Annotated in this window: 97 protein-coding genes and 1 tRNA gene (2 of these 98 cut by a window edge); 35 read left to right on the top strand and 63 right to left on the bottom strand. The window is 70.5% G+C overall.

Annotated elements, in window-relative coordinates; genetic code table 11:
- Nucleotides 1-739, bottom strand: the start of a protein-coding gene (locus tag AC5RV6_RS07995) for a cytochrome ubiquinol oxidase subunit I (protein WP_494006783.1). The gene continues 881 nt to the left of window position 1, outside the view; the window shows 739 of its 1620 coding nt (coding positions 1-739); its start codon is at nucleotides 737-739; its stop codon lies beyond the left edge, outside the window.
- 235 nt (nucleotides 740-974) lie between these two features.
- Here AC5RV6_RS07995 and AC5RV6_RS07990 point away from each other — a divergent pair, with 235 nt between their 5' ends.
- Nucleotides 975-1343: a BlaI/MecI/CopY family transcriptional regulator gene (locus AC5RV6_RS07990; protein ID WP_494006782.1), complete on the top strand. Its 369-nt coding sequence runs from the start codon at nucleotides 975-977 to the stop codon at nucleotides 1341-1343.
- Nucleotides 1344-1355: 12 nt separating this feature from the next.
- Nucleotides 1356-2324, top strand: a complete 969-nt coding sequence (locus AC5RV6_RS07985) for a M56 family metallopeptidase (protein WP_494006781.1) — start codon at nucleotides 1356-1358, stop codon at nucleotides 2322-2324.
- A gap of 25 nt (nucleotides 2325-2349) precedes the next feature.
- Here the strand turns inward: AC5RV6_RS07985 and AC5RV6_RS07980 are convergent, their stop codons facing one another.
- Nucleotides 2350-4455 (bottom strand): DNA gyrase/topoisomerase IV subunit B, encoded by a 2106-nt coding sequence (locus tag AC5RV6_RS07980; protein ID WP_494006780.1) that lies wholly within the window; start codon nucleotides 4453-4455, stop codon nucleotides 2350-2352.
- A gap of 252 nt (nucleotides 4456-4707) precedes the next feature.
- Between AC5RV6_RS07980 and AC5RV6_RS07975 the strand changes: the two genes are divergently transcribed.
- Nucleotides 4708-4920: a DUF7455 domain-containing protein gene (locus AC5RV6_RS07975; protein ID WP_494006779.1), complete on the top strand. Its 213-nt coding sequence runs from the start codon at nucleotides 4708-4710 to the stop codon at nucleotides 4918-4920.
- A 224-nt stretch (nucleotides 4921-5144) separates the two neighbouring features.
- On the opposite strand, the gene AC5RV6_RS07970 is transcribed toward AC5RV6_RS07975, so the two are convergent.
- The 4 genes from AC5RV6_RS07970 to AC5RV6_RS07955 form a co-directional block, all read right to left on the bottom strand.
- A complete protein-coding gene (locus AC5RV6_RS07970) occupies nucleotides 5145-6497 on the bottom strand; it encodes an RNA polymerase sigma factor (protein WP_494006778.1) in 1353 nt (450 codons plus the stop codon).
- Nucleotides 6498-6743: 246 nt separating this feature from the next.
- Nucleotides 6744-8171, bottom strand: a complete 1428-nt coding sequence (locus AC5RV6_RS07965) for a DUF4192 family protein (protein WP_494006777.1) — start codon at nucleotides 8169-8171, stop codon at nucleotides 6744-6746.
- Nucleotides 8172-8309: 138 nt separating this feature from the next.
- Nucleotides 8310-9644, bottom strand: coding sequence for an MFS transporter (locus AC5RV6_RS07960; RefSeq protein WP_494006776.1), 1335 nt, complete (start codon nucleotides 9642-9644; stop codon nucleotides 8310-8312).
- Nucleotides 9645-9671: 27 nt separating this feature from the next.
- The gene (locus AC5RV6_RS07955; protein WP_494006775.1) at nucleotides 9672-10700 is read right to left on the bottom strand and encodes a proteasome assembly chaperone family protein; all 1029 of its coding nucleotides are present in this window, start codon (nucleotides 10698-10700) and stop codon (nucleotides 9672-9674) included.
- 276 nt (nucleotides 10701-10976) lie between these two features.
- Between AC5RV6_RS07955 and AC5RV6_RS07950 the strand changes: the two genes are divergently transcribed.
- The 5 genes from AC5RV6_RS07950 to AC5RV6_RS07930 all read left to right on the top strand — a co-directional run bounded on the left by AC5RV6_RS07950 (nucleotide 10977) and on the right by AC5RV6_RS07930 (nucleotide 17128).
- Nucleotides 10977-12500, top strand: a complete 1524-nt coding sequence (locus AC5RV6_RS07950; protein ID WP_494006774.1) for a leucyl aminopeptidase — start codon at nucleotides 10977-10979, stop codon at nucleotides 12498-12500.
- Between the two features lie 202 nt (nucleotides 12501-12702).
- Nucleotides 12703-14085 carry a dihydrolipoyl dehydrogenase gene (lpdA, locus tag AC5RV6_RS07945; protein ID WP_494006773.1) on the top strand — a complete coding sequence of 461 codons (1383 nt, stop codon included), beginning with the start codon at nucleotides 12703-12705 and terminating at the stop codon, nucleotides 14083-14085.
- Nucleotides 14086-14193: 108 nt separating this feature from the next.
- Nucleotides 14194-15951 (top strand): 2-oxoglutarate dehydrogenase, E2 component, dihydrolipoamide succinyltransferase, encoded by a 1758-nt coding sequence (sucB, locus tag AC5RV6_RS07940; protein ID WP_494006772.1) that lies wholly within the window; start codon nucleotides 14194-14196, stop codon nucleotides 15949-15951.
- Between the two features lie 158 nt (nucleotides 15952-16109).
- Nucleotides 16110-16460 carry a hypothetical protein gene (locus AC5RV6_RS07935; RefSeq protein ID WP_494006771.1) on the top strand — a complete coding sequence of 117 codons (351 nt, stop codon included), beginning with the start codon at nucleotides 16110-16112 and terminating at the stop codon, nucleotides 16458-16460.
- A gap of 239 nt (nucleotides 16461-16699) precedes the next feature.
- On the top strand, nucleotides 16700-17128 hold the full coding sequence (locus tag AC5RV6_RS07930) for an OsmC family protein (RefSeq protein WP_494006770.1): 429 nt from the start codon (nucleotides 16700-16702) through the stop codon (nucleotides 17126-17128).
- Here AC5RV6_RS07930 and AC5RV6_RS07925 read toward each other — a convergent pair.
- Together AC5RV6_RS07925 and AC5RV6_RS07920 are read right to left on the bottom strand one after the other, a co-directional pair.
- Complete coding sequence (locus AC5RV6_RS07925) at nucleotides 17125-20637, bottom strand: S41 family peptidase (protein WP_494006769.1); 3513 nt, start codon at nucleotides 20635-20637, stop codon at nucleotides 17125-17127. The genes AC5RV6_RS07930 and AC5RV6_RS07925 overlap by 4 nt on opposite strands.
- Before the next feature lie 37 nt (nucleotides 20638-20674).
- Complete coding sequence (locus AC5RV6_RS07920; RefSeq protein WP_494006768.1) at nucleotides 20675-22447, bottom strand: serine/threonine-protein kinase; 1773 nt, start codon at nucleotides 22445-22447, stop codon at nucleotides 20675-20677.
- A 108-nt stretch (nucleotides 22448-22555) separates the two neighbouring features.
- Here AC5RV6_RS07920 and lipB point away from each other — a divergent pair, with 108 nt between their 5' ends.
- The 3 genes from lipB to AC5RV6_RS07905 all read left to right on the top strand — a co-directional run bounded on the left by lipB (nucleotide 22556) and on the right by AC5RV6_RS07905 (nucleotide 25131).
- The gene (lipB, locus tag AC5RV6_RS07915) at nucleotides 22556-23239 is read left to right on the top strand and encodes a lipoyl(octanoyl) transferase LipB (protein WP_494006767.1); all 684 of its coding nucleotides are present in this window, start codon (nucleotides 22556-22558) and stop codon (nucleotides 23237-23239) included.
- On the top strand, nucleotides 23236-24240 hold the full coding sequence (lipA, locus tag AC5RV6_RS07910) for a lipoyl synthase (protein ID WP_494006766.1): 1005 nt from the start codon (nucleotides 23236-23238) through the stop codon (nucleotides 24238-24240). Before lipB ends, lipA begins: the two co-directional genes overlap by 4 nt.
- A 141-nt stretch (nucleotides 24241-24381) precedes the next feature.
- Nucleotides 24382-25131 carry a DUF4191 domain-containing protein gene (locus AC5RV6_RS07905; RefSeq protein WP_494006765.1) on the top strand — a complete coding sequence of 250 codons (750 nt, stop codon included), beginning with the start codon at nucleotides 24382-24384 and terminating at the stop codon, nucleotides 25129-25131.
- 134 nt (nucleotides 25132-25265) lie between these two features.
- Here the strand turns inward: AC5RV6_RS07905 and AC5RV6_RS07900 are convergent, their stop codons facing one another.
- Nucleotides 25266-25724 (bottom strand): RDD family protein, encoded by a 459-nt coding sequence (locus AC5RV6_RS07900; RefSeq protein WP_494006764.1) that lies wholly within the window; start codon nucleotides 25722-25724, stop codon nucleotides 25266-25268.
- A 260-nt stretch (nucleotides 25725-25984) separates the two neighbouring features.
- On the opposite strand from AC5RV6_RS07900, the gene glnA (AC5RV6_RS07895) reads away from it, so the two are divergent.
- Nucleotides 25985-27409: a type I glutamate--ammonia ligase gene (glnA, locus tag AC5RV6_RS07895; RefSeq protein WP_494006763.1), complete on the top strand. Its 1425-nt coding sequence runs from the start codon at nucleotides 25985-25987 to the stop codon at nucleotides 27407-27409.
- 89 nt (nucleotides 27410-27498) lie between these two features.
- On the opposite strand, the gene AC5RV6_RS07890 is transcribed toward glnA (AC5RV6_RS07895), so the two are convergent.
- Entirely contained in the window at nucleotides 27499-28092 is a 594-nt protein-coding gene (locus AC5RV6_RS07890; protein WP_494006762.1) for a TetR/AcrR family transcriptional regulator, read from the bottom strand.
- A 61-nt stretch (nucleotides 28093-28153) separates the two neighbouring features.
- Here AC5RV6_RS07890 and AC5RV6_RS07885 point away from each other — a divergent pair, with 61 nt between their 5' ends.
- A complete protein-coding gene (locus tag AC5RV6_RS07885) occupies nucleotides 28154-29065 on the top strand; it encodes an oxidoreductase (RefSeq protein ID WP_494006761.1) in 912 nt (303 codons plus the stop codon).
- A 50-nt stretch (nucleotides 29066-29115) separates the two neighbouring features.
- On the opposite strand, the gene AC5RV6_RS07880 is transcribed toward AC5RV6_RS07885, so the two are convergent.
- From AC5RV6_RS07880 to glnA (AC5RV6_RS07860), 5 genes are all read right to left on the bottom strand, one after another.
- Nucleotides 29116-29188: transfer RNA gene (locus tag AC5RV6_RS07880), tRNA-Lys, on the bottom strand.
- 152 nt (nucleotides 29189-29340) lie between these two features.
- On the bottom strand, nucleotides 29341-30069 hold the full coding sequence (locus AC5RV6_RS07875) for an amino acid ABC transporter ATP-binding protein (RefSeq protein WP_494006760.1): 729 nt from the start codon (nucleotides 30067-30069) through the stop codon (nucleotides 29341-29343).
- Nucleotides 30066-31526, bottom strand: coding sequence for an amino acid ABC transporter substrate-binding protein/permease (locus tag AC5RV6_RS07870; RefSeq protein WP_494006759.1), 1461 nt, complete (start codon nucleotides 31524-31526; stop codon nucleotides 30066-30068). Before AC5RV6_RS07870 ends, AC5RV6_RS07875 begins: the two co-directional genes overlap by 4 nt.
- Before the next feature lie 119 nt (nucleotides 31527-31645).
- Nucleotides 31646-34651, bottom strand: coding sequence for a bifunctional [glutamine synthetase] adenylyltransferase/[glutamine synthetase]-adenylyl-L-tyrosine phosphorylase (locus tag AC5RV6_RS07865; RefSeq protein WP_494006758.1), 3006 nt, complete (start codon nucleotides 34649-34651; stop codon nucleotides 31646-31648).
- A gap of 11 nt (nucleotides 34652-34662) precedes the next feature.
- Nucleotides 34663-36003 carry a type I glutamate--ammonia ligase gene (gene glnA, locus AC5RV6_RS07860; RefSeq protein ID WP_494006757.1) on the bottom strand — a complete coding sequence of 447 codons (1341 nt, stop codon included), beginning with the start codon at nucleotides 36001-36003 and terminating at the stop codon, nucleotides 34663-34665.
- Nucleotides 36004-36178: 175 nt separating this feature from the next.
- On the opposite strand from glnA (AC5RV6_RS07860), the gene panB reads away from it, so the two are divergent.
- On the top strand, nucleotides 36179-37042 hold the full coding sequence (panB, locus tag AC5RV6_RS07855) for a 3-methyl-2-oxobutanoate hydroxymethyltransferase (RefSeq protein ID WP_494006756.1): 864 nt from the start codon (nucleotides 36179-36181) through the stop codon (nucleotides 37040-37042).
- A gap of 62 nt (nucleotides 37043-37104) precedes the next feature.
- Here panB and AC5RV6_RS07850 read toward each other — a convergent pair whose 3' ends face one another.
- Nucleotides 37105-37281, bottom strand: a complete 177-nt coding sequence (locus AC5RV6_RS07850) for an SPOR domain-containing protein (RefSeq protein ID WP_494006755.1) — start codon at nucleotides 37279-37281, stop codon at nucleotides 37105-37107.
- 88 nt (nucleotides 37282-37369) lie between these two features.
- Here AC5RV6_RS07850 and map point away from each other — a divergent pair, with 88 nt between their 5' ends.
- Nucleotides 37370-38248, top strand: coding sequence for a type I methionyl aminopeptidase (gene map, locus AC5RV6_RS07845; protein ID WP_494006754.1), 879 nt, complete (start codon nucleotides 37370-37372; stop codon nucleotides 38246-38248).
- 42 nt (nucleotides 38249-38290) lie between these two features.
- The gene (gene ppgK, locus AC5RV6_RS07840) at nucleotides 38291-39091 is read left to right on the top strand and encodes a polyphosphate--glucose phosphotransferase (RefSeq protein ID WP_494006753.1); all 801 of its coding nucleotides are present in this window, start codon (nucleotides 38291-38293) and stop codon (nucleotides 39089-39091) included.
- Between the two features lie 96 nt (nucleotides 39092-39187).
- Here ppgK and nrdR read toward each other — a convergent pair whose 3' ends face one another.
- From nrdR to AC5RV6_RS07715, 25 genes are all read right to left on the bottom strand, one after another.
- Nucleotides 39188-39685, bottom strand: a complete 498-nt coding sequence (nrdR, locus tag AC5RV6_RS07835; RefSeq protein ID WP_494006752.1) for a transcriptional regulator NrdR — start codon at nucleotides 39683-39685, stop codon at nucleotides 39188-39190.
- Nucleotides 39686-39880: 195 nt separating this feature from the next.
- Entirely contained in the window at nucleotides 39881-41227 is a 1347-nt protein-coding gene (gene hisD, locus AC5RV6_RS07830; protein WP_494006751.1) for a histidinol dehydrogenase, read from the bottom strand.
- 54 nt (nucleotides 41228-41281) lie between these two features.
- Nucleotides 41282-44770 (bottom strand): DNA polymerase III subunit alpha, encoded by a 3489-nt coding sequence (gene dnaE, locus AC5RV6_RS07825; RefSeq protein ID WP_494007377.1) that lies wholly within the window; start codon nucleotides 44768-44770, stop codon nucleotides 41282-41284.
- A 164-nt stretch (nucleotides 44771-44934) separates the two neighbouring features.
- Nucleotides 44935-45870: an RluA family pseudouridine synthase gene (locus tag AC5RV6_RS07820; RefSeq protein WP_494006750.1), complete on the bottom strand. Its 936-nt coding sequence runs from the start codon at nucleotides 45868-45870 to the stop codon at nucleotides 44935-44937.
- Nucleotides 45870-46535: a signal peptidase II gene (gene lspA, locus AC5RV6_RS07815; RefSeq protein ID WP_494006749.1), complete on the bottom strand. Its 666-nt coding sequence runs from the start codon at nucleotides 46533-46535 to the stop codon at nucleotides 45870-45872. Before lspA ends, AC5RV6_RS07820 begins: the two co-directional genes overlap by 1 nt.
- A gap of 149 nt (nucleotides 46536-46684) precedes the next feature.
- On the bottom strand, nucleotides 46685-47332 hold the full coding sequence (locus AC5RV6_RS07810; RefSeq protein WP_494006748.1) for a DivIVA domain-containing protein: 648 nt from the start codon (nucleotides 47330-47332) through the stop codon (nucleotides 46685-46687).
- A 158-nt stretch (nucleotides 47333-47490) separates the two neighbouring features.
- Nucleotides 47491-47787 (bottom strand): YggT family protein, encoded by a 297-nt coding sequence (locus tag AC5RV6_RS07805; protein WP_494006747.1) that lies wholly within the window; start codon nucleotides 47785-47787, stop codon nucleotides 47491-47493.
- A gap of 45 nt (nucleotides 47788-47832) precedes the next feature.
- On the bottom strand, nucleotides 47833-48393 hold the full coding sequence (locus AC5RV6_RS07800; protein WP_494006746.1) for a cell division protein SepF: 561 nt from the start codon (nucleotides 48391-48393) through the stop codon (nucleotides 47833-47835).
- 89 nt (nucleotides 48394-48482) lie between these two features.
- Entirely contained in the window at nucleotides 48483-49250 is a 768-nt protein-coding gene (locus AC5RV6_RS07795; protein ID WP_494006745.1) for a YggS family pyridoxal phosphate-dependent enzyme, read from the bottom strand.
- A 28-nt stretch (nucleotides 49251-49278) separates the two neighbouring features.
- Nucleotides 49279-50004, bottom strand: a complete 726-nt coding sequence (locus tag AC5RV6_RS07790) for a purine nucleoside phosphorylase YfiH/LACC1 family protein (protein ID WP_494006744.1) — start codon at nucleotides 50002-50004, stop codon at nucleotides 49279-49281.
- A gap of 8 nt (nucleotides 50005-50012) precedes the next feature.
- Entirely contained in the window at nucleotides 50013-51212 is a 1200-nt protein-coding gene (gene ftsZ / locus AC5RV6_RS07785; RefSeq protein WP_494006743.1) for a cell division protein FtsZ, read from the bottom strand.
- 235 nt (nucleotides 51213-51447) lie between these two features.
- Nucleotides 51448-52956, bottom strand: coding sequence for a cell division protein FtsQ/DivIB (locus AC5RV6_RS07780; protein ID WP_494006742.1), 1509 nt, complete (start codon nucleotides 52954-52956; stop codon nucleotides 51448-51450).
- Complete coding sequence (gene murC / locus AC5RV6_RS07775; protein WP_494007376.1) at nucleotides 52946-54412, bottom strand: UDP-N-acetylmuramate--L-alanine ligase; 1467 nt, start codon at nucleotides 54410-54412, stop codon at nucleotides 52946-52948. The genes AC5RV6_RS07780 and murC overlap by 11 nt, the downstream gene beginning before the upstream one ends.
- A gap of 35 nt (nucleotides 54413-54447) precedes the next feature.
- Complete coding sequence (gene murG, locus AC5RV6_RS07770) at nucleotides 54448-55548, bottom strand: undecaprenyldiphospho-muramoylpentapeptide beta-N-acetylglucosaminyltransferase (protein ID WP_494006741.1); 1101 nt, start codon at nucleotides 55546-55548, stop codon at nucleotides 54448-54450.
- Nucleotides 55545-56825 carry a putative lipid II flippase FtsW gene (gene ftsW / locus AC5RV6_RS07765; protein ID WP_494006740.1) on the bottom strand — a complete coding sequence of 427 codons (1281 nt, stop codon included), beginning with the start codon at nucleotides 56823-56825 and terminating at the stop codon, nucleotides 55545-55547. The genes murG and ftsW overlap by 4 nt, the downstream gene beginning before the upstream one ends.
- Complete coding sequence (gene murD / locus AC5RV6_RS07760) at nucleotides 56826-58394, bottom strand: UDP-N-acetylmuramoyl-L-alanine--D-glutamate ligase (protein WP_494006739.1); 1569 nt, start codon at nucleotides 58392-58394, stop codon at nucleotides 56826-56828.
- Complete coding sequence (gene mraY, locus AC5RV6_RS07755) at nucleotides 58376-59479, bottom strand: phospho-N-acetylmuramoyl-pentapeptide-transferase (RefSeq protein WP_494006738.1); 1104 nt, start codon at nucleotides 59477-59479, stop codon at nucleotides 58376-58378. The genes murD and mraY overlap by 19 nt, the downstream gene beginning before the upstream one ends.
- On the bottom strand, nucleotides 59476-60975 hold the full coding sequence (locus AC5RV6_RS07750; RefSeq protein ID WP_494006737.1) for a UDP-N-acetylmuramoyl-tripeptide--D-alanyl-D-alanine ligase: 1500 nt from the start codon (nucleotides 60973-60975) through the stop codon (nucleotides 59476-59478). Before AC5RV6_RS07750 ends, mraY begins: the two co-directional genes overlap by 4 nt.
- 6 nt (nucleotides 60976-60981) lie before the next feature.
- A complete protein-coding gene (locus AC5RV6_RS07745) occupies nucleotides 60982-62607 on the bottom strand; it encodes a UDP-N-acetylmuramoyl-L-alanyl-D-glutamate--2,6-diaminopimelate ligase (RefSeq protein ID WP_494007375.1) in 1626 nt (541 codons plus the stop codon).
- A gap of 50 nt (nucleotides 62608-62657) precedes the next feature.
- Complete coding sequence (locus tag AC5RV6_RS07740; protein WP_494006736.1) at nucleotides 62658-64370, bottom strand: peptidoglycan D,D-transpeptidase FtsI family protein; 1713 nt, start codon at nucleotides 64368-64370, stop codon at nucleotides 62658-62660.
- A gap of 99 nt (nucleotides 64371-64469) precedes the next feature.
- Nucleotides 64470-65168, bottom strand: a complete 699-nt coding sequence (gene ftsL / locus AC5RV6_RS07735) for a cell division protein FtsL (RefSeq protein ID WP_494006735.1) — start codon at nucleotides 65166-65168, stop codon at nucleotides 64470-64472.
- Entirely contained in the window at nucleotides 65165-66163 is a 999-nt protein-coding gene (gene rsmH, locus AC5RV6_RS07730; RefSeq protein ID WP_494006734.1) for a 16S rRNA (cytosine(1402)-N(4))-methyltransferase RsmH, read from the bottom strand. The genes ftsL and rsmH overlap by 4 nt, the downstream gene beginning before the upstream one ends.
- A 262-nt stretch (nucleotides 66164-66425) precedes the next feature.
- Entirely contained in the window at nucleotides 66426-66857 is a 432-nt protein-coding gene (mraZ, locus tag AC5RV6_RS07725; protein WP_494006733.1) for a division/cell wall cluster transcriptional repressor MraZ, read from the bottom strand.
- 515 nt (nucleotides 66858-67372) lie between these two features.
- On the bottom strand, nucleotides 67373-67756 hold the full coding sequence (locus tag AC5RV6_RS07720) for an SCO2097 family morphological protein (protein ID WP_494006732.1): 384 nt from the start codon (nucleotides 67754-67756) through the stop codon (nucleotides 67373-67375).
- Nucleotides 67757-67921: 165 nt separating this feature from the next.
- Nucleotides 67922-69148 carry a DNA polymerase IV gene (locus AC5RV6_RS07715; RefSeq protein ID WP_494007374.1) on the bottom strand — a complete coding sequence of 409 codons (1227 nt, stop codon included), beginning with the start codon at nucleotides 69146-69148 and terminating at the stop codon, nucleotides 67922-67924.
- Nucleotides 69149-69225: 77 nt separating this feature from the next.
- On the opposite strand from AC5RV6_RS07715, the gene AC5RV6_RS07710 reads away from it, so the two are divergent.
- Both AC5RV6_RS07710 and AC5RV6_RS07705 read left to right on the top strand, forming a co-directional pair.
- Nucleotides 69226-69753: a hypothetical protein gene (locus tag AC5RV6_RS07710; RefSeq protein WP_494006731.1), complete on the top strand. Its 528-nt coding sequence runs from the start codon at nucleotides 69226-69228 to the stop codon at nucleotides 69751-69753.
- Nucleotides 69750-70889, top strand: a complete 1140-nt coding sequence (locus AC5RV6_RS07705; RefSeq protein WP_494006730.1) for a polyprenyl synthetase family protein — start codon at nucleotides 69750-69752, stop codon at nucleotides 70887-70889. The genes AC5RV6_RS07710 and AC5RV6_RS07705 overlap by 4 nt, the downstream gene beginning before the upstream one ends.
- A gap of 121 nt (nucleotides 70890-71010) precedes the next feature.
- Here AC5RV6_RS07705 and AC5RV6_RS07700 read toward each other — a convergent pair whose 3' ends face one another.
- The gene (locus AC5RV6_RS07700) at nucleotides 71011-71364 is read right to left on the bottom strand and encodes an Rv2175c family DNA-binding protein (RefSeq protein ID WP_494006729.1); all 354 of its coding nucleotides are present in this window, start codon (nucleotides 71362-71364) and stop codon (nucleotides 71011-71013) included.
- Between the two features lie 363 nt (nucleotides 71365-71727).
- Here AC5RV6_RS07700 and AC5RV6_RS07695 point away from each other — a divergent pair, with 363 nt between their 5' ends.
- Both AC5RV6_RS07695 and AC5RV6_RS07690 read left to right on the top strand, forming a co-directional pair.
- Nucleotides 71728-72894, top strand: a complete 1167-nt coding sequence (locus AC5RV6_RS07695) for a lytic transglycosylase (RefSeq protein ID WP_494006728.1) — start codon at nucleotides 71728-71730, stop codon at nucleotides 72892-72894.
- Nucleotides 72895-72987: 93 nt separating this feature from the next.
- Complete coding sequence (locus tag AC5RV6_RS07690) at nucleotides 72988-75135, top strand: Stk1 family PASTA domain-containing Ser/Thr kinase (protein ID WP_494006727.1); 2148 nt, start codon at nucleotides 72988-72990, stop codon at nucleotides 75133-75135.
- 128 nt (nucleotides 75136-75263) lie between these two features.
- On the opposite strand, the gene AC5RV6_RS07685 is transcribed toward AC5RV6_RS07690, so the two are convergent.
- A complete protein-coding gene (locus AC5RV6_RS07685; protein ID WP_494006726.1) occupies nucleotides 75264-76652 on the bottom strand; it encodes a class II 3-deoxy-7-phosphoheptulonate synthase in 1389 nt (462 codons plus the stop codon).
- 184 nt (nucleotides 76653-76836) lie between these two features.
- On the opposite strand from AC5RV6_RS07685, the gene AC5RV6_RS07680 reads away from it, so the two are divergent.
- Complete coding sequence (locus AC5RV6_RS07680; protein WP_494006725.1) at nucleotides 76837-78309, top strand: FAD-dependent oxidoreductase; 1473 nt, start codon at nucleotides 76837-76839, stop codon at nucleotides 78307-78309.
- A 55-nt stretch (nucleotides 78310-78364) separates the two neighbouring features.
- Here AC5RV6_RS07680 and AC5RV6_RS07675 read toward each other — a convergent pair whose 3' ends face one another.
- The gene (locus AC5RV6_RS07675; RefSeq protein WP_494006724.1) at nucleotides 78365-79225 is read right to left on the bottom strand and encodes a lysophospholipid acyltransferase family protein; all 861 of its coding nucleotides are present in this window, start codon (nucleotides 79223-79225) and stop codon (nucleotides 78365-78367) included.
- Nucleotides 79226-79411: 186 nt separating this feature from the next.
- Between AC5RV6_RS07675 and AC5RV6_RS07670 the strand changes: the two genes are divergently transcribed.
- On the top strand, nucleotides 79412-80176 hold the full coding sequence (locus AC5RV6_RS07670; protein ID WP_494006723.1) for an alpha/beta hydrolase: 765 nt from the start codon (nucleotides 79412-79414) through the stop codon (nucleotides 80174-80176).
- Nucleotides 80173-80778 (top strand): hypothetical protein, encoded by a 606-nt coding sequence (locus tag AC5RV6_RS07665; RefSeq protein WP_494006722.1) that lies wholly within the window; start codon nucleotides 80173-80175, stop codon nucleotides 80776-80778. Before AC5RV6_RS07670 ends, AC5RV6_RS07665 begins: the two co-directional genes overlap by 4 nt.
- A gap of 16 nt (nucleotides 80779-80794) precedes the next feature.
- On the opposite strand, the gene AC5RV6_RS07660 is transcribed toward AC5RV6_RS07665, so the two are convergent.
- Nucleotides 80795-81775 (bottom strand): ROK family protein, encoded by a 981-nt coding sequence (locus AC5RV6_RS07660; protein WP_494007373.1) that lies wholly within the window; start codon nucleotides 81773-81775, stop codon nucleotides 80795-80797.
- A 223-nt stretch (nucleotides 81776-81998) separates the two neighbouring features.
- Here AC5RV6_RS07660 and AC5RV6_RS07655 point away from each other — a divergent pair, with 223 nt between their 5' ends.
- Nucleotides 81999-83804: an AMP-dependent synthetase/ligase gene (locus AC5RV6_RS07655; protein WP_494006721.1), complete on the top strand. Its 1806-nt coding sequence runs from the start codon at nucleotides 81999-82001 to the stop codon at nucleotides 83802-83804.
- Between the two features lie 127 nt (nucleotides 83805-83931).
- Here the strand turns inward: AC5RV6_RS07655 and AC5RV6_RS07650 are convergent, their stop codons facing one another.
- Nucleotides 83932-85140, bottom strand: coding sequence for an acyl-CoA dehydrogenase family protein (locus AC5RV6_RS07650; RefSeq protein ID WP_494006720.1), 1209 nt, complete (start codon nucleotides 85138-85140; stop codon nucleotides 83932-83934).
- A 175-nt stretch (nucleotides 85141-85315) separates the two neighbouring features.
- Between AC5RV6_RS07650 and AC5RV6_RS07645 the strand changes: the two genes are divergently transcribed.
- The 4 genes from AC5RV6_RS07645 to AC5RV6_RS07630 all read left to right on the top strand — a co-directional run bounded on the left by AC5RV6_RS07645 (nucleotide 85316) and on the right by AC5RV6_RS07630 (nucleotide 90045).
- Nucleotides 85316-87052 (top strand): AMP-binding protein, encoded by a 1737-nt coding sequence (locus AC5RV6_RS07645; protein ID WP_494006719.1) that lies wholly within the window; start codon nucleotides 85316-85318, stop codon nucleotides 87050-87052.
- Between the two features lie 97 nt (nucleotides 87053-87149).
- Nucleotides 87150-87662 carry a MarR family winged helix-turn-helix transcriptional regulator gene (locus AC5RV6_RS07640; protein WP_494006718.1) on the top strand — a complete coding sequence of 171 codons (513 nt, stop codon included), beginning with the start codon at nucleotides 87150-87152 and terminating at the stop codon, nucleotides 87660-87662.
- Nucleotides 87663-87675: 13 nt separating this feature from the next.
- Nucleotides 87676-88290, top strand: coding sequence for a maleylpyruvate isomerase family mycothiol-dependent enzyme (locus AC5RV6_RS07635; RefSeq protein WP_494006717.1), 615 nt, complete (start codon nucleotides 87676-87678; stop codon nucleotides 88288-88290).
- A 111-nt stretch (nucleotides 88291-88401) separates the two neighbouring features.
- A complete protein-coding gene (locus tag AC5RV6_RS07630) occupies nucleotides 88402-90045 on the top strand; it encodes a fatty acyl-CoA synthetase (RefSeq protein ID WP_494006716.1) in 1644 nt (547 codons plus the stop codon).
- Between the two features lie 70 nt (nucleotides 90046-90115).
- Here the strand turns inward: AC5RV6_RS07630 and mmsB are convergent, their stop codons facing one another.
- The 5 genes from mmsB to AC5RV6_RS07605 form a co-directional block, all read right to left on the bottom strand.
- Nucleotides 90116-91000: a 3-hydroxyisobutyrate dehydrogenase gene (gene mmsB, locus AC5RV6_RS07625; protein ID WP_494006715.1), complete on the bottom strand. Its 885-nt coding sequence runs from the start codon at nucleotides 90998-91000 to the stop codon at nucleotides 90116-90118.
- Entirely contained in the window at nucleotides 90997-92127 is a 1131-nt protein-coding gene (locus tag AC5RV6_RS07620) for an enoyl-CoA hydratase/isomerase family protein (RefSeq protein WP_494006714.1), read from the bottom strand. The genes mmsB and AC5RV6_RS07620 overlap by 4 nt, the downstream gene beginning before the upstream one ends.
- Nucleotides 92124-93683 (bottom strand): CoA-acylating methylmalonate-semialdehyde dehydrogenase, encoded by a 1560-nt coding sequence (locus AC5RV6_RS07615; RefSeq protein ID WP_494006713.1) that lies wholly within the window; start codon nucleotides 93681-93683, stop codon nucleotides 92124-92126. Before AC5RV6_RS07615 ends, AC5RV6_RS07620 begins: the two co-directional genes overlap by 4 nt.
- Nucleotides 93684-93780: 97 nt before the next feature.
- Nucleotides 93781-95187: a mycothione reductase gene (locus AC5RV6_RS07610; RefSeq protein WP_494006712.1), complete on the bottom strand. Its 1407-nt coding sequence runs from the start codon at nucleotides 95185-95187 to the stop codon at nucleotides 93781-93783.
- Nucleotides 95188-95274: 87 nt separating this feature from the next.
- Entirely contained in the window at nucleotides 95275-98679 is a 3405-nt protein-coding gene (locus tag AC5RV6_RS07605; protein WP_494006711.1) for a pyruvate carboxylase, read from the bottom strand.
- Between the two features lie 295 nt (nucleotides 98680-98974).
- On the opposite strand from AC5RV6_RS07605, the gene AC5RV6_RS07600 reads away from it, so the two are divergent.
- The gene (locus tag AC5RV6_RS07600) at nucleotides 98975-99817 is read left to right on the top strand and encodes a ParA family protein (RefSeq protein WP_494006710.1); all 843 of its coding nucleotides are present in this window, start codon (nucleotides 98975-98977) and stop codon (nucleotides 99815-99817) included.
- A 116-nt stretch (nucleotides 99818-99933) separates the two neighbouring features.
- Here the strand turns inward: AC5RV6_RS07600 and AC5RV6_RS07595 are convergent, their stop codons facing one another.
- From AC5RV6_RS07595 to AC5RV6_RS07560, 8 genes are all read right to left on the bottom strand, one after another.
- Entirely contained in the window at nucleotides 99934-100530 is a 597-nt protein-coding gene (locus tag AC5RV6_RS07595) for a MerR family transcriptional regulator (protein WP_494006709.1), read from the bottom strand.
- Between the two features lie 206 nt (nucleotides 100531-100736).
- Nucleotides 100737-101237 carry a bifunctional nuclease family protein gene (locus AC5RV6_RS07590; protein WP_494006708.1) on the bottom strand — a complete coding sequence of 167 codons (501 nt, stop codon included), beginning with the start codon at nucleotides 101235-101237 and terminating at the stop codon, nucleotides 100737-100739.
- A gap of 2 nt (nucleotides 101238-101239) precedes the next feature.
- Nucleotides 101240-101989, bottom strand: a complete 750-nt coding sequence (ftsR, locus tag AC5RV6_RS07585; protein ID WP_494006707.1) for a transcriptional regulator FtsR — start codon at nucleotides 101987-101989, stop codon at nucleotides 101240-101242.
- 12 nt (nucleotides 101990-102001) lie between these two features.
- Nucleotides 102002-102472, bottom strand: coding sequence for an FHA domain-containing protein (locus tag AC5RV6_RS07580; protein WP_494006706.1), 471 nt, complete (start codon nucleotides 102470-102472; stop codon nucleotides 102002-102004).
- Between the two features lie 114 nt (nucleotides 102473-102586).
- Entirely contained in the window at nucleotides 102587-103405 is an 819-nt protein-coding gene (locus AC5RV6_RS07575) for an ABC transporter ATP-binding protein (protein ID WP_494006705.1), read from the bottom strand.
- On the bottom strand, nucleotides 103402-104418 hold the full coding sequence (locus AC5RV6_RS07570; protein ID WP_494006704.1) for an ABC transporter substrate-binding protein: 1017 nt from the start codon (nucleotides 104416-104418) through the stop codon (nucleotides 103402-103404). Before AC5RV6_RS07570 ends, AC5RV6_RS07575 begins: the two co-directional genes overlap by 4 nt.
- Before the next feature lie 28 nt (nucleotides 104419-104446).
- Nucleotides 104447-105538 (bottom strand): FecCD family ABC transporter permease, encoded by a 1092-nt coding sequence (locus AC5RV6_RS07565; RefSeq protein ID WP_494006703.1) that lies wholly within the window; start codon nucleotides 105536-105538, stop codon nucleotides 104447-104449.
- Nucleotides 105539-105720: 182 nt separating this feature from the next.
- Nucleotides 105721-106101: a hypothetical protein gene (locus AC5RV6_RS07560; RefSeq protein ID WP_494006702.1), complete on the bottom strand. Its 381-nt coding sequence runs from the start codon at nucleotides 106099-106101 to the stop codon at nucleotides 105721-105723.
- A gap of 192 nt (nucleotides 106102-106293) precedes the next feature.
- On the opposite strand from AC5RV6_RS07560, the gene AC5RV6_RS07555 reads away from it, so the two are divergent.
- Genes AC5RV6_RS07555 through AC5RV6_RS07545 form a run of 3 tightly spaced genes read left to right on the top strand, consistent with a single transcriptional unit; the run spans nucleotide 106294 to nucleotide 108596 of the window.
- Nucleotides 106294-106620, top strand: a complete 327-nt coding sequence (locus tag AC5RV6_RS07555; RefSeq protein WP_494006701.1) for a TfoX/Sxy family protein — start codon at nucleotides 106294-106296, stop codon at nucleotides 106618-106620.
- Between the two features lie 29 nt (nucleotides 106621-106649).
- On the top strand, nucleotides 106650-107657 hold the full coding sequence (locus tag AC5RV6_RS07550) for an arsenic resistance protein (RefSeq protein WP_494006700.1): 1008 nt from the start codon (nucleotides 106650-106652) through the stop codon (nucleotides 107655-107657).
- Between the two features lie 60 nt (nucleotides 107658-107717).
- Nucleotides 107718-108596, top strand: coding sequence for an Fpg/Nei family DNA glycosylase (locus AC5RV6_RS07545; protein WP_494006699.1), 879 nt, complete (start codon nucleotides 107718-107720; stop codon nucleotides 108594-108596).
- 27 nt (nucleotides 108597-108623) lie between these two features.
- Here the strand turns inward: AC5RV6_RS07545 and AC5RV6_RS07540 are convergent, their stop codons facing one another.
- Nucleotides 108624-109787, bottom strand: a complete 1164-nt coding sequence (locus AC5RV6_RS07540) for a PQQ-dependent sugar dehydrogenase (protein WP_494006698.1) — start codon at nucleotides 109785-109787, stop codon at nucleotides 108624-108626.
- A 137-nt stretch (nucleotides 109788-109924) separates the two neighbouring features.
- On the opposite strand from AC5RV6_RS07540, the gene AC5RV6_RS07535 reads away from it, so the two are divergent.
- A complete protein-coding gene (locus AC5RV6_RS07535) occupies nucleotides 109925-110635 on the top strand; it encodes an NADPH-dependent F420 reductase (protein ID WP_494006697.1) in 711 nt (236 codons plus the stop codon).
- Between the two features lie 16 nt (nucleotides 110636-110651).
- Here the strand turns inward: AC5RV6_RS07535 and AC5RV6_RS07530 are convergent, their stop codons facing one another.
- Nucleotides 110652-110903 carry a hypothetical protein gene (locus tag AC5RV6_RS07530; RefSeq protein WP_494006696.1) on the bottom strand — a complete coding sequence of 84 codons (252 nt, stop codon included), beginning with the start codon at nucleotides 110901-110903 and terminating at the stop codon, nucleotides 110652-110654.
- A gap of 216 nt (nucleotides 110904-111119) precedes the next feature.
- Here AC5RV6_RS07530 and AC5RV6_RS07525 point away from each other — a divergent pair, with 216 nt between their 5' ends.
- Both AC5RV6_RS07525 and AC5RV6_RS07520 read left to right on the top strand, forming a co-directional pair.
- Nucleotides 111120-112085 (top strand): MsnO8 family LLM class oxidoreductase, encoded by a 966-nt coding sequence (locus AC5RV6_RS07525; protein WP_494006695.1) that lies wholly within the window; start codon nucleotides 111120-111122, stop codon nucleotides 112083-112085.
- Between the two features lie 71 nt (nucleotides 112086-112156).
- Nucleotides 112157-112906, top strand: coding sequence for a DUF1648 domain-containing protein (locus AC5RV6_RS07520; protein WP_494006694.1), 750 nt, complete (start codon nucleotides 112157-112159; stop codon nucleotides 112904-112906).
- Between the two features lie 27 nt (nucleotides 112907-112933).
- Here AC5RV6_RS07520 and AC5RV6_RS07515 read toward each other — a convergent pair whose 3' ends face one another.
- Together AC5RV6_RS07515 and AC5RV6_RS07510 are read right to left on the bottom strand one after the other, a co-directional pair.
- Nucleotides 112934-113863 (bottom strand): ketopantoate reductase family protein, encoded by a 930-nt coding sequence (locus AC5RV6_RS07515; RefSeq protein ID WP_494006693.1) that lies wholly within the window; start codon nucleotides 113861-113863, stop codon nucleotides 112934-112936.
- Between the two features lie 70 nt (nucleotides 113864-113933).
- Nucleotides 113934-114227: the 3' end of a class I SAM-dependent methyltransferase gene (locus AC5RV6_RS07510; RefSeq protein WP_494006692.1), read on the bottom strand. Its footprint extends 408 nt past the window's final position; 294 of the gene's 702 nt are visible here — the last part of the coding sequence; its start codon lies off the right edge, out of view; its stop codon occupies nucleotides 113934-113936.

The following is a 114227-nucleotide window of genomic DNA, read 5'->3' as shown; positions in this document are numbered from 1 at the left end:
CGCCGATGCGCAGCGAACGGAACCAGACCTTATGGTCGGCCTTGTCCCGGCCGGTGCCGGGAACCTCGCCGACAACCACGCGGCCCGAGTCGTCCACGGTGTCGATGCCGTCCTTCCGGCGCTTCCACAGGTGATACCAGGCGATGCCGAGCAGGAAGCCGCCGGCAACGGCGAGGGCGCCGGTAATGGTGTGCGGGAAGGCGACCAGGAGGGTGTTGTTGGTGAGGACCGCCCAGATGTCCGTCAGCCGGGCGCGGCCGTCCACGATCTCCGTGCCGACCGGGTGCTGCATCCACGAGTTCGCGGCCAGGATGAAGTAGGCGGAGACGACCGAGGCCAGCACCGCGGCCCAGATGGTGGCCAGGTGGATCTTCTGCGGCAACCGCTTCCAGCCGAAGATCCACAGGCCCAGGAACACGGACTCCGTGAAGAAGGCGAGCAGCGATTCCAGGGCCAGCGGGGCGCCGAACACGTCGCCGACGAAGCGGCTGTACTCGCTCCAGGCCAGCCCGAACTGGAACTCCTGGACCAGGCCGGTGGCGATGCCGAGGATGAAGTTGATGAGGAAGAGCTTGCCCCAGAACTTGGTCATCCTCAGGTATTCGTCCTTGCCCGTGCGGACCCAGACGGTCTGCAGCGTTGCCACCACCAGCCCGAGGCCGATGGTGAGGGGAACCATGAGGAAGTGGTAAACGGTGGTGATGCCGAACTGCCACCGTGCGATGTCTAGAGCGTCCAACGCGGGATCCTTCGAACCAAAGAAACAGAACTTCTACCTTGTGTAGAAATATCTTCTTCTACAGATCGTAGAACACCGCCGTAAAAATTTCTACGGTTCGTAGAAACATGGCGGAAAACACGGTACATTTGGTGGTACAGTTTCGTGCCTCGGCGGCCCGGCCTCCGCGCCGCACACCCTGGAGGACACGGACGCAGCATGACGCAGCACGACCGGATAGACGTAAGGACGGAAGATGGCAACCCTCGGCGAGCTTGAGCGGGCGATGATGGACCTGCTGTGGGATTCGGCCGAAGCGGCCACCGCCAATGAACTGCGTGAACAGCTCGCGGCCCGGGGCGGTGAGGGCAAGGACCTTGCCGTGACCACGGTCCTCACCGTGCTTTCACGTCTGGAGAAGAAGTCCCTGGTCGAGCGTGAGCGGGACACCCGCCCGCACCGCTACCGGGCCGTCACCACCCGGGCCGAGCACACCGCCGAACTCATGCATGAGGCCCTCGGCTCCGCCAGTGACCGCGAGGCCGTGCTGGCCCGGTTCATCGGCTCGGTTTCCGAGAGCGAGGCGCAGACGCTGCGCCGCCTGCTCGGCGCCGTCACGCCGTAGGGCTCCGCCCAGGTGTTCCTGGCCTCCTACCTGCTGGCCGGGCTGGCCATCATCCTGGCCTGGCCCGTGCCGATCCTGCTGTCCAGGGCCGCATGGACCGCACGGTCCCCGTTTGCCGCCCTGGTGCTCTGGCAGGCGATCGCGCTGGCCGGCGGCCTGTCCATGATCGGTGCCATGCTCACGTGGGGCCTGGAGCCGCTCGGTGACAACCTGCCGGCCGCGTTCCGCGGGCTGTGGGGCATCCTGATCCACGGCGAGCCGGCCACCACGCTGGGCCTGGTGCACGTCTTCGCCCTCAGCGCGGCCCTGCTGCTGGGCGCGCATCTGGTGTTCACGCTGCTGCTCACCTACTACCGCATCACCAGGGACCGCCGGCGCCACCGTTCCATGCTGCAGCTGCTCAGCTCCCCCTCCCCGGATTACGGCGCGACGGTGGTGGTGCCCTACGCTGCGCCCGTGGCCTACTGCCTGCCCGGCGGCGGCCGGGCCGTCACCGTCCTGTCCGACGGGCTGCTGGAGATGCTGACCCCGGGCGAGCTGCAGGCGGTCCTCACGCACGAACGTGCCCACCTGCTGCAGCGCCATCATCTGCTGCTCTGGGCGTTCGCCGCCTGGCGTGCCGCGCTGCCCTGGCTGCCGACGTCGCAGCTGGCCCAGCAGGCCGTGCACGAACTGATCGAAATGCTCGCCGACGACGAGGCGCTGCGTGAGGTGGACCGTCCCACCATGGTGCGGGCGCTGGCCCTCGTCGCGAACGGCTCGGCGCCGCTGCCGCCCGATACCGCTCCTGACGGCCCGCCCGCGCTCGGCGGGGCACAGTCCTCGGAACCGGTGGACGCCGCGCGTCGGCTGGGCCGGCTGCTGACTCCCCGCCCGCCGCTGGCAGCCTGGCAGCGGGCGCTGGTGCTGCTGGCGGCCCTGGCGCTGGTGGCCGTGCCGACCGTCCTGCTGCTTGCGCCCCAGCTGGTGCCCTGGCGCTGAACCGCCGACGGGCCTGCCGGCCGTCTCAGGCGTCGATGCGGTCCCGGTCCAGCATGGACGCTCCGGCCACGATGAAGTCCTTGCGCGGAGCGACATTGGAGCCCATCAGCAGCTCAAAAACCTGCTCGGCGGCCGCAGCCTCACCGATCCGCACCCGGCGCAGCATCCGGTGCCGTGGGTCCATGGTGGTCTCCGCCAGCTGATCGGCGTCCATCTCGCCCAGGCCCTTGTAGCGCTGGATCGGCTCCTTGTACCGCCGCCCCTCCTGTTCCAGCTTGGAGAGCAGCTGGTGCAGCTCCTTGTCGCTGTACGTGTACACGGTCTCGTTGGCCTTGGATCCCGGGTTGATGATCTCCACGCGGTGCAGCGGCGGCACGGCGGCGAAGACGCGTCCGGCCTCCACCAGCGGGCGCATGTAACGGTAGAACAGGGTCAGCAGCAGGGTCCGGATGTGGGCGCCGTCGACGTCGGCGTCGGTCATGAAGATCACCTTGCCGTAGCGGGCGGCGTCCAGCTGGAAGCTGCGCCCGGACCCGGCGCCGACCACCTGGATCAGCGCCGCGCACTCGGCGTTGGACAGCATGTCGGAGATCGAGGCCTTCTGCACGTTCAGGATCTTGCCCCGGATGGGCAGCAGCGCCTGGTAGTCGGAGGACCGCGCCATCTTGGCGGTGCCGAGCGCGCTGTCGCCCTCCACGATGAACAGCTCGGAGCGCTCCGGATCATCCAGCCGGCAGTCCGCCAGCTTGGCGGGCATGGACGAGGTCTCCAGGGCGTTCTTGCGCCGCTGGGTCTCCTTGTGCACGCGGGCCGAGATGCGGGACTTCATTTCCGCGACGACCTTGTCCAGCAGCTGCGAGGCCTGGTGTTTGTCCGCCTTGGAGGTGGCGTTCAGGCGCGCGGTCAGCTCCTTTTCGACCACCTTGGCCACGATGGACTTCACGGCGGAGGTCCCGAGGACCTCCTTGGTCTGGCCTTCGAACTGCGGTTCCGCCAGCCGGACGGTCAGCACTGCGGTGAGCCCGGCGAGGACGTCGTCCTTTTCGAGCTTGTCGTTGCCCGCCTTGAGCTTGCGGGCGTTGGCCTCCACGGTCTTCCGGAAGGTCTTGAGCAGCGCCTGCTCGAAGCCGGCCAGGTGGGTGCCGCCCTTCGGGGTGGCGATGATGTTCACGAACGAACGGATGGTGGTGTCGTAGCCGATGCCCCAGCGCAGGGCGATGTCCACCTCGCATTCACGCTCGACGTCGGCGATCCGGCTGTGGCCGGATTCATCGAGCACCGGGACGGACTCGGTGAAGCGGCCGGATCCCTGGAAGCGCCAGGTGTCGGTGACCGGGGCGTCGGCCGCGAGGAACTCGGCGAATTCGGAGAGGCCGCCGTCGTAATGGAACACCTCCTCGACCGGGCCCTCTTCGCCCGCCGTGCCGGGCAGCCGGCGTTCGTCCCGCAGCGTGATGCGCAGCCCGGGAACCAGGAAGGCGGTCTGCCGGGCCCGCGCCTGGAGCTCCGTGTAGGAGAATTTCGCGTCGGGGGTGAAGATCTGCCGGTCCGCCCAGTAGCGGATCCGGGTTCCGGTGACGCCGCGCTTGGCCTTTCCCACCACTTCGAGGCGGGAGCTTTCCAGGAAGGGCGAGAACGCCGCATCGGGAGCCGGGCGGGCGCCGTCGTCGAAGGTGCCGGGCTCGCCGCGGCGGAAGGACATCTGGTACGTCTTGCCGGCGCGGTCGACCTGGACGTCCAGCCGCGCGGAGAGCGCGTTGACCACGGAGGCGCCGACGCCGTGCAGGCCGCCGGAGGCGGCGTACGAGCCGCCGCCGAACTTGCCGCCGGCGTGCAGCTTGGTGAAGACCACCTCGACGCCGCTGAGGCCGGTCCGCGGTTCGACGTCGACCGGGATGCCTCGCCCGTCGTCATGGACCTCGACGGAGCCGTCGGCGTGCAGGATGACCTTGATGCTCTGGCCGAAGCCGGCCAGGGCCTCATCCACCGAGTTGTCGATGATCTCCCAGAGACAGTGCATCAGGCCCCGGGAGTCGGTGGACCCGATGTACATGCCGGGACGCTTCCGTACCGCTTCAAGCCCTTCCAGGACGGACAGGTGCCGGGCGGTGTACTCAGAACTGGGCGCCACGTGTGTTGGAACTCCTCCGGCCGCAGGGCCGATCGGCGGCCGGAACGCTGCCGGCCGGTGTGCTGACGGTCCGCGGGAGGGGACCTTTTCCTCAAGGTTAGTGCCCGCCACCCCCGGAACGGGCCAGCGACGTGGAGGACGTGTCCGGCCCCACACGCGCCGTACGCGCTGAGCGAAAGCGGGGCGCGTCCGGAAAGACCCTGACGGCAAAGGTGGTTGAATGAAGTATCAACACCCTTGAGGAGGCATCCAATGACAGCTGCAGTAGCTAATCGTACGTTGACTGCGCTGGACCGCTGCGACCGCTGCGGAGCCCAGGCGTATGTTCGGGCCGTGCTTGAGTCCTCCGGCGGGGAACTGCTTTTCTGCGGGCACCACGCCCGCGCAGTGGAGGCGAACCTGCGCCCGCTGACCTCGGAATGGCAGGACGAGACCTCCCGTCTGCACGAGAAGGCAGAGGCCTGATCGGCGGGAACATCCCGGCGGGGCTGATGCCCTGAACGAGCTTGGAAAGGCCCCTTCCGCATCTGCGGAAGGGGCCTTTTCCTTCGTCCCGTGAGGACCCGGTCCTGACGGGCCGGGCCGGAGGACGATCTGCCGGAGCATGACCGGAGCATGAAAAAGGCACCCCGGAGCGGGGTGCCTTTTTCATGCTCCGACGGGCGGTTCCGCACTGCGGCGGACCGGAGTCAGTCGAGGTAGTCGCGCAGCACCTGGGACCGCGAGGGGTGGCGCAGCTTGGACATGGTCTTCGACTCGATCTGGCGGATACGCTCACGGGTCACCCCGTAGACCTTGCCGATCTCGTCGAGGGTCTTCGGCTGGCCGTCGGTCAGCCCGAAGCGCATGGCCACGACGCCGGCCTCCCGCTCGGACAGGGTGTCGAGCACGGAGTGCAGCTGTTCCTGCAGCAGCGTGAAGCTCACGGCGTCCGCGGGGACCACTGCTTCCGAGTCCTCGATCAGGTCGCCGAACTCGGAGTCTCCGTCTTCGCCCAGCGGGGTGTGCAGCGAGATCGGCTCGCGGCCGTACTTCTGCACCTCGATGACCTTCTCGGGGGTCATGTCCAGCTCAAGGGCCAGCTCCTCCGGAGCCGGCTCCCGGCCCAGGTCCTGCAGCATCTGACGCTGGACACGGGCGAGCTTGTTGATGACCTCAACCATGTGCACCGGGATGCGGATGGTGCGGGCCTGGTCGGCCATGGCCCGGGTGATGGCCTGTCGGATCCACCAGGTCGCATAGGTCGAGAACTTGAAGCCCTTGGTGTAGTCGAACTTCTCGACGGCACGGATCAGGCCCAGGTTGCCTTCCTGGATGAGGTCCAGGAACAGCATGCCGCGGCCGGTGTAGCGTTTGGCCAGCGAGACGACCAGGCGGAGGTTGGCCTCGAGCAGGTGGTTCTTGGCACGCTTGCCGTCGTGCACCACCCACTGCAGTTCGCGCTTGAGCTTGGCATCCATGTCCGGGTCCTCGGCGAGCTTCTGCTCGGCGTAGAGGCCGGCCTCGATGCGCAGCGCGAGGTCCACTTCCTGCTCGGCGTTCAGCAGGGCGACCTTGCCGATCTGCTTCAGGTAGTCCTTGACCGGATCGGCCGTGGCGCCTGCGGACACGACCTGCTGGGCGGGGGCGTCGTCGTCATCGGCGTCGGAGTAGACGAACCCGGTGCCGGTGGGAGTCCCGGCCTTCGCGGTGTCGGTATCCTCCGCGTCGGCGGAAACAATGGCGTCGGCGTCGGGCTCGGCTTCGAGATCGTCGTCGCCGTCCAGGACCTCGTCCTCTTCGGGCTTCGGCTCTTCCTTGGCCGCGGCCTTCTTGCGTCCACCGGTCTTGGCCCCGGCCTTGGCCGTGGTCTTCCGTCCGGCTGCCGGCTTGCGGGGGGCCTTGGCAGCGGTCTTGGTGCCGGCAGCAGCCTCAGCGGAGCCGGCCTCAACGGTCCCGGCTGCAGCGGTGAGCGTACTTGCAGTGTCAGTCTCTTCGACTGCAGTTGTCTTTCTCGGCGACACAGAAAACCTTTCACATACGGCGGGTTGTGGCGTCACCATCGGTCGCAACACCACTATGACCCTGTCAAGTCCGTGTTTTGCAACCAAGTGGCCGGCAGCACTGCTGCCGAAGCTGCAACAACTGCCGTGCACGTATTGTTCCCTGCGCCTGCGGCGCCGGAGCAAACGTGACACTTGATACACGAACCCGACCGGGTCTCGGTTCCCATTGTCGCACGGATTCCGGGCGGCGGACAGCACGCCGCCCCTGCGGCGGGCGCGCGCTGCGTGCAGTGCCCGGGAAACTCAGGGTCGACCGGGGCTCCAGGCGGTGGCCGGCCGCCTGGTCCAGCGGGGCACCGTACCCCCGGCGAACAGTTCGGACATCAGCACGGCGAGGCGGTAGCCGGGATGGTCCGCAAGCGTCTGCTCCAGCAGCAGCCTGGCGCGCGAGCCGCGGCCGCGCGCCCATTCGATCCATGCGAGCAGGGTCGGAACCGCCGGCTCCGCGGTGGACATCACGAGGCCTGCGCCTGCCGGAGGACGGGCAGGCGCGGCGTCCGGCGCGTCCGCGACGGATTCGCCTGCCGCGGCCGGCTCCGTGGGCAGGCAGGCGAACCACGCCAGCAGGCGGAAGGCACTGTCCAGCCGGCCCCAGTCCGGCGCGCCGTCCCATTGCCCGGTGAGGACCTCCCCCAGCCCGGGCTGGGGGCCAGGCGCCGGCGGGCCCTGCCTTTCCGCAGTCCCCCCGGCGGCGGCGTCCGGGCCGATTCCGGATTCGAGGCGCAGCGCCGCGCGCACGTCCGGCGGGAGGGCGGGGAGGTTCATGAGCACCGCGGCAGGCACCGGTCCGTCGATCATCAGCCCGGCGCCCGCGGCTCCCCGGAGGGCCGGCACCAGGCCGACGGCCGCCTGCACAGGCAGCAGGTCCCGTACCGTCCGGCTGGCGAGGCTCGCCGCCAGCAGGGCTGCCTCGGCGGGGGCCGGCGCCGCCCCCTCGGCGGCGCCGGCCAGGGCGGCTTCCCATGCCCCGAGGACGTGGCGCAGCACGGTGGCATGCTGCCACCAGCCGCGGAACACGCCGGGGCGGTCCTCGGTACGTTGCAGCCGCCGTGCGGCGTCGCCGCGGGCCATCGCTGATGGACCCGGCGTCGCGTGTTCCGCTGCGGGATCCGCTCCGGAGCTCCGGAGCCGGGCTGCCGCTTCCCTCAGCTCGCGGCCGATGGCCTCCTCCACGGTCTCGGCCGCCACGCTGCCGCGGAACACCAGTTCGGTGCCGAGCGGAGCCGAGGCCAGGTCCGCGGTCGGGCGCCCGGGCAGCGGGCAGCAGCCTGGATCGGTGCAGAAGCTGCTCCGCCAGTAGCCGGCACCGACCGTCCAGCCGTCCTGGACGGGCAGTCCCGCCCGGACCGCCTCGTCCGCCAGCCGCTCCGGCAGTTCTTCCAGGGACCCGCCGGGCGAGGTCAGGGCCTCGGGCGCATAGAGAACCATGAGCATGCCGTCGGCCTGCCGGTCGCTGCGCAGCAGCCGCACCGCCTCGCGGAGGAACCGGCCGTGCAGCGCCTGCCGGGGCAGGTCGATCCGGACGGCTGCGCCGAGGTGCTGTCCGCGCAGGGCCAGGAGCACCAGCGAGCGGTCCGGGGTGAACCCGAGGAGGTGGGGCACAAGGGCGAGCACGTCCTCGGCGGCGCGGATGCGCAGGCCGGAGGCTTCGCCGTGGGAGATCTGACTCATGCGCAGCAGTCTTAGGCCCATCCGGTCCGCCGGCGGGCGCGGAGCCCGGATTGTGCGTCCGGCCCGTATCAGGGAGCCGGAACTTCGTGCTGTGGAGGACAGGGGCCCGGTGCCGGAAACGGGCGGGCCGGCGCGTCCTCAGTCGGCGGCGTCGAGCCTGGCCTGGCGCCGTCGGGCCCGCTCACGGGCCAGCGCTTCGCGCAGCGGGGGCAGCCGCAGCCCGTCGGCGGCCATCGCCCGGCGCACCTTGCCCCGGGTGGTCAACACGCCCACGGCTCCCCCGAGGACAACCGCCAGCTGCACGGCCATCGCGATCCGGAAGGAGGTCAGTTCATAGAGGTTGCCCCCGGAGAAGCCCGATGCGAGCAGCAGATCGAGGATCAGTCCGATCAGGTACATCGAGACCAGGGACGCAAAGAACCCGCCCACGTTGACGATCCCGGTGGCGGTGCCGAGCCGGCTGGCCGGGTTGTAGGTGCGGGCGAAGTCGAAGCCGATCATCGAGCCGGGTCCGCCGACCGCGAGCATCGCCACCAGCACCGTCAGCAGCCACAGCGGCGCCGGCCCGGGCTGAAGCAGCACGGCAATCCAGGCGGCCGACATGGCGCCCGCGATCAGCAGCACCATCGTGGAGCGGCGCAGCGGATGCCGCGCCACCCACGATCCCAGCCAGGGGCCGCACAGGATGCTGACGATGACAAAGACGGTCATCAGCGCCGACGCGGTCGACGGCGCGACGCCCTCGGCGCTGACCAGGTAGGGGTAGCCCCACATCATGACGAACACGGTTCCCGGGAACTGGATCGTGAAGTGGGTCCACAACCCCAGCCGGGTGCCGGGATGGCGCCAGGCGGCCAGCAGCGAAGAGCCGGTCTGGCGCAGCGGCATCGGCACGGGAGCCTCGGCGGCCGGGGGGCGGTTCCGCACCAGCGCGGCCACCAGCACCAGGGCCAGCAGCGACAGCGCCGAGGCGCTGATGAAGGCGGTGCTCCAGCCGGAGAGCTGCAGCAGCATTGCAAAGGGGACGGCGCTGAGCACCTGGCCCAGCTGGCCGATGATGCCGGTCCACTGCGTGAGCATCGGCACGCGCGGGCCGGAGAACCAGGCGGGCACCAGGCGCAGGACGGAGATGAAGGTCAGCGCGTCGCCGGCTCCGACGAGCAGCCGCCCGGTAATTCCGCCGGCGATCGAATCGGCGGCGGCAAGCTGGAACTGCCCGGCAAACATGAGCGCCGCACCGGCCGCAATGAGCAGCCGGGGGCCGTAGCGGTCGACCATGACGCCGACCGGCACCTGCAGCAGGGCGTACACGAGCAGCTGGACGACCGTGAAGACGGACAGGACGGAGGCGGAGGCGTCGAAGCGGTCGGTTGCCGCCAGCCCCGCCACGCCGAAACTGGTGCGCTGCGTGACGGCGGCCATGTAGGCCAGGACGCCGATCCCCCAGACCAGCCAGGCGCGCCGCGTGTTCACCTTCCGCCTCCGGCGGGCCGGCGGATCTCAGCGCCCCGTTTCGTCGCCGCGTGGTCCGTGGTGTGCCCTGTCCGCCTGTCCACTGCTGTCCGTTTCCTCCGTTGCCCCGGCACCGCCGGCCTCGCCGCTCTCCGCCGCCTCCGCGGCGCCTGCCGCGCTGGCCAGGAAGGCCTCGGCCGCGGCGCCGAGCTCCTCGGCGTCGGCAATCTCGTCATTGTCCTTCACCAGCAGGCTGCGGCGCACGGTGCTCTCCGTGTATTCGTCGTAGCGCCGCTCAAGGGTGGTGACCACGCCCTTGACCTCCGCCGAGGCCTCCACCTGCTCTGCGATCTGCCGTTCGATCTCCCGGCCCGCCTCGCGCAGCCGGTCGGTCGGCAGGACGACGGACGCGGTCGCGCCGAGGTATTCCAGGCCCGCCACAGCGGCGGGCGGAAACTCCGCATCGGCGAGGTAGTGGGGCACGTGCACCACATGCCCGACGACGTCGATCCCGGCCGCGGCCAGCCGCAGCTCCAGCAGGTGTCCAATGGACGCCGGGATCTGCGCGGTCGGACGCCAGGAGCTGATGCCCTCGATGAGGTCGGGCCGGTTGCCGTGCACGGTCACCCCGATCGGACGGGTGTGCGGCACCGGCATGGGCACCGAGTGGATCCAGGCGACGAGTCCGACGTCGAGGGTGCGGACCAGCTCGAGGACGGCGGCCGTGAAGCGTTCCCACTGCAGGTCCGGCTCGAACCCGGTCAGGAACAGGAACGGCTCGCCGAGCCCGTCCGACATGCGGTGCAGTTCGATGCGCGGCGCCTCGTACTCCTCGAGGTGGTCCTCGAGGAACGTGATGGTCGGGCGGCGGGAACGGTAATCAATGAGCTGATCGGCGTCGAACGTTGCCACAAGCTCGTGCTCGAGGTTTTCGAACAACTCCTCGCGGATCTGTGACACCACGTGGCCGGCGTCGGCGAATCCGGTGAAGCCGGCCAGCAGCGGTGCTCCGCGCAGGTCGCCGTCGGCACCGGCCGCTGCCGGATCAATGTTGAACAGGGTCTGCGGATCAAGCATTCCTACCCCTTTCCGGCCTTCGTGCCTGTACGTGGTCCATGCGGGCGGCGCAGCCGCTCCCGAAATCCGCGCCCGGGAACCGTCCCGGGCCTGCTGATCGCTCCATTACAGACTAAACGCCGCCGGTGCCGTCTTTCATTCCATCCCGCCGCCGGCCGGCCGGCGGCGGGGGTGCCCGGGCTGAAGGAGGGGCAGGCTGCCGGGGCGCCCGGGGCGAGGGACTACGATCGGGAAGGGAAGGCAACCAGACACCGAACGAAGTGAGGAAGTAGTTTCGTGAGCAAAGCCAACGAGCCGGTTCTGTCCGTCACCGCGAAAGACGTCCGCCGGGTCCCGGCGCAGGCGCTGGTGGTCGGAGTCGGCAAGGCCGCAGGCGGGCCGGCGCTGATTGACAGCCCGCTGCCCCCGAAGGCCTCGGCCGCCCTCTCCGGTTCCCTCGCCCTGCTGGGCGTTACCGGTGCCGTTGACCAGGTGCACCGCCTCCCCGGGCTGCCTGAGGTCGACGCCGAAATGCTCGTCCTGGTCGGCGTGGGGGACGTCAGCAACGGCGTGCAGCTGAGCCCCGAGGCGCTGCGCCGTGCCGCCGGCTCCGCCGTCCGGCAGCTGGCCGGCACCGGGTCCGTCGCCCTGGCCCTGCCCGCCGGCACCGTCGCCGACGCGGCCGCGATCGCCGAGGGCGCCCTGTTCGGCGCCTACAGCTACACCGAGCACCGCAGCACCTCCGCCGCCTCCGCCGCCCCGGTCCGGGACATCACCGTCATCACCCCGGCCGCGGACGAGCGCGGCCTGCCCGAAGCGCTGGAGCGTGCACGGATCCTGGCCCGGGCCGTGAACTCCACCCGCACGCTGGTCAACCAGCCCCCCAGCCACCTCTACCCGGAGACGTTCGCGGCGGCGGCCCGTGAGGCCGCCCGCGGCCTGCCGGTCAAGGTCACCGTCTGGGACGAGAAGAAGCTCGAACGCGAGGGCTTCGGCGGCATCCTCGGAGTCGGCAAGGGGTCCTCACGCCCGCCGCGCCTGGTCAAGGTCGAATACGCCCCGGCCAGGGCCAAGGCCAAGCTGGCCCTCGTCGGCAAGGGCATCACCTTCGACTCCGGCGGACTCTCGCTGAAGCCGGCGGCCGGGATGCAGACCATGAAGTGCGATATGGCCGGCGCCGCCGTCGTCCTCAACGCCGTGCTCGCCGTCGCCGCGCTCGGGCTGCCCGTCAAGGTGACCTCGTGGCTCTGCCTTGCCGAGAACATGCCGTCCGGCACCGCCCAGCGGCCCTCCGATGTGCTCACCATGTACGGCGGCAAGACCGTTGAGGTGCTGAACACCGACGCCGAGGGCCGGCTGGTCATGGCCGACGGCCTGGTGGCCGCCAGCCAGGAGGAGCCCGACGCCCTGATCGACGTCGCGACCCTGACCGGCGCCCAGATGATCGCCCTCGGCAACCGGGTCAGCGCGGTCATGGGCGATGAAGGGGTGCGCGACGCCGTCAAGGCAGCTGCGGACCGCGCGGGTGAGCTGTTCTGGACCATGCCGATCCCGGAGGAGCTGCGGGCCAGCCTGGATTCGCAGGTCGCAGACATCTCCAACCACGGCGAACGCTTCGGCGGCATGATGACCGCGGCCAGCTTCCTGCGCGAATTCGTCGGCGAGGCCGGCGGCAGCCCCATCCCCTGGGCGCACCTGGACATTGCCGGACCGGCCTTCAACGAAGGTGCCCCCTACGGCTACACGCCCAAGGAGGGAACCGGCGTCGCGGTGCGCACCCTGGTCGCCTACGCGGAGGACGTCGTCGCCCGTTCGGAGTAGCACCCGTTACGCCAACTGCAGGCCCTCCTGCAACCTGTGCGCCTCATGTGGCGCGTGTTTCTCATTACAATCGCCGCGGCCCGGCCTGCAGCAAGTGGAGCAGGCCCGGCCGTGGCGATAGGGTGAGACGAGATCATCACCACCCACCAATCACCAGGCGCGCCCCTCGGCGCGTCGTTCGATTACGCGAGGGAGCGTTTCCGTGGCCGATAAGGCAGCAGAGCAGGAATTCGATATTTTGGTCCTCGGGGGAGGCAGCGGCGGTTACGCGGCCGCGCTGCGCGCCGCCGGCCTCGGCATGTCCGTGGGCCTCGTGGAAAAAGCCAAGCTGGGCGGCACCTGCCTGCACAACGGCTGCATCCCCACCAAGGCGCTCCTGCACTCGGCGGAGATCGCCGAGAACGCCAAGTCCGCTGAGAAGTACGGCATCAAGGCCAACTTCCTCGACGTCGACATGGCTGCAGTGAACGCGTACAAGGACGGCATCATCGCCGGCAAGTTCCGCGGCCTGCAGGGCCTGGTGAAGTCCAAGGGCATCACGGTCATCGAGGGTGAAGGGCGCCTGACCGGCAAGGACACCATCGAGGTCGCCGGCACCGCCTACCGCGGCAGGAACATCATCCTGGCCACGGGCTCCTACTCCCGCACCCTGCCGGGCCTCGAGATCGGCGGCCGGGTCATCACCTCCGACCAGGCGCTGACCCTGGACTACGTGCCCAAGAGCGCGGTCATCCTCGGCGGCGGCGTCATCGGCGTCGAGTTCGCCTCGGTGTGGAACTCCTTCGGCGTCGACGTGACCATCGTCGAGGGCCTGCCCTCCCTGGTTCCCAACGAAGACCCGGCGATCATCAAGAACCTGGAGCGCGCCTACAAGAAGCGCGGCATCAAGTTCAGCACCGGCATTTTCTTCGAGAAGGTCGAGCAGAACGAGAACGGCGTCGTCGTCACCCTGGCCGACGGCAAGACCTTCGAGGCGGACCTGCTGCTGGTCGCCGTCGGCCGCGGCCCGGTCACGGCCAACCTCGGCTTCGAGGAAGCCGGGATCACCATCGACCGCGGATTCGTTATTACCAATGAGCGTCTGCACACCGGCGTAGGCAACATCTACGCCGTCGGCGACATCGTTCCGGGCCTGCAGCTGGCGCACCGCGGCTTCCAGCAGGGCATCTTCGTGGCCGAGGAGATCGCCGGCCTGAACCCGGTGATCGTCGAGGACGTCAACATTCCGAAGGTGACCTACTGCGAGCCCGAGATCGCCTCGGTCGGCCTGACCGAGCCCAAGGCCAAGGAGAAGTACGGCGACGGCAACGTCGAGGTCCAGGAATACAACCTGGCCGGCAACGGCAAGACCTCGATCCTCGGCTCCTCCGGCCTGGTCAAGCTGGTCCGCGAAAAGGACGGCCCCATCGTGGGTGTCCACATGATCGGCGGCCGAATGGGCGAGCAGGTGGGCGAGGCCCAGCTGATCGTGAACTGGGAAGCGTACCCTGAGGACATCGCCGGGCTGATCCACGGCCACCCGACCCAGAATGAGGCTCTCGGCGAGGCCGCCATGGCCCTCGCCGGCAAGCCGCTCCACGGCTGACACAGACGTTTGCCGGCCGGATCAGCCTGATCCGGCCGGCTGCAGGACCACCGCCACCAGCGCCACGGCTGGTGACAGAAGATCTACACAAGGAGAGACGGGGACGAAATGTCTGAAACCGTGAACTTGCCCGCCCTTGGTGAAAGCGTCACCGAGGGTACCGTCACCCGCTGGCTGAAGCAGGTCGGCGACCGCGTCGAGGTCGACGAAGCGCTGCTGGAGGTGTCCACCGACAAGGTCGACACCGAGATTCCGTCCCCCGTGGCCGGCGTCATCGAGGAAATCCTGGTGGCCGAGGACGAGACCGCCGAAGTCGGTGCCCCGCTGGTGCGCATCGGCGACGGCTCCGGCTCCGAGGCCAAGGACGACGGCGGCAGCGCCGCCAACCAGGAGGCCCCGGCCCAGGAGGCTCCCGCCGAGGAGACGCCCGAGCCCGCAGCGGAGGAGGCTCCCGCCCAGGAAGCATCCGCATCCGGCTCCGCCGACGGCACCGACGTCACCCTCCCCGCACTGGGCGAGTCGGTGACCGAGGGCACTGTCACCCGCTGGCTGAAGCAGGTCGGCGACGACGTCGCCGTCGACGAGCCGCTGCTGGAGGTCTCCACCGACAAGGTCGACACCGAGATCCCCTCCCCCGTGGCCGGCAAGCTGCTGGAGATCAAGGTTGCCGAAGACGAGACGGCCGAGGTCGGTTCCGTCCTCGCGGTGATCGGCTCCGGCGCGGGCGCCCCCGCCAAGGCCGAGCCGAAGGAAGCCGAGCCGGTGGCCGCGGCGTCCAAGGACGAGCGCGAGGCTCCCGCCGCTGAGCCCGAGCCCAAGCAGGAGGCCCCGAAGCAGGAGGCTCCCAAGCAGGAGGCTCCGAAGCAGGAGGCTCCCAAGCAGGAAGCGCCCAAGCAGGAGGCCCCGAAGCAGGATTCGGGCGACCGGTCGGAGGGCACCTACGTGACTCCGCTGGTGCGCAAGCTCGCCAACGAGCACGGCGTGGACCTGTCCACCGTCAAGGGCTCCGGCGTGGCCGGCCGCATCCGCAAGCAGGACGTGCTGGACGCCGCCGAAGCCGCGAAGGCCAAGCAGGCCGAACCGGCTGCCGCTGCGCAGTCCAAGGCACCCGCTGCAGCCGCTCCGAGCGCCGAGGCCTCGAAGCTGCGCGGCACCACGGTCAAGGCTCCGCGTATTCGGCAGACCATCGCCCGCCGCATGATGGAGTCCCTCGAGGAGTCCGCTCAGCTGACCCAGGTGCACGAGGTCGACATGACCCGCATCGCCAAGCTGCGCGACGCCGCCAAGGCGAACTTCCAGGCGCAGAACGGGGCGAAGCTGACCTTCCTTCCGTTCATCGCCAAGGCTGTGGTCGAGGCGCTGAAGCAGCACCCGAAGCTCAACGCGTCCTACGACGCCGAGAGCCAGGAGATCACCTACCACGACGCCGAGCACCTGGCGATCGCGGTGGACACCGAGAAGGGCCTGCTGGTTCCGGTGATCAACGACGCCGGCGACCTGAACATCACCGGCCTGGCCAAGAAGATCGCCGACGTCGGGGCACGCACCCGCAGCAACAAGATCGGCCCGGACGAGCTCTCCGGCGGCACCTTCACGATCACCAACATCGGAAGCGTCGGCGCCCTGTTCGACACCCCGATCATCAACCAGCCGCAGGTGGGCATCCTGGGCACCGGTGCGATCGTCAAGCGCCCGATGGTCATCCAGGATGCGGACGGCAATGACACCATCGCCATCCGGTCGATGATGTACCTTTCGCTGACGTACGACCACCGCCTGGTGGACGGGGCGGATGCGGGCCGGTTCCTGCAGACGCTGAAGGCACGCCTTGAGGAGGGCAACTTCTCCGCGGACCTCGGTCTGTAGCTTTTAGGGCAGCTGCAAAGCTGAAGGGCCGGTCAGGCACTCCCCAGTGGAGTGTCCGGCCGGCCCTTTTCCGTATCTTCCCCAGATACTTCTACGTGTTGTAGAACTGTTATCCGACGGATTCGGAAATGCCAACACCGCGTCGGTAAGCTGGAGGCATGGACTTCCTTCACAGCTTCCTTGTCTTCCTGCACATCCTCGGTGCCGGCCTCATTGTCGGCCTCTGGATCGCCCGCATCAAGAACCCCACCGTGGTCCCCGGCCAGTTCCACGCCGCGCTGCTGCAGCTGGTGACCGGCATTCTGCTCGTGGGCCTGAACGAGATGGGCGACGGCGCGGTCAACCACATGAAGGTAGGCGTCAAGCTCCTGATCGCCCTGGTCATCGCCGTCATGGCCTTCATCGGCCAGCGGCGCTACAAGAAGGACCAGCCCGTCGGCAAGGGCATGGCCAACGGCGTCGGCATCCTCACCGTGGTCAACGTCGCCCTCGCCACCATGTGGAACTAGTCCATCAACGGTCTGCTCCAGGGCCCCTGCCGCGCCGCGGCAGGGGCCCTGCCCGTTTAACGGGCCTGCCCCTTGAGCAGGCACGGAATCGCCTCCCTGCCGATGGCCCGGGCAGCACCGCTCCGCGGAGGGCCGCCGCTTCCGGGCCGGCGGTCTGGATGCTCCGCGGGCGCCGCCCCTAGGATGAAATGTGACGCCGGTCCCGGTGCCGGCACCACGTCCCCCGACTAAGGAGCATCATGGCTACAGTCCGATCGGCCCACACCGTCTGGAACGGCGACCTGTTCAAGGGCAAGGGCGACGTCACCCTGGACAGCTCGGGGCTGGGCACCTACGACGTCACATGGAAGGCACGCGCCGAGGAATCCGGCGGGAAGACCAGCCCCGAGGAGCTGATCGCCGCCGCCCACTCCGCCTGCTTCTCCATGGCCTTCAGCAACGCGCTGGCCGAAGCCGGCAGGACCGCCGAGCGGATCACCACCGACGCGAAGGTCAGCTTCGTACCCGGCACCGGCATCACCGGCAGCCACCTGACGGTCTCGGCGGTCGTGCCGGGCATCAGCGCCGAGCAGTTCCTCGACCTGGCCGAGAACGCCAAGGCCGGCTGCCCCGTCTCCCAGGCCCTGGCCGGCGTCGAGATCACCCTCGACGCCAGCCTCGAGTCCTAGGCCCTGCCGTCCTGCGGCCGCGGCCCAAGCGCCGGCGGCCGCAGCGACGGATAGCCTGAACGTGCCGGCGGGCGGTCCGTCGGCAGTTCCGAGAGCATTTCCTTGAGGATGGCCACGCCCTGCTCCAGCTGCGGGTCCTCCCCCGCCGCCCACGCGTGCGGCGGGAACGCCACCTCGATGTCCGGCTCCACGCCACGGTTCTCCACGCCGAAGCCGGCTCCGCCGCTGAACCAGTAGGCGTAGCGGGGCTGGTTCACCACCGTGCCGTCCGCCAGCGCGAAACGGTTGTCGATGCCGACGACGCCGCCCCAGGTCCGGGTGCCGATGACCGGGCCGATCCCGCGCAGCTTCACGATCTGGGTGATGATGTCGCCGTCGGATCCGGCGAACTCGTCGACCAGGACCACCACGGGCCCGCGCGGGGCGTGGGAGGGGTAGGAGGTCGGTTCCTGTCCGCGCGGGAAGGTCCACGCGTTGACCTTGCGGCCGATCAGCTCCGCCACCAGCTGGGAGGTGTGTCCGCCGCGGTTGCGGCGCACGTCGATGACCAGGGCGTCCTTGGCCGTCTCCGCGTCAAGGTCGCGGTGCAGCTGCGCCCACCCGTTGGCCGTCATGTCGGGGACGTGCAGGTAGCCGAAGCTGCCGTCGGAGGCCTCCCGGACCACGCGCCGGTTGCCGTGGACCCAGTTCTGGTAGCGCAGCCGCTCCTCGCTGCCGACCGGCACCACCGCGATCCGGCGTACCGTGCCGTCGCCGGGCCGTCGGACCGTCAGCTCCACGGTGCGCCCGGCGGCGTTGACGAGCAGGGCCGCCGGCCCCTGGGCAGCCGGCACGGCCACGCCGTCCACAGCCTCGATGACGTCGCCCGGATGGACGTCGGCCCCGGGGGCGCTCAGCGGCGACACCGCCTGGGGATCCGAGCCCTCGGAGGCCAGCACCCGCTGCACTTCCCACCCGCGCCCGGTGCGGTGCAGGTCGGCCCCGAGGAAGCCCTGGCCGGTGTATCCCCGCTCCCCGGCGGGCCGGGGAGTCACGTACGCGTGCGAGGTGCCAAGTTCTCCGTGCATCTCCCAGAGCACGTCGACGAGGTCGTCGTGCGAGCCGATCTGCTCAAGCAGCGGGCGGTAGCGGTCCCGGACCGCGTCCCAGTCGATGCCGGCCATGTCCTCGGCCCAGAAGAAGTCACGCTGCAGGCGCCAGGCCTCGTCGAACTCCTGCCCCCAGACGGCGGCGGGATCCAGCAGGACCCGGATGCGGCCCAGGTCGACATCCACGTTCTCCGGCGAATCCGCGTCAACCGGTGCGGCGGCCGGCACCGCGCGCACCCGACGCTCGTGCACCAGCACAACGGTCTTTCCGTCCGCGCTGACTTCATAGGAGTCTGCAGCCGGCACCAGGACGGTGGTTTCGCGGCGGGCCAGGTCGAACCGTTCCAGCCGGGCCGCGGGGTCCCGGTCCTGCGGGCGTGCACGGCCCTCGCCGGTGGTTCCGCTGCTCTCGCGCGCGAGCCACAGCAGCCCGCCGTCGACCGCGGTGAGGCTGTTGTAGCGCCCCTGGGCCACGGGCACGGGGATGATGCGGTCGGCGATGTTGGCGGGATCCACCCGGACCGGTTCCGGCTTCCCGTCTCCGGCGGCGGGGTCGTCGGAGGCGGCACCCGGTTCCTGCACCGCCGGCGGAGCCGGGTGGACGGAGGGACCGAACGGCGACGGCGTGTCCGCGGCCAGGGCCGCCAGGTAGGGCTTGGTGGACGACGGGAAGCTCAGGTCGAACCGGTGCGTGTCGTACACCGGATCGAAGCTGCGCTCGGAGAGGAAGGCAAGGAACTTCCCGTCGCGGGTGAACGACGGCGAATGGTCCGCGAACCGGCCGTCCGTGACGTCAACGGCGTCGCCGGAGCCGTCCACCGGCTGCAGCCGGATGCGGGTGCGCTCGGTGCCCGCCACCGGCTCGGCCCACGTCAGCCATCGGGCGTCCGGCGAGAATGCCAGATCGGTGACCGCTCCCCCGGCGGTTGCGGCCAGTTCGGTGAAGGAGCCGTCGGCGACGTCGAGCAGCAGCACCTGGCCCTGCTCGGTTCCGGCGGCCACCCGGGAAGCGTCCGGAGCAACCGCCAGCGCGGCGATCCGGGTGGGTGCCGGCAGCGGGAACCTGCGCGGGCCCTGCTGCTGCGCCTCAGGGGCGGCAGCCGCCCCGATGGCTTCCGTCGCCTGCTGCCCGGATGCCTCATCGGAGCGGTCCCCGTCAGCTGCCGCTGCGCCGGACCCGGCGGCGGCTTCAGCGGCGGGCAGGGTGCGCGGCAGTCCGGAGGAAGCGGCAACCGGCTTGGGCAGGGGCAGTTCCTCCTCCCCGGTTTCCGCCGCCGGTGCGGGCGGCGCCTGGACGGCGTCGTCGGCCGCCGTCGCGGGCCGGGCCGGCGCGGCGTCGAACAGCGGGGCTATGCACAGGGTTTCCACGCCGTCGTGGTCGGAGACGAACACGGTCCGGTCTCCGCCCAGGGGCCGGCCCAGCCGTGCCCGCACGCCCGGGGTCGCCTCGATGGTGCGCGACGGTCCGTCGCGGTGGGTCAGCCAGTGAAGCGTGCCGTGGCTTTCCACGACGCTGGCCGTTCCGTCCGCGGCCGGAACCACGCCGGCGAGGTGCGCGGCGACGTCCAGCGGGCGGGGCCGGCGTCCGGTGGCCGCGGAGCCCAGGCGGATGTCCAGCACCCGGGCTTCGGCGTCGAGCGAGTCAAGCAGCCAGATCCGGCCCGCGGACTCGAATACGATGCGGCGGCCGTCGGTCGCGGCGTGCCGCGCGTAGAAGCCGTCGAAGTCGGTATGCCGCCGCAGGTCCCCGCCCTGCGGAGTCACGGAATAGAGGTTGCCGTAGCCCTCATGGTCGGACAGGAAGGCGATCCTGTCGCCGATCCACATCGGATCGGAGAGGTTGCCGTCGAGCTCCGGCACCAGCCGGACGAATTCACCGCTGCCGTCGCGGTCGATCCAGAGCCGCCCGGCGGTTCCGCCGCGGTAGCGCTTCCACCAGGCCTGCTCCCGGGTGATGACGGTGCCGACGAGGACGGGACGCTCATCGCCCACCGCGGGACCGTGCACCACGGTGTCCGCCGGCCCGAAGGGCAGCAGGCGCGGCGCGGAGCCGTCCAGCGGAACCTCGTAGGCACGGGGCAGCCGGCGGTCCTCGTGGCCTGCCGGGCTGGTGGCCAGGACGTGGCCGGCCGGGGTGAAGCCCCTGACCCGGGTGTTCGGGGTGCCCCAGAACGTGAGCTGGCGGAACTGCCCTCCTTCAACGTCTGCCGAGACCACCTCGGGGGCGCTGCCCTGGATGACCGTCCACGCGATCGTGCTGCCGTCCGGCGAGAAGCGCGGATTTGCGGCCGGAAGCTGCAGGGCCGAGAGGCGCCAGGCACGTCCGCCGCCCACCGGGGCGAGCCAGACGTCGTTCTCGGCCACGAAGGTCACCAGGCCGTCGTGCAGGTGCGGGTATCGCAGATAGGGAAGTGGGCTCATGAAACCGATCCTATCGGCCGGTGCACCCGCGGCCCGGTCAGGGCGCGTCCGGGAACACGTCGCGGATCAGCCACCCCCCCTCTCCCTGCACCAGCTGCAGGACAATCCGCTGGGTGACCGGCCCCGCCGGGGTCCGTACCGCTGCTCCGGCCAGGTCCCGCTCCTCCCATCCCGGGACCGACAGTTCCAGCCGGACCAGCGCTGCACCGGCGTCGCGCTGCAGCACCTCCACGGCCAGGACCTCCGGTTCCCCGGCGGGAACGAGGCGGCGGCCAGCGGCCTGCAGCCGCTCCACCTGGGCGGCGTCGGCCTTCATCGCCGGCGAGTCCGGCTCGTTGACCCGCCCGAGCGCCGAGGCGTCCGCCGAGGCAAGGGCCTGCATCCGGAGCCGCGCCAGCTCGGCCACCGCGCTGGCGGGATCCGCCGGCCCCCCGGCGGACGCGGCCGGCGCCGGGCCGCCGCCCGCCGGGGACGGGTCCTCCGGGGGGCTGCCTGCCGAGGCGCCGACTTCCGGCATGCCGGCGTCAGGACCGGCGGTCGCGGGGTCCCGGGGATCCGGGCCGCCGGCCCGCGGCCGGGTCTCCGTCGCTTCGCCGGCCTGCGGCGGCGCGTCCGGTCCCGGTGCGGCGGTTCCCCGCACCGCCGCCGGACGCGGCTGTACGGCATCCCGCGACATGGAATCTCCGGGACCGCCCAGCAGCCCGGGGGCCGTCACCGCGACGACGGCCAGCAACACCACGACGGCAGCGGCGCCCGTTGCCGCGACCAGAAGCGCCCTGCTGCCTACACGGGGCCCGGATGACGTCCGCCACCATCGCCGTCCCCTCCGCCAGGGATGCGGGGCGCCGCCGTACCCGGCCAGCCGCTCCCGCAGCCGGCGCAGGCCCCGCCGGCGCGGTTCCGCCGAGGGACGCCGGTGCCGGGTGCGCAGGATCGGCAGTTCGCTCACATGGGCTCCCGGAACCAGATCCAGCGGCGCGGGAGGTGCCGCGGCGTAGACCAGGCGGGCCAGTTCATCGGCTCCGGGACGCTGCCGCGGGTCTTCGGCCAGGCCCGACTCCAAGGCCGCAGCCAGCTGGACCGGCACGTCGGGCCGCAGCACGGGCAGCGGAGCCCTGCGTTTCCCGGGCGGCGGGGGCGCCCCCGTGAGCAGGTACCAGCCCACCGCGCAGAGGGCGAAGACGTCGGAGGCAAGGTTCAGCAGGGGTCCGTCCTGGGCCGCCGGATCCTCGAACCCCGGGGTGCCGGCCGGGGCCTGGCCGGCTCCGAGCAGGCGGACGGCCCCCAGGTCCGCCAGCAGCGGACGGCCCTCGGCATCAAAAAGCACGTTCGACGGCGAGACGTCACCGTGCGCCGCACCCTGCCCGTGGAGGCAGGCGAGGGCCTGGGCGATGCCCACCAGCACCGTCACGGCCTCGCCCACCGGCAGGGACCCGCGCGCGGACACCATGGCGGCCGCACTGCCGCCGGCAGCATATTCAAGCAGCAGGGCCGGGCCCTGGTCGGTATCGAGGATGCCCTCGATGCGCAGCAGGTTTTCGTGCCGGTACCGGGACAGGACGTTGGCCTCACGGCGGATCTCGAACGTCGCGGCATCCCCCGCCGTCCGGAGCCCCACTTTGAGGGCGGCAGGTCCGCCGGGGCCCTCCACAAGCCAGACCCGGCCCGCCGATCCGGCGCCCAGATATCGGCGGACCCGCAGTCCGGGGCCGGGATCCGGAGGCACCGGGGCCTCAACGGCGGAGACCGCCGACGACGGCCTGTCGGCCCCGGCCGAAGCGGCATGGGAACGGTGTCCGGGAGAGTCCATGCGCCATGTTTAGCGCATCGGAATCCGCGCTGCCGGGCCTGTCCACAAGTAGGCCGGGCGCGGCTCAGCGTAAGAAGGGTGATCCATGCCGCAAAGGGGTCTAGGCTGTTGCGCATGGCATTGGAGTTCTCGCGCATCGGGCTGGATCCGAACTTCGTGGATTACCTGGAGGGCTGGGAACACCAGCGGCGGCTGCACGCCGCCGTGCTGGCGGACGATGCCCCCGACACCGTGCTGCTTTTGGAGCACGCCGCCGTCTATACGGCGGGCAGGCGGACGGAGCCGCATGAGCGCCCCTTTGACGGCACTCCGGTGGTCAACGTCGACCGCGGCGGCAAGCTCACCTGGCACGGTCCGGGCCAGCTCGTCGGCTACCCGATCGTGCGGCTGGCGGACCCGGCGAGGGTGGCCGACTACGTCGACACGCTGGAAGACGCCCTCATTGCGGTCCTGGCCGGCTACGGTCTGTCCGGGGAACGCATAGCCGGGCGCTCCGGCGTGTGGATCCGCGGCGTCGACGGCGCCGCGGACCGGAAGATCGCCGCCATCGGCATCCGGATCGACCACGGCGTGACCATGCACGGGTTCTCCCTGAACTGCAGCAACGACCTGGCACCGTACGCCCAGATCATCGCCTGCGGCATCACCGATGCCGGCACCACCTCCCTGTCGGCCGAGCTCGGCCGCACCGTCACCCCGGCGGACGTCCTCCCCCGGGTCGAACACGAACTGAGCCTGCGCAGCGCGCGGCTCACCGGCGCCGGCGCGCCGCTGGAAGGAGCCACGCCATGACCATCGCCCCCGAGGGCCGCCGCATGCTGCGGATTGAACAGCGCAACTCAGCCGTGCCGGTGGAGCGCAAGCCGGAATGGATCAAGGCCAAGGTGCACCTGGGCCCGGAGTACGTCGAACTCAAGCAGCAGGTGAAGCAGGAGGGCCTGCACACCGTCTGCGAGGAAGCAGGCTGCCCCAACATCTTCGAATGCTGGGAGGACCGTGAGGCCACGTTCCTCATCGGCGGCTCCGAATGCACCCGGCGCTGCGACTTCTGCCAGATCGACACCGGCAAGCCCTCCCCCGTCGACCTGCTGGAGCCGCTGAAGGTGGCCCGCTCCGTGCAGTCCATGAACCTGCGCTACGCGACGGTCACCGGCGTCGCCCGTGACGACCTGGCCGACGAAGGGGTCTGGCTCTACGCCGAGACCATCCGCAGGATCCACGAACTGAACCCCGGCACCGGCGTCGAGATCCTGATCCCGGACTTCTCCGGCCGTCCCGAGCACATCCAGGCCATCTGTGACGCCGCCCCGGAGGTCTTCGCCCACAACGTCGAGACGGTGCCGCGGCTGTTCAAGCGCATCCGGCCCGCGTTCCGCTATGAACGGTCCCTGGACGTCATCACGCAGGGACAGAAGCTCGGCATGGTCACCAAGTCCAACCTGATCCTCGGCATGGGCGAGACCCGCGAAGAGCTCTCCGAAGCGATGCGCGACCTGCAGGCGGCCGGCTGCGACCTGCTCACCATCACCCAGTACCTGCGGCCCAGCGAACGGCACTTGCCGGTGGACCGCTGGGTGAAGCCCGAGGAGTTCGTCGAGCTTCGTGACGAAGCGCTGGAGATGGGATTCCTCGGCGTCATGAGCGGACCCCTGGTGCGCTCGTCCTACCGTGCCGGCCGTCTCTGGGCCACCGCCATGCGCCGCAAGGGCCTGGAGCTGCCCGCGCATCTGGCGCACATCGAAGACGCCGGCACCACCCTGCAGGAGGCCTCCTCGGTCCTGGCCCGGCGCTGAGTCCGCCCGGCTCCGCGCCGGGGCTGCCCGCCGTCGTCCGCCCGTCCCCTCCTGACCGTTCCGCCCGCCCCCGCCGTCGGGCCCGGCGCAAGCTTGATGCTGCCGTCGGGCCCCGGCACCATCACGTAGAATTGACGCATTATGGCCAACAGCACTGACCCCGACGCATCCAAGACTCCCCGCCGCGGCGTCTTCTCCCGCAAGCCCAAGGAGAAGAAGAACAAGGAACCGGGCCGGTTCAAGCAGATGGGCGACATCTTCCGGATGACGCGCCGGAACGACCCGAACCTGGTCTGGATCATGGTGGGCGTGTTCCTAGGCGTCGTCGCCGTGGGCCTGCTGATTGGCCTGCTGATCAACAACTGGATCACGATGCTCATCATCGCGATCCCGCTGGGCCTGCTCGGAGCCATGCTGGTGCTCTCCCGCCGCGCCGAGCGCGCCGCCTTCGGCCAGCTTGAAGGCCGTCCCGGCGCCGCCGGCGCATCGCTGAGCGTGCTGCGCCGCGGCTGGATCGTGGAGGAGCAGCCCGTGGCGGTCAACCCCCGCAGCCAGGACGCGGTCTTCCGTGCCATCGGCCGGCCGGGCATCGTCCTGGTGACCGAGGGGCCCGCAACCCGTGTGCGGACCCTGGTCGACGGCGAACGGCGGCGCATGTCCCGCATCGTGCCGAACGTTCCGGTCCACGTCATCCAGACCGGCCGCGGCGAGAACCAGGTGCCGCTGCAGCAGGTCGCCAAGAAGATGAAGAAGATGGACAAGGCCCTGACCAAGCAGGAGGTCCAGGCCGTCAACAAGCGCCTGGCGGCCCTGGGCAGCAAGCTTCCGATCCCCAAGGGCATCGACCCGTACAAGGCCCGCCCCGACCGCCGGGCCATGCGCGGACGCTGATCGCCCGCCGTCGTCAAACGCGGAAGGCCCCCCGGATTTCTCCGGGGGGCCTTCCGCGTTATGTGCAGGATTCGAAGGTGGGATGTGCGACGGCGGACGCCGGCGCGCGGCCGGAACGGTACCGGCCGCGCGGATCAGGAGCCGGAGCGGCGGCGGAAGTCGACCTTGACGAGCACGGTGCCCATCGCCCGGTCGTGCAGGCCGCGCTGGTCGGCGTCGAAGATCAGCGCCGGCACCACGAGGCAGAGCAGCAGCGTCCGGACCACGCCGGCCAGGGGGCCGGCCGGGCCGCCGCTGAGTTTCTGCACCTGCATGCCGAAGATGCGGTGGCCGACGCTGAAGCCCAGCAGGCCGACCAGCAGGATCTGCTCCACCGCGAACACCACGAGGATGGAGATCTCGGTTCCGCCAAAGAAGGCATAGGCGATCAGGGAGGCCAGCGCCCAGTCCACGGCCAGCGCTCCCACCCGGGGCCCGACCCGGGCGATTGATCCCGGACCGGTGGGCGGCAGGCCGAGCCTGCGGCCGGGCCATTGCGATTCATCTGTCGGCGGGCCCTGCAGCCAGGAGCCGATGTCTCTTCTGTCAACCACCGTTTAAGCCTACCCGCGATGGCCGTGCCGGGGCTGCCCGGGCCGGGCCGGCGACCTTTTATCAGGTTGCTGGGCGTTCCGCGATAGGGTGGAAAAAGAACCCGGTTCACCGTAACGTCCCGGAAACACATGCGTCATGGACGGGAAATCGGCGGCCCATAGAGTGCTGTTCAAGCGCAGGGCGGCCGTCCCGTCCGGCCGCCGGAGGCCCCGCCACAGGGCGCACCTCCACCCATACAGGTAAAAGGAGCACAGAAACGATGTTCAAGAACGCGGACGAGGTCCTCCAGTTCATCGCCGAAGAAGATGTGAAGTTTGTCGACATCCGGTTCACCGACCTGCCGGGCGTGCAGCAGCACTTCAACGTCCCCGCCAAGACCGTCGACGCGGACTTCTTCGTGAACGGCCAGCTCTTCGACGGGTCCTCCATCCGCGGCTTCCAGGGCATCGCCGAGTCGGACATGCAGCTGATTCCCGATGTGACCACCGCCTTCATCGACCCCTTCCGCGTCGAGAAGACCCTGGCCCTGAACTTCTCCATCGTGAACCCGCGCACCGGTGAGCCCTACCACCGTGATCCGCGCGGCGTCGCCGAGCGTGCCGAGGCCTACCTGGCGTCGACCGGCATCGCCGATACCGCTTTCTTCGCCCCCGAGGCCGAGTTCTTCATCTTCGACAACGTCCAGTACGAGTCCAAGCCGGAGGGCAGCTTCTACAAGGTCGATTCCATCGAGGCTCCGTGGAACACCGGCCGCGAGGAGGCCGGCGGAAACCTGGGCAACAAGACTCCCTTCAAGGGCGGCTACTTCCCCGTCTCCCCCGTCGACAAGCAGGCCGACCTGCGCGACGCGATCTGCGTGGAGCTGGACAAGGCCGGCCTCGAGGTCGAGCGCTCCCACCACGAGGTCGGCGGCGCCGGCCAGGCGGAGATCAACTACAAGTTCACCACCCTGACGCACGCCGCTGATGCGCTGCTGAAGTTCAAGTACATCGTCAAGAACGTCTCCAACGCCTGGGGCAAGTCGGCGACCTTCATGCCGAAGCCGATCTTCGGTGACAACGGCTCCGGCATGCACTGCCACCAGTCGCTGTGGAACGGCGGCGAGCCGCTGTTCTACGACGAGAAGGGCTACGCCGGTCTCTCCGACATCGCCCGCTGGTACATCGGCGGCCTGCTGGCCCACTCCTCCGCGGTCCTGGCCTTCACCAACCCGACGGTCAACTCCTACCGCCGCCTGGTCAAGGGCTTCGAGGCTCCGGTGAACATGGTCTACTCGCAGGGCAACCGCTCCGCCGGCATCCGCATTCCGATCACCGGCTCGAACCCGAAGGCCAAGCGCATCGAGTTCCGCGCTCCGGACCCCTCCTCCAACCCGTACCTGGCCTTCGCTGCGCAGCTGATGGCCGGCCTGGACGGCATCCGCAACCGCATCGAGCCGGAGGCCCCGATCGACAAGGACCTCTACGAGCTGCCCGCTGAAGAGGCCAAGAACATCAAGAAGGCCCCGGGCTCGCTGGAGGAGGCGCTGGACGCCCTCGAGGCCGACAACGAGTTCCTGCAGGCCGGCGGGGTATTCACCCAGGACCTGATCGACACCTGGATCGAGTACAAGCGCGAGAACGAGATCAAGCCGCTGCTGCTGCGCCCGAACCCCTACGAGTTCGAGCTCTACTACGGCTGCTGATCCCGTTCCGGCCCCGGGCCGGCACTGATCGCCGAAAGTCCCCGTCTCCCGCCCTTCGGCAGGAGGCGGGGACTTTCCGCTTCCCTGCCCTAGGTCCCCTTGCCTGTACCAGGTGGCGGGGCGAAACGGCCCACCGCCTCAAGGACCAGCGCGTCGTGCTCGTCAGGGCCGACGACGCCGCAGCTCATGAGCGCCGCGAGGCCCTGGATAGTTGCGAGGAAGGTCAGGGCCGCCGGCCGGGCATCCTGCTCGTCAGCGGCCCCTGACGCCTGCGCAAACACCGCCTGGATGGGGGCGAAGGCCTCGGCCGCCTTACGGGCGATGGCGTCGCCGCCCGGCCCGCGTTCGTGGGCGAACATCAGTTCGACGAGGTTCGGTTCGGCAGCCGCGAAGCCGAGATAGGCGTGCGCAAGCGCGCGGATCCGGTCCTCGTGGCCGCCCGCTCCTGCTGCTGCCTCGCCCATCCGGGCACCGAGCCGGGCAAAGCCCTCAACGGCAAGGGCGTCGAGCAACGCCTGGCGATCCGGATACCAGCGGCGCGGAGCGGCGTGACTGACACCGATCTCGGCGGCGAGTTCCCGGAGGGAAAGCTCCCCCGCCGCCTTCTCCCGAAGCTTAGCTACCGCCCCGTTCAGCACCGCCTGCCGCAGATTGCCGTGGTGGTAGGGACGGGAACCGGTCATGTCGTCAGAATAGCAAGTGGTTCCCATTGACTACATTGTTTCCAGTGGCTACTTTAACGCCATGGCTACCCTCTCCTCACCCTTGCAGATACCCGACCAGACCGGCCGTACCGCCGTTGTCACCGGAGGCGCCAGCGGCATCGGCCTGGCTGCGGCCGCCGCCCTCGCCGCACGGGGAGCACACGTGATCCTCGCCGTCCGGGACCCTGCCAAGGGCCGCGCGGCGGCCCGCGCCATCGGCGGCCATTCCGACGTCGGCCGGCTGGACCTGGCCTCCCAGACCTCGATCCGGGAGTTTGCCGGATCTCTTCGGGGGCCGATCGACGTTCTTGTCAACAACGCCGGCTTCATGACAGCTGACCGCAGGCAGACCGAGGACGGGTTTGAAAGCCAATTCGGAGTCAACCACCTCGGCCACTTCGCGCTGACGAACCTTCTCCTGGACCGCATCACCGACCGGGTCGTGACCGTCTCCTCCACCGCCTATCGGGGAGCCCGGCTCGACTTCGGCGACCTGCAGTGGGAACGCCGCCGCTATCGCCCGTTTGCGGCGTACGGCCAGTCCAAACTGGCCAACCTGCTGTTCACGGCGGAACTCCAGCGGCGCCTGACGGCGGCCGGCTCCCCCGTGATCGCTGCTGCGGTCCATCCGGGCTGGGCCTCCACAGGGTTCCGGATGACCAGCGGGAACCGACTCCTCGACGCCCTGCTGTCACGTGCCACGGCGCTCCTCGCTCACGGCCCCGAGGGCGGCGCCCTTCCGACCCTGCTCGCTGCCACAGGCGACATTCCAGCCGGCGGCTTTCTGGGACCCAGCCGCCTAGGAGGAATGCGTGGCGCCGCGGGCCCGGTCGCCCGCTCAGCCGAGGCCACAGATGCCGGCACCGCTGCACGGCTGTGGGACGTATCCGAAGGGCTTACCGGCGTCCGATTCCCGTTGACCGGCGACGCCGCCGTGCAGCCGCAGGCCTAGAGACCAAAAACCCCGCCCGGCTGCAGCCGGGCGGGGTTTTTCTCAGTCTGTGCGCCCCCCGGGACTCGAACCCGGAACCCATTGATTAAGAGTCAATTGCTCTGCCAGTTGAGCTAGAGGCGCATGCTTTGCGGCGAACCGCAACGACGAATAACTCTACCATCCCCCTGTCGGATCTCCCAATCGGCGGAGCCCGGCCGACGGCTTCCCCGGTACGACGGCGGCGCGCTCCCCTGGTGGGGGAACGCGCCGCTGTCATCGCCAAGGCTGCGGGCCTAGAGGACCTTGGCCAGGAAGTCCTGCAGGCGGGGAGCCTGCGGGTGGTCGAACAGCTCCGCGGGGACGTTCTCCTCCACGATGTAGCCGTCCGCCATGAAGATGACCCGGTCCGCCACCTCACGGGCGAAGCCCATCTCGTGGGTGACCACAACCATGGTCATCCCGTCCCTGGCGAGGTCGCGGATGACCTGCAGCACCTCGCCCACCATCTCCGGGTCCAGCGCGCTGGTGGCCTCGTCGAAGAGCATGATGTCCGGCTGCATGGCCAGGGCACGGGCGATCGCAACGCGCTGCTTCTGGCCGCCGGAGAGCTGCGCGGGGCGGGCATCGGCCTTGTCGGCCAGCCCCACCCGGTCCAGCAGGCCCAGGGCTCGCTGGCGAATCTCCGCCTTCGGGCCCTTCTTCAGCTCCACCGGGGCCAGCATGATGTTCTCCAGCACGGTCATGTGCGGGAACAGGTTGAAGTGCTGGAAGACCATGCCGATGTGCTGGCGCACTTCGTTCAGGTTCACCTTCGGGTCGGTCAGGTCGAACCCGTCCACCGCCACGGTGCCGGCGGTGATGTCCTCGAGCTTGTTCAGGCACCGCAGGAACGTCGATTTGCCCGAGCCGGAGGGCCCGATGACGCACACCACCTCGCCCTCGGCCACCGCCGCGTCGATGCCCTTGAGGACTTCATTGGATCCGTAGGACTTCTTCAGCCCTCGAACGTCGATCTTGTTCACTTGTTGAACCTCTTATCCAGCACGTTCGCCAGCTGGGTCAGCAGCGTGATGACGATGAAGTACAGGGCGGCGATGATCAGCAGGACCTCGGCGGTGCGGAAGTTGACCGCGTAGATCTGCTGGGCCTGGTAGGTCAGCTCCGCGAAGCCGATGACGGCCAGCAGCGAGGTGTCCTTCAGGGTGATGACGAACTGGTTGATGAACGAGGGCGTCATGATCTTCACGGCCTGCGGAACGATGACCTTCTGCATGGTCTTGCCGTAGCCCAGGCCCAGGCTGCGGGCCGCCTCCATCTGGCCCGGATCCACGGACTGGATGCCGCCGCGCACGATCTCGGTCATGTAGGCGCCGGCGTTCAGGCTCAGGGTCAGCACGCCGGCGGTCAGCACGTCCACCGGCTGTCCGATGATCTGCGGCAGGCCGAAGTAGAAGAAGAACGCCTGCACCAGCACCGGAGTGCCGCGGAAGATGCTCACGTACGCGGTGGCGAGGCCGCGCAGGATGCGGTTGGCGCTGACCTTGAAGAAGCCGAAGATCACGCCCAGGATCAGGGCGAAGAACAGCGAGAGGGCGGTGGCCAGCAGGGTCAGTCCCAGGCCCTTGGCAAAGGCCGGGGCGTTGTCCTTAAGCAGGGCCCAGAAGCTGGTGTCGGCGGCGCCGGCGTCGAGGTAGGTGTCCAGGATCTCCTGGTAGCGGCCGCTGTCCTGCAGCTCGGCGAGCCCCTCGTTGAAGGCGGCGAGCAGCTCCGGATTGGCGTCCTTGTTGACGGCGAACCCGTAGGAGCTGCCGGCTTCCTTCTCGGTGACGGTCTTCAGCCCGTTGCCGGACTTGATGCCGTACGCCAGCACCGGGTAGTCATCGAAGACGGCCACGGAGGCGCCGGACTTCACGTCGTCGTACATCTGCGCCGACTGGGCGAAGGCGATGACCTCGAACCCGTACTCATCCGCAATGGACTCGGCGAAGGTCTGTCCTTCGGTGCCGGTCTTGACCGCCACCCGCTTGCCTTCGAGGTCCTCGTAGCCGCCGACCTCGTCATTGTTCTCGGCCACGGCCATCTGGACGCCGGACTCGAAGTACGGATCCGAGAAATCGAAGATCTGCCGGCGGTCGTCGGTGATGGACATGCCGGCGATCACGCCGTCGACCTGGTTGGACTGCAGTGCCTGCAGCGCGGCGTCGAAGCCAAGCGAGCGGACTTCCACGGTGAAGCCCTGGTTCTCGGCGATCTCGTTGATCAGGTCCATGTCGATGCCCACGAGTTCGCCGTCCTGGCGGAACTCGAAGGGAGCGAACGTGGTGTCGGTGCCGATGACGAAGGTTTTGCCTTCGGCTGTCTCGGCGGCGTGTGCCCCTGGTGCCGGCAGTCCCAGCAGCAGCGCGAAGGCGGCCAGAACGGCAACCAGCGGCGCAGCCAGGCGTGCCGGGCCGGTCAGGGCCCGTTTTCCGCTGTGCAAAGTGTTTCTCCTAGCTCTGGATCGCGGTCGGCGGACCGCTGAAAAACCTCCTAGAGCCTACCGAGCCTCAGGCCGCTGCAACGAACCGGCAGGGCCGCCGGAACCGCCCGCAGAGCCGCTCAGCCGTAGAAACGGTCTTCGAACACGTGCCGGGCGCGGCGGGTCAGGCGGAGGTAGTCCTCCTCCAGAACCCCGCCCTGACCTGCGGAATAACCGCACCAGCGGGCTACGGCGTCCAGGTCGCGGCGGGATGCGGGCAGCACGTCGGGGTTCCGTCCGCCCCGGATAACATTTGCGCTACGAATCCTTCCGGCCAGCTGCCAGGCCTCCCGCAGGGTCTGCACATCCTCGGCCGGCAGCAGCCCGGCGTCCTCGATGGCGTCCAGCGCCGGAAGCGTGGCGGTGGTCCGCAGCGCGGGCCGGGCATGGGCATGCTGCAGCTGGAGCAGCTGCACCAGCCACTCCACGTCGGTCAGCCCGCCGCGGCCCAGTTTCAGGTGCCGCGAGGGGTCCGCCCCCCGGGGCAGGCGCTCGGCTTCCACCCTGGCCTTCACCCGCCGGATTTCGCGTGCGTCCTCCTCCGAGAGGTGCTCCGGGTACCGCACCGGGTCAACCATCTTCAGGAAGTCCGCGCCCAGTTCATCGTTGCCGGCCATCTGCCGTGCCCGCAGGAGGGCCTGTGCCTCCCAGATCAGGGACCAGCGCTGGTAGTACTCGCGGTAGGAGTCCAGGGAGCGCACCATCGGACCGTTGCGGCCCTCCGGCCGCAGCGCGGCGTCCAGGCTCAGGGTGCGTTCGGCCAGCACGGCGGGGGTGACCGGCTGCTGCAGCAGGGCCGAGAGGCGGGTCACCAGCCGTTCCGCCTGCGCCTGCGCCGCGGCGGCCTCGACGCCGGGATGCGGCCGGTGCACGAAGAGCACGTCCGCGTCGGAGCCGTAGCCGATCTCCCGCCCGCCCTGCCGGCCCATGGCGACCACCAGCAGGTCGGTCAGGGCGGGCGTGCTGCGGTACTCCTCGAGCTCGGCGATGTGGAGGGCTCCCGTGACGGCGGCCCGGTCGGCGTCCGAAAGGGCCCTGCCCACCTCCTCCTGGGTCAGCAGCCGGGCGCTGTCGGCAATGGCGATGCGCAGCATTTCCCGGCGTCGGATCAGCCTGACCAGGCGGATGGCCTCTCCCGCTTCCGGATGCCGGGCCACCTTGGCGCGGATTTCCTGCCACTGGGCGTCGAAGGACCGCGGGACCAGGTCCTTGTCGGTGCCGAGCCATGCCGCCGCCTCGGGCGAGACCTCCAGCAGATCGGTGATGAACCGGCTGGAGGACAGGATGCTGCACAGCCGTTCCCCGGCGGCCGCGGAGTCCCGCAGCATGCCCAGGTACCAGTGGGAGTCCCCGAGGGATTCGCTGAGCCGCCGGAACCCGAGCAGGCCGGCGTCGGGGTCCACGCCGTCGGCCAGCCAGCCCAGCAGGACCGGCAGCAGGTGCCGCTGGAGCCGGGCGCGGCGGGTGACGCCGTTCGTCAGCGCCTCGATGTGGCGCATGGCGCCCTTGGGGTCGGCGTAGCCCAGGGCCGCGAGCCGTGCCTGTGCGGCCTCCGGGGTCAGCCGCACCTCGTCGTCGCTGAGGTTGGCGGCGGTGTTCAGCAGCGGGCGGTAGAAGATGCTCTCGTGCAGGCCGCGGACCCGCCGGCGGATGCGCATCCATTCCTCGGTGAGCCGCTGGGCTGACGGGCGCACCCGGGTCAGTGAACCCGAGGCGGCCTTGTCCAGGGCGCGCAGTGCGTCCTCGCTCTCGGGCATCAGGTGGGTGCGGCGCATCTGCGTCATCTGGATGCGGTGTTCGAGCACGCGCAGCCAGCGGTAGGCCGCGTCGAAGTCGACGGCGTCCTCGCGGCTGATGTACCCGCCCTCGTTCAGGGCCGCGATCGCAGCGGTGGTGCTGCGCAGCCGCAGCGTTTCGTCCACCCGGCCGTGCACGAGCTGCAGCAGCTGGACGGTGAACTCCACGTCGCGCAGGCCGCCGGTGCCCAGTTTCAGCTGCCGCGATGCCTCCGCCGGCGGGATGTGCTCGGTGACGCGGCGGCGCATGGCGCGCACCGAGTCCACGAACCCCTCCCGCTCGGAGCTGGACCAGATCAGCGGTGCGACGGCCTCCTCGTAACGCCGGCCGAGGTCCAGGTCGCCGGCGACGGCGCGGGCCTTCAGCAGGGCCTGGAACTCCCAGGTCTGGGCCCACCGGCGGTAATAGTTCAGGTGCGAGTCGAGGGTGCGCACCAGCGGCCCGTCGCGTCCTTCGGGCCGCAGGTTCGCGTCCACTTCCCAGAGCCCGGGTTCGGCCGCCGGGGAGTTGATCACCCGGGCGATTCCGGAGGCCAGGGCGGTGCCGATGCGCGCGGCGAGGGACTCGTCCAGTCCTGGGGCGTCAATGACGTAGATGACGTCCACGTCGGAGATGTAGTTCAACTCCCCCGCCCCGCACTTGCCCATGCCGATCACGGCCAGGCGCACCGCCGCGATGTCCTGCGGCTCGTACTGGGCGGCGAGTTCGGCCCGCGCCACCGCGAGGGCGGCTTCGAGGGCAGCGGCGGCCAGGTCGGCCAGTTCCTGCCCGACGGCGGGCATCGCGTCGGTGGGGGACGCCGCGCCCAGGTCCCGCACGGCCAGATCCACCAGGTGCCGCCGGTAGGCGGTACGCAGGGCAGCCCAGGCCTCCGGCCCGGAGGTGCCTGCCACGGGGTTGGGCACCACGCTCGCCTGCACGGCGTGCAGCAGCGAGGCGCGGAGCCGGTCCGCGGGCACGGCCGACGGTTCGGCGCGCAGCGGAACCAGCGCGGCGTCGGCTGCCTCGGGGTGGCGGACCATGAACTCGCCCAGGGCCTCGGAGGCGCCGAGCACCCGGAACAGCGCCTCGGATTCATCGACGCCCGCATTCACCACGGCTGCGAGGTCCGGGCGGCGCTCCAGCAGCCGCACCAGCCCGAACAGCGCGGCATCCGGGCTGGCCGCGCAGGCCAGCCCGGCGAACAGGGCGTCGTCGTCGATGCCTTCCAGCTCGCGCGCGGCAAGGAACCGCGAGCCCTTGTCGAGGTCGGCGAATCCGGCCGCAATCAGGCGCCTGGTCAGGCTCATGGTCACTCCTCCTAGAGGATGCCCAGGTTCTTCTTCAGCTCGAACTGGGTGACGTGGTGCCGGTACTCGTTCCACTCCGCGCGCTTGTTGCGGAGGAAGGATTCGAAGACCTGCTCGCCGAGGATCCCGGCGACCAGCTCGGAGTCCTCCATGGTGCGGACGGCGTCGTGCAGGCTCGCCGGCAGCGGGTCGTGGCCCATCGCGCGGCGCTCGGCCGGCGACAGGCTGTCGATGTCGTCCTCGGCGCCCGGAGGCAGCTCGTAGCCTTCCTCGATGCCCTTCAGCCCGGCGCCCAGCAGCACCGCGTAGGACAGGTAGGGGTTCGCGGCGGAGTCGATGCCGCGGTACTCGATGCGGGCGGACTGACCCTTGTTCGGCTTGTACAGCGGCACGCGCAGCAGAGCGGAGCGGTTGTTGTGGCCCCAGGACACGTAGCTGGGAGCTTCCCCGCCGCCCCAGAGCCGCTTGTAGGAGTTCACGAACTGGTTGGTGACGGCGGTGAACTCCGGCGCGTGGCGCATGATCCCGGCCATGAACTGGCGGGCGGTCTTGGAGAGCTGGTACTCCGCGCCGGCTTCGAAGAAGGCGTTGGTGTCTCCCTCGAAGAGCGAGAAGTGGGTGTGCATGCCCGAACCGGGGTGGTCCGAGAACGGCTTGGGCATGAAGGTGGCGTAGCAGTCGGTCATCAGCGCCACCTCCTTGATCACCGTGCGGAAGGTCATGATGTTGTCGGCGGTCTGCAGGGCGTCGGCGTAGCGAAGGTCGATCTCGTTCTGGCCGGGACCGGCCTCGTGGTGGCTGAACTCCACGGAGATCCCCACGGCCTCGAGCATGGACACCGCGCGGCGGCGGAAGTCCTGGGCGACGCCGCCGGGGACGTGATCGAAGTAGCCGCCCTGGTCCACCGGCTCCGGTTCACCGTTCGGCCCGATCGCGTCCGAGCGCAGCAGGTAGAACTCGATCTCGGGATGGGTGTAGCAGGTGAACCCCATGTCGGCGGCCTTGGCCAGCTGGCGCTTGAGCACGTTGCGCGGATCCGCCGCGGAGGGCTGACCGTCGGGGGTGAGGATGTCGCAGAACATGCGCGAGGTCTGCTCCTGCTCGCCGCGCCAGGGCAGGATCTGGAACGTTGACGGGTCCGGCTCCACCAGCATGTCGGACTCGAACACGCGGGCCAGGCCCTCGATGGAGGATCCGTCGAAGCCGAGGCCCTCCTCGAACGCTCCCTCGACTTCGGCAGGCGCCAGCGCCACCGATTTCAGCGAGCCGACGACGTCGGTGAACCACAACCGCACAAACCGGACATCGCGCTCTTCGATGGTGCGCAGAACGAATTCCTGCTGGCGGTTCATCCCTACCTCTTTCCGTCTGAATCGTCTTCCCGAGGCGCCGGCAGATCCGGCGTGCTCAACCTGTCCTCACTCTACCGGCGGGACCGGCCGGATCATGCCGCCGCCGCCGGCGGCGACGGCAGGTTACATCGGCCGAACGCCGCTCCGGCGCCCTGCTGCCGCTAGGCTGGGCAGCATGAGCAGCCAAGAACAGCCCGCACCCTACTCAGGCGCGCAGGGTGCGCCCGCGGCGTCCGCCGCCGCCCCGCGCCGGATGCGTACCTTCCACCTGCAGCAGATCAAGGACAGCGGCGGCCGGTTCGCCATGCTGACCTCCTACGACCAGTACACCGCAGGCATCTTCGACGCCGCGGGCATTGAAGTGCTGCTGGTCGGAGACTCGGCCGCGAACAACGTGATGGGCCATGCCACCACCCTGCCCATCACCCTGGACGAGATGCTGGTGTTCTGCCGGGCAGTGACCGCCGGCGCGTCCCGGGCGCTGGTCGTGGCCGACCTGCCCTTCGGCAGCTACGAGGTCTCCCCCGCCCAGGCCATCGGGTCCTCGGTGCGGCTGATGAAGGAAGGCCTGGTGCACGCCGTGAAGATGGAGGGCGGGCGGCACTACGCCGAACACGTCCGGGCCATGACGGCCGCCGGCATTCCGGTGATGGCGCATGTGGGCTTCACCCCGCAGAGCGAACACTCCCTGGGCGGCTACCGCGTCCAGGGCCGCGGCGACGCCGCGCAGCAGGTCATCGACGACGCCGTCGCCCTGGCCGAAGCCGGGGCCTTCTGCGTGCTGATGGAAATGGTCCCCGCCGAGGTCGCGGCCGCCGTCGACGCCGCGGTCCCGGTGCCCACGATCGGCATCGGCGCCGGCAACGCCACCACCGGGCAGGTGCTGGTCTGGCAGGACATGGCGGGGATGGGCGAGGGCCGGACGCCCCGGTTCGTCAAGCAGTTCGCGGACGTCCGCACGCTGCTCACCGACGCCGCCCGCAGCTACGCGGACGAGGTGCGCTCCGGCACGTTCCCGGGCCCGGAGCACAGCTTCTAGCCCCCGCCGCAGCTGCCGGGCCCGCCCTCCACCGGAGGCGGACCCGGGACACCGGACCGGAGCTAGAAGAACCGGTTCTCCTCGTCCTCCTCATCCCACTTTTCGTTGCGGGCCCGGACCTTCTCCAGGGCCTGCTCCGCCTCCTCGCGCGTGGGATAGGGGCCGATCAGCTTCCGCCAGTCCGACTGCGGCCCCTTCTCGACCTCATGGGTGACGACGTTGTACCAGTACTCCGCCATGCGGAACCTCCGTAAAGCTCGGGGACGGGACCCGGGGGCGGCCGGCCCCCATGCCGCGGGCTCTGCCGCTGGCGATAAGATCGATGGTATGCCCCACAACGTCGCCACCGCACCCGTCGGCCGCCTGCAGCCCGGAACCGTCAGCCCCCGCCGCCCGGTTCCCGCCTCGATCCCCCGGCCGGAGTACGTGGACCGCCAGGCACCGGCCAAGTTCACCGGCTCCGAGGTCAAGACGCCGGAAACGATCGCCCGGATCCGCACCGCGTCGCGCATCGCCGCGCAGGCCATCCAGGAGGTCGGCCGCCACATCCGGCCCGGCGTCACCACCGACGAACTGGACCGCATCGGTCACGACTTCCTCATCGCCAACGGCGCCTACCCCTCGACGCTGGGCTACCGCGGCTTCCCGAAGTCGCTCTGCTCGTCGGTGAACGAGGTCATCTGCCACGGCATCCCCGACAGCACGGTGCTGGCGGACGGGGACATCATCAACATCGACATCACCGCCTACAAGGACGGCGTGCACGGCGACACGAACTTCACCTTCCTCGTGGGTGATGTGGACGAGGAGTCCCGCCTGCTGGTGGAGCGCACCCAGGAGTCGCTGCGCCGGGCCATCAAGGCCGTCGCCCCGGGCCGGGAAATCAACGTCATCGGCCGGACCATCGAGTCCTACGCCAGGCGCTTCGGCTACGGGGTGGTCCGCGACTTCACCGGCCACGGGGTCGGTGAAGCCTTCCACACCGGGCTGATCATTCCGCATTACGACGCCGCGCCGGCCTACAACCGCCTCATCGAACCGGGAATGGTGTTTACCATTGAGCCAATGCTGACGCTCGGCACCATCGAGTGGGACATGTGGGACGACAACTGGACCGTGCTGACCAAGGACCGCCGCCGCACCGCCCAGTTCGAACACACGCTGCTGGTGACGGATTCGGGTGCCGAAATCCTGACCCTGCCCTGACGAGCAGACGCGCCAGCCACGACAAGCAAGCAGGGGAGAAGCATGGCCAAGAAACACAAGAGCAAACACGCCAGGGCGGTCATCGGCATCGACATCGGCGGCACCGGCATCAAGGGCGGCATCGTCGACCTGGACAAGGGCAAGCTGATCGGTGATCGGTACCGGATTCCGACGCCGCAGCCCGCGGTTCCGGAGGCGGTGGCCGGCGTCGTCGCCCAGATCGTGGCCGAGCTCTCCTCGCGCCCCGACGGCCCCGGACCCGAGGTGCCGGTCGGTGTCACCTTCCCGGCCATCATCCAGCACGGCGTGGCCCGCTCCGCGGCCAACGTGGACAAGAGCTGGGTGGATACCGACGTCGACGCGCTGCTCACCAAGGCCCTCGGCCGCGAGGTGCAGGTCATGAACGACGCCGACGCGGCCGGCCTGGCCGAGGCCCGCTACGGCGCCGGCAAGGGAATTGACGGCACCGTGCTGGTCATTACCCTGGGCACCGGCATCGGGTCCGCGCTGATCTCCCAGGGCCGGCTCGTCCCCAACGCCGAACTGGGCCACCTGGAGATTGACGGCGTCGACGCCGAGTCGCGCGCCTCCGCCTCGGCCAGGGAACGGGACGACATCGGCTGGGAGGAATACGCGCAGCGCCTGCAGCGCTACTTCTCCCACGTCGAGTTCCTCTTCTCCCCCGACCTGTTCATTGTCGGCGGCGGCATCTCCAAGCGCAGCGAGGACTTCATGCCGCTGCTGGACCTGCGGACCCCCATGGTCACCGCGAACCTGAAGAACAACGCCGGGATCGTCGGCGCCGCCCTGCAGGCGGCCGTGCACTTCGACCTCCTGGACTGAACCGGGCAGGACAGCCGAAGGGCCCGGACTCCATCGCGGAGTCCGGGCCCTTCGGCTGTCCCGGCGCGGCGTTTCCGCCGGGCGCCGGCCGTGGTCCTAGCGGGCGCTCAGCGGCCGCTGCGCACCGGCGGGAACGCCGGTGCCGCGTGCGGCCTCCTCGCGCAGCTGCCGGATCGCGGTTTCAAAGTCCTCCAGGGATTCGAACGCCTGGTAGACGCTCGCAAAGCGCAGATACGCCACCTGGTCCAGCCGCTGCAGCGGCTGGAGGATGGCCAGGCCCACCTCGTGGGCGTCAATTTCGGCCACGCCGCTGGCCCGGATATTCTCCTCGACCTCCTGGGCCAGCATGGCCAGGTCGTCCTCGCTGACCGGACGGCCCTGGCAGGCCTTCCGCACGCCGTTGATGACCTTGCTGCGGCTGAAGGGCTCGGCAACGCCGGACCGCTTGATCACGGACAGGCTGGTGGTCTCCACCGTGCTGAAGCGCCGGCCGCAGTCGGGGCATTGCCGCCGGCGCCGGATGGCCGAGCCGTCATCGACGAGCCGGCTGTCCACGACGCGGGAATCCGCGTTGCGGCAGAACGGGCAGTACATGCGTGGTCCTTTCGCCGTACCGCCGCCCGGGGCGCTTCCCGGAGACGGCTGGTCGGTGGTTTCTGGCTGGTCCGGCCGGGGCTGATCGGGAATGTTCGGGGCCCTTGACCGGTCGCTGCCATTGTAGGGGTCCGGGACTGCCGGAAACAACCAAGTGACACTACATGTAGTGGTGGGTACTACTACATGATGGGTTTAGCCGGCGAAACGGACCTGCACCGCGTCGCCGTGCGCCGGCAGGTCCTCGGCAGCGGACAGGGCAACCACGTGCCCGCGCACTTCGGAGAGGGCCGCTTCGGTGTACTCGATGACCTGGACGGCCTTCAGGAAGGTCGTCACGTTCAGCCCGGAGGCGAACGCCGCGGTTCCCGACGTCGGCAGGACGTGGTTGGAGCCGGAGCAGTAGTCGCCCAGGCTCACCGGGCTGTAGGGGCCGACGAAGATCGCCCCCGCCGAGTGGATGCGCCCGGCGACCGCCCCGGCGTCGGCGGTGTGGATTTCCAGGTGCTCCGCGCCGTAGGCGTTGGAGACGGCGATGCCCTGCTCCAGGTCGGAGACCAGCACGACGCCGGACTGCGGCCCGGAGAGCGCGGTGCGCACCCGTTCGCTGTGCTTGGTCCCGGGCACCTGCACGGCCAGTTCCCGGCGGACCGCCGCGGCCAGCTCCTCGGAGTCGGTGACCAGCACCGAAGCGGCGTTGGGGTCATGCTCGGCCTGGCTGATGAGGTCCGCGGCGATGAGCCGTGGGTCGGCGTCGGCGTCGGCCAGGACGGCGATCTCGGTGGGCCCGGCCTCGGAGTCGATGCCCACCACGCCCTTGACCAGCCGCTTCGCGGTGGCGACGAAGACGTTGCCCGGCCCGGTCACCACGTCCACGGGCGCCAGGGCGGGCCCCGCGTCGGAGGCCGGTATCCCGTAGGCAAACGCGGCGATGGCCTGCGCGCCGCCGACGGCGTAGACCTCGTCGATGCCCAGCAGTTTGGCTGCGGCGAGGATGGTCGGGTGCGGCAGCCCGCCGTGCTCCTTCTGCGGCGGGGAAGCCAGAGCCAGGGATGCGACGCCGGCGGCCTGCGCGGGCACCACGTTCATGATCACCGACGACGGGTAGACCGCCAGTCCCCCGGGCACGTACAGCCCCACCCGGTTGACCGGCTGCCAGCGGTGGGTCAGCCGTGCACCGGGGCCGATCTCAAGGTTAACGTCCGCGGGGCGCTGCGCTTCGGCGAACATCCGGGCGCGGCGGATGGACTCCTCCAGCGCCGTCCGGACGGCCGGATCCAGCTCGGCCAGCGCCGTCTCCAGGGCCGCGGCGGGCACCAGGGGATGCTGCTGCGCCACCCCGTCGAAGCGCTCCGCCAGGGCGGCCAGCGCGGCGAAGCCGTCGCGGCGGACGGCGTCGATGATCCCGGCCACGGCGTCGGAGGCCCCGTCGAAGGTGGTCTCCGCGCGGGGCATCGCCGCCTTCAGCGCGCCGGCGTCCAGCCGGCGGCCGCGCAGGTCGATGGTGCGGAAAGCGGAGAAGGTATCTGCAGAGGTGCTCACACCGACATTCTACTTTCCGCGGGCACGGACGCCGCCCGGTTACACCGGCCGGGCCTATCCGTCGAGGCAGGCCGGGCCGAGCAGCACCTTGAGGTCGCCGAACAGCGACGGCGTGGGATTCACCCGCAGGTCCACGCCCAGCTTCATGACCTCCACTTTGCGTGAGCCGTTGAGCCGGATGAGCACCTCGGAGGTGCCCGGGTGGGTGCGCAGCACGTCGCCGAGCTGGTTCACCACCGGCTCGGTGGCCTTGTAGGTCGCCATGTTGATCACCACCGGCCCGGAGTGCCCGTCGCTGAGGTCGGGGACGCTGAGCTCCTGGGCGTTGAGGGTCACGGATCCGTCGTCGCGCCGCTGCACCCGGCCGCGCACGACGACGATCAGGTCCTCCGCGAGCACCGTGGCGATCGGCGCGTAGGCCTGGCCGAAGAACATGACCTCCATGGACCCGCCGAGGTCCTCGATCTCGCAGCGGGCGTAGGCGTTGCCGCTGTTCTTGGCGATCCTGCGCTGCAGCGAGGTGATCATGCCGGCGATGGTGACGATCGATCCGTCGGCGGGGCCCTCCTCGCTGATGATGCGGGTGATGCCGGCGTCGGCATGCTGGCTGAGCACGCCTTCGAGGCCCTGCAGCGGGTGGTCGGAGACGTACAGGCCGAGCATTTCGCGTTCGAAGGACAGCTTGTCCTTCTTGTCCCATTCCGGCAGGTCCGGGACGTCGACGCTGAGCGTGCCTCCGGAGCCGGCGTCGTCCCCGCCGAAATCCATGGTGCTGAACAGGTCGAACTGGTTCGCCGCCTCGTTCCGCTTGAGCACGATCACCGAATCGACGGCTTCCTCGTGGATCATCGCCAGCGCGCGCCGCGGGTGGCCCAGCGAGTCGAATGCGCCGGCCTTGATCAGGGATTCGATCGTGCGCTTGTTGCAGACCACGGCCGGAACCTTGTGCAGGAAGTCGCTGAACGAGGTGAAGGCGCCCTTCTCCTCGCGGGCGCCGATCATCGCGGAGACCACGTTGGCGCCCACGTTGCGGATCGCGCCCATGCCGAAGCGGATGTCCTTGCCCACCGGAGTGAAGTTCAGGCTCGACTCGTTGACGTCCGGCGGCAGCACCGTGATGCCCATGTGCCGGCACTCGTTCAGGTACATGGCCAGCTTGTCCTTGTCATCACCCACTGAGGTGAGCAGGGCGCCCATGTATTCGACCGGGTAATGCGCCTTCAGATAGGCGGTCCAGTAGGAGACGAGACCGTAGGCGGCGGAGTGCGCCTTGTTGAAGGCGTAGTCGGAGAAGGGCAGCAGGATGTCCCACAGCGCCTTGATGGCCGCCTCGGAGTAGCCGCGGTCCACCATGCCCTGGTGGAAGCCGGCGTACTGCTTGTCCAGCTCCGACTTCTTCTTCTTGCCCATGGCGCGGCGGAGGATGTCCGCCTGGCCGAGCGAGAAGCCGGCCACCTTCTGGGCGATGGCCATGACCTGCTCCTGATAGACGATCAGGCCGTAGGTCGTGTCGAGGATATCCTTCAGCGGTTCCTCGAGCTCCGGGTGGATCGGGGTGATCTCCTGCTGGCCGGTCTTTCGCAGGGCGTAGTTGGTGTGCGAGTTCGCGCCCATCGGGCCCGGACGGTAGAGGGCGATGACGGCGGAGATGTCTTCGAAGTTGTCCGGGCGCATCAGCTTCAGCAGCGACCGCATAGGCCCGCCGTCGAGCTGGAACACGCCCAGCGTGTCGCCGCGGGCCAGCAGCTCGTAGGAGGCTTTGTCGTCCAGCTCCAGCCGCTCAAGGTCCAGGTCGACGTCCTGGTTCATCTTGATGTTCTCGATGGCGTCGGAAATGATCGTGAGGTTCCGCAGCCCCAGGAAGTCCATCTTGATCAGGCCGAGGCCTTCGCAGGTCGGGTAGTCGAACTGCGTGATGATCTGGCCGTCCTGCTCGCGGCGCATGATCGGAATGATGTCGATCAGCGGGTGCGAGGACATGATGACGCCGGCGGCGTGCACGCCCCACTGGCGCTTCAGCCCCTCCAGGCCGATGGCCGTTTCGAAGACCTTCTGCGAATCGGGGTCGCTGGAGAGCAGCTCCCGCAGCTCCTCGGCCTCGCCGTAGCGCTTGGCGTCCTTGTTGTGCACGTCGGCCAGGGAGATGCCCTTGCCCATGACGTCCGGCGGCATCGCCTTCGTCAGCCGCTCGCCCACGGAGAACGGGTAGCCCATCACCCGGGAGGAGTCCTTCAGCGCCTGCTTGGCCTTGATGGTGCCGTAGGTGACGATCATCGAGACGCGGTCTGCGCCGTACTTCTCGGTCACATACTGGATGACCTCGGAACGGCGCCGATCATCGAAGTCGACGTCGAAGTCGGGCATGGAGACGCGGTCGGGGTTCAGGAACCGCTCGAAGATCAGGCCGTGGTTCAGCGGGTTCAGGTCGGTGATGCGCATGGCGTAGGCGACCATCGAGCCGGCGCCGGAACCGCGGCCGGGACCGACCCGGATGCCGTTGTTCTTGGCCCAGTTGATGAAGTCGGCCACGACCAGGAAGTAGCCCGGGAAGCCCATCTGGACGATGATGCCGATTTCGTACTCTGCCTGCTTGCGCACATCGTCGGGGATGCCGTTCGGGAACCGGTACTGCAGCCCCGACTCGACCTCCTTGATGAACCAGGACTCCTCGTTCTCCCCCGGCGGGCAGGGGAAGCGCGGCATGTAGCTGGCCTTGGTGTCGAACTCGACGTTGCAGCGCTCGGCGATCAGCAGGGTGTTGTCGCAGGCCTCGGGGTAGTCACGGAAAATGGCCCGCATCTCCGCCGGAGACTTGAGGTAGAACTCGTCGGCGTCGAACTTGAACCGCTTGGGGTCGGCCAGCGTCGAGCCGGACTGCACGCACAGCAGGGCCGCGTGCGCCTTGGCGTCTTCGGCGTGCGTGTAGTGCAGGTCGTTGGTGGCCACCAGCGGCAGGTTCAGGTCCTTGGCGAGCTTGATCAGCTCCGCCTGGACGTTGCGCTCGATGTCCAGTCCGTGGTCCATCAGCTCGCAGAAGAAGTTCTCCTTGCCGAAGATGTCCCGGAAGTCCGAGGCGGCCTGGCGGGCCTCCTGGTAGAGGCCCAGCCGCAGCTTGGTCTGCACTTCGCCCGACGGGCAGCCCGTGGTGGCGATCAGGCCCTTGCCGTAGGTCTGCAGCAGGTCCCGGTCCATGCGCGGCTTGTAGAGGTAGCCCTCCAGCGAGGCGAGCGAGGACATGCGGAAGAGGTTGTGCATGCCCTCGGTGGACTCGGCCCACATGGTCATGTGGGTGTAGGCGCCTGCGCCGGAGACGTCGTTGCGCCCGCCGTCGCCCCACTTCACGCGGGTCTTGTCGGACCGCGCGGTGCCCGGCGTCAGGTAGGCCTCGACGCCGACGATGGGCTTGATCCCGGCGTTGCGGGCCTTGTTCCAGAAGTCGAAGGCTCCGAACACGAAGCCGTGGTCGGTGGTGGCCAGGGCGTTCATGCCCAGTTCCTCGGCGTGCTGGAACAGGTCGGTCAGCCGGGCCGCGCCGTCGAGCATCGAGTACTCGGTGTGGTTGTGCAGGTGGACGAAGGAGTCTTGTGAAGTCGCTGATGCCACCTGCCCATTCTAGGCCGCCGTGCAGGGCCCGCCGGCCAGGCGGCACGGCGCGGCGGAGCCTCGCGCGTCACACCGGGCGGGCCCGTCCGGCCCTACGGAGCCGGTCAGCCCCGGCCGTCCCGCAGGGCGTCCAGGGCGTACCGCAGATCATCCGGATAGCTGCTCGTGTACTCCGTCCACTCCCCCGTGCCGGGATGGTGGAAGCCCAGCTTCCGGGCGTGCAGCCACTGCCGGGTCAGTCCCAGCTCCGCGGCCATTCGCGGATCGGCGCCGTAGGTGAGGTCCCCGGCACACGGATGGCGCAGGGCGGAGAAGTGCACGCGGATCTGGTGCGTGCGTCCGGTCTCGAGGTGCACCTCAACCAGGGAGGCGCGGCCGAAGGCCTCGAGCACCTCGTAGTGCGTCACCGACGGCCGCCCGTCCTCGATGACGGCGAACCGCCAGTCATAGCCCGGATGCCGGCCGATGGGCGCGTCGATGGTTCCGGTGAGCGGATCCGGCAGCCCCTGGACGACGGCGTGGTAGGTCTTCTCGACCGTCCGCTCCTTGAACGCCTGCTTGAGCAGGGTGTAGGCGTGTTCGGTCTTGGCCACGACCATCACCCCGGAGGTGCCGACGTCGAGCCGGTGCACGATGCCCTGCCGTTCGGCGGCGCCGGACGTGGAGATGCGGAAGCCCGCACCGGCGAGGGCGCCCACGACGGTGGGCCCCACCCATCCCGGCGAAGGGTGCGCGGCCACGCCCACGGGCTTGTCGATCACGACGAACTCGTCATCGTCGGCCAGGATGCCCAGGCCGTCGACGGTTTCGGGAACCACGGCCAGCGGGTCGCGCTGTTCGGGCACATCCACGTCGAGCGCGGCACCGGCCGCGAGCCGGTCGGACTTGCCCACGGGCCGCCCGCCGGCGGTGACGTAGCCCTGTCCGCACCAGGCCGCGGCGGTGGAGCGGGAGACGCCCAGCAGTCGTGCGAGCACGGCGTCGGCCCGGGTTCCGGCGTCGGCTTCGGTGATGTCCAGCCGGGTGCGCAGCGCCTCCATCAGCTCCGCTTCCCGTCGGTGCCGCCGTCGGCGGCGTCGGTTCCGGTGCCGATGGTTCCGGTGCCTTCTCGGGTTTCCGGGGACTCGGCGGAGGCCGCGGAGCGGCGGCCCGCGCGGCGCGGCGGCAGCTCCTCGCGCTGTCCGTCCAGGCCGATGCCGCGCAGGGTCAGCAGGCAGACCAGGATCACGCCGGAAACCACGCAGGAGTCGGCAATGTTGAAGATGGCGAAGTTGGGCAGGGCGATGAAGTCGACCACGTGCCCCTGCCCGAACGAGGGTTCCCGGAAGAGCCGGTCGGTCAGGTTGCCGAGTGCGCCGCCGAGGACGAGGCCAAGCGCCGCCGCCCAGGCCATGGAGCGGACCTTGAACAAAAGGTAGATCAGGAAGCCCGAGACTCCGACCATGATGATGGTGAAGACCCAGGTGTAGTCGGTGCCGATGGAGAACGCGGCGCCGGGGTTGCGGATGAAGTGCCACCGCAGCAGGGGCGGAAACACGTCGATGACCTGGCCTTCGGTCATGGTGGACTCGACCCGCCACTTGGTCAGCTGGTCGAGGACCAGCGCCACCAGGGCGCACAGGGCCATCAGGACGGCGAAGCGGCGGCCGTAACGGGTGGTGCCGGTGCTCGCGGGGACGGGCCCCGCCGGGGATGAATCAGTCATGGTGCTTTCGTTATCGTCCGGTCGGGCGGACCTGGTGGCGGACACACCACGGGCCGGTGGCCGGGGCTGCCCGGCCACCGGCCCGTGGTCTCTGTTCTCCAGTCTATGCCACGCCGCCTGGCCGTGGGCGGCGCCGTGCTTCCGCCTGATCAGGCGTCGGCGGTCTCCGAGGCGACGGAGCCGCGGGCGTCGAGGTCGCGCAGCTGGCCTTCGATGTAGGCCTTCAGGCGGCTGCGGTAGTCACGCTCGAAGACACGCAGCTGCTCGACCTTGCGCTCCAGCACGGCCTTCTGCTGCTCGAGGGAGCTGAGGACCTTGCGGCTCTTCTCCTGCGCCTCGTTGACCAGGCCGCTGGCCTCGATCTGGGCTTCGGCGATGATCTTGTCGCGCTGCTCGATGCCGGCGCCGACGTAGTCGTCGTGCATCTTCTGGGCCATGGCGAGGATGCCGGCGGCGTTCTCGGCCGTGTTCTCGGACTTGGCCTGGACGGGCTCCGGAGCGGGAGCCGGCGCGGCGGGCTCCGGCTTCGGCTCTTCGCGGACCGGCTCCTCCTTGGGCGCCTCGACCGCTTCGGTCTTCGGGGAGGCCGCGACAGGGGCCGGGACGGCTGCTTCACGGGGGCCGTCGGCGACGGCTTCGGCCAGCTGGCGGCGCAGGTCCTCGTTTTCCGCGTTCAGGCGGCGGAGTTCGACAACGATCTCGTCAAGGAAATCGTCGACCTCGTCCTGGTCGTAGCCCTCGCGGAACTTGGTCGGCTGGAACCGCTTGTTGACTACATCTTCTGGCGTCAGAGCCATCTGGTCACCTCATATGGTTCATAGAGACCCGCCCGCGAAGCGCCGGCGGTTCTTCGTACAGAATTTCGAACAGAAAAGATCAGGCGTTCATATCGTTTTCACACTACAACTTTTGCCTACTGAAAACTAACCTGACGCCGGGCCGCAGGCGGCGCTGATCAGGCACGGAACCCGATTGCGGCCACCACCTGCATCAGGATTCCGACCACGATGAACAGGATAAGGAACGCCAGGTCCAGCGAGACGCCGCCGAGCCGCAGCGGGGGCACCACCCGGCGCAGGGCGCGGATAGGCGGATCGGTGGCGCCGTAGATGGCCGAGGCGAGCAGCAGGGAGATCCCGCGCGGCCGCCACTGGCGGGCAAACATCTGCACCGCGTCAAACACGATCCTGATGATCAAGGCCAGCTGGAACAGCATCAGGACCAGGTACAGAAGGGAAAGGATGATACTCACGCGCTGGGTTTCATTTCCGTGCCGGCCGCCTGGCTGTCAGGCGGGTCAGCTCTGGTTGAAGAACATGGACTGGGACTCACTGACCTTCTTATCATCCCCGAGGACCTCAATGTAGGCCGGGGAGAGCAGGAACACCTTGTTGGTGACCCGTTCGATCGAGCCGCGCAGGCCGAAGACGAGCCCGGCGGAGAAGTCCACGAGCCGCTTGGCGTCGGCCTCGCTCATGTCGGTCACGTTCATGATCACGGGGATGCCGTCGCGGAAGCTCTCGCCGATGATCTTCGCATCGTTGTAGGAGCGCGGGTGCACGGTCGTGATCTGGCGCAGGCCGGCGACGTCCTCACGGGACGAGGGCGCGCGCTTGATGGGGGTCACGGGGGCCCGGTACTCCTCAACTGCGGTGCTCTTCGGTGCCGGGGCGGCGGGCTCCGGCCGGGTGCGCTCAGGCTCCGGCTGGGGTGCGCGCTCGGCGCGGCGCTCCTGCTCCGGCTCGAAGTCCTCGTCACGGCCGGGCGCCTCGCGCAGGTTCTTCTGCTCGGACTCGTAGTGCTCATCGCCGTCGGCGAGCCCAAGGTAAATCATCGTCCTGCGCATAGCGCCAGCCATGGCTGCTCCTTCTTGTCTTCCAGCGTGCCCGGGTGCCCCGGGGCCTGATCCGGGACGGGCCCGGCATCCTCCGGGTCCCGGTTCCGACGCTACCGCAGGGAGGGCCGGGGACCGAGAATATCCGAGCCGATGCGCAGGTGTGTCGCTCCGTGGGCGACGGCGGCCTCCAGGTCCGCGCTCATGCCCGCCGACAGGCGGTCGGCGCCCGGGTGGTCGGCGATCAGGCGCCGGGAGAGCTCCCGGAGCCGGGCAAAGGCGTCGGCGGGGTCCTCCCCCAGCGGCGCGACCGCCATCAGCCCGCGCAGGCGCAGCCCTTCCGTTGCCGCCACCGCGTCCGCCAGGCCGGGCAGGTCAGCCGGATCCGCCCCGCCGCGCGCCGCGGGCCCGGACGCATCGGCGGGGCGGGAGACGCGCAGGTCCACCTGCAGGAAGCAGTCCAGGTCCTCGCGCGGCTGCAGCCCCTGCACCTCCCGGCGGTCCTGCTCGGCGGCCATCGCCTTGCCCAGTGCGGCAATCAGGCCGGGACGGTCCACGGAGTGCACCGCATGGGCGTAGCGGACCACCGAGCGTGCCTTGTTGGTCTGCAGCTGGCCGACGAAGTGCCAGCGCAGGCCGGGCTGATCGACGTCGGCGGCTTTGGCGGATGCTTCCTGGTCCTTGTTCTCGCCCACATCCGTGACGCCCAGCCCGGCCAGCAGCCGCACGTCGTCGGCCGGGAAGTACTTGGTGACGGCGATCAGCTGCGGCGGAACGGCGCCGGCGTTCCGCGCTGCCGCGGCGATCCGGTCCCTGACCCGTTGCAGGCGGGCGGCAAGTTCCTCCCGGCGGTCGGCAGGGGAAAGGAGTGGTTCTGTCATTGCATGTCCTTGCGTGCCGGGCTCCGGCTCAGGGGCCGGGGCGCCAGATCAGGCCTGCGAAGCGGCCGGAGCGGTTGCTGCGCCGGTGCGAGTAGAGACCTTCGGTTTCGAGCGTACAGGGCCCGACGCGGCTCACGTCGACGCCCAGCGCGCCCAGCTGGGCGGCGGCGGCGGCGGGCAGGTCGAGACCCGGGGTGCCGGCACGGGTGGTGCTGATCAGCTCGGGGATGCCGGGCAGCGTTGCGGCCGCCTGGGCCTGCATCTGCTCAGGAACCTCGTAGCAGCGTCCGCAGATGGCCGGTCCGATCCAGGCACGCAGGGCCCGCGCCCCGTGCGCCTGCATCCGCTGCACGGTGGCGGGCAGGATGCCGTCGAGCAGTCCGGCGCGCCCTGCGTGTGCGGCGGCGGTGACGGAGCCGCCCGGGCGGTCCCCGGCCAGCAGGACCGGCACGCAGTCGGCGACCATGACCGCGAGCGGCACGCCGGCGTCCGCGCTGACCAGTGCGTCCACGGACGGGGCCGGGCCGGGCGGGTCATCGCGGCTGACGTCGGCGACCAGCGCGGAGTGCACCTGGTTCATGAAGCGCAGGCTGCCGGACGGCACGCCCATGCCCTGTTCCAGGTCTCGGCGGCGCGCCAGCACCGCCTCCCGGTCATCCCCCACGTGCAGGGCCAGGTTGCCTTCGTCCGTTCCCGTGAAGGCCGCCAGGAGGCCGTCGCCGACCTCCTGGCGCCACCGGAATCCGGCACTCACGGCCGGTCCTACTTGAGGAAGTCGGGCACGTCCAGGTCGTCCCGGCGGCTGCCGGGCAGGTCCGACTCGACGACCGCGGGCAGGTCGATGTCGAAGCCGGCGTCGGCCGGAACATCGCTGTGCTGCGCGCTGCGCTGCTGCGACCAGGCCGACAGGCCGGCGGAGGCCGGTGCTGCGTAGGCCGGGGCGGCACCTGCGGCCGTGGGCGGCACGGCGGGCTCGGCCGGCTTCTGCGCGGCGGCCGCCGGCTGGGAGGTGACGTCCACCTGGTCGAAGCCTGCGGCGATGACGGTGACGCGGGCCTCGTCACCCAGGGCATCGTCGATGACGGCGCCGAAGATGATGTTCGCCTCGGGGTGGGCGACTTCCTGCACCAGGCGGGCGGCCTCGTTGATCTCGAACAGGCCGAGGTCGGAACCGCCCTGGATGGACAGCAGCACGCCGTGGGCGCCGTCGATGGAGGCTTCAAGCAGCGGCGAGGCGATGGCAAGCTCCGCGGCCTTGACGGCGCGGTCCTCGCCGCGGGCGGAACCGATGCCCATCAGCGCGGAGCCGGCGCCCTGCATGACGGACTTCACGTCGGCGAAGTCGAGGTTGATCAGGCCCGGGGTGGTGATCAGGTCGGTGATGCCCTGGACACCGGAGAGCAGCACCTGGTCGGCGGAGCGGAACGCGTCGAGCATGGACACGTTGCGGTCGCTGATCGAGAGCAGGCGGTCGTTCGGGATGACGATCAGGGTGTCGACTTCATCGCGCAGCGTGTCGATGCCGGACTCGGCCTGGTTGGAGCGGCGCCGGCCCTCGAAGGTGAAGGGACGGGTCACCACGCCGATGGTCAGGGCTCCGAGGGAGCGGGCGATCCGGGCCACGACGGGCGCGCCGCCGGTGCCGGTGCCGCCGCCTTCGCCGGCGGTCACGAAGACCATGTCGGCTCCGCGCAGGACCTCTTCGATCTCCTCCGCGTGGTCCTCGGCGGCCTTCCGGCCCACCTCGGGATCAGCGCCGGCGCCGAGGCCGCGGGTCAGTTCGCGGCCGACGTCGAGCTTGACGTCGGCGTCGCTCATCAGCAGCGCCTGGGCGTCGGTGTTGATCGCGATGAACTCCACCCCGCGCAGGCCGACGTCGATCATCCGGTTGACGGCGTTTACGCCGCCGCCGCCGATGCCTACGACCTTGATGACGGCCAAGTAATTCTGCGGTGCTGCCACGTCCTGTGTCCCTTGTTCGAATCTGTGCACTGATCAATTGCGGCCGGGCTCCGGCCTAACCTTCAACCCGAACAACCTTAACCCTATGGTTGAGGGTTATAGTTATGTCAAGTAAATCTCTAGTTCAAGACGCTATGGGTCCGGAGGAAGCGGCGCAAACACCGGCCCCGCGTGTCGGGCAAAGTTTGCCGTGTTCCCGCCGCCGGCCCTCCGCCGCACCGGCCTGTCCCGGGCCTCATCGCACCGCCGGACGGTTGGGTGCGCTGACGTCGTAGGTCTTCACCGGAGGGTCCTGCTCCGGCATGCCGAGCAGGGCCTGGAGCGCCCTGGCCTTGGCGGCATTGGCCTCCGCGCTGCCCCACAGGACCGTGCGGCCGTTCAGCAGGCGCAGCTCCACCGAATCCACGGTCGGCGCCGAGGCGTGGTCCAGCTGCTGCAGCACTTCGGGCGGCAGGGCGGCCAGGACCTCGGTGACGGTGGCAAAGACGGAGCTGTCCACGGCGTCGCTTCCGCCGTCGATCAGGGGCAGCTTGGCGGCGGACCGGTCCGCTACGGCGGACAGGCGCCGGCCCTCGCGGTCGATCAGCACAAACTCGCCCTCCTGCTGCAGCACGGCGACCGGCACCCGTTCGGTGATCTCCACCCGCAGCGTCGACGGCGGTTCCGCCGCTGCGGTGACGTCGGCCACCTCGGGCCGGTCGGCCAGCAGCCCGCGGACCTGGTCATCGGTGATCAGCGTCAGGGAGCGTCCCTCGAGCGGAGCCAGCGCGGCCTGCGCCGTCTCCTCGGGCAGCAGGGAGTGGCCCTCCACAATGATGGTGCGGGTGGCCAGCAGCGGCGTGAAGATCAGCACGGCGAAGAAAGCCGCGGTCAGCACGGCCGCGATGAGGGTCCCCAGCAGCACGCGGCGCCGCCGGCGCCGGTGCGGCGGCTCCGGAAAGGCCAGCACGGTGGCCTCGTCCGGCGCCGTCCCGCGGGTACCGGCATCGCTGCCGCCGGGTCCCGGCTTCGCCTGCCGGTCCCCCCGGGCTCCGGAGGCGGTGGCGTCAGCTGCGGTGGCTGCCGGTCGTTCCGTTTCGGAAGTCCGGGCGCGGCCGCCGTCGGCGGTGAGTGACGGGACGGCGGGCGAAGCGCCGCCCGGGGTTCCCGTTCCGGATGTTCCCGACGCTCCGGAAGCCAACACTGCGGAACCGAATGCTCCGGTGCCGGGCGGCCGGCTGCCGGGACGGTCCTCCCCCGCCGCCGCGGCGGACCGTCCGGAGCGCCGTGGGCGCGGAACGCGGGGCAGGGCCCCGGCCTCGCTCTCCGGCTGCGGCCCGGCCGCGGCGGGGCCGCCGCGGCGGGCGGTGCGCCGAGGCTTCGGCTCTCCGGCCGCCAGGGTGCCGGGCCTATCCGCGGCCGAAGGCGCCGGGTCGCTGCCGGTCGCCCGTTCACGTCCGGCCTCCGGCTCCTGCGGCGTCTCCTCGGATCCTTCCCTGCCGCGCCGCCGTTTGGATCCGCGGCGGCCCCGGCCCCTGCGGCGGGACCGGCCGTCGTCGGGCTCCTCCTCGGGCAGCTCCCGGACGGCTGTGACAATGTGCTCCGCCTCGTTCGCGGTGTGCCCGGCGATCGCGGTGCCATCGGCGCGGCCGGCAGCCCCATCCGGCAGGGCCTGCGGTGCCTGGTCGGCCCGGGCGCCGCCCTCCTCGGCGGGGAAGGGCTCCGGGCCGGGATGGCCCGGAACCCTGGGCCGCCTACCGGCCATGGTCGGTGGGTGCGGCCGTCCGCGCGGCCTTGCCGGCGAGCTCCGCCACCAGCTCCGGGCCGAGACGGGTCACGTCGCCCGCTCCGACCGTGAGGATGATGTCCCCCGGCTCGGCGCGGGCCGCCACGGCACGGACGGCGTCGGCGGCGTCCGGGACATAGCCGCCGGGGACGTCCAGGCGGCTGGTGATCAGCTCGCTGGTGACGCCTTCGATGGGGTCCTCCCGCGCCGGATAGATGTCCAGCACGGTCGCCGAGTCGCCCAGGCCGAGGGCGGCGGCGAACTCGGCGGCGAAGTTCCGGGTCCGGCTGAACAGGTGGGGCTGGAACAGCACGTGCACCCGGTGCTCCCCCGCAACCGTCCGGGCCGCGCGCAGGGCGGCGTCGAGTTCGGTCGGATGGTGGGCGTAATCGTCAAAGACCCGCACCCCGGCCGCCTCGCCGCGGGGTTCGAAGCGGCGGGCGGCTCCGGAGAACGCGGCCAGCCCGGCGGCGGCTGCTTCCGGGGCGACGCCGAGGTGGAGTCCGACGGCGAAGGCGGCGGTGGCGTTGGCGACGTTGTGGCGGCCGGGCACCTGCAGCCGCAGGGTGCACTGCCCGCTCCGGCCTTCACGGGTGAACGAGAGCGTGCTGACCGTTCCGCTGCCCTCGGCCACCGTCTCCAGGATCCGGACGTCGGCCTCGGCCGCGTAGCCGTAGGTGAGCACCGCCGGAGCGCTGCTGCGCCGGACCAGGTCCGCGGCACCGGGGTCGTCGGCGCAGGCCACCAGCAGCCCGTCGGCCGGGAGCAGCTCGACGAAGCGGTCGAAGGAGGCGTACACGGCTTCGGCCGTGCCGTAGTGGTCCAGGTGATCCGCTTCGACATTGGTCACCACGGTCACGGAGGGGGTGTAGTTCAGGAACGAGCCGTCGGACTCGTCGGCCTCGGCCACGAAGACGTCTCCCCCGCCGCAGGCGGCGTTCACGCCCAGGCCCGAGACGTCGCCGCCGATGGCAAAGGACGGGTCCAGCCCCGCCGAGCGCAGCAGCACGGTGGTCATGGCCGTGGTGGTGGTCTTTCCGTGCGTGCCGGCGACGGCCACCAGGCGGCTGTCCTCCATGGCCGCGGCCAGGGCCATGGAGCGGTGCAGGATCCGCAGCCCCGCCGCGCGTGCTGCGGCCAGCTCCGGGTTGTCCGGGCGGATGGCCGTGGAGATGACCACGGTGTCGGCATTGCCCACGTGGGCGGCGTCATGCCCGACGTGGGTTTCCGCGCCGAGCGCGGCCAGAGCGCTCAGCGCGGCGCTGTCCTTGGCGTCGGAGCCCGAGACGGGGGTGCCGCGGCCGAGCAGGATCCGCGCGACGGCGGACATCCCGGCTCCGCCGAGGCCGATGAAGTGCACGCGGCCCAGGTCCGCCGGGCGCAGGCGCTGCCGTGCACCGGCCTTGGCGGGTGCGGTAGCTGCGGCGTCGTCCATGGTGCTGTTCCTTGCTGTGGTGTGGGGGGTGGTGCTCATGCCCGGCGCGCCGCCTTGATGATGATGTCGGCCATCCGCTCGTCGGCGTCGCGGATGCCCAGCGCCGCGGAGGCCGCGGCCATGCGCTCGAGCGCCGTGGCGTCGGTGAGCAAAGGTAGCAGCTGCGTCCTGATGACGTCAGCGGTGAAGAGGCGGTCCTCCACGAGCCGGGCGCCGCCGCCGTCGACGAGCCCGCGGGCGTTGAGCGCCTGCTCGCCGTTGCCGTGCGGCAGCGGCACGAAGAAGGCCGGCAGCCCGACGGCGCTGACTTCGCTGACGGTGCCTGCTCCGGACCGTGCGAGCAAGAGGTCGGCTGCGGCGTAGGCGGTCTCCATCGCGTCGACGTACTCCACCTGCCGGTAACCGGGTGCGCTGAGCGGCTGGCCGTCGGCGGTGCGGACGGCCTTGTCCCGTCCGGTGATGTGCAGCGTCTGGATTCCGGCGGCGCCGAGGTCGGCGGCGGCGTCGGCGACGGCCCGGTTGATGCTGGCGGCGCCGGAGGACCCGCCGGTGACGATCAGGGTGGGCCGGTTCTCCTCCAGGCCCAGGGCGGCGCGCGCCCCGGCCCGCTTCCCGGCGCGGTCCAGCTGGGAGATGGCCTGCCGCATGGGCATGCCCACATGGACGGCATGCGGCAGCGGGGTGCCTTCGAACGCGGTGCCGACTGCGGCGGCGCCGCGGGCGCCGACCCGGTTGGCCAGGCCAGGGCGGGCGTTGGCCTCGTGCACGACGACGGGGATGCCGCGCCGGCGGGCGGCCAGGTACACGGGCGTGCTGACGTAGCCGCCTACGCCCACGACGACGTCGGCCGCCGCCTCGTCGAGGATGGCCCCGGCCTGGCGGACGGCGCGCACCAGGCGGGCGGGCAGCCGCAGCAGGTCGCCGGAGGGGCGCCGGGGCATGGGCACCCGGTCGATGGTGGCCAGGTCGTAGCCGGCCAGGGGCACCAGGCGGGTCTCCATGCCGGCCTTGGTCCCCACGACCCGGACGGCAGTCTCGGGGTCACGTCGGCGCAGCGCGTCGGCGATCGCCAGCAGGGGGCTGATGTGGCCGGCGGTGCCGCCGCCGGCCAGAACTGCGGAAAGGGGCTGGTTCATGAAGCGGGAATTTCCTTCTGCGGGATCTTGCGGGCAAAGGAGAGCAGGACGCCGACGGCGGCGAGGGTGAACAGCAGCGAGGAGCCGCCGTAGGAGATGAAGGGCAGCGGAATGCCGATGACGGGCGCCAGTCCGGTGACCATGGCGATGTTCACGAACGCCTGGCCCACGATCCAGACGAGGATGGAGCCGCAGGCGATCCGCGCGAACGGGGCGGTGTGCCGGACCATCACGCGGATGGTGGCCAGGGCCAGGGCGGCGAAGAGACCGATGATCACCAGGGTGCCGAGCAGGCCGAACTCCTCGCCGATGATCGCGAAGATGAAGTCGTTGTGGGCCTCGGGGATCCAGTTCCACTTCTGCCGGCTCTGGCCGATGCCCACGCCCCACCAGCCGCCGCTGGCGAGGGCATACATGCCGGCGTTGGCCTGGTCGCAGAGGCCGCCGGAGCAGTCCAGTTTCAGCCAGGCGGAAATGCGGCTGGAGCGGTTGCCGCTGAAGACGGACAGCAGCAGCCCGGCCCCGGCTCCCAGCGCCGAAATCAGTCCGAGCAGGCGCAGCGGAGCGCCGGCGAAGAAGAGCGCGGCGAGCAGGATCAGGCCCATGATGATCACCGTGCCGAGGTCCTTGCCGAGGACGACAAGGAGGATCAGCACGCCGCCGCCGGGAACGACCGGAATGAAGGCGTGCTTGGGCTGGTTGATCAGCCGGCCCTTCCGGGACAGGACGGCGGCAAACCAGATGGCCATCGCGAGTTTCGCGGCCTCGGAGGGCTGGCCCTGGACGGGTCCGATACGGATCCAGTTCTTGTTGCCGTTGACCTCCTCGCCCACCAGCAGCACGGCCACGAGCAGGCCGGCGGCGACCACCATGGCGATCCACCCGATGGCCGGGTACCAGGACGGCGGGACGCGTGAGAGTCCCAGCATGGCCGCGACCCCGATGGCGGCGAAGATGGACTGGTTGACGAACAGATCGAACGTGCTGGCGCCCAGCGGTTCGCCCGCCGACGCGGCGATGGACTCCACGGAGGACGCGGAGAGCACCATCATCAGGCCGATGGCGGTCAGCGCCAGGGTGGTGCCGAGGATCCAGTAGTAGGCGCCGCCGGTGGCGTCGTGTTCGCTGCCTTCGAGCCAGATGAGCAGCCGCTTGATACGGCCCCGGCGCGGGGCGGGTACGGCCGTGGAGCCGGCGCCGTCGGCCGCACGTCCCGCGGCGGGTGCGGTGCGGCGGACCGCCGGTTTCCGACCGCTTCCGGTGGACGTGCTGACCATTTACTGCTCCTTTACGGCCTGCGCCTGTCCCTCCACGTATCCGCGGACGGCCTCGATGAAGGCGTTGCCGCGGTGTGCGTAGGAAGTGAACTGATCCATGGAGGCGGCCGCCGGGGCCATCAGCACCGTGTCGCCGGGCTCGGCCGCAGCTGCGGCGCGTGCCACGGCCGCCGCCATGATCTCTTCCCCGGCAGCGGGTCCGCCGGTGGTGTCGTCTCCACCAGTGTGGTCGGTCGCGGCGTCGATCACGGGCACCCCGGGGGCGTGTCGCACCAAAGCCGAGCGCAGGGCGCCGGTGTCGGTGCCGATCAGCACGACGGCGCGCAGCCGGTCCGCGTTGGCGGTCACCAGCTCGTCGTACTCCACGCCCTTGGACAGGCCGCCGGCGATCCAGACGACGCTGGAGAAAGCGGACAGGGACGCGGCGGCGGCGTGCGGGTTGGTGGCCTTGGAGTCGTTGATCCAGAGCACGTCGTCCAGCCGCGCCACGGGCTGGATGCGGTGGTCGCCCGGCTCGAAGCTGCGCAGGCCCTCGCGCACCGCCGCCGGTTCCACGCCGGCGGCGCGGACCAGCGCGGCGGCGGCGAGGGCGTTGGCCACGGTGTGCCGGGCGGCGTTGCGGCCCAGGTCGGCCAGGGTGGCCAGCTCGGCGGCGGAATCGCGGCGTTCGGCGATGAACGCGCGGTCCACCAGCAGGCCCTCCACGACGCCGAGCATGCTGATGGCCGGCATGCCGGTGGTGAAGGCCACCGCGCGGCAGCCCTCCACGACGTCGGCGTCCTCGACCATCCGCTCGGTCTCCGCCTGTTCGGCGTTGTAGATGCACGCGACCCGGGTGTTTTCGTAGACCTTGGCCTTGTCGGCCAGGTAGGCCTCGAAGGAGCCGTGCCAGTCGACGTGGTCTTCGGCCACGTTGAGGCACACGCTGGCCAGCGGCGACACGGACCAGGTCCAGTGCAGCTGGAAGCTGGAAAGTTCGACGGCGATGAAATCCCAGCCCTCGGGATCCCGGATGGCGTCGAGGATGGGGGTGCCGACGTTGCCGGCCGCGATGGCGCGGAGCCCGGCGGCGCGCAGCATGGCCTCGGTCATCCCCACGGTCGTGGTCTTGCCGTTGGTGCCGGTGATGGCCAACCACTCGGCGGTCTTCCGGCCCTCGCGGATCCGCACCCGCCAGGCCAGTTCGACGTCGCCCCAGATGGGAATGCCGGCGGCGGCGGCCTGCGCCAGCACCGGATGGTCGGGACGGAAGCCGGGCGAGGTGACGACGACGTCGGCCGGCACGCCGTCGACGTCGGGCAGCACGGCTGCCGCCTCCGCTCCGAGGAGCACGTCGGCCGCGCCGACAATGCGCAGGGTGTCGGCCTTGGCCCGGTTGGCTTCGGTGTCCGCGCCGTCGACGACGACCACGCGGGCGCCGAGCTCGACCAGGGTGTCCGCCGCGGAGAAGCCGGACAGGCCGATGCCGGTGACGACCACGCGCAGGCCGGACCAGTCGGCGTCCCAGGTGGTCAGGGAATCAAGCCGGGAGGCCCCGGCGGCATCGGTGCTCACTGGCCCACCACCCATTCCGCGTAGAAGATGCCCAGGCCTGCAGCGACGCAGAGCCCGGCGATGATCCAGAACCGGACCACCACGGTGACCTCCGCCCAGCCCTTGAGCTCGAAGTGGTGCTGCAGCGGCGCCATCTTGAAGACCCGCTTGCCGCCGCTGATCTTGAAGTAGCCGACCTGGATGATCACCGACAGGGTGATCAGCACAAACAGGCCGGCCAGGATGACCAGCAGGATCTGTGTGCGGGAGAGGATGGCGAACGCCGCGATCGCTCCGCCCAGGGCCAGGGATCCGGTGTCGCCCATGAAGATCTTGGCCGGCGAGGTGTTCCACCACAGGAAGCCGATCAGCGCCCCGGCCAGGGCGCCGGCCAGCAGCGCGAGGTCCATCGGATCACGGACCTCATAGCAGCGGTTTCCGGGCTCGGGGCCGAAGCAGCTCTGGTTCGACTGCCAGATGCCGATCAGGAAGTACGCGCCGAAGACCAGTACGGAGGCGCCTGCCGCCAGGCCGTCGAGCCCGTCGGTCAGGTTCACGCCGTTGGTGGTGGCGGTGGCGATCAGGTTCGCCCAGATCACGAACAGGATGGCGCCGATGGTGGTGCCGGCGAACGCCAGGTCCAGCCCGGTGTCGCGGATGAAGCTGATCTGTGTGGACGCCGGTGTCAGTCCGTCCCGGTTGGGGAACTGCAGGGCCATGATCGCGAAGGCCACGCCGACGGCGGTCTGGAGCACGATCTTCGCGGTGGCATTCAGGCCGAGGCTGCGCTGCTTGGAGATCTTGGTGTAGTCGTCGATGAAACCGACCAGGCCCATCCCCACCAGGAGGAAGAGCACCAGCAGGCCCGACGCCGTCGGGCCCGGACTTCCCGGGTTGATCACCGAACTGGCCAGATGGGTCAGGAAATAGGCAGCCACCACGGACCCGACAATGACGGCGCCGCCCATGGTGGGGGTGCCGCGCTTGGTGTGGTGCGAGGTGGGCCCGTCGTCGCGCACGAACTGGCCGTAGCCGCGGCGCACGAGCAGGCGGATGAACAGGGGCGTCCCGGCGAAGGCGAACAGCAGCGCCAGGGACGACCCGACCAGCAGGGAGATCACAGGTCGTGTCCCCCGGTCTCCGGATGGCTCCGGGTGGTGTCCGTGTCGGCGGAGGGCGGTGTTGCTGGGGTTTTCAAGGCTATCCGATCACCGAGGAAGCGCAGGCCTGCGCCGTTGGAGGATTTGAAGAGGATGATGTCGCCGGGGGCCAGTTCCTCGGCCAGGATGGCCTCGGCCTCCGCGGCCGTGCGGACAAAGGTGGACTCATCCCCCCATGAGCCCTCCATGACCGCCCCGGTGTGCATGGCGCGCGCGCCGTCGCCCACGACGATGAGCTTGGAGATGTTCAGGCGCACGATGTAGCGGCCAAGCGCGTCGTGCTCCAGGACCGAGGCGTCGCCGAGTTCGAGCATTTCGCCCAGGACCGCCCAGGTGCGCCGTTCCCGGCCGAGCTCGGCGAGGGTGCGCAGCGCGGCGCGCATCGACTCCGGGTTGGCGTTGTACGCGTCGTTGATCACCGTGATGCCGTCGGGCCGGTCGGTGCGTTCCATCCGCCAGCGGCTGGCCGGGCCCTGCCCGGTCAGCGCCTCGGCGATGGACGCCCCGTCGATCCCCGCGGCCCAGGCGGCTGCGGCCGCAGCCAGCAGGTTCGCCACATGGTGCTCGCCGATCAGCCCCGACACCACCTCGTAGCTGCTGCCGTCGGGCAGTTCAAGCGTGAAGGCGGGGTGCCCGGCGTCGTCCGTGCGCAGGTCGAGGGCGCGGACGGTGCCGTTCGCGGCCGCCAGGTCCGGGTCGGAGGAAAAGCGCAGGACGGGCGCAGCGGTCCGCGGCGCCATGGCGTTGACCCGCTGGTCGTCGGCGTTCAGGATCGCCGTGCCGTCCGCTGCGAGGGCCTCGACCATTTCGCCCTTGGCCTTGGCGATGTTTTCCACGCCGCCGAACTCCCCCGCGTGGGCGGAGCCAACGCACAGCACCACGCCGATGTCGGGCCGGACCAGCTCGGTGAGGTAGCGGATGTGTCCGATGCCCGTGGCGCCCATCTCCAGGATCAGGTAGCGGGTGCCGTGCGGCGCCGTGAAGATGGTCAGCGGCATGCCGACCTCTCCGTTGTAGGAGCCGATGGGCGCCACCGTGCTGCCGTGGCGACGGAGGATGCCCGCCAGCAGGTCCTTGGTGGTGGTCTTGCCGGCCGAGCCGGTGATGCCGATGACGGTGAGCTCGCCCTCGGCGCGGAGCCTGCGCACGATGTCCGAGGCGATCCTGCCCATGGCCAGGACGGCGTCGGGCACCTGGACGGCAGGCAGGACGTTGCCGGAGGCGTCGGCCACCGGGCGTTCGACCAAGGCCAGTGCCGCACCGCTGTCGAAGGCTGCGGGCACGAAAAGGTGTCCGTCGGTCGTCTCGCCGGGCTTGGCGATGAACAGGGAACCGGGACCGGCGTCACGGGAATCCGTGGTCGCGGAGGTGACGGTCAGCGAGGGGTTGCCGGCCGCTGGCCCGATGAGCTCTCCGCCGGTGATGGCCGCAATTTCGGCTGCGCTTAGTTCAATCATGACGGTTTAGGACTCTACCCGCTCGGCGGAAAGGCCACTGAATCCATGCTTTGTCAAAGCCTGCCTCAACTCGACCCGATCATCGAGCGCCAGGTTGACGCCTTTCACTTCCTGCCAGACCTCGTGTCCGCGGCCGGCCACCACGATGGTGTCCGCAGGTCCTGCCAGCTGCACGGCGCGCTCAATGGCGGCTGCACGCGGGGCGACTTCGAGGATCTCGCAGGACAGCGACCCGGTCCGCTGCGCCTCGCGGGCACCGGCGAGCACGCCGGCGCGGATCCGCGCCTCGTCCTCGTCGTGGGGATCGTCATCGGTGATGATCACCACGTCCGCCAGTCGTGCCGCCACGGCTCCCATCAGCGGACGCTTGGTCTCGTCCCGCTGGCCGGTGGCACCGAAGACCGCGATCACCCGGGATCCGGTCCCGGGCCGGCGGACGCTTTCAAGCGTGCGGGAGAGCGCATCGGGGTTGTGCGCGAAGTCGACGATGGCCGCCGGCTGCTCGCTGATCAGCTGCATCCGCCCGGGCACTTCCACCGTGAACGGGTCGCGGGTGTCCAGCGCCTCCTGCAGCCGGTCCGCGGGCACGCCCGAGGCCAGGACCATGACCGCGGCCAGGGCTGCGTTGGAGACATTGAAGGTGCCCGGCAGGCCGGTGGCGGCCCGCAGGACGGTGCCGTCCGGTCCGTGCAGTTCGAACCCGTGCCCGAGCCCGCGGCGGGTGAGGCCCCGGACCGTCCAGTCGGCGGGGGCGCCGGATTCGCCGCGGAAGGGCGTGCCGCCGGAGGCGGCGGAGGTGTCGAGGCTGAGGACGGGAATGCGGGCCTGGCGGGCCAGGCGGGCACCCCACTCGTCGTCGACCGTCACCACGGCGCGCCGCGCCCGCTCGGGTGTGAACAGTGCGGCCTTGGCCTGGAAGTACTCCTCCATGGAGCCGTGCAGGTCAAGGTGGTCCTGGGTGAGGTTGGTGAACCCGGCCACGTCGTAGCGCACCCCGTCCACCCGCCGGTAGGAGATGGCGTGGGAGGAGACCTCCATGGCCGCGGCGTCCAGGCCCTTCTCCCGCATGAGGCCGAGCAGGCCGTGGACCTGCGGGGATTCGGGGGTGGTGAGGGTGCTGGGGATCGGTTCGTCGCCGGCCTTGATCTCGATGGTGCCGATCAGGCCGGTGCTGCGGCCCAGGGCGGCGAGCAGCGAGGTGATGAAGTAAGTGGTGGTGGTCTTGCCGTTCGTCCCGGTCACGCCCAGCAGGACCGGTGCGCTGCCGTCATCGGGCCGGCTGCCGAAGATCACGGCCGAGAGCGGTCCCACCAGGCGGCGAAGCTCCGGCGCGGTGAAGACGGGCACGTCCAGTCCGCGGACGTGCTCCAGCCCGGCCTCATCGGTCAGGACGGCGGCGGCGCCGGCAGCCACGGCGTCGGCCGCGAACCGGGCGCCGTGGTGGCGTGCCCCGGGCAGGCCCAGGTAGAGGTCGCCGGGAACGACGTCGGCGGAGCTGATGCTCAGGCCGGTCACCGGCACCTGCCAGGCGTCCGCGGGCGTGCCGGGAGCCGGGCTGAGCCCGGGCAGCCCGGCGGGCAGGGCGTGGACGGCGTCGGCCAGGGACACCGGGCTCACCCGGGTGGGCCGCATGCGCGCGGCAGGCCGGGAATCTTGTGTTGCAGGCACTGGTGCTCCAGGAACTAGTACTCGATGGGGTAAATGTCGGGCTCGCCCTGGGAGGGGGGTACGTTGTGCGTGGTCAGGACCTTCTCCATCACTTTTTTGAAGGACTCCCCCGGCAGCAGGTAGTACAGGTCGCCCTGCGGCCGCTGCAGGGTCACCACAACGACGTATCTGGGGTCCTCCATGGGTGCCATTCCAGCATACGAGAGCGTGTAGCCGTCATAGCCGCCGTTGGGTCCCGGCGCCTCCGCGGTGCCGGTCTTGGACCCCACCCGGTACTGCTCCAGGGCTCCCGTGGCACCGGAGCCCTCCACGGTGACCGTCTCCAGCATCCGCTGCAGTTCCTTGGCCGTCTCGGTGGACATCACCCTGGTGCCGTCGCCGGCGTCGGTCTTCTGCTCGTTGCCGTCGGCGTCGATGCGGGCATCGACGAGCCGCGGGGGCAGGCGCACGCCGTCGTTGGCGATGGTCTGGTAGACCATCGCGGTGTGCAGCGCGGTCTGGGCCAGGCCCTGGCCGAAGAGCACCGTGTACTGCTGGCGGGGATCCCACTGGTCGGCGGGCGCCAGGATGCCGGCGGTCTCGCCGTTCAGGCCCACGTTCAGCGGCTCGCCGATGCCGAACTTCCGCAGCCACTCATACCGCTGGTCCGGGGTGAGCTGGCGGCCGATGGCCACGGTGCCGGTGTTCATGGACCGGGCAAGGACCCCGGCGGCGGTCATCTGCATCCGGCCGTGCTCGAACGCGTCCTTGAAGGTCTGTCCATCCACCGTGTAGGTGTTGTCGAGCTCGAACTGGCTGGTGGGCTCGATCAGGCCCTCCTCCAGGGCCGCCGCCATGGTGATCACCTTGGTGGTCGAGCCCGGCTCGAAGGAGGCGGCGACCGACAGCGGCTTGCGCGATTCGGCCGGCGTGGCGCCGGGGTTGTTCGGGTCGACGGTGCCGGACTCGGCCATGGCGACGACGTTGCCGGTGTCCGCTTCGACCACCACGATGTTGCCCCATTCGGCACGGTATTCCTCGACCTGCGCGCTGATGGTCTCCTCGGCGAACCACTGGATGTCCTGCTCAATGGTCAGGCGGATCGATTCGCCGTCGCGCACCGCCGTGTCTTCATTGGTGGCGTACGGGATCCGGATGCCGTCGCCGCCGATTTCGAAGGTCTTGCTGCCGGCCTCTCCGGCGAGGACGGAATCCTGGGTCAGCTCCAGGCCTTCCAGCGGGCCGTCGGTGCCCAGGAAGCCGACCATCGCCCCGGCGACCGACCCGGAGGGGTAGGTGCGCAGCGTGGTGCGGTCGGCGTAGATGCCGGGGAAGCGGACGGCGAGCACCTTGTCCCGGATTTCCGGCGTGACGGTCTTGGCGACGAAGTTGAAGCCCTTTTCTCCCAGCACGGAGGCGCGCAGTGTCTCCGGGTCCTGGCCGAGGATGGCGGAGAGTTCGCGGAAGGCCTGGTCGTAGCTGACCTCTTCCTTCTCCCCCTCCGGCGTGGTCCGGGTGTAGCTGTCCTCGCCCTGCGACAGGCGCTGGTCGACCACGATGTCGAACCGCTCCACGCTGCGGGCCAGGTAGTTGCCGTCGGCGTCCAGGATGCTGCCGCGCAGCGGCGGCACGGTGGTGGTCACCAGGCGGTTTTCGACCGCCGTCTGGGCCATGCCTTCAGGATCCAGCGCCTGTACGTGGAAGAGGCGTCCGGCCAGGACCAGGAGCAGGACCAGTGCAAGGATCATTCCAGCGCGCAGCCGGTATGCGACCACGGCGGTACGGGGTGCTGCCCCGTCCGTCTGCGAACTTGGTGCCACTGGCGAACTCCGATGTCTGTTGCGCTGTTACTGTCCGCTCCGCTGCACGGGGGCGGGAATGGTGCCGCCGTTGAGGTCCGGTTCGGGTTCGGCCGCCGGCGGTGCCTCTGCGGCTGCCGGGGCGGGGGCGGATTCGCCCTGGCCGGCCCGCTGCTCCGCCGCCCGGGCGGGCTCGGGCGCCGGTTCCGGGGCCGCGGCTCCGGGCGGAAGGACAGGATCAGTGAGCACCGCCGGCGCCGGGACCCGCGACGGGACCTTGCCGCCTTCGGCCGCCGGGGCGGGCGTGCCGGTCACTTCGAGGGTCTGCAGGTCGACGGCGCCGACGGCGGCGGCCGGGACCATGCCGAGCTCGGCGGCCCGTGCGGCCAGGTTCTGCGGTGCCTGGTGGCTCTCGACGCGCTGGCTCAACGCTTCATTGCGCTGTGCCAGCTCCGTCCGCTCGTTCTGCAGCTGCACCAGGCGGTACTGGCCGCTGGACACGGAGATGTTCAGGACCAGGACGGTGGCCAGTGCCGCAACCAGGAACATGAAGCAGAGCACGGCGAACGGCACGCGGCGGCGGCCGGCGGCGGCCGGAACCACCGACAGGACCGTGCGGCGCCGGGGTGCCCGGGGCTGCTCCGGCTGGGCGCCCAGCGCAAGGGCGTTGGCGCCGCTGACGGCCGGCCGTCCGGTGCGCACGGCGGCCGGTCGGCGGGCGCCGCTGCCTGTGATGGGTCCGCTCATGATCGTGCCCCGTCCCTGCTCGTGCGGATGCGTTCGACGGCGCGCAGCCTGGCTGAGGCGGCACGCGGGTTTTCGGCGATTTCCTCGGCCGTGGGCGTTTCGGTGCCCTTGGTCAGGCGCTTGAAGCGCGGCTTGTGCTCCTCCAGCTCCACGGGGAACCCCTTGGGCGCCGAAGAGGAGGACTCCGCCGCGAAGACCGACTTGACGATCTTGTCCTCCAGCGAGTGGTAGGACATGACCACGGCGCGCCCGCCGAGGGCGAGGACGGAGAGCGAGGCGGGAATGGCCCGCTCCAGGACGTCCAGCTCCTCGTTGACCTCGATGCGCAGCGCCTGGAAGGTGCGCTTGGCGGGGTGTCCGCCGGTGCGGGCGGCGGCGGCCGGAACAGCGGTGCGGATGACCTCGACGAGGCGGCCGGTCGTGCTGAACGGCTCTTCGGCCCGGGCGGCCACGATGGCCGCGGCGATCCGGCGGGCGAACTTCTCTTCGCCCCACCGGCGGATCACGGAGGCCAGCTCGGCCTCGTCGTAGGTGTTGACGACGTCGGCTGCGGTGGCTCCTCGGGAGGTGTCCATCCGCATGTCCAGCGGGGCGTCGTAGGAGTAGGCGAAGCCGCGGCTCCGCTCATCGAGCTGCAGGGAGGAGACGCCGAGGTCGAACAGCACGCCGTCGATGGTGTCGAACCCGAGGTCGGCGACGACGTCGGCGATCTCGTCGTAGACGGCGTGAACCAGGTCGATGCGGTCGCTGTAGGGAGCCAGCCGCTCTCCGGCCAGGCGCAGGGCCTGGGTATCGCGGTCCAGGCCGATGAGGTGCAGGTTGGGGAACCGCTCGAGCATCGCCTCGGAGTGGCCGCCCATACCCAGGGTGGCGTCGACGACGACGGCGCGTCCGGTCTCGGCGGCGGCGGCCTCGAGGGCGGGGGCAAGCAGGTTGACGCACCGGTCACGGAGCACCGGAACGTGGCGTTCCGAGGCGGGACGCTCTTCGCTCATGTGCTGCTTCCTTCCGCGGAGCCGCACCGGGTTCTTGGATCAGATCCCCATCCGCGCCTCGCGGCCGGGCCTGGCTCCGGGGAAGGTAAGCCAGGAACCGCGCCTGGCGGCCGGGGCCTGGCTCAGGGGAAGGTGAGCCAGGATCCTGATCCGCGGGGCGGCTGGAGATCTCATGCAAGAACCGGCGTGGCGCCTGTCCGTTGCTGGGTCTGGGGTGCTGCTGTTTCCGTTGCCCTGTCCGAGCCGCCGGCGGCGGAAACGGTCAGAAGACTCCGGGAATTGCGTCTTCGTCGGTGTCGGAGAAGGCGGCTTCCTTCTCGTCCAGGTATTCCTGCCAGGCCTCGGCATCCCAGATCTCGGCCCGCGTACCGGCTCCGATGACAGCCAGTTCACGGTCCAGACCGGCATACCTGCGCAGCGCCGGCGGGATGGTGACCCGCCCTTGCTTGTCCGGCACTTCGTCGGAGGCGCCGGAGAGAAACACGCGGATGTAGTCACGGGCCTGGCGTGAGGAAAGCGGGGCTTCCCTCATCTGCTCGTGGATCCGTTCGAACTCTTTCCGACTGAAGACGTAGATGCATCGCTCCTGGCCCCGGGTCAGTACCAGCCCGTCGGCCAGCTCGTCCCGGAACTTGGCCGGAAGGATGATCCTGCCCTTGTCGTCAAGGCGCGGCGAATGGGTTCCGAGGAACATCCGCCACCGCCTGTCTGAAAGGGAGAAATCTCCTTCTGCATCGCCGTAACTCCGATGTCCTCCACTTTACTCCACTTCCCTCCACAGTCAACGACGCCGCGCGGCTTTTCACGCGTGGCGTGTCGCGACCGCGGCGCCGCCGGTTCCCCGTCATTTCAAGGCAGAACCGGGCATCGGCCGCCCGGCCTCCGGGGCTCGGCGAAGTGGAGGAAAAGGGAGCGGCCGGGGCCCGATTTATCCCCGCCAAGCCCCGTCCGACCGCCCCGGAGGACGCAGCCCCGCTGCTTTTGGGAGGTGCGTGGAGGAAAGTGGAGCCCGGGGAGGAAAGTGGAGCGGGCATGAAAAAGAGGGCCCGGCCTGGCCGGACCCTCTCAAGCTGTGCTGCTGTTCAAGCGGTGGTGCTGTTCAAGCGGTGGTGCTGTTCAAGCGGTGGTGCTGTTCAGGCGGTGTGCAGTTCAGGCAGTCCTGGTGACACTGTGCTGCGGCTGCTGTTTCCAGCTGCCGGACCCCCGCTGCTACGGCTGGTCGCGCTTGCGCTCGTCCCATCGGGACTCGAGGTTGCTCATGAAGCCCTTGGGCGAGGATGCCTCGCGCTCACGGCGGCTGCCAGCGACGGCCGCTTCGACGCGCTTGCCCTTGGTGGTGGCGTAGTACACGCCGGCACCCATGACGAGGAAGCCGAGAATCCCGACCGCAATGCCCCACGGCATGGACTGGGACACCCCGAAGATAAGAACAGCGATGCCGGCAACCGCAACGAGGGCACCCAGCACAATCCTCCGGGTCGATATCCCGGTGGCCGAGCTTGCGGCCATGGAGCTGGCGAATTTGGGGTCTTCGGCGTGCAACTGCTGCTCCAACTGCTCAAGCAGGCGCTGCTCGTGTTCGGAGAGTGCCATCACTGCCTCCTTGCGGTTCGTATGTGCCGTGTAAAGCAGTGAACGTGTCCCGACCTCCGGTGGTTCCCTCACACCGGTGGCTGCCACGCCCGCTTTGCACCTACCCCTAAGGATAGGTTGCTTCGGTGGCAGGCGAAAGCTCCGGCCGACGGCGGTGGAGCGTTGCTACCCGTCCTGCGCGGCGGGCGGCCGGGGGGCAGGACGCAGCAGCCGCGCCGGCATGACGCCCTTGTCGCCGAAACGCCGGTTGACCCGGTCCAGGGCGTCCTCCGCGGAGCGCCAGTTGTCGTCGCGTCCGTCGAGCGTCAGCTGCTGGGCGGCTCCCCCGGCTTCCTCGAGATTCTCGGCGCGCAGCCCGATCAGCCGCACGCTCATGGGCCGCCGGCCCAGCCCGGCCAGCAGGGAGCGGGCGGTCTCGTAGAGCAGCTGGGCGCTGTCCACCGGCTCGGTCAGCCGATGGCTGCGGGTCAGGGTGGAAAAGTCCGCATACCGCAGCTTGAGCGAGACGGTACGGGCCTGCATCCCCGCCGCCCGCATCCGTGACGCCGTCCGGTGGGCCAGCCGCAGCAGCTCCGTATGCAGGACGTCGTCGCTGTCGACGTCGCGGGCGAACGTCTCCTCCGCGCCGATGCTCTTTTCCTGCCGCACCGGCGTCACCGGCCGCGGATCCCTGCCCCAGGCAAGTTCATGGACATGCAGGCCCGTGCTCCCCAGCAGGCGGCGCAGAGTGGGCACGGGAGTGTGCGCGAGGTCCGCCACGGTCCGGATGCCCACCCGGGCCAGCACCTCCCGGGTCCGCTCCCCCACGCCCCAGAGCGCCGACACGTCCAGCCCGTGCAGGTACTCGACTGTGCGGTCCCGGGGAATCAGCAGCAGCCCGTCGGGCTTGGCCCGCGTCGAGGCGATCTTGGCCACGAACTTGGTGGCGGCGATGCCCACGCTGGCGGTAATGCCCAGCTCCGCGCGGATGGTGGCGCGCAGCTGCTCGCCGATAGCGCGCGGAGGCCCCAGCCTGCGCAGCGCTCCGGCCACATCGAGGAACGCCTCGTCCACACTGAGCTGCTCCACCAGCGGGGTCACGGTGCCGAAGATCTCCATGATCCGCGACGAGACCCGGCGGTACGCCTCCTGATGCGGCTCCAGCACCACGGCCTGCGGACACATCCGGCGGGCACTGGCCATTGGCATGGCCGAGCGCACTCCGAACCGCCGCGCCTCATAGGAGGCGGAGAGCACCACCGACCGCCCGCCCAGTCCGCCGACGATGACCGGCCGGCCGACCAGGTCGGGGCGCTGCAGCAGCTCCACGGACACGTAGAAGGCATCCATGTCGACATGCATGATCGTGCAGTCCCGGTCTTCGCCGCTTGGTTCGGTGCCCACGCCTCTCATCGTAGGCATCGGGTCCGACATTCGCAGTCGCCTAGACTGGGGTCCAGTCCATCGTTTCCCAGCAGAACCGAAAGACCATGAAGAGAACCCCCATAGCCCTCACCGCCGCTGCCGTCCTGCTTGCCGCCGCCGGCTGCGCGGACAGCTCCGGCGATGCCTCCGCTGCCTCCCCGAGCCCGACGTCGGCCTCCTCCTCCCCCTCGCCGGCGGCTTCCGTCACCGGTTCCGGTTCAGCCACGGCCTCGGCCGAACCGACGGCCGACCCGATTGCGCCGGGATTCCCGGTGGAGGTGGTGCCGCCGATGGACGGCGCCACCGTCCTGGCAACCAGCTTCGACCAGGAAGGCGACCTGGTCACGGTCAGCCTTACCGGGCGGACGGCTGCCACCGCCGAGGAGGTCGTGGCGTGGTACGCCAGGGCCTTCGAGGAGCGCGGCTTCCACCCACTGGAAGGCGAGACCGTCGGCAAGACCGTCTCCAAGGACTTTGTGCGCGACGGCGGGGAGGAGACCGCCAACGTCAGCGTGGTGCCCGGGGACGGCTCCTCCGCGTTCACGGTGGGCGCGAACGTGCTTTCCTCCACCGTCGACGGAGCCAGGGAGTGAGCGTCCCCGACGCCCCGACGTCGGCCCCGGTTCCACCGGATCCCGACGCCGTCGCCGCCGCCCGGGACGAGGAGGACCGGTTCCGCGCACTGCTCGAGGCGGAGCTGGAGTCCTTCCTCACCGAGCGGACGCAGATGCTCCGCGAGGTCTCCGCGGAGTCGGTGCCGCTGCTTGAGGCCATCCATGCCCTCGCCCGCGGCGGCAAGCGCCTTCGGGCGCTGCTCTGCTACTGGGGGTTCCGCGGGGCGGGCGGAGCGCCGCTCGATCCGGCGGCCGTCCGGGCCGGCCTCGCGCTGGAGCTGTTCCAGAGCGCCGCGCTGATCCACGACGACATCATTGACCGCTCCGACACCCGCCGCGGCGCGCCCTCCGTGCACCGCAGGTTCACCGGCACGCACCGCGACTCCGGCTGGCACCTGGACGGAGACCGGTTCGGCACCTCGGCGGCCATCCTGGCCGGAGACCTCTGCCTGGCCCTGAGCGAGGAGGTCTTCACCTCCGTCGGCCCTGCGGCGGCCTACGGGACCGCGGCCCGCGACATCTTCAACCGGATGCGCACCGAGGTGATGGCCGGACAGTACCTGGACATCCTGGAAGAGGTGGTGGGCCCCGGACACCGTCCGGAGGACGCCGTCCGCCGGGCGCGGAACATCCTGCGCTACAAGGCGGCGAAGTACACCACGGAGCATCCGCTCGCCATCGGCGGAGCCCTGGCCGGAGCCGACAGCGCACTGCAGCACGCCTACGCCGCGTTCTCGCTGCCGCTGGGCGAGGCCTTCCAGCTGCGCGATGACGTCCTGGGCGTCTTCGGCGATCCCGAAACCACCGGCAAGCCTGCCGGCGACGACCTGCGCGAAGGCAAGCGGACGGTGCTGATCGCCTACACCCTGGAGCACGGCGACGCCGCGGTCCGTGCGGAGGTTTCAGCCAGCCTGGGCGCGGCCGACCTGGACGACGACGGCGTGCAGCGGCTGCGCACCCTCATTACGGACACCGGGGCGCTGGCCGCCACGGAGGAGCTGATCACCGGACACACGGCCGCGGCGGACCGGGCACTGGCCGCTCTGGACCTGCCCGCACCGGCCGGCGCCGCCCTGGCCCGGCTGGCGGACGCGGCCGTCCGCCGCCGCGCCTAGCCTGACTCAGTACACCCGACCCGGACGTCGGAGACGGCAGCAGGGCGGGACCACAGTGGTCCCGCCCTGCTGCCGTCTCCAGCTCACAGCCGGAGAGTCACGATGAAATCCGACGCTGCTGCTACCAGGCCAGCGCCTGCGCGCGACGCCGGATTTCGGTCTTGCGGCCTTCGCGCAGGGCGTCCACGGGGCGCCCCGGCAGGGTCTCATCCGGGGTGAACAGCCAGCGGACCATTTCGTCGTCCTGGAACCCGGCATCCACCAGGACGGAGATGGTTCCCTTCAGGCTGTCCAGCACCGCGCCGTCGGTCAGGAAGGCGGCGGGGATGCTGCGGACCTTCCGCTCACCGATCCGCAGGGCGACCAGCGCCCGTTCCTCCAGCAGGCTGTGCACCTTCGTTACGGACAATCCAAGCTGTTCGGCGGCATCGGGCAGGGTCAGCCAGTCGCCGACAAGTTCCTCAAGTTCATTCACCCGTCCAGATTGCCACGGTACGGGCCTGCGGGCCACTTTTCCGGCGTCGGCGGGGGCGGGGCGGGCCTTTCACCCGGCGCCTCCGGCGTCCCGGGCGGAGCGGCTTCCGCAGCATGGCTGCCGGTCCCGTCAGGGTCCGTACCCGTCATCGAAGCGGGCGCCACCGAAACGAAGACGCACTGTGGCCGTTTTGCGGCCTAACGGCTATTGGTGATCGGGCTCATTCGTGTAGATTCGCATTAGTAACAGAAGCAACATCAGCAACAAAAGCAACAGCAGACACTAAAACTCCGCCTGTTGCAATACTCGATTTGTTCCACAGGCGGGTTCGGCCTGCCAAGCACAGATGAGGGAAAGCACCATATGACAGCCACACCGACGCAGGGCCCCGGCGCACAGCCGCATTCCGCCGCTCCGTCCAGGCCCCGGCGGCTCAGCGTCGCCGTTACGACGGCGGCCATTCCGGCCGTCATGATGTCGGCCCTGGCCGTCGCGGAACCTGCCACGGCCGCCCCGGTGCAGCCTGACTCCAACGCGCTGTTCCCCCACCTGCCCCTGCAGGCCATCAAGAACCTGAACATCTCCGCGCCGGCCGCGCCGTCGTTCGCGGTGACGGTGCCGGCAACGGTGCCGGCTGAATCCGCCGCACCGGCCGAATACACCATCCAGCCCGGCGACACGGTCAGCTCCATCGCCGCCCGGTACGGGCTCGACCTGGCCGAGGTCCTGCGCATCAACAACCTGCAGCCGGACAGCCTGATCTTCGCGGGCAAGACGCTGAAGCTGGCCGCCGGTGCACCGGCGGCGGCAGCCGAGGCGCCCGCAGCCTCGGGCTACACCGTCAAGGCCGGTGACACGCTCAGCGCCATCGCCGCGGCCCACGGCGTCTCCCTGGACTCGGTCCTGGCCGCCAACGGGCTGACGCTGACCTCGATCATCCAGCCCGGCCAGGTCATCTCCCTGGGCGGCGCCGACACCGGCACGGTGACCACCATGGGCACGGCCGAGCCCGCACCTGCAGCGCCCGCGGCAGCCCCTGCCGACCTGGTGCCGAACACCTTCCTGCACTACACCTACCCGGACCATGTGGTTGCCGACGCCAATGCGAACAAGCACGCGCTGAACGCCATGCAGGTCCCGGACCGGGCGCAGATGCAGCAGATCATCGCCGACACCGCGGCCGCCATGGGCGTGGATCCGGCGCTGGCGCTCGGCCACGCGTACCAGGAGTCCGGCTTCGACATGCGCGCGGTTTCCCCCGCCAACGCCATCGGCGCCATGCAGGTGATTCCTTCCTCGGGCGAGTGGGCCTCGGAACTGGTGGGCCGGCAGCTGAACCTGCTCGACCCCTACGACAACGCCACCGCCGGCGTGGCGATCATCCGCTCGCTGCTGCGCACCAGCCCCAGCACCGAAGTGGCCGTGGCCTCCTACTACCAGGGCCAGTACTCGGTCACCACGAACGGCATGTTCCCTGATACGGAGCAGTACGTCGCCAACGTCATGGCGCACCGGGCCGGCTTCCAGTAAGTCCGCAGCCACCACGGGCGGGCCCTGCCGACAGCTGTGTCGGTGGGGTCCGCCCGCTGTGCTCCAAGTAGGATCGGTAAGGTGCGAGAGTCCGTGAATGATTCCCTGGTCCAGGCCCTGGTGGACAACCGGTACCTGGTCCGAGCCCGCGTTGCCCGCGGCGGCATGTCGACGGTCTATCTGGCCACGGACACCCGCCTGGACCGCGACGTCGCGCTGAAGGTCCTCTCTCCCCACCTCGCCGCCGATCCCGGGTTCCTGGACCGTTTTGAGCGGGAAGCCAAGTCCGCGGCCCGCCTGTCGCATCCCCACGTCGTCGGCGTGCTGGACCAGGGCATTGACGAGAACGGCCTGGCCTACCTGGTCATGGAGTACGTGCCGGGACGCACGCTGCGGGACCTGCTGCGGGAGCGCGGCACGCTCACGCCGCGCCAGGCCCTGGCCATGCTCGACGCCGTGATCGAGGGGCTCGCCGCCGCCCACTCCGCCGGCCTGATCCACCGCGACGTGAAGCCGGAGAACGTCCTCCTTTCCGACGACGGCCGCATCAAGATCGCCGACTTCGGGCTCTCCCGGGCCGTGACCACCAGCACCAACACCGGAACCCTCGTCGGGACCGTGGCGTATCTGGCCCCCGAACTGGTCACCGGCGGCGGCGCGGATGAACGCAGCGACGTCTACTCCGCCGGCATCATGCTCTATGAGCTGCTGACCGGCCGGCAGCCCTTCACCGGAGATGTGCCCATCCAGGTGGCCTTCCAGCACGTGCACGGCACGGTGCCTCCGCCGTCGGCCGCCTGCCCGGGGCTGGCGGAGGACCTGGACGAACTCGTCCAGTGGTGCACCCGCCAGGATCCCGAGGACCGGCCGGTGGACGGCAGCGCACTGCTGGGCGAACTGCGCCACATCCGCACCTCGCTCACTGATGAGCAGCTGGACTTCCGCTGCAGCACCGGCGGCCCCGGAGACGGAGCAGCGCAGGCCGGGGCAGCGGTCCCGGACGGTGCCACCGACGTGATCGACGGAGCCGGCGGAACCGAAGTCATCGGCGACCGGGCCGGAACCGAAGTGCTGGGCGTCGTGCCCGGCGGGGCGACCGAGGTGCTCGCCCGCGGGGGCGCCGGCCGGGACAATGCCACCGCCGTGTATCCGGGCGCGCGTCCGCCGGCCTCCCCGCCGTCCGCCGCCCCGCCCTCCTCCGACACCGACGGCGGTTACGGCGACGATGAGGACGCCTGGGACGACGACGCCGAGGAGCCCCGCACTCCCCGGCAGGCACGCCGAGACCTGCTGGCGATGCAGAAGCAGCGGGAGCGCGATGCCCGCCGCCCCGAGGTCTCGCTCCGCACGCACCCGCGCCGCCGCGGCGCCCTGCTCGGACTGCTGGTTGCCCTGCTCGTCGCCGCCGCGGTCTTCGCCGGATGGTTTTTCGGATCCGGGCCCGGCGCCCTGGTGATCATCCCCGACGTCGCCAACGTCAGCGAGCAGGAGGCGGGCGACCGGCTCAGCGGCGAGGGGCTCAGCTACAGCACCGACCGGATCCACGACGAAGTGGTTCCCGCGGGGCTGGCGGTGGGAACCGACCCTGCCGGCAGCCAGGAGATCCGCCGCTTCCAGGCCGTCACCCTGCTTGTCTCCCGCGGGCCGGAGCTGTTCGCCGTCCCGAACCTGATCCAGCGCAGCGTCGAGGAAGCCTCCGCTGAGCTGGAGGAGGCCAACCTTGCCGTGGGCACGGTCACGGAGGAGTACAGCGAGACCGTGCCCGCCGGACAGGTCCTGGCCCAGGATCCCGCCGCCGACGCCGAACTGCGCCGCGACACCCAGGTCGCCCTGACCGTATCCAAGGGACCCGCGCCGGTGGAGGTGCCTGCCGTCGCCGGGCTGAGCGAAGCCGAGGCGGTGGCCGCCCTCGAGGACGCCGGCCTCGCCGCCCAGGTCTCCCCCGAGCGGGTGCACTCGGCCACGGTGCCCGACGGCGCCGTCGTCACCCAGTCCCCCGCCTCCGGCACCCTCGAACGCGGCGGCACCGTGGTGCTGACCCTGTCCATGGGGCCGCGGATGGTGGAGGTTCCCAGCTTCGTGGGCCGGCAGGCCGGCGACGCGCGCCGCGAGCTGGAGGCCCTCGGCTTCCGGGTTGAGGTCAACGAGGTGCTCGGCGGGTTCTTCGGCACGGTCCGGGCGCAGGATCCGGTGGGCGAGTCCGTCCCCGAGGGTTCCGTCATCACCCTGACCGTCGTCTAGCCTTCCCTGCGCGGACGGGCGGGCCGGGCCGGCGCTTCGGCCGGCCTCCCCTCACCTTCTGTCCCGACGGCGGCAGGCCCCGGCCCGCGGAAGCGGTCCGGGGCCTGCCCGCGTCGGTGCCGGCGGTCCTACTTCTTGCCGGCCAGGGCCCCTGCCACGAGGAACGCCATTTCCAGGGACTGCATGTGGTTCAGGCGCGGATCGCACACGGAGGCATAGCCGTCGACGAACGCCTCCTGGTCCACCGGGTCGGCTCCGCCCAGGCACTCCGCCACATCGTCGCCGGTCATTTCCACGTGCAGGCCGCCCGGGAAGGTGCCCAGGGCCTGATGGACCTCGAAGAAGCCGCGCAGCTCATCCATGATGTCGTCGAAGTTGCGCGTCTTGTACCCGTTGGGTGAGGTGACCGTGTTGCCGTGCATCGGGTCGGTGACCCAAAGCACCTGCGCGCCGCTGGCGGTGACCTTTTCCACCAGGTTCGGGAGCTTCTCACGGATGTTCTTCGCGCCCATCCGGGTGATGAACGTCAGCCGGCCGGGTTCGCGGTTGGGATCAAGCTTGTCGATCAGGGCCAGGGCGTCCTCCGGCCGCGTGGTGGGGCCGAGCTTGACGCCGATGGGGTTGCGGACCCGGGAGAGGAAGTCGACGTGGGCGGAATCCAGGTCGCGGGTGCGCTCCCCGATCCAGAGGAAATGCGCCGAGGTGTCGTAGGGCAGTCCGGTGCGGGAATCGGTGCGGGTGAGGGCCCGCTCGTAGTCCAGCAGCAGGGCCTCGTGGCTGGCGAAGAACTCCACCCGCTTGAGCGCCTCGAAGTCGGCGCCGCACGCGTCCATGAAGCGGACCGCGCGGTCAATCTCCGCTGCGAGCGACTCGTAGCGGGAGTGAGCGGGGTTGGCCGTGAAGCCCCGGTTCCAGTCGTGGACCAGCCGCAGGTCGGCGAAGCCGCCCTGCGTGAAGGCCCTGATCAGGTTCAGCGTGGAAGCCGAGGTGTGGTACGCCCGCACCATCCGGGCGGGGTCGTGGGCACGGGAGGCCGGCGTGAAGTCGAAGCCGTTGACCATATCGCCGCGGTAGGCGGGCAGCGTCACGCCGTCGCGCGTCTCCTCGTTCGAGGAACGCGGCTTGGCGAACTGTCCGGCCATACGGCCCATCTTGATGACCGGAAGGGACGCGCCGTAGGTCAGCACCACGGCCATCTGGAGGATGGTCTTGACGCGTGCGCTGATCCGGTCGGCGGTGGCACCCTCGAAGGTTTCGGCGCAGTCTCCGCCCTGGAGCAGGAAGGCCCGTCCCGCCGCCGCTTCGGCCAGCCGGCCGCGGAGGACATCCACCTCGCCGGCAAAGACCAGCGGCGGCAGCATCGACAGCTCCGCCACCGCGGCGCCATACCCGGGGTGGTCGTGCCAGTCCGGCTGCTGGCCGATCGGCAGCGTGCGCCAGTGGTCCACGGCGGCGTCAACCGCCCCTGCCCCGGCGGTCGTGGGTGTGCTGGGCGTGTCAGTGCTGTTGAAGGTCACGGCTTAAATCCTATCGGGCCGGCGCCGGCGAGGAAGCGGAGCCGCGTAACGCTTGCGTCCGGTTCGCCACACTTCGACATCCGGCATCCGGGAGACGCCGGCTGTCCCGGTCAGCGGGATCGGCGGCCGACGTCCCGCCCTGCTCCGTGTTTGGTTGGGCCCTCCAATCGAAAGGGGCTCAAAGGTGAGCGACCAACGGACAGTGCGAACGGTGGATGCGGACGGCATCGGCAGCGTCGATGTCGAGGTGGATGTGCTGGTGATCGGGTACGGGTGTGCGGGAGCGGCCGCGGCGCTGGAGGCGCACGCCCGCGGCGCCGATGTCCTTCTCCTGGAGCAGGCCGGCGGCGGTGGCGGCTCGTCCGCCCTGTCCGGCGGGGAAATCTACCTGGGCGGCGGTACCCCCATCCAGCAGGCGTGCGGCTTCACGGATACGCCGGAGGAGATGGAGGCTTATCTGCTGGCCGCGCTGGGGCCGCAGGCCGACGGGGACAAGATCCATGAGTACTGCCGGGGCAGCCTGGACCACTACGACTGGCTCACGGGCCACGGGGTTCCGTTCAAGCCGGGTTTCTGGGACTCCCCCACCTGGGTGCCGCCCACCGATGACGGCCTCATGTGGCTGGGTGAGAACGCCTGGCCGTTCACCGACATCGCCAAGCCCGCACCGCGCGGGCATCGGGTGGCGTCGGAAGGCTTCGGCGGCAAAGTGCTGATGAACGCCCTCAGCGCAGCCGTGGAGGCGGCAGGCATCCAGGTGCGGACCAACACGCAGGCCCTCCAGCTGATCATGGACGGCCCCCGCGCAGCCGGCGTCCTGGCCCGGCATTTCCGGGACCGGATCGCGATCCGGGCCCGACGGGGCGTGGTCCTCGCTACCGGAGGATTTGCCGACAATCCGGAAATGGTGGCCATGCATGCCCCGCTGCTGACCGGCCTGGGGGTGACCAGCGACGGCGGGGATGACGGCCGCGGCATCCGGATGGCGCAGGCCGCCGGCGCCGCGGTGCAGCGGATGTCCACCGCCCAGGTGGGCATCGCCCTGGTCCCCGGCCTGGCGGTGCGCGGCCTGCTGGTGAACGCCGTCGGCCAGCGGTTCATCAACGAGGACCAATATCCGGGGCTGCCCGGCCAGGCCGCTCTCTTCCGCCACGACCTGGCGGTGTGGGTGGTCCTGGACGAGCAGGCGTTCGAGGAGGTGCCGGAGCCTGAGCGATGGGGTGTCCAGCCGGGGTTCGTTGCCGAAACCATCGGCGAACTCGAACAGGAGATGGGCATGCCCGAGGGCGCCCTGTCCTCAACGGTGCACGAATACAACCGGCACGCGGCGCTCGGCGAGGACCCGTACTTCCACAAGGCCAAGCGGTGGCTGCGTCCGCTGGAACCGCCCTTCGCCGCGATCGATGTCCGCCGGGGATTCGCGCCGCCGGAAATGGGCAGCGCCGGCAGCGGCGGTGCCGAGGTCTTCACGCTCGGCGGGCTCCGCACGGGGCTCGACGGCGAAGTCATCGACGTTTCCGGGGTTGCCATTCCGGGCCTCTTCGCGGCCGGACGTGCCGCCTCCGGGCTGCATGGCCAGGGCTACCTCAGCGGGACGTCCCTGGGCGACGGCACCTTCTTCGGCCGGCGCGCCGGAGCAGCAGCCGCATCAGGGTAGCCGGCGGGCACCCTCCGGGGCGGGCTGCTGCCCGCTCCGGACCGGCGCCGAAATCTCAGGCGCTGTGCGCGCCTGCCTGCGGGTCCTCGTCGCGGCGGGCGGGCCGGGGTTCCTCGGCCGTGGCTTCACCGGGGGTGGAAGCGGGGCCGACCACCGGCGCCTGGTGCTGGGGACCTGCGAGCCGGACGGCGCTGCGGCCGGCGGCGGAGCCCCGGCCGCTGCGCTCGGCGGCCTTTTTCCGCGCCAGCTGTTCCTTGACGGTGGAGGCGTACACGTCCACGTACTCCTGGCCGCTGAGGCGCATGAGCTCGTACATGATCTCGTCGGTGACGGCCCGCTGCACGAACCGGTCGTCCTCCATGCCGGCGTAGCGGGAGAAGTCGAGCGGCTCACCGACGATGATGCCGATCCTGCGGATGTTCGGCAGGCGGCGGCCGATCGGCTGGACCTTGTCGGTGCCGATCATCGCCACCGGAATCACGGGCACCCCGGTGGACAGCGCAAGCTTGGCGACGCCGACCTTGCCGCGGTAGAGCCGGCCGTCGGGGCTGCGGGTGCCTTCCGGATAAATGCCCAGCAGCCCGCCCTCGCGCAGCACGTCGACGCCGGCCTGGAGGCTGTTTGCTGACGCCTGCCCGCCGGAGCGGTCCATCGGCAGCTGATTGGCGAGCCGGAAGAACAGGGCCGTCAGCCGTCCCTTGAGGCCTTTGCCGGTGAAGTACTCGGACTTCGCGAGGAAGGAGACCGGCCGGGGCACCTGCAGCGGCAGGAAGATCGAGTCGGAGAAGGACAGGTGGTTGCTGGCCAGGATCGCGGCGCCCTTGGCGGGAACGTTGTCCATGCCCTTAACCCAGGGCCGGAAGAGGAGGTTGACGATTGGTCCGATGACAATCGTCTTCATCACCCAATAAAACACGCGGCCGGCGCTCCCATTCCTCAGTTAATCCCGCAGCTCAAGAGGGAAAGCGGCATTCTCCGGCGCACTTCCCTCCCCCATACTCTATGCTTTCCCGCTGCCACGGATGAACCGGGCCGCGGACCGGCGGCCTGTTTACCGCGCCGCGGGGTGGAATTCGCCACCCCGGATGCCACCATAGTGGGTATGACTGCGCAGTCCCCTCCGGCCCCCTTCATGTATGCGGGCCACGGCCCCAATGCCTCCACCGGCGTGCTGCTCAGCCACGGGTTCACCGGCTCCCCGGTGAGCCTGCGGGCGTGGGCCGGTCATCTGGCGGACCAGGGCTACGCGGTGTCGCTGCCGCTGCTGCCCGGCCACGGCACCACGTGGCAGGAGCTGGCTCGCACGCCGTGGGGGCACTGGTACGACGCCTATGAACAGGCCTACGACCGGCTGGCCGAAAACACGGGGCGGGTGGTCGCCGGCGGCCTGTCCATGGGCGGAACCCTGGCCCTGCGCCTGGCCTCCCGGCGGGAGGTGGCCGGGGTCGCGGTCGTGAACCCCGGGCTGACCGCCGCCGACCCGCGGGCCCGTTACGCAGGGGCGCTGAAATACCTGGTGCGCTCGGTTCCGGCGATCGGCAACAACATTGCCCTGCCCGGCCAGGACGAGGGCGCCTACGCCCGGACCCCGGTGGCCGCCGTGCATCAGCTGATGCGCCTGTTCCGCGACACCACGGCCTCCCTGCCGCGGATCACCGCGCCGGTCCTGGTGTTCCGTTCCGCGGTGGACCCGGTCGTCCCGGAGTCGAGCATGGCGGGGCTGCGCCGCGGCCTGACCTCGGCCGACCTGACCGTGGTGCCGCTTCCCAACAGCTACCATGTGGCCACCATGGACCACGACGCCCCGCTGATCTTCGGGCGGAGCAGCGAATTCATCCAGGACGTCAGTGCAGGAAGCCGGACATGAACGAGAAGGAACCGGACCGCAACGGGTCCACGGACGACGCCGTCTGGCTGGACCTGGTGGCCCGCCTGGAGCAGACCCCCGACCTTGACGACGACCGGGACAGCCCCCCGGCGTCCGGGCGCTCCCGCCCGGAGGACCCGGGCACCGGCCCCGGGGACCGGAGGCCGGAGGAGCCGCGGGCGCCGCAGGCCGTTCCGCCCAGCCCGGCGGAACGCACCCGTGCCCTGTTCGGCAACCGGCTGCAGCCTGACCTGTCCGCCGGTCCGGCGTCGTCCGGTCCGCCCCGGGCAGCCGGCGGGGAGGGCGGTGCCGGTGGGAACCGTCCAGCGGGTCCCAGGGACTACGAGGTCGAGGACGACGACGACGGCGGCTTCGTTCCCCCCGAGCCGCCCCCGCTGGGCAGCGGTGAGCCGCTGCTGGTGCTGGCCTGGATCGGGGCGGCCGGCGGCCCGCTGCTCCTGCTGCTGTTTGCGATGTTCTGGCGCAGCGCCCCGCTCACCGTGGTCCTGGGCGTGATTGCCCTGTTCGCCGGTTCGGCCGGCTACCTGCTGTACCGGCTGCCCCAGCAGCGCGAGGACGGAGATGACGGCTCGGCGGTGTGAGGTTCCTCCGGCCCGGTCAGCGCCGCGCGGCGATCCGGGAGAGGTCCGCCGCGCCGATCATGCCGGCCGCCGGCCCCAGTGCCGCGGGACGGATGGAGGCTGCCGGACGGAAGCCCCGCCCGGTCAGGTTCCGTGCAAAGGACCGGCGGGCCGGTTCCAGGAGCAGGTCCCCGGCGGCACCGAGTCCGCCGCCGATGACGAACATGCCCGGGTCCAGGGCCGCGGCGAGGTTGGCCAGTCCGAGGCCCAGCCATTCGCCGGCCTCCTCCAGCAGCTCGACGCTCGCCGGATCGCCCTCAAGCGCCAGGCGGGTCACCACCGCGCCGGTGACGTCCCCGATCCGTCCGTCCACCGCCCGCAGCAGCTCCTGCGCCACCGGCGAGTTGGCGGCGGCGAGCTCGCGGGCCTCCCGCCCCAGGGCGTTGCCGGAGGCATACTGCTCCCAGCAGCCCCGGTTGCCGCACTCGCAGCGCTGGCCGCCGGGCATGATGACCTGGTGGCCGAACTCGCCGGCCACGCCGAACCGGCCGCGTTCGAGCCGGCCGTCCATCACCATGGCGCCGCCGATTCCGGTGCCCAGGGTGATGCAGACCATCCGGCTCTCGCCGGCACCGGCACCGTAGCGCCATTCCGCCCACGCGGCGCCGTCGGCGTCGTTCACCAGGAAGACGCGGCGGCGGAGCAGGCGCTCCAGGTTTTCGCGCAGCGGCTCGTTGCGCCAGGCCAGGTGCGGGCTGAACAGGACGGTGCTGCCGGCGAGGTCCATCCAGCCTGCGGCGCCGATCCCCACGGACCAGACGTGATGCTCGGCGCTGAGTTCGCGGACCAGCTCCACGATGACGGCTTCCACTTCGCGCGGATCGTGGCCGGGCGTGGACCGCCTGGCTTCGGCGAGGACCCGGCCGGAGGCATCGACCAGGCCGGCGGCGACCTTGGTGCCGCCGATATCGATCCCGATCGCCAGCCCGCGCCGGCGCATGGGATTGGCCAGCCGCATCGTCCGGCCGGGCAGCGGCCCGGCGGGCCGGCGCCTCCAGGAAGCTGTGGTGCGGGGGGACGGGGGCTGGTTCAAGGGAGGCATCAAAAACCCATTCTAGGCAAAGGGCAAGAGCCGCCGCGGAAGCGTTACCGTTCCGCAAGGTTACCGTCGGGTAGAAAATGTGATCCAGGTTATAGGGTAGGGGAAACCTGCGGCACCGAAAGATATCGAAGGAGCTATCGTGCGTGAATACAGCGTTCCCGTCCTCGTGGAATCGCAGCAGCAGACGAATACAACGGACCTCCTGCTTGAACAGGCGGCCAAGCCCAGCAATCCGGCTCTCTTCGCGGTGCCCGAGGGCGATCAGTGGCGCCGGATCACCGCCCGCGAGTTCCTGGACGATGTGCGGCTGCTGGCGAAGGGGCTCGCCGCCAGCGGGGTGAATCCCGGCGACCGGGTGGGCATCATGTCCCGGACCCGTTACGAGTGGACCCTGATGGACTTCGCCATCTGGTTCGCCGGTGCGGTGTCCGTGCCGGTGTACGCGACCTCCTCCCCGTCGCAGGTGGCCTGGATCCTCGGCGACTCGGAGGCTGTCGCCGTCGTCGTGGAGACCGCGCAGAACGAATCGGTGGTCCGCCGGGCGGCCATGGACGAAGACCTGAGCGCCGTGGCCAACGTCTGGCAGATGGACGGCGGCGGCCTGGACAAGCTCCGCGCCGCCGGCAGCCAGGTCCCCGACGAGGAGATCGAACGCCGCCGGTCGCTGGCCAACCTGGATGACCTGGCGACCATCATCTACACCTCCGGGACCACCGGAAAGCCCAAGGGCTGCATGCTCATGCACTCCAACTTCGTGGAGCTGTGCCGCAACGCCGCCGCCGGCCTGCCGGAAGTGGCCCGCGAAGGCGCCCAGACCATCATGTTCCTGCCCCTGGCCCACGTTTTTGCGCGGATGATCTCCATCCTCGCGGTGACCACCGGCGCCACCGTGGCCCACACCCCCGACGTGAAGAACCTGCTGCCGGATCTCCAGAGCTTCCAGCCGGACTTCATCCTCGTGGTGCCCCGCGTGTTCGAGAAGGTCTACAACTCCTCCATGCTCAAGGCGGAGGACGGCGGCAAGGGGAAGATCTTCCACGCCGGCGCAAAGACCGCCATCGAGTGGTCCAAGGCGAAGGAGGCCGGACGGGTTCCGTTCCTGCTGAACCTCAGGCATGCCCTGTTCGACAAGCTGCTCTATTCCAAGATCCGCGCTGCGATGGGCGGCAAGGTCAAGTACGCCGTGTCCGGCGGCGCTCCCCTGGGCGAGCGGCTCGGCCACTTCTTCCACGGCATCGGCGTCATGGTGCTGGAAGGCTACGGCCTGACCGAAACCACCGCCCCCGTCTCGGTGAACACCCCCGAACTGATCAAGATCGGCACCGTGGGCGCCCCGCTGCCCGGCAACGCGGTACGGATCGCCGAGGACGGCGAGGTCCTCGCCAAGGGCGTGTGCGTCATGAAGGGCTACTACAACCGTCCCGAACTGAACGAAGAGACCTTCACGGACGGTTGGCTGCGCACCGGAGACATCGGTGAGCTCGACGACGACGGCTTCCTGCGGATCACCGGCCGCAAGAAGGAGATCATCGTCACCGCCAGCGGCAAGAACGTCATTCCGGCGCTGCTCGAGGACTCCATCCGCGCCGATGCCATCGTCAGCCAGTGCGTGGTGGTCGGTGACCAGCGCCCGTTCATCTCCGCCCTGATCACCATCGACGAGGAGGCCCTGCCCGGCTGGCTCGAACGGCACAAGCTGCCGTCCATGTCGGTGGAGGACGCCGCCGGCACCGAGGAGATGCGCAGCGAAATCCAGGCGCTGGTGGACCGCGCCAACGAGGCGGTCTCCCAGGCCGAGGCGATCAAGGTCTTCCGCATCGTGACGACCGACTTCACCGAGGCCAGCGGCCATCTGACCCCGTCACTGAAGATCAAGCGGGCCCAGGTGCTGAAGGACTACGCGTCCGTGGTGGAGGACATCTACAGCGCGCAGCCGGCACGCTGACCGTCGGCGGGGCGGGCCGCAGCCTGCCCCGCCGCCGGACCCCATCGGAACACAGGTGAGGCGGAACCCCCGGGGGTTCCGCCTCACCTGTGTCCGCCGTCCGCCGGGCCGTCCGCGGCCGGCCCGGCTACACGAACGCGGAGTGCCCGGTCGCCGCCCGGCCGACGATCAGCGCGTTGATTTCATAGGTGCCCTCGTAGGTGTACAGGACTTCCACGTCGTTGAAGATCTTGGCCATCTCGTAGTCGGTGACGATCCCGTTGCCGCCGAGCAGGGCGCGGCCCAGGGCCGCGGACTCACGGGCCTGGGCCGTGGTGGTGGCCTTGGCCAGCGCGGCATGGGCCATGTCGAACCCGCCGCACTCCTGCAGCCGGGCAATCTGCGTCATCAGGCCGAGAGCCGAAGCGGCGTTCCCGAGGATCCGGGCCAGCGGCTCCTGCACCAGCTGGAACTTCGCCAGCGGCCGCCCGAACTGCGTCCGGTTCACGGCATAGTCCCGGGCGACGTCGAAGATCGCCAGCTGCGCTCCGGCGCACTGCCAGCCCACCCAGGCACGGGAGTTGCGCAGCATCTCGTTGGCCGCGGCGAAACCCGACGCTCCGGGCAGGGCGTTGGCCGCCGGGATGCGCACCTCGTCCAGCTCGATGTCGGCGTTGTGCATGATCCGCAGCCCGATCTTGTTCTCGATCCTGGAGGCCCGCCATCCGGGCCGGTCGGTCTCGACCAGGAAGCCCTTGACCTGCCCGTCCGCGGTGTCACGCGCCCAGACGATCGCGACGTCGGCCACCGTCCCGGACCCGATCCACCGCTTCGCGCCCGTCAGCACCCACTCGGCCCCGTCGCGGACGGCGGTGGTGGCCAGGCCGCCGGCAATGTCCGAACCGTGCCCGGGCTCGGTCAGCGCAAAGGCGCCCAGGGCCCGGAAGCTGCGCAGCTCAGGCAGCCAGCGGGCTTTCTGCTCCTCGGACCCCAGCGCGTCAATCAGGCCCAGGATCAGTTCGTTGTGGATGCCGACCAGGGCACTGAAGGAGATGTCGGCCCGCGCGACCTCCGCGTAGGCCAGGCCGCGGAACAGCCGGCTCGCCCCGGAGAGCTCCAGCTCCCCCAGCCCGTGGGCGGCCAGGCCGGGCAGGAGCGCCGTCGGAAACTCCTCACGGTTCCACAGCCCGACCGAGGCGGGGCGGATCTCCGCCTGGAGGTAGTCGCGCAGCTCCGCCAACCGCAGCCGCTCATCGGACGGCAGCAGGGCAGCGAAGTTGAACAGGTCGGCGTCCGGCAGGCCGCCGCCGCTCAGGGCTTCAAGGGTCGGGGACTCTCCGCGCAGTACCGGCGGCATAGGTGTTCCTCTCGGATCGGGGACCGGACCGGCGGTTGTGCCGCGCCGCCGGCGGAGGCCGCCGGTGGTCCTGCCCCTTAACAATTGTAGGATGTCCAACTATTCTCGTGTCACGCAGATCACATTTGTCAATTGCCGGCAACACGGCGGCCGGCGGCACGAAAGAGGTACCGGCATGACGGCAACCACGGAATTCCGCGCGGCACGGGACCGCCTGCTGGCGCTGCGGGAGGATCCGGACGCGGCCCGGGACGGCTTCGAGTGGCCCCGTCCGGCGGAGTTCAACTTCGCCCTGGACTGGTTCGATCAGGTGGCCGCCGGCGAACGCGGCACGCAGGACGCCCTGGTCATCGCCGAACAGGACGGCTCGACGGCCCGGATGACCTACCGGCAGCTCAGCGGGCGCTCCGGACAGGTGGCGAACTGGCTGCTTTCCCTGGGCCTCGAGCGCGGGGACCGGATCCTGCTGATGCTGGGGAACCAGGTCGAGCTGTGGGAGGCCATGCTGGCCTGCATCAAGATCGGGGCACCGCTCATCCCCACCACCGTGATGCTTGGCCCGGCGGACCTTGCGGACAGAGTGGAGCGCGGCCGCGCGTCGTGGGTGCTCACCGACGCGGCGAACGCAGCCAAGTTCGATGCGGTGCCCGGCGACTTCCGGCTGCTGGTGGTCGGTGACGCTCCCGTTCCCTCGGGAGGGAACGGGAAGGAGGCCCGTCCGCGGCTGTCCTACTCCGCCGCCGACGGCTTCGACTCCGCCTTCACCGCCACCGCTCCCACCCGGGCGGACGAAACCATGCTGCTCTACTTCACCTCCGGCACCACGTCCAAGGCCAAGCTGGTCGAACACACCCACACGTCCTACCCCATCGGCCACCTGTCCACCATGTACTGGATCGGCCTGGAGCCCGGCGACGTTCACCTCAACGTCGCCTCGCCGGGCTGGGCCAAGCACGCCTGGTCCAACTTCTTTGCCCCGTTCATCGCCGAGGCCACCGTTTTCCTCTACAACTACACGCGCTTCGACGCCGGGGCCCTGATGGCGCAGATGGAGCGCGAGCACGTCACCAGCTTCTGCGCCCCGCCCACGGTATGGCGGATGCTCATCCAGGCGGACCTCACGCAGCTGGCGACCCCGCCGGCCAAGCTCGTGGCCGCGGGCGAGCCGCTCAATCCCGAGGTGATCTCCCGGGTGGAGCAGGCCTGGGGCACGCAGATCCGTGACGGGTTCGGCCAGACCGAATCCACCCTGCAGATCGCCAACACGCCCGGGCAGCCGGTACGTCCGGGGTCCATGGGCCGGCCCCTGCCCGGCTACGACGTCGTCCTGGTGGACCCCGCCACCGGCGAGGAGGGCGACGAGGGCGAGATCTGCCTGCGGCTGGATCCGCGGCCGGTGGGCCTCACCCCCGGATACTGGGGCGACGCCGAAAAGACCGCCGAGGCCTTCCGTGACGGGCTCTACCACACCGGCGACGTCGCCAGCCGCTCCGAGGACGGCGTGATCACCTACGTGGGCCGGGCCGACGACGTGTTCAAGGCCTCCGACTACCGCCTCTCGCCCTTCGAGCTGGAGTCGGTGGTGATCGAACATCCCGCCGTGGCGGAGGCCGCCGTCGTGCCCTCCCCCGACCCGATCCGGCTGGCCGTACCCAAGGCCTACGTGGTGCTCGCCGCCGGCTGGGAACCGACGGCCGAAACCGCGCAGGACATCCTGGCGTTCTGCCGCGAGCACCTGGCGCCGTATAAGCGGATCCGCCGGCTGGAGTTCCGCGAACTGCCCAAGACCGTTTCCGGGAAGATCCGGCGGGTGGAGCTGCGCGCCCGGGAACAGCTGCTGCACGACGCCGAGGGCCGCCCGACGGAGGGCCGGGAGTTTTCGGACACCCCGGTCGTGGGGCTCAGGGAGTGAGACGGACCGGCGCCGGCGGTGCCCGGAACGGTAGAATCCAGCTGTCCGCGGCGCTGCCGCGATGCCGTGCCCGCCGCCCACCCCCTGAGGACCCCCGATGACTGCCACGCGCCCGCTGCCGATGGACCCGATCGCCGAGGCACGCCGCCAGTGGGAGGACCACGGCTGGGCGCATGCGGCGCCCGGGATGGAGGCCGTGACGGCGGTGATGCGGGCCCAGCAGATCATGCTCACCCGCATCGAGGCCGCGCTGCGCCCGTTCGGGATCAGCTTCTCCCGGTACGAACTGCTGACCCTGCTGAGCTTCACCCGGACGGGCAGGCTGCCGATGTCCAAGCTCAGCGCCCGGCTGCAGGTGCACCCCACCTCGGTCACCAACACCGTGGACCGGCTGGAGGCCGCGGGGCTGGTCCACCGTCGGCCGGACCCCGCGGACGGACGCAGCAGGCTGGTGGCGATCACCGACGCGGGGCGGGATGTGGCCCGGCGTGCCACCGAAGACCTGAACGCGGTTTTCGCCGACATCGGCCTCACCGCTGAGGACCTGGACCTCCTGACGGGCATCCTGCGCAGGTTCCGGCAGCAGGCCGGCGACTTCACCCAGACCTGACGGGAGGATCACCATGCTCGGGGCCTCCCGGTCAGTCTGGGCCACGGTCCACCAGGAGCGGCTGCGGCTTGCCGAGGATCTCACCGGCCTGGCGCCCGCGCAGTGGCGGACGGCCTCGCTGTGCCCCGGCTGGGACATCCACGACGTGCTGGCCCACCTCCTGGACACCGCCGAGACGGGCCGCATGCGGTTCCTAGCCGGGCTCGCGGCGGCGCGCTTCAACTTTGACCGAGCCAACGACCGCGGCGTCGAACGCCGCAGGCAGGCCGATCCGGAGGCCACCCTGGACGCCTTTCGCCGGGCGGTGACCCTCACCCGCACTCCCCCGGCCAACCCGGCGACCCGGCTGGTGGAGGCATTCGTCCACGGCGAGGACATCCGCCGCCCGCTGGGCATCGCTGCATCCTATCCGGCGGAAGCGGTGGCCATGGCCATCAGCTACCAGCTGCGGACCCCCGTCGCCTTCGGCGGCGGCCGCGAGCGGGCCGCCGGTCTCCGGCTGGTCGACGCGGCAGGCGGGCGGGGCTGGGGGCAGGGAAGAGTGGTGGAAGCCGACGCCGTGGAGATCCTGCTGGCCGTTTCCGGGCGCCCCGCCCGGGTGCCGGGATTTCCCGCACAGGGCTCCTGACCAACCCCGTCCTCCCGCGGCCGGTGCCGCTTCCGCCGCCCGGCGGCCTCTGGACAAGGCGCGGATCCTTGGAGATCCTTGCGTTCCACACTCCGCAGCGAGAGGACCCGCATGAGCGTCACCGATCCCAGTCCCGTTGCCGCCTCCGGCACCGTACCCGCTCCGGCCGCCGCTCCGGTACCTGACCCCCGCGCCGACACCATCGGAGCACTGCTGCGCCGCAGCGTCGCGCGCAGCGGCCCGGCCACCGCGGTCAGGTTCGAGGACCGCAGCTGGACCTACGCCGAGCTGGGCTCCGCGGTGCAGCGGGTCCGCGCCCGGCTGCTGGACGCCGGACTGCCGGCCGGGTCCCGCGTGGCGGCGTTCGGGGCGAACTCCGATGCGTATCTGATCCTGTTCCTGGCCTGCGCCGAGGCGGGGATGGTGCACGTGCCGGTCAACTTCGCCCTCAAGGGCGACGAACTCGCCTACCTGTTGGAGGATTCCGGAGCGGCCCTGGTGGTCGCAGACACCGCGCTCCTGCCGCTGGTCGAGGAGGTCCGGAGCACGGGGCGCGTCCCCGCCGCCGGGCCGGTGTGGCCGATGTTCCCGGGCAGCGGCCGCGGGGAGCCGTCCGTACTGGAGACCGCCCTCGCCGAAGGCGGCCCCGACGCAGCGCAGCAGGACGGGACGGGTCCCGTCGGAGCCGCTGCAGCGCCTGCCCCCGGGGACACCGTGGTGCAGCTGCTCTACACCTCCGGCACCACCTCCGCGCCCAAGGGCGCCATGATGACCCATTCCGCCCTGCTGGCGGAGTACGTCTCGGCGATCATCGCCCTGGACCTCACGGCCGAGGACCGCCCGCTGATCGCCATGCCGATGTACCACTCGGCCGCCATGCACGTGTTCCTGCTGCCCTACCTGGCCCTGGGCGCCGCGGTGCGGATCATCCCGCGGCCCGACGTCGGCGAGATCCTGCGCCTGGTGGAGGAGGAGCACATCGGCTCCCTGTTCCTTGCCCCGACGGTCTGGGTACCGCTGAGCAACCACCCGGACCTCGCGGCACGTGACCTCTCCTCGCTGGCCAAGGCGCAGTACGGTGCCTCGATCATGCCGGTGACGGTGCTGCAGCGGCTGCGCCTGCGCTATCCGGAGATCGGTTTCTACAACTGCTTCGGGCAGTCGGAGCTGGGCCCGTTGTGCACCGTGCTGCGCCCGGAGGAGCATGAGGCGCGGCCCGCGTCCTGCGGGCGGCCCGTTTATCACGTCGAGGCCCGGGTGATGACCGCCGACGGCGCCCCGGCGGCGCCCGGGGAGCCGGGCGAAATCCAGTACCGCTCCCCGCAGCTGCTGATCGGCTACTGGAACAACCCGGAGGCCACCGCCGCGGCGTTCGACGACGGCTGGTTCCGCTCCGGAGACCAGGTCACCCGCGACGCCGCCGGGTACATCCAGGTGGTGGACCGGATCAAGGATGTCATCAACACCGGCGGGGTCCTGGTGGCACCGCGGGAGATTGAGGACTGCATCTACGAACTGGACGAGGTGGCCGAGGCTGCGGTGATCGGGCTGCCGGATGAGCGCTGGATCGAGGCGGTGACCGCCGTCGTCGTGCTCAAGGAGGGCGCGGCCCTGACGGCGGAGGCCGTGCGCGCCCACGTCCGGGGCCGGCTCGCCGGGCACAAGGTGCCGAAGCGGGTCGACTTCGTCGCCGAACTGCCCCGCAACCAGTCCGGCAAGCTGCTCAAGCGGGCCCTGCGGGCCGAGCGCGCGTGAGCTGAACCCCGTCCGGATATCCGCGCAGGGCCTGCGCCGCCTGAGAACGGCGGCGCGGGCCCTGCGCAGGTCAGGCCGAGGCCTCCCGGATCGTGTTGATGATGCCGGAGAAATCGGTCTGTGCTCCGCCTTCCTCGGCGTACCGGCGGTAGATGCCGGCCGCGAGCGGGCCAAGCTCGGCCGCGGTGCCGGTGGCCTCGATGGCGCTGAGGGCCAGCTGCAGGTCCTTGCTCATCAGCGCGCCCATGAAGCCGGGCGCGTAGTCCCGGTTCGCCGGGCTGGCCGGCACCGGCCCGGGCACGGGGCAGTTGGTGGTCAGGGCCCAGCACTGGCCGCTGGAACGGGACGCGACGTCGAACAGCGCCTGGTGGCTCAGGCCCAGCTTTTCGGCGAGCACGAACGCCTCGCTGACCGCGATCATCGAGACGCCCAGGATCATGTTGTTGCACACCTTGGCGGCCTGTCCGGCGCCGGAGGAGCCGCAGTGCACCACGGTGGCGCCCATGACCTGCAGCAGCGGTTCGGCCTGCGCGAAGTCGGCCTCGTCGCCGCCGACCATGAAGGTCAGCGTGCCCGCCTCCGCGCCCACGGTGCCGCCGGAGACCGGGGCGTCCGCCCCGCGGTGGCCGGCGGCGACGGCCAGCTCCCGTGCTGCCCGGGCGTCGGCGACGTCGACGGTGGAGCAGTCGAGGAAGAGGGTGTTCGGCGCCGCGGCGGCCAGCAGCCCGCCTTCGTAGGCGTCCAGCAGGTGCTGGCCGCCGGGCAGCATGGTGATGACCACTTCCGCGCCGGCCGCGGCGTCTGCACCGGTGGCGGCGGTTTCGATGCCGGCGGCGCGGGCCTTTTCCAGGGCCTCCGGCACCACATCGAAGCCGGCCACCCGGTGGCCTGCCTTGACGAGGTTGGCGGCCATCGGGCCGCCCATGTTGCCCAGTCCGATAAAGGCGATGTTCATGCCCGGCTCCCTGCGGTTGCTTCCGATGGTGTGCCGCCGGCCGGCTCCGCCTGGACACGGGCGGGGCCGACGTCGGCTGGCCGGAGGTCCAGCTCCGGAATCTGCGGATGGTCCAGCGGCTCGAAGTATCCCGCCACTTCGCCCGGGTCCACCTCCTCCAGCACGGGAGGCTCCCAGCGCGGCTGCCGGTCCTTGTCGATCACCTGCGCGCGGACCCCCTCCCTCAGTTCGTGCCCGAGGTGGAAGCGGCAGGAGACCCGGTATTCCGTGACCAGCACGTCGGCCAGTCCGCGGCCGGCGGCCCGGCGCAGGGATTCCAGGGTGACCTTCAACCCGAGCGGGCTGTTGCGCCGGATCCGCTGCGCGGCGTCGGCGGCCACGGGGGCCTCCTCGGCGTCCAGCGCCGCGAGGATCTCCTCCACCGTGTCCGCAGCGTACGCCCGGTCCAGCACGGCGCGCTCATCCCCGAAGGAATCCGGTGCCGGACGGGCGAACCGGTCGATCACCGCGGCGTCGCCGGTGGCCGCCAGCTCGGCGATGAGGGCCGGGAGGTCGGCCTCGGGCACGTAGCTGTCGGCAAGGCCGGCTTCGATGGCCCGGCCCGGGCCCACGTGCGCCGCCGTCAGGGCCAGGTGGGCGCCGATGCCGCCCGGGGCGCGGGAGAGCAGCCAGGTGCCGCCGACGTCGGGAACGAAACCGATCGCGGTCTCCGGCATGCCGGCCCGGGTGCTGTCGGTGACCACGCGGTGCGAGCCGTGCGCGGAGATGCCGATTCCGCCGCCCAGGACGAGCCCGTGCATGATGGCCACGTACGGCTTCGGATAGTCGGAGATCGCGTGGTTGAGGGCGTACTCGTCGGCCCACATGCGCGCGCCGCCAAGCCCGCCCTCGAAGCCGTCGTAGTACAGGTCCACGATGTCGCCGCCGGCGCACAGCGCCCGCTCCCCCGCGCCGGTGACGATCACCAGGTCCACCGCCGGATCCCGGGCCCAGGCCTCGAGCGCCTCGGTCATCGCCAGCACCATGCCGTGGGTGAGCGCGTTCATGGCGCGCGGCCGGTTGAGCGTGATGACGCCGGCCCGGCCGCGGACCTCGGTGAGCAGTTCGGCCGGGGTGCCTGCGCTCACGAGTGGTCTCCGGCGGGCATGATGAAGCTGGCGCCGTCCTTGATGCCGGACGGCCAGCGCTCGGTGACGGTCTTGGTCTTGGTGTAGAAGCGGAAGGCGTCGGGGCCGTGCTGGTTCAGGTCCCCGAAGCCGGAGGCCTTCCAGCCGCCGAAGGTGTGGTAGCCGATCGGCACCGGGATCGGCACGTTGATGCCGACCATCCCGGTGTTGACCCGGGAGGCGAAGTCCCGGGCGGCGTCGCCGTCGCGCGTGTAGATGGTGACGCCGTTGCCGAACCGGTGTTCGCTGGGCAGCCGGAGCGCCTCTTCATAGTCGGCGGCGCGGACCACCACAAGCACCGGCCCGAAGATCTCCTCCTGGTAGATGCGCATCTCGGGGGTGACCCGGTCGAACAGGGAGGGGCCGATGAAGTATCCGTCTTCGTGCCCGTTCAGGCTGAAGTCCCGGCCGTCCACCACCAGCTCGGCGCCTTCCTCTTCACCGATGCCGATGTAGCCGCGCACCCGCTCCAGTGCGTCCCGGCCCACGAGCGGGCCGTAGTCGGCGTCCGGGTCCGTGGAGGTGCCCACGCGCAGCTGCTCCACCCGCTCCTTCAGCTTGGCCACCAGCGCGTCGGCCGTGGCCTCGCCGACCGGAACGGCGACGGAGATGGCCATGCAGCGTTCTCCGGCGGAGCCGTAGCCGGCGCCGATCAGGGCGTCGGCTACCTGGTCCAGGTCGGCGTCGGGCATCACCAGCATGTGGTTCTTGGCACCGCCGAAGCACTGGGCTCGCTTGCCGTTGGCGGTGGCGCGGGCATAGATGCTCTGCGCAATGGGCGTGGAGCCCACGAAGCCGACGGCCTGGATGCGCGGGTCCTCCAGCAGCGCGTCGACCGCCTCCTTGTCCCCGTTGACCACGGTGAAGATGCCGGCCGGCAGGCCCGCCTCGGCCCACAGTTCGGCCAGGCGCAGCGGCACCGAAGGGTCCCGCTCGGAGGGCTTGAGGATGAACGCGTTGCCGGCGGCGATGGCGGGCCCGGCCTTCCAGAGCGGAATCATGGCCGGGAAGTTGAACGGGGTGATGCCGGCGACGACGCCGAGCGGCTGGCGCATGGAGTAGGTGTCGATGCCCGGGCCCACGCTGTCGCTGTACTCGCCCTTGAGCAGGTGCGGGGCGCCCATGGCGAATTCGACGACGTCGAGCCCGCGTTCGATGTCGCCGCGGGAATCGGCGAGGGTCTTGCCGTGTTCGGCGGACAGCAGCGAGGCGAGGTTGTCCATGTCGGCGCGGACCAGGTCCACGAAGCGGCCCAGGATCCGGGCGCGCTTCTGCGGGTTGGTGGCCGCCCAGGTCGGCTGGGCCGCTTCGGCGGCGTCGACGGCGGCGCGCACCTCGGCGGCGGAGGCCAGCGGCACGCGCGACTGGACGCGGCCGGTGTTGGGATCCCAGACGTCGCCGAAGCGGCCGGAGGCTCCCTCCTGCCGGCGTCCGCCGACGTAGTGGGCCAGGGCGGGCGCGGCGTCCGCTCCGGGCTGCGGATTGTCAATGGTGCCGGTGGACTGGTGGCTGGACATCGATGCTCCTGAACTGTCGGTGTGGTTCAGTTCACAGACTAGTTGGATGTCCTAGCAATTTGCCAGAGCGGCGGGCCCATCCGTTCGGCCCTTTTGTTCAGCCGTCCAGGTTCAGCGAGAGCAGTGCGTTCTCCACGACCTCGGTCAGCGCCGGATGGATCCAGTACTGGCCGCGGGCCACCTCCAGCGGATGTTGGTCGAAGGACATGGCCTGGATCAGCGGCTGGATCAGCATGGAGGCCTCGTGGCCCAGGATGTGCGCGCCGAGCAGCTTGCCGGTCTCGCGCTCGGCGAGCAGCTTGACGAACCCGGTGGTGTCCTCCATCGCCCATCCGTAGGCGGTGGAGCCGTACTCCTGCACGGCGAGGGCCAGATGCGTGCCGCGTTCGGCCGTGTAGTCCAGCGCCTGGTCCTCGGTGAGCCCGACGGCGGCGATCTGCGGGTGCGTGAACACGGCGGCCGGCACGAAGCGGTGGTCGCTGCGGCGCAGGTTGTCGGGATGCACCAGGTTGTGGGCCACCACGCGGGCCTCGTGGTTGGCCACGTGCTTGAGCTGGTGCTCGCTGCTGGCGTCCCCGAGCGCCCAAAGGCCGGGCACCGGCTGGCCGCCGCTGAGCACCCGCTGGTACTCGTCCACGGCAACCCGTCCGTCCGGGTGGTGGTCGAAGCCGGCCGCGGCGGTGGCCAGCCGGTCGGTGTTGGGGACCCGGCCGGTGGCCACCAGGACCAGGTCGACGTCGAGCTCGGTCACCTGCCCCGGGGCGTCCAGCACCACATGGACTGATCCGTCGGGGTTGGCGGTGATGCTGCGGGCTTCGTGGCGGCGCAGCAGGTTCCACTGCTTTTCCGCTTCGACGGTGAAGCGTTCGGCCACGGCCTGGTCCTGGCCGCGGAGCAGGAAGCCGGAGCGCACCGCCATGCTGACCTCGCTGCCCAGGGCGGAGAAGATGAACCCGAACTCCGCGGCGATGTAGCCGCCGCCGAGGATCAGGATCCGCCGGGGCAGCTCGTCGACCCGCATGACGGTGTCGGAGGTGTGCACCTGCGGCAGGTCGATGCCGGGGATCGGGGGGACGAACGGCCGGGAGCCGGCGGCGATGACGATCTGGTCGGCGCTGATCCGCTGCCCCGATGCCGTTTCCAGCGCGTGCGGTCCGGTGAACCGGGCGTACTCCGGATAGAGGGTGACGTTCTCCAGCTCCTCGTCCCGGTAACGGCGCCCGCCGTCGGAGATCGCGTCGATCCGGGTGAAGATGCGGTCGCGGATTTCCCGCCAGCGGGTCCCGGTGTGGGCCAGTTCGACGCCCAGCCGGCCGGCTTCGGCCGACGTGGCGGCGAGCGTGGCCGGATAGACGAACATCTTGGTGGGGATGCAGCCGACGTTCAGGCAGGTGCCGCCGAAGGTTCCGCCGTCGATCAGGGCGACCTTGCGCCCGTCCCAGTCGGGGGTGATGAGGGTGTTGCCGGAGCCGGAGCCGACGATGGCGAGGTCGTAGTGGGTCACGGCTTCAGTCTAGTCCGGGCCCGGAGACGGCCGCGGGGCGGTACGGCTGCTGCCGTACCGCCCCGCGGAATGTCCTGCCCGCCCGCGTTACCTGCCTTCGGGCTCCAGCACGACGATCAGGTCTCCGCCCTGGACCTGGGAGACTCCGGTCAGGGCCACCCGCTGCACGGTGCCGCCGGTGGGGGTGGTGATCGAGGCCTCCATCTTCATCGCCTCGATGGTGGCGACGGCGTCGCCCGCGGCCACGGTGTCGCCTTCCTTCACCGTCACGGTGACCGCTCCGGCGAACGGCGCGGCGACGTGGCCGGGGTTGCCCGGATCGGCGCGCTCGGCGACCTTGAAGTCGGTCTCCACGCTGCGGTCCCGCACCAGCACCGGGCGCAGCTGGCCGTTCAGGGTGGTCATGACCGTGCGCATGCCCTTTTCGTCGGGCTCGGAGACGGCGTCGACGGTGGCGATGAGCCGCACGCCCTTCTCCAGGTCCACCACGTGCTCCTCGCCGTACTGCAGCCCGTAGAGGTAGTCGCGGGTGCGCAGGACGGAGAGGTCTCCGTAGGTGCTGCGCACCGAGTCGAATTCCTTGGCCGGGCCGGGGAACAGCAGCCGGTTCAGGGTGCGGCGCCGTTCGGCGGAGTCCGCGGCCAGCCCGGCGCGGTCCTCGTCGGTGAGCTCGACGTCGCGCGGCTTCATCTTGCGTCCCTGCAGCGCCTTGCTGCGGAACGGCTCCGGCCAGCCGCCGGGCGGGTCGCCCAGCTCACCGTTGAGGAAGCCGATGACCGAGTCGGGGATGTCGTAGTCCTGCGGGTTTTCCTCGAACTCCTTCGGATCCACGTTCTGTCCGACCAGCTGGAGGGCCAGGTCGCCGACCACCTTGGAGGACGGGGTGACCTTGACCAGCCGGCCCAGGATCCGGTCCGCTGCGGTGTACATGTCCTCGATCGCTTCGAACCGCTCCCCCAGCCCCAGGGCGATGGCCTGCTGGCGCAGGTTGGAGAGCTGCCCGCCGGGGATCTCGTGGAGGTACACGCGGCCGGTGGGCCCGGTGAGACCGGACTCGAACGGTGCGTAGACGCGGCGCACGGCCTCCCAGTAGGGCTCCATGGCGCTGACCGCGGCCAGGTCCAGGCCGGTGTCCCGCTCGGTGTGGGCCAGGGCGGCGACCAGTGCGGAGGCGGCCGGCTGGCTGGTGGTGCCGGCCAGCGAGGCGCTGGCGACGTCGACCGCGTCCACGCCCGCCTCGGCGGCGGCGAGCAGCGTGGCCAGCTGCCCGCCGGCGGTGTCATGGGTGTGCAGGTGCACCGGCAGGTCGAACCGTTCGCGCAGCGCGGTGACGAGCTTCGCGGCGGCCGGCGGGCGGAGCAGCCCGGCCATGTCCTTGATCGCCAGGATGTGGGCGCCGGCGTCGACCATCTGCTGGGCCAGGCCCAGGTAGTAGTCCAGCGTGTAGAGCTTTTCCTCCGGGTCCAGCATGTCGGCGGTGTAGCACAGGGCCACTTCGGCGACGGCGGTGCCGGTGGCGCGCACCGCCCGGATGGCCGGCTCCATCTGGGAGACGTCGTTGAGGGCGTCGAAGATGCGGAAGATGTCGACGCCGGCGTCGGCGGCCTCCTGCACGAACGCCTCGGTGACCTCCACCGGGTAGGGGGTGTAGCCGACGGTGTTGCGGCCGCGCAGCAGCATCTGGATGCAGATGTTGGGCAGCGCCTCGCGCAGCGAGGTGAGCCGCTCCCACGGGTCTTCGCCGAGGAAGCGCAGCGCGACGTCGTAGGTCGCCCCGCCCCAGGCCTCCACCGAGAGCAGCTGCGGGGTCAGGGCGGCGACGGCGGGAGCGGCGGAAAGCAGGTCCCGGGTGCGGACCCGGGTGGCCAGCAGCGACTGGTGGGCGTCACGGAAGGTGGTGTCGGTGACCGCCAGCGCGGTCTGGGCCCGCAGCTCGGCGGCGAAGGCCTCCGGGCCCAGTTCCCGCAGCCGGTCCCGGGAGCCGGGACGCACCTCGGGCAGCTCGGCGGGCAGCTTGGCCTCCGGGTCCAGCTCGGTGGGCGGGGCGCCGTGCGGCTGGTTGACCGTGACGTCGGCCAGCCAGCTCAGGATCTTGGTGCCGCGGTCCGCGGACGCCCGGGCGCCGAGCAGCTCCGGGCGCTCCTCGATGAAGGAGGTGGCGACGTCGCCGGCCACGAACGCCGGGTCGTCGAGCACGGCCTGCAGGAACGGGATGTTGGTGGAGACGCCGCGGATCCGGAACTCGGCCAGCGCCCGGCGGGCGCGGTTCACGGCCATCGGGTAGGTGCGGCCGCGGCAGCTGAGCTTGACCAGCATGGAGTCGAAGTGCGGGCTGATCTCGGCGCCGGCGTAGACGGTGCCGCCGTCCAGGCGCACGCCGGCGCCGCCGGCGGAGCGGTAGGCGCTGATCTTGCCGACGTCGGGCCGGAACCCGTTGGCCGGGTCCTCGGTGGTGATCCGGCACTGCAGGGCCGCGCCGCGGATCTGCAGCTCCTCCTGGACCAGGCCCAGGTCGGAGAGGGTCTCGCCGGCGGCGATGCGCATCTGCGCCTGCACCAGGTCGACGTCGGTGATCTCCTCGGTGACCGTGTGCTCCACCTGGATGCGCGGGTTCATTTCGATGAAGACGTGCTGGCCGGCGCGGTCGCCGACGGTGTCGACCAGGAACTCGACGGTGCCGGCGTTGACGTAGTTCAGCGACTTCGCGAAGGCGACGGCGTCACGGTACAGCGCCTGGCGGATGCCCTCGTCCAGGTTCGGGGCCGGCGCGATTTCGATGACCTTCTGGTGGCGGCGCTGGAGGGAGCAGTCGCGCTCGAAGAGGTGGATGACGTTGCCTTCGCCGTCGGCGAGGACCTGCACCTCGATGTGCCGCGGGCGCAGGACGGCCTGCTCCAGGAAGACGGTGGGATCGCCGAAGGCGGTGTCGGCCTCACGCATCGCGGCGGCCAGGGCCTCGGGCAGCTGCTCGGCGGTGTCGACCCGGCGCATGCCGCGCCCTCCGCCGCCGGCGACGGCCTTCACGAAGATCGGGAAGCCGATCTCCTCGGCTTCGGCGAGCAGCTTCTCCGGATCTGCGCTCGGCGCGGTGGAGCGCAGCACGGGAATGCCGGCGCTGCGGGCCGCGTCGAGGGCGTGCACCTTGTGTCCGGCCAGTTCCAGCACGTCGGCGGCCGGCCCGATGAAGGTGATGCCGGCCTCGGCGGCCGCGCGGGCCAGTCCGGGATTCTCGGACAGGAAGCCGTAACCGGGGTAGATGGCGTCGGCGCCGGCCTCCCGAGCCACGCGGATGATCTCGTCCACGTCGAGGTAGGCCCGGACCGGGTGGCCCTTCTCGCCGATGAGATAGGCTTCGTCGGCCTTCTGCCGGTGGATCGAGTTTCGGTCTTCATAGGCGAACACGGCGACGGTTTTCGCGCCGAGCTCATAGGCGGCGCGGAAGGCCCGGATGGCGATCTCACCGCGGTTGGCGACCAGAATCTTCGAGAACATTGCTCTCCTGCATCGTTGGCGGCAGGGAGGCCGCAGTGTGTCGCCGCGGACCCTCTAACCGAAATCTTACGCGCGGCTGCGCGGCCCGGAAGGGCGGCAGCCATCCCGGCCGCCGCCACACAGGGCCGCGTTGCCAAGCGTGCTGCGTGTCACAGTTCCGCGGCCCAGTCTATGCGCCACCCCCGCAACAGCCGCTTCCCGGGTTACCTGCACCTGTCACATAGAATGATCGTGCAGCTTCCCCAGGGGGCCCTTCGCTCGTGATCCCGAGAAACGTTAGGTTTTGGTTCAACAAGTGCAAGTAGTGAGCATCAGCAGTCTCAAAGGCGGTGTGGGCAAGACATCGGTGACCCTGGGACTGGCATCGGCTGCACTGGCAGCGGGCATCCCCACCCTGGTGGTGGACCTGGACCCGCACGCTGACGCCACCACCGGCCTGGCCGTGAACCCGGGCGACAAGCCGGGCATCGGCGAGATGCTCAAGGGCGCCCGCCGGGCGGTGCTGACCGACAACGTGGTCTCCAGCGGCTGGACGGAGAACCACCTGCGCCGGCGGAAGGGCGATCCGAAGCGTCCCCCGGTGCTCGACGTCGCCATGGGCTCGGCCTTCACCGGCATCTATGACCGCCCCGACCTGGGCCGGCGGGACCTGCGCCGGCTCTCCACCCTGCTCTCCCGCGTCAGCGGCTACGGGCTGGTGCTCATCGACTGCCCGCCGTCGCTGAACGGCCTGACCCGGATGGCCTGGATGGCCAGCAACCGGGTGCTGCTGGTGGCCGAGCCGGGCCTGTTCTCCGTGGCCGGCACCGAGCGGACCATGCGCGCACTGGACCTGTTCCGCGAGGAGTTCGCGCCGAACCTGGCACCCGCGGGCATCGTGGCCAACCGGGTGCGCACCAGCTCCAACGAGCATTCCTTCCGCCTGGCGGAGATGCAGCAGATGTTCGGTGACCTGCTGCTGCAGCCGCACATTGCCGAGCAGGCCAACTGGCAGCAGATCCAGGGCGCCGCGCACGCGGTGCATCACTGGCCGGGCGAGTCCGCCAAGCAGGCCGCCGGCTCCTTCGACGCGCTGCTGAAGAACCTGGTGGAGAGCGGCCGCAGCCGCAACCGGGTCATGCGCCGGCCCGTGGCCTGAGCGGCCGGCACCACCGGACCGCATCCCCTGCAGAGAAGGGCGCCTCCCATGCGGGAGGCGCCCTTGCTGTCTATCTGCTCAAAAACCTGTGCGGCCGGTGATGCTCCCGCCGGGCGTCAGCTGATCTTGCGGGCCGCGCGCCGGGCGCCGAGCTCGTCGTTGGGGAAGGCCTGGTCTTCGGCGTGCTCGCTCGGCAGCTGGGCCAGGCTGCCCTCAACCTCGCGCCAGACGCGGCCGACGGCGATGCCGAAGACGCCCTGGCCGCCCTGGACCAGGTCGATGACCTCGTCGGCGGAGGTGCACTCGTAGACGCTGGCGCCGTCGCTCATCAGGGTGATCTGGGCCAGGTCCTCGACGCCGCGCTCACGCAGGTGCTCGACGGCGGTGCGGATCTGCTGGAGCGAGACCCCGGTGTCCAGCAGGCGCTTGACGACCTTCAGGACCAGGATGTCGCGGAAGGAGTAGAGCCGCTGGCTGCCCGATCCCGATGCCCCGCGGACCGCGGGCTCGACCAGCCCGGTACGGGCCCAGTAGTCCAGCTGACGGTAGGTGATGCCGGCGGCCTTGCAGGCGGTGGGCCCGCGGTAGCCGGCGTCTTCGTCGAGCAGGGGCAGGTCTTCGGTGAACAGCAAGCCCTGGGCACTGGATTCAGGGATCCTGCCGCGGTTGGCCGCGCCCTTCCCCTGATTACCGGCGTCGCCTTTCGGACTCACGTGTGCCTCCTTGTTGCGGTCCCCTCCTGAGATCGACACTGGCCGCGACGGAACAGGCTTGAGGAAATTGCTTCTCAGTCTGCCCCCGGCGGACCATAGGTGCAATGGGGAACTCTATGCTTCGACGTTAGAGCCGGGCGGGACCAAGGTCAAAGACGCCGGCGGTTTTTCTGCCGCGTGTCGGACCGGCGCCGGCCGGGGGCGGGTCAGTGCTCGAAGTCCTCGGGCTCGACGTCAGCCAGGAACTCGCGGAACTGGCGCAGCTCCTGCTCGGTGTCGCGGGTCTCGGTCTCGTCTTCGTCGTCGTCGTCGGCCTCGGCGATCCGCACGCCCGCCTCGTCCAGGACCTCATCGGCGCAGTAGATGGTGCAGGGCACCCGGAGCGCGACGGCGATGGCGTCGGAGGCGCGGGAGTTGACGGTGGTGCCGTCGTCGAACACCAGCTCGGCGTGGAACACGGTGTCCTGCACGCGCACCAGCTGCACCCGGGTGATGGTCCGGCCCAGGGCGGAGACCGTGTTGACCAGCAGGTCGTGGGTCATCGGGCGCGGCGGGACGATGCCCTGCTGCACGAAGGCGATGGCGCTGGCCTCCGGGGCGCCGATCCAGATGGGCAGGTGCCGCTCCCCCTCGGTCTCCTTGAGCAGGACCAGCGGCTGGTTGGAGGGCAGCTCGATGCGCACGCCCACGACTTCGACTTCTCGCACGCTCAGTTCTCCATCCGGGCGATCTGCCCATTGACCAGGGCGCTGTGCAGGTTCAGGCAGAGCTCGCTGATTTCGCGGGCCATCTCCGCCGCCCGCGCCTTGGACGCGACGTCGCGCCGGGAGGCGACGGGGGCCACCACCGTTTCCACCAGGCCCAGTTCGCGGTCCGCTGCGGCGCGGAAGGGGCGCAGGTGGCGCGGTTCGAGGCCGTGGGACTGCAGCTGGGCGCAGGCCCGCGCCACTTTCAGGGCGTGTTCGTCATAGCCGTCGTCGGGGGTGCCGATCAGCCCGTACTCGACCAGGTCACGGGCCAGGTCGGCGCCGACGCCGGACTCGGCCACCAGTTCGTCGAAGCTGAGGGTCCGGGCTTGGGCGGAGCGTTCGCCGGCCAGCTGGTCGGAGACCACGCGCGGGGTCAGGGACAGTCCGCCGGGCAGCTGCTCGGGCCGCTCGCCGCGGTCGATCGCGTCGAGGTAGTCCTTGATGACCTTCAGCGGCAGGTACTGGTCCCGCTGCAGGGCCAGCACGAACCGCAGCCGCTCGACGTCGTGGGCCGAGTATTTGCGGTATCCGGCCGCCGTGCGCTGCGGAGTGACCAGCCCCTTTTCCTCCAGGAAGCGGATCTTGGAGGCGCTGATGCCGGAAAACTCCGTGCTGAGGGTAGAGAGCACCTCACCGATGTTCAGGACGCGGCCGCGCGGGCGGTCCTGTCCGGCGCCGAGGGGGCGCCTGACCGGTTGTGATGCTGACATACCGTAAGCCTACTAGCCCTCGCGGCTGGAGGCGGGGCGGGCGGCGTAGAACGTGAGCCGGAACTTGCCGATCTGCACCTCGTTGCCGTTGCGCAGCATCAGGGTGTCGACCCGGTCGTTGTTCACGTAGGTGCCGTTGAGGCTGCGGGCATCCACCAGGCGGAAGCCCTCGGGAGTCCGGTGGAACTCGGCATGCTTGCGGGAGACGGTGACGTCATCCAGGAAGATGTCGGCGTTCGGGTGCCGTCCGGCGCTGGTGACGTCGGAGTCAAGCAGGAACCGTGCCCCGGTGTTCGGGCCGGTGTGCGCGATCAGCAGCGCGGAGCCGGCCGGCAGCGCCGCGACGGCGGCCCGCTCGTCCGGGCTGAGCTTCGGCTCGACCGTGGTGGCATCCTGCAGCGGCGGAAGAAAAATCGACGTCGTGTCTTCCGCGGTCAGCTCGCGCTGATCGCCCTGTGCGGCGTTGTGTTCCTCGCCCGCCATTGTTATCCCTCCCCAAAGAGCCCGACTCCGTCACCTGCGTTCCCACTAGGGTGAACGCTGGGCCGTGGCCGTGCAAATGCTGCTGACATAATCTGCCGTACCGGCTCACCTAGCCTACCTGCTGCGCCCCGGATCCGGCACTGCCGTATTGGCCGGACCTGAGTAACGGTTTGCCCGGAAGGCAAGGTGGAAGCCCTCCCCGCCGAGGTCCAGGCGCCGCACCGCCACCCCGTACACCGGTTCCAGCACCTCGGGAACCAGCACCTCGTCGGCGGTGCCGGCCGCGGCAACCCGGCCGCCGTCGAGCAGCAGCAGCCGGTCGCAGTACGCGGCGGCGAGGTTCAGGTCATGCAGCACCACGGCGACCGTGTGGTGCCGTTCCACTGCGAGGGACCGGACCAGGCCCAGGACCTCGTGCTGGTAGCGCACGTCCAGGTGGTTGGTCGGTTCGTCCAGCAGCATGTGCGTGGCCTGCTGGGCCAGCGCCCGGGCGATCAGCACCCGCTGCCGTTCCCCGCCCGAGAGCGCGTCGAAGGGCTGCCCGGCCAGGTGCAGCGCCCCGACCTGCTCCAGCGCCGCGGCGGCGGCTCGCTCGTCGGCGGCCCCGGTGCGGGCGAAGCCGGAGCGGTGCGGGGTGCGGCCCAGCAGCACCATGTCCGAGACCAGCAGCGGCAGCTCGCCCGGGGTTTCCTGCACCACCACGGACACGCGGCGGGCGATCTCCCGGGCCGGCAGGGAGGTGAGCTCCTCGCGGTCGAGGAACACCGCGCCGTCGCCCTTCAGCGAGCCGTAGAGGGTGCGCAGCAGGGTCGTCTTCCCGGATCCGTTGGGCCCGACCAGGCCCAGGACCTGCCCGTGCGGGGCCTGCAGGTCCACCGCCTCGAGCACCCGCCGGTCCCCGAAGGCGTAGCCCACGCCGCTGGCCGCGATCATCGGGAAAAGTGCTCCACCATGCGCGCCAGGCCGTCGATGGCCAGCGGGCCGGGCGGCTCCGTGAAGTTGAACGGCTGGACCAGGATCGCGTCCTGCTGCACCGCGGTGATGGCGTCCGCGCCGTTCAGGGACGTGACGGCGGCCTTGATGTCCTCCGGCGCGCCGTCGGAGTAGAGCAGGATCAGCACATCCGGGTTGCGGCCCACCAGTTCCTCCGGGGTGACCTCGAAGACCCGCTCCTGGACGTCGGCGAACACGTTGGTGAAGCCGGCGGCCTCCAGCTGCGGATGCGCCATCGAGGAGGTGCCGTAGGCGTAGGGCACTCCCCCGCCCACGGTCGGGTACAGCACGGCGGCGGTGCGCTGCTCGTTCGGGTCGACGTCGGCGAGCACGTCCGCCAGCTGCTCCTGCAGGCGGGCGACGGCGGCCTCCGCCTCCGCCTCGGCGTCGAAGATCCGCCCGTAGTTGCGCATCTGGTCGTAGATGTCCTCAAAGGAGGGGTCCGTGGGCGGCTGCGGGCAGAGCGCCGGTTCCTGGAGCAGCGGCAGCCCGGCGGCGGCCAGGGTGTCCCGGTCCAGGTTGGCGGCGTCGCCGAGCACGATGTCGGGCCGCTGCGCCACGACGGCTTCGCGGGAGATCTGCAGGTGGCCGGAGGAGTCCAGTTCGTCGCTGAGCATGGGAATGTCCTGAAGCTCGGCCCAGGTCGCGTCGTCGTAATAATCGCGGGGATAGGCGCCGGCGCGGGCGGTGACCACCTCGCTGAGCACGCCCAGCTCGTGCAGGAACGGCACGGAGGCGGATTTGAGCAGCACCGCCCGTTCCGGACGCTGTTCGAAGGTCACCTCGGTGCCGCAGTTCCGGATGGTGAGCGGATAGCCGGTGTCGCCGGCCGCTGCCGGGGCGTCCGTGCCGGTGTCGCCGGCGCCGCAGCCGCTGAGGGCAACGGCGAGGGCCGCGGCGGCGGCGAGCGTCCGGGCGGGGCGGGTGCGGGCGGTGGAGGCCGTGCGGATCATCAAAGGCTCCTGGCGGGGTGGAATCGGGTCAGGCGGCGGCGGGACGCAGCCTGCGGACGAGGTAGAGCAGGAACGGCGCGCCGACCAGGGCGGTGACGATGCCGATGGGCAGTTCGCGCGGCTGCATCACCATCCGGGAGAGCAGATCGGCGGCCAGCAGGAACAGGGCTCCCAGCAGGGCCGCTGCGGGCACGGCCCAGGCGTGGGCGGCGCCCGCCAGGCGGCGGGCCAGGTGCGGGACCACCAGGCCGACGAAGCCGATGCTGCCGGAGGCGGCCACGATGAAGCCGACGCAGAGCGAGACCACCACCAGCAGCTGGGTGCGGAAGCGGGTGGGCCGCACGCCCAGGGCCAGGGCCGTCTCGTCCCCGACGGCCAGGGCATCCAGCCGCCGGGCCCAGGCCGTGAGCAGGACGACGGTGAGCACGACGACGGCGCCCAGCGCCGCCAACGGCGTTCCCCACCGGGACAGCGAGAGGGAGCCAAGCAGCCAGAACATCACCGAGCGGGCACCCTCGGCGGAGCCTGACGCGAAGATCAGGAAGCTGGTCAGCGCGGAGAGCGCATAGCCGACGGCGACTCCGGCCAGCAGCAGGCGCACCGAGGTGATGCGCCCGGCGGCCCGGGCCACGACGAACACCAGCAGGGAGGCGGCGAGCGCGCCGAGGAACGCGCTGCCGGCCAGGGCGTGCTCGCCCAGTCCGAGTCCGAGCCCGAACAGGATGGTGGCGGCGGCGCCGCTGGAGGCACCGGAGTTGATGCCGAGCAGGTACGGATCGGCCAGCATGTTGCGCACCATGGCCTGCAGCGCCATGCCGCAGACGGCCAGCCCGGCACCCACGGACAGGCCCATGAGCACCCTGGGCAGGCGCACGTCCCAGACGATGGCGTCGGCCACCGGGTCCAGCCCCGCCGTCGGGCCTGCCCCCAGGCGCGCCGCGATGACCTGCAGCACTTCACCGGGCGGCACCCAGACCGGGCCGACCGCCACGCCCATCAGCGCCGCGGCGAAGAGGGCGGCGGCGAGCGCGGCGAGGATGCCGGTGTTGCGGCGGCGGCGTCGGGCCCGGCCCAGCGGATCAGCGTCGGGCCGGGTTCCCGCCGGGACAGCTGTGGACACACAAACCCCTTATCGCGAGCACTTCGGCCTAAAAGCCTACCTACCGGGGCAGCCTAAGCCGCAGTGATGACGCGGCACGTCACCGGCGCGCGTGGGGGAAGCGGCGGGGCCCGGTGCCCGGGGTCCCGGTGTCCGGGCCCAGCGTCCGGCGGCCCGGTGTCCGGGGGGCCGGTGCCCGGCCGTCAGCGCTCGGGCGTCTGCTGGTGGTGGATCAGCCGCGCACCCTCCGGGGTGTCCACCCAGCTGGAGGACATCACCGCCCGGTAGGTCTCGGCGCCGCGGCGTCCGGTGAACCGGTAGGTGTGGACGGCGGTCCGGCCGGCCCTGAAGTACCACAGCGGAGCGAGCTCGATGTCATCCCAGCCGGGGGACGCGGCGATCGCGTCGATGCACTGGTTCCGGTCCAGCGTTGCCCCGGGAACCACGAGCAGCGCCTCCTGGTGCAGCAGCTCCACGTACGCGGGCGCTCCCTCCGCGGCCAGCTGCCGCTCCAGCACCAGCAGTTCCTCCTCCTGCAGCCCCGTCCGCCCCTCATGCCTGCCCTGCGCTCCCGCTGCGGTCATATCGTCCTCCCCTGGTGCTCGGCGTCGGCCCGGTCCGCTACAGTCCGGCGGGTCACCGCGGCGGCGCCCGGAGACAGGATAGGCCGGTACCCGGGGCATCAGAAGCGAATCGGGGCAGATGCGGGAGCGGGCGTCGAAACGGGCCCGGCACGGCATCCGGCCGGTTCCGGGAATGAAGGGAAGGTGCACCCCATGGCACAGGAGGATCTGGTGGGCCGGGTACGGGCTGCCCTTGCGGCGGAGCCGCCGGCCCGGGAGGTGGCCATGTTCGGCGGACGCTCCTTCATGGTGAACGGAAAGATGGTCGCCGCCGCCCGGAAGACCGGTGACCTGCTGGTGCGGGTGTCACCGGACCGGCACGCTGAACTGCTGGGCAGGCCCGAAGCGGCCCAGGCAGAGATGGGCGCCGGGCGCAGCATGGGAGAAGGCTGGATCTCAGTGCGCGGAGACGCCGTCGCTGACCAGGAGCAGCTGGACTTCTGGCTGGGCGTGGCGCTGGAGTTCAACCGGTCAGGGTAGCTCCTCCCCGCCGGCCCTAGGCTGGGTTCATGCAGACGCGTCTGGTGGCCCGAATGGAACGACACCAGGTGGGCCTCTACCTGCTGGCCCTTGCGGCCGGCGGAATCTTCGGATGGCTGGCGCCGGCGGCCGCCGCTCCCCTCCAGCTGGCCATCAGCCCCGTCCTGGGCCTGCTGCTGTTCGCCACCTTCCTGGGCATTCCGTTCGCCCGGATCGGCCGGGCCGTCCGGGACGGACGGTTCATGGCCACGGTGCTGGTCCTGAACTTCCTGGTGGTACCGGCAGTTGTGTACGGCCTGTCCCGGTTTGTGGCCGGAGAGCAGGCGCTGCTCGTCGGGGTGATGCTGGTCCTGCTTGCCCCGTGCGTTGACTACGTCATCGTGTTCTCCGGCCTGGCCGGTGGCTCGAGCGATCGCCTCCTTGCCGCGGCGCCGGTCCTGATGCTGGCCCAGATGGTGTTCCTCCCGCTGTACCTGCTGTTATTCATCGGACCGGACCTGGTGTCGGTCATCGAACCGGCGCCCTTCGTTGAGGCGCTCATCGGCCTGATCGCCGTGCCGTTGGCCGCGGCGGCCCTGGTGCAGCGCCTGGCGCGCCGCTCGTCGGCGGCCCGCCGCCTGATGGGCCTCCTGCAGAACCTCATGGTGCCGCTGATGATGCTGGTGCTCGCCGTGGTGGTCGCTTCCCAGATTGTCGGCGTGGGGCGGGAACTGGGCTCCCTGCTCGCTGCGGTGCCGGTGTACGTCGCTTTCCTGGTCATCATGGTTCCGCTGGGCCTGCTCGCCGCCCGGACGGCAGGCCTGGACCCGGGCAGCTCCACGGCGGCGGTCTTCAGCGGCGCGACGAGGAACTCCCTCGTGGTTCTTCCGCTGGCCCTGGCGCTGCCGGACTCCCTGGCGCTGGTGCCCCTGGTCGTCGTGACGCAGACCCTTGTGGAACTGGTCGGCATGGTGGCCTGCGTTCGGATCCTGCCCCGGTTGATTCCCGCACCTGTGTCTCCGGGGCCGGTGTCTCCGGGTTTCGGCGGCGCCGGCTGAAGACGCCGGCCGCGCCTGCGGCCGGTCGCCATCGGCGGCGGCCGGTGGAAGGATAGGCGCATGCCTGAGATGCCGGAAGTGGAGTGCCTGGTCCGATTCCTGGATGAGCGGGCGCGCGGACTGCAGTTGACGCGCGTGGCCGTCGGCCAGATCAATGCCCTGAAGACCTTTGACCCTCCCATCAGCGCGCTCGACGGCGCGGCGGTGACCGGCGTCGTCCGGCACGGCAAGTTCCTGGACCTGGCGGCGGCGGACCCGGGCACGGGCGAGCAGCTGCACCTGGTGTTCCATCTGGCGAAGGCCGGCTGGCTGCGCTGGTATGAGCAGGCGCCCGCCGCCCCGTTGAAGCCCGGCAAGGGCCGGACGGCGCTGCGGGCCGGCTTCTCCGACGGTTCCGGGTTCGACCTGACCGAAGCCGGCACGAAGAAGTCCCTGGCCGTTTACGTGGTGCGTGAGCCGGACGAGGTGCCCGGGATCGCCCGGCTGGGCCCGGACCCGCTGGACGGGGATTTCACCGCCGAGGTGTTCGCCGGCCTGCTGGCCGGGCGGCGGACCCAAATCAAGGGCGTCCTGCGGGACCAGGGCACGATCGCCGGCGTCGGCAACGCCTACTCCGACGAGATCCTGCACGCGGCGCACATGTCTCCGTTCGCGCTCGCGGACTCGCTGGACGCCGACGAGGTCCAGCGGCTGTACACGGCGCTGCGCGGGGTGCTGGCGGAGGCGGTGGCGGCAGCGGCGGGCAAGCCGGCGGCCGAGCTGAAGGACGCCAAGCGCAGCGGGATGCGCGTGCACGGCCGGGCCGGTGAGGTCTGCCCGGTGTGCGGGGACACGGTGCGCAGCGTGTCCTTCGCCGACAACTCCATGGAGTACTGCCCCAACTGCCAGACCGGCGGCAAAATCCTGGCGGACCGCCGGCTCTCCCGGCTGCTGAAGTAACCTGCGCCGGGCCGGTTCAGCAGGGCCTCAGCGGCCGACGTCGACCCGCAGGATCCGGTCGTCCCCCGCGCCGGGGCTGCCGCGTCCGTCGGTGTTGTTGGTGAGCAACCACAGCGCACCGTCGGGGGCGGTGACGACGTCGCGCAGCCGCCCGTACTCCCCCACGAAGTATTCGGTCGCCGTGCCGGTGTCCGCCAGCGGCACCTCGCGGAGCCGTTCGCCGCGCAGATTCGCGATCCAGATGCTGCCGCCGGCGACGGCGATCCCGCTGGGACTCGCGGCCGCCGGTTCCCACTGCTGCACCGGGTCAGTGAAGTCCGGGGTGCCGGCCTCTTCGGCCCCGGCGGCGCCTTCGACCTCGGGCCAGCCGTAGTTGCCGCCGGGTTCGATGACGTTCAGCTCGTCCCAGGTGTTCTGCCCGAACTCGCTGGCGAACAGCGTCCCGTCCGCGTCCCAGGCCAGGCCCTGCGGGTTGCGGTGCCCGTAGCTGTACACCGGCGACCCGGGAAACGGGTTGTCGGCGGGCACCGCGCCGTCGGGCTCCAGCCGCAGGATCTTGCCGGCGAGCGCCGCGGGATCCTGCGCGTTGTCGGCGTTCCCGGCGTCGCCCGTCGTGGCGTACAGCAGTCCGTCCGGGCCGAAGGCGAGCCGGCCGCCGTTGTGGATCGCGCCGGCCGGGATGCCTGCCAGCAGCGTCTGCGCCGGGCCGAGGCCAAGGGCGCCGGGGGTGCCGGTCAATTCCCGGCGTTCAATGCGGTTTTCGCCCCGGCCCGTGAAATAGCTGTAGAGGTATCCCTCGTGGGCGGCGATGCCCAGCAGGCCGCCCTCGCCGCGCGGACCGACGCCCTCGATGGTCCCGACTTCACGGGTTCCGCCGTCGGCAGCCAGCTCCAGGATCCGCGCGGTGTCCCGCTCGCTGACCAGCGGGGTGCCGTCGGCGGTGAAGGTGATGGACCACGGCGCCTCCAGATCCTCCGTGATCGTTTCCACGGCCGCCGCGGTTCCGGATGACGCGGCCGGCGCCGGGCCCGGCTGCCCCGGGCCGGACATGCATCCCGCGAGTGCGGGCAGCAGCAGGACGACGGCGAGCGCGGCGGCGCTGCGGTGCGTCCGCCTCCGCCACGGCGCCTGCGGCTGGGTGGACGGCGGGCAGGGCCCGACCATGTTGCGGCGGGCGGCGCTCGACGACATGGCTGCCTCCTGACCAGGCGGAACCGGAGTGGCGTCCACTCTAGGCCTCCGGGATGCAGGCCGAAAGCGGTCCTCACGCCTGGGGCGCGCCGACACCCTGCGGGAATGGCAGCCCCGCTGCGCGTGTTGCCGAAGGCATGAGCAGCCAGCCGCCCGTCGAGAACCTCCGCCTCTCCCCCGCCGAGCCCGCCGCCACCCGACCCATCCGGCAGGTCGCGGTCATCGGGGCCGGGAAGGTCGGCACCGTCGTCGCCCGCAGCCTGCTGGAGGCCGGGTACCGGGTCACGCTGTCGGGCTCCGGCGATCCCGAGCAGCTGGCGCTGATGGTCGGGATCCTCGCCCCCGGCGCCGAGGCGCGTTGGACCGCCGACGCCGTGGCGGAGGCCGATCTGGTGGTCCTCGCCCTGCCGCTGCACCGGCTGCCGGAGCTGGATCCGGCCCTGCTGGCCGGGCGGATCGTGGTGGACGCGATGAATTACTGGCCGCCGGTGGATGGCAGCATCGCCGCCTTTGACGCCGCCGGTCAGGGCTCCAGCCTGGTGGTGCAGCAGATGTTTCCGGAGGCCACCGTGGTCAAGACCTTCAACCACACCGGCTACCACCACCTGGAGCCGGACCGGCGCCCCGCCGGGCATCCGGAACGTCTGGGCCTGGCCGTGGCCGGAGATGACCCGGGCGCCGTCGCGCTGGTCGCCGGGCTGGTGGACCGGGTGGGCTACGACCCGGTCCCGGTGGACTCGCTGTCCGCCGCCCGTTTCCTGGAGCCGGGCGGCCCGGCCTTCGGCGCACGGCTGACCGCGGCGGCGCTCCGCGAGCTGGCCGCGGTGCCGGCGGGTTCGGCCTCGTAACGCCAGGAAGATGCAGTCAGGAACCCGGGCTGATCAACGGCCCCGGCTCGACGGTGGACCAGCTGGACCACCCCAGCATGTGCAGGACGAAGGGGGCGACCGCCATGAGCGTCAGCAGCCCCGCGAGAATCCAGAGGGCCGACATTCGGCCTTTCGAGGTTCGAAGCTGTGAAAAAGCCGCCGCGGCAGCCACCGCCAGAGGCAGCCCCGGGAAGACGACAAAGGCGACCACCTCCAGCGCAAGGAAGGCCGGGAAGAGCCAGTCCATGCCCTGATACATCCGGTCCCGGCCAACTGGTGTCGTTCGTTGTTCCATCACATTCCCCCATATCCGAACGCATCTCCGGCTGTCAGAGCCGCTGGTGCGCCGAGATACGGCGACCGGCCGCACCGGCACGAACTGCCATCTTAGAAGAGACAGTGTGACCGCCAGCCGCGGACTTACCATCGATCAGACGCCCACAGCGGCGCGGAAAGGCACCTGATGCGCATCTCCCTGCTGGACCGTGCCCGTACCCGCGTCGGCGAGACCGACGCCGAGACGATCGCCGCCACCGTGGACCGGGCGGTACGGGCCGAACAGCTTGGTTTTTCACGGTTCTGGACGGCCGAGCACCATGCCGTCCCCGGCATTGCCATCTCCGCGCCGGCGGTGCTGCTGGCCGCGATCGGCGCCCGCACGCAGCGGATCCGGCTCGGCACCGGCGGAATCATGGTGCCCAACCACCGGCCGCTGGTGATCGCCGAGCAGGCGCTGCTGCTGGAGGCGCTGACCCCGGGGCGGATTGACCTCGGACTGGGCGGCTCCCTGGGCTTTACTGCGCCCGTGCGGCAGGCCCTGGGACGCACCGCGCTGGGCGACGGCGAATACGCCGCCGAGGTGGCGGAGGTCCGGGACTACCTGGACGGCCGGGCCGGGATCACGGCCCGGCCCCGTACCGCCGCTCCGCCGATGTTCCTGCTGGCGATCAAGGACGGCCTGTCGCTGGCCGCACAGCTGGGCCTGCCGGCGGTGGTCGGAGGGCCCCTGCTGGGCAACACCGCCGCCCTCGGCCGCTACGTCTCCGACTTCCGGCCCAGCGACGCGGCAGCGGAGCCCTACCTGATCGCCAGCGTGGAGGTCTCGGTCGCCGACGACGCCGAGCGCGCCCGGGAGCTGCTGCTGCCCGAGGCCTGGGCGCATGCCGATTCGCGCGACGTCGGCGAGTTCCGCCCGCTGCGCCCGGTGGAGGAAGTACGGCAGCTGCTGGCGAAGGCAAGCCCGAAAAAGGCCGCCGCCGTCCGCTCGTTCACGGCCTCCGCCGTCACCGGCACGCCGGAGCAGGTCGCCGGCCAGCTGGCCGGGCTGCTCGAGCGCACCGGAGCCGCCGAAATCATGCCCAGCGTCAGCGCCTACGACCGCGCCGACGTCGCCGCCGCTGACGAGTTCCTGGCATCGCTGATCGGCTAGATCTTCTCCCCCGGGTTTGCCGACGGCTGGTGTAAATGCCCGTTCGGCCGCACGGGTTAGGCTGTGGAACCATGACTGCCGAGACCGAAACCCGGATGACCCGAGGCCGTGCCGCTCTGTGGCTGCTGTATCCCGCGGCGCTGCTGATCCTGGCCGGGTGCTTCGCCTACGGGGCGACGATCTACGACTCGCTGCCGGACACCGTGCCGACCCACTGGGGAGGCTCCGGGCAGCCCGATGCCTGGGAGGAGAAGTCCTTCGGCTCGGTCTTCCTGCCCCTGCTGATCGGGGGCGGGCTCATCCTGTTCCTCGCGCTGATCGCCGCCGCGGTGCCGCTGATGGTTCCCGCGGAGCCCGAAGCCTCGGCCTGGCAGCTGTACCGGCGGGAAGGCATGATCCGCGGCACCATCGCGGCGATGGGCGGCGTCGGCGTGCTGCTGGCCCTGATCATCGGATACCTGACGGTGAATGGATGGCGGAATCCGGAGCAGGTGCCCATCTGGCCGGCGCTGGCGGGAACCGCGCTGCTGCTGGCGGCAGTGGTGGCTGCCTACGCGCTGGCGTCCCGCTGGGCCCGGCGCACCGCCCATGCCCGCGGCATCCACCCCTCCGAGGAGGAGCAGGCCGAGGACCAGCTCTGGGTCGCCGGCGGCTTCTACAACAACCCCGACGACCCGCACGTCCTGGTGCCCAAACGCAGCGGGTCCGGCACCGGACTGACGGTGAACGTAGGCAATTCGAAGGGCCGCGCCGCCGTCGCCGTGTTCCTGGCGGTCTTCGTGGTCTTTCCGCTGGTGCTCGGAGCCGTGCTGGCGCTGTAAGGACAAGCCGGCCGGCTGGCACGTGACTCAGGCGGGGCTGTCGAGGATGCTGAGGGCCCGATAGATGGTCGTGTGAATGGGTGCCGGGACGCCGTGCCGGGCGGCGATCCGGACGAGCGCTCCGTTCTGTTCCTCAAGTTCGGAGGGTCGCCCGGCGAGGAGGTCGCGCTGCATGGAGGCGGTGCTCTCCGGGGCGAACGCGTCGTACTGCTCCATGGTGGCCTGCACATCCGCCTCAGTGAGCCTGGCACCGGCGGCAGCGCCGATTGCGGCGGCTTCACGCATGGCGTCCTCCACAAGGCTGCGGGTATACGGATTTGTCCGCGTTTCGCCGACGGTCCTGCGGCAGAGCGCGCCTACTCCGCCGTAGGAAGCGATCAGCATGAGCTTCCGCCACTGATCCGTGGCGATGTCCGCGGAGACCCGTGCACGGATGCCGGCCCCGTTGAGCGCGTCGGCAAGAGCCGCGACCCGGGGCGTGGCCGTGCCGTCCAGTTCACCCAGGGTCACGGCCGGCTGTCCGCCCACGTGGTGCACGTGTCCCGGTTCAACCAGGTACGAAATGATCAGGGCCAGGCCGCCGAGGGCGTGCCCCGGCCCGACCGCGGCGGTGATCTGCCCGGAGGCCGTGACACCGTTCTGCACGGGCAGCACGGCCGTGTCCGGGCCGAGCAGCGGCTTGGCACTGGCCATGACCTCGCGCACGGCCCCTGCCTTGCAGGCGATGATCACGGCGTCGCACACCCCGATCGCGGCTGCGTCGGTGGCGACGCCGGCTACGGGAACAAGATCGTCCCGCCCCTCGCCGGTGGTCAGGCGCACGCCGTGGCCAGTCAGCGGCGCCAGATGGCGGGGCGTGACGAGCAGGTGGACCTCCTGCCCGGCCCGGGCCAGGGCGGCGGCGAAGTAGGCACCCACCCCGCCGGCGCCGATGATTCCGATTTTCAACGCTGCCACGTCTCCCCGTTTCCTGCCGGTTCCGGCGCTGCCCGCCGAACCATGCCTGCCCCCGGTGTCTGCATGGCGGTCAGCCTACGTCAGGACGCCGCCGGCTGCCGGAAAGCCGCCCCGGGCTCTGCGTCTGGTGGCGGCGGACGGCGCGGACCATCACGTCCTGCAGCTGTACCCGGTCTCCGTGCCGGCCCACCGCCGACCGCGGACGTTCCTCGGCCGTTTCGACCCGCCACTGTTCCGGGTCCAGCAGCGCCCGGACGGCGTCGGCGGACGTGACGGCCTCCTCCGGATGTTCGTGCGCGCCGTACCCGTGGCCGTGCTGGTGCCCAACGATCAGCAGCGTCCCGCCGGGAGCGACCCAGCGGGA

The organism is Arthrobacter saudimassiliensis, assembly GCF_059090665.1.
The sequence above is the reverse complement of the archived record's forward strand: the minus strand, read 5'-3'. Positions and strand labels throughout refer to the sequence as shown.

Excerpts from the sequence above, each read along its gene's own strand:
- AC5RV6_RS07640 (WP_494006718.1), top strand. The coding sequence starts at position 87,150 with ATGACTGCCACGCGCCCGCTGCCGATGGACCCGATCGCCGAGGCACGC.
- AC5RV6_RS07650 (WP_494006720.1), bottom strand. The coding sequence starts at position 85,140 with ATGCCGCCGGTACTGCGCGGAGAGTCCCCGACCCTTGAAGCCCTGAGC.
- AC5RV6_RS07695 (WP_494006728.1), top strand. The coding sequence starts at position 71,728 with ATGACAGCCACACCGACGCAGGGCCCCGGCGCACAGCCGCATTCCGCC.
- AC5RV6_RS07975 (WP_494006779.1), top strand. The coding sequence starts at position 4,708 with ATGACAGCTGCAGTAGCTAATCGTACGTTGACTGCGCTGGACCGCTGC.
- murG (WP_494006741.1), bottom strand. The coding sequence starts at position 55,548 with ATGAACCAGCCCCTTTCCGCAGTTCTGGCCGGCGGCGGCACCGCCGGC.
- AC5RV6_RS07745 (WP_494007375.1), bottom strand. The coding sequence starts at position 62,607 with ATGCGGCCCACCCGGGTGAGCCCGGTGTCCCTGGCCGACGCCGTCCAC.
- AC5RV6_RS07545 (WP_494006699.1), top strand. The coding sequence starts at position 107,718 with ATGCCTGAGATGCCGGAAGTGGAGTGCCTGGTCCGATTCCTGGATGAG.
- AC5RV6_RS07720 (WP_494006732.1), bottom strand. The coding sequence starts at position 67,756 with ATGGCACTCTCCGAACACGAGCAGCGCCTGCTTGAGCAGTTGGAGCAG.
- AC5RV6_RS07630 (WP_494006716.1), top strand. The coding sequence starts at position 88,402 with ATGAGCGTCACCGATCCCAGTCCCGTTGCCGCCTCCGGCACCGTACCC.
- AC5RV6_RS07520 (WP_494006694.1), top strand. The coding sequence starts at position 112,157 with ATGACTGCCGAGACCGAAACCCGGATGACCCGAGGCCGTGCCGCTCTG.
- AC5RV6_RS07885 (WP_494006761.1), top strand. The coding sequence starts at position 28,154 with ATGGCTACCCTCTCCTCACCCTTGCAGATACCCGACCAGACCGGCCGT.
- AC5RV6_RS07575 (WP_494006705.1), bottom strand. The coding sequence starts at position 103,405 with ATGATCGCGGCCAGCGGCGTGGGCTACGCCTTCGGGGACCGGCGGGTG.
- murC (WP_494007376.1), bottom strand. The coding sequence starts at position 54,412 with ATGGACGACGCCGCAGCTACCGCACCCGCCAAGGCCGGTGCACGGCAG.
- ppgK (WP_494006753.1), top strand. The coding sequence starts at position 38,291 with ATGGCCAAGAAACACAAGAGCAAACACGCCAGGGCGGTCATCGGCATC.
- AC5RV6_RS07550 (WP_494006700.1), top strand. The coding sequence starts at position 106,650 with ATGCAGACGCGTCTGGTGGCCCGAATGGAACGACACCAGGTGGGCCTC.
- ftsW (WP_494006740.1), bottom strand. The coding sequence starts at position 56,825 with ATGGTCAGCACGTCCACCGGAAGCGGTCGGAAACCGGCGGTCCGCCGC.
- AC5RV6_RS07865 (WP_494006758.1), bottom strand. The coding sequence starts at position 34,651 with ATGAGCCTGACCAGGCGCCTGATTGCGGCCGGATTCGCCGACCTCGAC.
- AC5RV6_RS07850 (WP_494006755.1), bottom strand. The coding sequence starts at position 37,281 with ATGGCGGAGTACTGGTACAACGTCGTCACCCATGAGGTCGAGAAGGGG.
- AC5RV6_RS07820 (WP_494006750.1), bottom strand. The coding sequence starts at position 45,870 with ATGGAGGCGCTGCGCACCCGGCTGGACATCACCGAAGCCGACGCCGGA.
- mraZ (WP_494006733.1), bottom strand. The coding sequence starts at position 66,857 with ATGTTCCTCGGAACCCATTCGCCGCGCCTTGACGACAAGGGCAGGATC.
- AC5RV6_RS07560 (WP_494006702.1), bottom strand. The coding sequence starts at position 106,101 with ATGACCGCAGCGGGAGCGCAGGGCAGGCATGAGGGGCGGACGGGGCTG.
- AC5RV6_RS07525 (WP_494006695.1), top strand. The coding sequence starts at position 111,120 with ATGCGCATCTCCCTGCTGGACCGTGCCCGTACCCGCGTCGGCGAGACC.
- AC5RV6_RS07935 (WP_494006771.1), top strand. The coding sequence starts at position 16,110 with ATGGACTTCCTTCACAGCTTCCTTGTCTTCCTGCACATCCTCGGTGCC.
- nrdR (WP_494006752.1), bottom strand. The coding sequence starts at position 39,685 with ATGTACTGCCCGTTCTGCCGCAACGCGGATTCCCGCGTCGTGGACAGC.
- AC5RV6_RS07605 (WP_494006711.1), bottom strand. The coding sequence starts at position 98,679 with ATGTTCTCGAAGATTCTGGTCGCCAACCGCGGTGAGATCGCCATCCGG.
- ftsL (WP_494006735.1), bottom strand. The coding sequence starts at position 65,168 with ATGAGCGGACCCATCACAGGCAGCGGCGCCCGCCGACCGGCCGCCGTG.
- AC5RV6_RS07570 (WP_494006704.1), bottom strand. The coding sequence starts at position 104,418 with ATGATCCGCACGGCCTCCACCGCCCGCACCCGCCCCGCCCGGACGCTC.
- AC5RV6_RS07615 (WP_494006713.1), bottom strand. The coding sequence starts at position 93,683 with ATGTCCAGCCACCAGTCCACCGGCACCATTGACAATCCGCAGCCCGGA.
- glnA (WP_494006763.1), top strand. The coding sequence starts at position 25,985 with ATGTTCAAGAACGCGGACGAGGTCCTCCAGTTCATCGCCGAAGAAGAT.
- AC5RV6_RS07715 (WP_494007374.1), bottom strand. The coding sequence starts at position 69,148 with ATGAGAGGCGTGGGCACCGAACCAAGCGGCGAAGACCGGGACTGCACG.
- AC5RV6_RS07990 (WP_494006782.1), top strand. The coding sequence starts at position 975 with ATGGCAACCCTCGGCGAGCTTGAGCGGGCGATGATGGACCTGCTGTGG.
- rsmH (WP_494006734.1), bottom strand. The coding sequence starts at position 66,163 with ATGAGCGAAGAGCGTCCCGCCTCGGAACGCCACGTTCCGGTGCTCCGT.
- AC5RV6_RS07925 (WP_494006769.1), bottom strand. The coding sequence starts at position 20,637 with ATGAGCCCACTTCCCTATCTGCGATACCCGCACCTGCACGACGGCCTG.
- AC5RV6_RS07670 (WP_494006723.1), top strand. The coding sequence starts at position 79,412 with ATGACTGCGCAGTCCCCTCCGGCCCCCTTCATGTATGCGGGCCACGGC.
- AC5RV6_RS07530 (WP_494006696.1), bottom strand. The coding sequence starts at position 110,903 with ATGGACTGGCTCTTCCCGGCCTTCCTTGCGCTGGAGGTGGTCGCCTTT.
- AC5RV6_RS07710 (WP_494006731.1), top strand. The coding sequence starts at position 69,226 with ATGAAGAGAACCCCCATAGCCCTCACCGCCGCTGCCGTCCTGCTTGCC.
- glnA (WP_494006757.1), bottom strand. The coding sequence starts at position 36,003 with ATGAACCGCCAGCAGGAATTCGTTCTGCGCACCATCGAAGAGCGCGAT.
- AC5RV6_RS07780 (WP_494006742.1), bottom strand. The coding sequence starts at position 52,956 with ATGGCCGGTAGGCGGCCCAGGGTTCCGGGCCATCCCGGCCCGGAGCCC.
- AC5RV6_RS07740 (WP_494006736.1), bottom strand. The coding sequence starts at position 64,370 with ATGATCCTTGCACTGGTCCTGCTCCTGGTCCTGGCCGGACGCCTCTTC.
- AC5RV6_RS07890 (WP_494006762.1), bottom strand. The coding sequence starts at position 28,092 with ATGACCGGTTCCCGTCCCTACCACCACGGCAATCTGCGGCAGGCGGTG.
- AC5RV6_RS07535 (WP_494006697.1), top strand. The coding sequence starts at position 109,925 with ATGAGCAGCCAGCCGCCCGTCGAGAACCTCCGCCTCTCCCCCGCCGAG.
- AC5RV6_RS07930 (WP_494006770.1), top strand. The coding sequence starts at position 16,700 with ATGGCTACAGTCCGATCGGCCCACACCGTCTGGAACGGCGACCTGTTC.
- AC5RV6_RS07955 (WP_494006775.1), bottom strand. The coding sequence starts at position 10,700 with ATGCTTGATCCGCAGACCCTGTTCAACATTGATCCGGCAGCGGCCGGT.
- lipA (WP_494006766.1), top strand. The coding sequence starts at position 23,236 with ATGACCATCGCCCCCGAGGGCCGCCGCATGCTGCGGATTGAACAGCGC.
- AC5RV6_RS07965 (WP_494006777.1), bottom strand. The coding sequence starts at position 8,171 with ATGAGTCAGATCTCCCACGGCGAAGCCTCCGGCCTGCGCATCCGCGCC.
- AC5RV6_RS07660 (WP_494007373.1), bottom strand. The coding sequence starts at position 81,775 with ATGCGGCTGGCCAATCCCATGCGCCGGCGCGGGCTGGCGATCGGGATC.
- panB (WP_494006756.1), top strand. The coding sequence starts at position 36,179 with ATGAGCAGCCAAGAACAGCCCGCACCCTACTCAGGCGCGCAGGGTGCG.
- AC5RV6_RS07970 (WP_494006778.1), bottom strand. The coding sequence starts at position 6,497 with ATGGTGACGCCACAACCCGCCGTATGTGAAAGGTTTTCTGTGTCGCCG.
- murD (WP_494006739.1), bottom strand. The coding sequence starts at position 58,394 with ATGGGTGGTGGGCCAGTGAGCACCGATGCCGCCGGGGCCTCCCGGCTT.
- AC5RV6_RS07810 (WP_494006748.1), bottom strand. The coding sequence starts at position 47,332 with ATGGCTCTGACGCCAGAAGATGTAGTCAACAAGCGGTTCCAGCCGACC.
- map (WP_494006754.1), top strand. The coding sequence starts at position 37,370 with ATGCCCCACAACGTCGCCACCGCACCCGTCGGCCGCCTGCAGCCCGGA.
- AC5RV6_RS07580 (WP_494006706.1), bottom strand. The coding sequence starts at position 102,472 with ATGGCGGGCGAGGAACACAACGCCGCACAGGGCGATCAGCGCGAGCTG.
- AC5RV6_RS07555 (WP_494006701.1), top strand. The coding sequence starts at position 106,294 with ATGGCACAGGAGGATCTGGTGGGCCGGGTACGGGCTGCCCTTGCGGCG.
- AC5RV6_RS07665 (WP_494006722.1), top strand. The coding sequence starts at position 80,173 with ATGAACGAGAAGGAACCGGACCGCAACGGGTCCACGGACGACGCCGTC.
- ftsR (WP_494006707.1), bottom strand. The coding sequence starts at position 101,989 with ATGTCAGCATCACAACCGGTCAGGCGCCCCCTCGGCGCCGGACAGGAC.
- AC5RV6_RS07905 (WP_494006765.1), top strand. The coding sequence starts at position 24,382 with ATGGCCAACAGCACTGACCCCGACGCATCCAAGACTCCCCGCCGCGGC.
- mmsB (WP_494006715.1), bottom strand. The coding sequence starts at position 91,000 with ATGAACATCGCCTTTATCGGACTGGGCAACATGGGCGGCCCGATGGCC.
- AC5RV6_RS07645 (WP_494006719.1), top strand. The coding sequence starts at position 85,316 with ATGACGGCAACCACGGAATTCCGCGCGGCACGGGACCGCCTGCTGGCG.
- AC5RV6_RS07540 (WP_494006698.1), bottom strand. The coding sequence starts at position 109,787 with ATGTCGTCGAGCGCCGCCCGCCGCAACATGGTCGGGCCCTGCCCGCCG.
- lspA (WP_494006749.1), bottom strand. The coding sequence starts at position 46,535 with ATGACTGATTCATCCCCGGCGGGGCCCGTCCCCGCGAGCACCGGCACC.
- sucB (WP_494006772.1), top strand. The coding sequence starts at position 14,194 with ATGTCTGAAACCGTGAACTTGCCCGCCCTTGGTGAAAGCGTCACCGAG.
- AC5RV6_RS07635 (WP_494006717.1), top strand. The coding sequence starts at position 87,676 with ATGCTCGGGGCCTCCCGGTCAGTCTGGGCCACGGTCCACCAGGAGCGG.
- AC5RV6_RS07920 (WP_494006768.1), bottom strand. The coding sequence starts at position 22,447 with ATGGACTCTCCCGGACACCGTTCCCATGCCGCTTCGGCCGGGGCCGAC.
- AC5RV6_RS07800 (WP_494006746.1), bottom strand. The coding sequence starts at position 48,393 with ATGGCTGGCGCTATGCGCAGGACGATGATTTACCTTGGGCTCGCCGAC.
- AC5RV6_RS07795 (WP_494006745.1), bottom strand. The coding sequence starts at position 49,250 with ATGACAGAACCACTCCTTTCCCCTGCCGACCGCCGGGAGGAACTTGCC.
- dnaE (WP_494007377.1), bottom strand. The coding sequence starts at position 44,770 with ATGCTCGACGGCGCGGCCCGGCTGACCGACCTGTTCCAGCACGCCGAG.
- AC5RV6_RS07750 (WP_494006737.1), bottom strand. The coding sequence starts at position 60,975 with ATGATTGAACTAAGCGCAGCCGAAATTGCGGCCATCACCGGCGGAGAG.